At 71.0% G+C, this 106,892-nt stretch carries 98 protein-coding genes, 3 pseudogenes and 1 riboswitch (1 of these 102 only partly in view); of the genes and pseudogenes, 47 read left to right on the top strand and 54 right to left on the bottom strand.

The window, feature by feature from the left end:
* From AC2W7E_RS12950 to AC2W7E_RS12940, 3 genes and pseudogenes are all read right to left on the bottom strand, one after another.
* A pseudogene (locus AC2W7E_RS12950) lies at positions 1-242 on the bottom strand (cytochrome b/b6 domain-containing protein); the annotation flags it as partial.
* Between the two features lie 2 nt (positions 243-244).
* Complete coding sequence (locus tag AC2W7E_RS12945; RefSeq protein ID WP_485989271.1) at positions 245-1,216, bottom strand: electron transfer flavoprotein subunit alpha/FixB family protein; 972 nt, start codon at positions 1,214-1,216, stop codon at positions 245-247.
* A 1-nt stretch (position 1,217) separates the two neighbouring features.
* Positions 1,218-1,994 carry an electron transfer flavoprotein subunit beta/FixA family protein gene (locus AC2W7E_RS12940; protein ID WP_126894129.1) on the bottom strand — a complete coding sequence of 259 codons (777 nt, stop codon included), beginning with the start codon at positions 1,992-1,994 and terminating at the stop codon, positions 1,218-1,220.
* A gap of 175 nt (positions 1,995-2,169) precedes the next feature.
* Here AC2W7E_RS12940 and AC2W7E_RS12935 point away from each other — a divergent pair, with 175 nt between their 5' ends.
* From AC2W7E_RS12935 to AC2W7E_RS12925, 3 genes are read left to right on the top strand one after another with little or no spacing between them, the layout of a single operon-like run.
* On the top strand, positions 2,170-2,706 hold the full coding sequence (locus AC2W7E_RS12935; RefSeq protein WP_259953343.1) for a MarR family winged helix-turn-helix transcriptional regulator: 537 nt from the start codon (positions 2,170-2,172) through the stop codon (positions 2,704-2,706).
* The gene (locus tag AC2W7E_RS12930) at positions 2,706-3,176 is read left to right on the top strand and encodes an SRPBCC family protein (RefSeq protein WP_485989270.1); all 471 of its coding nucleotides are present in this window, start codon (positions 2,706-2,708) and stop codon (positions 3,174-3,176) included. The genes AC2W7E_RS12935 and AC2W7E_RS12930 overlap by 1 nt, the downstream gene beginning before the upstream one ends.
* Positions 3,173-3,616, top strand: a complete 444-nt coding sequence (locus AC2W7E_RS12925; RefSeq protein ID WP_485989269.1) for a YdeI/OmpD-associated family protein — start codon at positions 3,173-3,175, stop codon at positions 3,614-3,616. Before AC2W7E_RS12930 ends, AC2W7E_RS12925 begins: the two co-directional genes overlap by 4 nt.
* Positions 3,617-3,707: 91 nt before the next feature.
* Here AC2W7E_RS12925 and AC2W7E_RS12920 read toward each other — a convergent pair whose 3' ends face one another.
* From AC2W7E_RS12920 to AC2W7E_RS12905, 4 genes are all read right to left on the bottom strand, one after another.
* Entirely contained in the window at positions 3,708-4,484 is a 777-nt protein-coding gene (locus tag AC2W7E_RS12920) for an enoyl-CoA hydratase (protein ID WP_485989268.1), read from the bottom strand.
* 101 nt (positions 4,485-4,585) lie between these two features.
* Complete coding sequence (mmsB, locus tag AC2W7E_RS12915; RefSeq protein WP_025105414.1) at positions 4,586-5,464, bottom strand: 3-hydroxyisobutyrate dehydrogenase; 879 nt, start codon at positions 5,462-5,464, stop codon at positions 4,586-4,588.
* The gene (locus AC2W7E_RS12910) at positions 5,461-6,642 is read right to left on the bottom strand and encodes an acyl-CoA dehydrogenase family protein (protein ID WP_303709822.1); all 1,182 of its coding nucleotides are present in this window, start codon (positions 6,640-6,642) and stop codon (positions 5,461-5,463) included. Before AC2W7E_RS12910 ends, mmsB begins: the two co-directional genes overlap by 4 nt.
* 9 nt (positions 6,643-6,651) lie before the next feature.
* On the bottom strand, positions 6,652-8,151 hold the full coding sequence (locus AC2W7E_RS12905) for a CoA-acylating methylmalonate-semialdehyde dehydrogenase (RefSeq protein WP_249520914.1): 1,500 nt from the start codon (positions 8,149-8,151) through the stop codon (positions 6,652-6,654).
* A 392-nt stretch (positions 8,152-8,543) separates the two neighbouring features.
* On the opposite strand from AC2W7E_RS12905, the gene AC2W7E_RS12900 reads away from it, so the two are divergent.
* Positions 8,544-9,518 carry a hypothetical protein gene (locus AC2W7E_RS12900; RefSeq protein ID WP_378868148.1) on the top strand — a complete coding sequence of 325 codons (975 nt, stop codon included), beginning with the start codon at positions 8,544-8,546 and terminating at the stop codon, positions 9,516-9,518.
* A gap of 153 nt (positions 9,519-9,671) precedes the next feature.
* The gene (locus AC2W7E_RS12895) at positions 9,672-10,274 is read left to right on the top strand and encodes an antibiotic biosynthesis monooxygenase (RefSeq protein WP_062765537.1); all 603 of its coding nucleotides are present in this window, start codon (positions 9,672-9,674) and stop codon (positions 10,272-10,274) included.
* Positions 10,275-10,287: 13 nt separating this feature from the next.
* Here AC2W7E_RS12895 and AC2W7E_RS12890 read toward each other — a convergent pair whose 3' ends face one another.
* The 6 genes from AC2W7E_RS12890 to AC2W7E_RS12865 all read right to left on the bottom strand — a co-directional run bounded on the left by AC2W7E_RS12890 (position 10,288) and on the right by AC2W7E_RS12865 (position 17,429).
* Positions 10,288-11,775 carry an MFS transporter gene (locus AC2W7E_RS12890; protein ID WP_126894135.1) on the bottom strand — a complete coding sequence of 496 codons (1,488 nt, stop codon included), beginning with the start codon at positions 11,773-11,775 and terminating at the stop codon, positions 10,288-10,290.
* 172 nt (positions 11,776-11,947) lie between these two features.
* Entirely contained in the window at positions 11,948-13,081 is a 1,134-nt protein-coding gene (locus tag AC2W7E_RS12885) for a bifunctional 2-methylcitrate synthase/citrate synthase (protein WP_378868152.1), read from the bottom strand.
* Positions 13,082-13,158: 77 nt separating this feature from the next.
* The gene (prpB, locus tag AC2W7E_RS12880; RefSeq protein ID WP_485989267.1) at positions 13,159-14,067 is read right to left on the bottom strand and encodes a methylisocitrate lyase; all 909 of its coding nucleotides are present in this window, start codon (positions 14,065-14,067) and stop codon (positions 13,159-13,161) included.
* Between the two features lie 123 nt (positions 14,068-14,190).
* The gene (locus tag AC2W7E_RS12875; RefSeq protein ID WP_378868155.1) at positions 14,191-15,717 is read right to left on the bottom strand and encodes an MmgE/PrpD family protein; all 1,527 of its coding nucleotides are present in this window, start codon (positions 15,715-15,717) and stop codon (positions 14,191-14,193) included.
* Positions 15,714-16,379, bottom strand: coding sequence for a GntR family transcriptional regulator (locus AC2W7E_RS12870; protein WP_378868158.1), 666 nt, complete (start codon positions 16,377-16,379; stop codon positions 15,714-15,716). The genes AC2W7E_RS12875 and AC2W7E_RS12870 overlap by 4 nt, the downstream gene beginning before the upstream one ends.
* Positions 16,380-16,484: 105 nt before the next feature.
* Positions 16,485-17,429, bottom strand: a complete 945-nt coding sequence (locus tag AC2W7E_RS12865; protein WP_378868160.1) for an EamA family transporter — start codon at positions 17,427-17,429, stop codon at positions 16,485-16,487.
* Positions 17,430-17,467: 38 nt separating this feature from the next.
* On the opposite strand from AC2W7E_RS12865, the gene AC2W7E_RS12860 reads away from it, so the two are divergent.
* The 8 genes from AC2W7E_RS12860 to AC2W7E_RS12825 all read left to right on the top strand — a co-directional run bounded on the left by AC2W7E_RS12860 (position 17,468) and on the right by AC2W7E_RS12825 (position 25,787).
* Positions 17,468-18,004, top strand: coding sequence for a CGNR zinc finger domain-containing protein (locus AC2W7E_RS12860; protein WP_105950498.1), 537 nt, complete (start codon positions 17,468-17,470; stop codon positions 18,002-18,004).
* Between the two features lie 140 nt (positions 18,005-18,144).
* A complete protein-coding gene (locus AC2W7E_RS12855) occupies positions 18,145-19,413 on the top strand; it encodes an ABC transporter substrate-binding protein (protein WP_025105402.1) in 1,269 nt (422 codons plus the stop codon).
* Between the two features lie 168 nt (positions 19,414-19,581).
* Positions 19,582-20,496 (top strand): carbohydrate ABC transporter permease, encoded by a 915-nt coding sequence (locus AC2W7E_RS12850; RefSeq protein WP_025105401.1) that lies wholly within the window; start codon positions 19,582-19,584, stop codon positions 20,494-20,496.
* Complete coding sequence (locus AC2W7E_RS12845; protein ID WP_017204137.1) at positions 20,496-21,350, top strand: carbohydrate ABC transporter permease; 855 nt, start codon at positions 20,496-20,498, stop codon at positions 21,348-21,350. The genes AC2W7E_RS12850 and AC2W7E_RS12845 overlap by 1 nt, the downstream gene beginning before the upstream one ends.
* On the top strand, positions 21,347-23,263 hold the full coding sequence (locus AC2W7E_RS12840) for a DUF8034 domain-containing protein (RefSeq protein ID WP_485989266.1): 1,917 nt from the start codon (positions 21,347-21,349) through the stop codon (positions 23,261-23,263). The genes AC2W7E_RS12845 and AC2W7E_RS12840 overlap by 4 nt, the downstream gene beginning before the upstream one ends.
* Entirely contained in the window at positions 23,260-24,042 is a 783-nt protein-coding gene (locus AC2W7E_RS12835) for an RraA family protein (RefSeq protein ID WP_062637033.1), read from the top strand. The genes AC2W7E_RS12840 and AC2W7E_RS12835 overlap by 4 nt, the downstream gene beginning before the upstream one ends.
* The gene (locus AC2W7E_RS12830; RefSeq protein ID WP_025105398.1) at positions 24,012-24,956 is read left to right on the top strand and encodes an aldo/keto reductase; all 945 of its coding nucleotides are present in this window, start codon (positions 24,012-24,014) and stop codon (positions 24,954-24,956) included. The genes AC2W7E_RS12835 and AC2W7E_RS12830 overlap by 31 nt, the downstream gene beginning before the upstream one ends.
* Before the next feature lie 21 nt (positions 24,957-24,977).
* The gene (locus AC2W7E_RS12825) at positions 24,978-25,787 is read left to right on the top strand and encodes an amidohydrolase family protein (protein WP_485989265.1); all 810 of its coding nucleotides are present in this window, start codon (positions 24,978-24,980) and stop codon (positions 25,785-25,787) included.
* A gap of 298 nt (positions 25,788-26,085) precedes the next feature.
* Here the strand turns inward: AC2W7E_RS12825 and AC2W7E_RS12820 are convergent, their stop codons facing one another.
* Genes AC2W7E_RS12820 through AC2W7E_RS12810 form a run of 3 tightly spaced genes read right to left on the bottom strand, consistent with a single transcriptional unit; the run spans position 26,086 to position 31,425 of the window.
* Positions 26,086-26,736: a GntR family transcriptional regulator gene (locus AC2W7E_RS12820; RefSeq protein ID WP_249520923.1), complete on the bottom strand. Its 651-nt coding sequence runs from the start codon at positions 26,734-26,736 to the stop codon at positions 26,086-26,088.
* A 19-nt stretch (positions 26,737-26,755) separates the two neighbouring features.
* Positions 26,756-27,361 carry an SGNH/GDSL hydrolase family protein gene (locus AC2W7E_RS12815; protein ID WP_366216254.1) on the bottom strand — a complete coding sequence of 202 codons (606 nt, stop codon included), beginning with the start codon at positions 27,359-27,361 and terminating at the stop codon, positions 26,756-26,758.
* A complete protein-coding gene (locus AC2W7E_RS12810) occupies positions 27,352-31,425 on the bottom strand; it encodes an Ig-like domain-containing protein (protein ID WP_485989264.1) in 4,074 nt (1,357 codons plus the stop codon). Before AC2W7E_RS12810 ends, AC2W7E_RS12815 begins: the two co-directional genes overlap by 10 nt.
* Before the next feature lie 438 nt (positions 31,426-31,863).
* Between AC2W7E_RS12810 and AC2W7E_RS12805 the strand changes: the two genes are divergently transcribed.
* From AC2W7E_RS12805 to AC2W7E_RS12775, 7 genes are all read left to right on the top strand, one after another.
* Complete coding sequence (locus AC2W7E_RS12805) at positions 31,864-32,718, top strand: carbohydrate ABC transporter permease (protein ID WP_172400085.1); 855 nt, start codon at positions 31,864-31,866, stop codon at positions 32,716-32,718.
* Positions 32,715-33,620, top strand: coding sequence for a carbohydrate ABC transporter permease (locus AC2W7E_RS12800; RefSeq protein ID WP_025105392.1), 906 nt, complete (start codon positions 32,715-32,717; stop codon positions 33,618-33,620). Before AC2W7E_RS12805 ends, AC2W7E_RS12800 begins: the two co-directional genes overlap by 4 nt.
* 50 nt (positions 33,621-33,670) lie before the next feature.
* Positions 33,671-34,996: an extracellular solute-binding protein gene (locus AC2W7E_RS12795; protein ID WP_303709808.1), complete on the top strand. Its 1,326-nt coding sequence runs from the start codon at positions 33,671-33,673 to the stop codon at positions 34,994-34,996.
* 11 nt (positions 34,997-35,007) lie between these two features.
* On the top strand, positions 35,008-36,813 hold the full coding sequence (locus AC2W7E_RS12790) for a BNR-4 repeat-containing protein (protein ID WP_485989263.1): 1,806 nt from the start codon (positions 35,008-35,010) through the stop codon (positions 36,811-36,813).
* Between the two features lie 37 nt (positions 36,814-36,850).
* A complete protein-coding gene (locus AC2W7E_RS12785; RefSeq protein ID WP_485989262.1) occupies positions 36,851-38,260 on the top strand; it encodes an FAD-dependent oxidoreductase in 1,410 nt (469 codons plus the stop codon).
* Between the two features lie 26 nt (positions 38,261-38,286).
* Positions 38,287-39,111, top strand: a complete 825-nt coding sequence (locus AC2W7E_RS12780; protein ID WP_485989261.1) for a hypothetical protein — start codon at positions 38,287-38,289, stop codon at positions 39,109-39,111.
* 68 nt (positions 39,112-39,179) lie between these two features.
* Entirely contained in the window at positions 39,180-40,067 is an 888-nt protein-coding gene (locus AC2W7E_RS12775) for a LacI family DNA-binding transcriptional regulator (RefSeq protein WP_238695652.1), read from the top strand.
* Between the two features lie 11 nt (positions 40,068-40,078).
* Here AC2W7E_RS12775 and AC2W7E_RS12770 read toward each other — a convergent pair whose 3' ends face one another.
* Positions 40,079-40,888, bottom strand: coding sequence for a DeoR/GlpR family DNA-binding transcription regulator (locus AC2W7E_RS12770; RefSeq protein WP_303709803.1), 810 nt, complete (start codon positions 40,886-40,888; stop codon positions 40,079-40,081).
* Positions 40,889-40,968: 80 nt separating this feature from the next.
* Between AC2W7E_RS12770 and AC2W7E_RS12765 the strand changes: the two genes are divergently transcribed.
* The 7 genes from AC2W7E_RS12765 (at position 40,969) to AC2W7E_RS12735 (ending at position 47,360) form a co-directional block, all read left to right on the top strand.
* The gene (locus AC2W7E_RS12765; RefSeq protein ID WP_303709801.1) at positions 40,969-41,943 is read left to right on the top strand and encodes an acetylxylan esterase; all 975 of its coding nucleotides are present in this window, start codon (positions 40,969-40,971) and stop codon (positions 41,941-41,943) included.
* Between the two features lie 123 nt (positions 41,944-42,066).
* Complete coding sequence (locus AC2W7E_RS12760; protein WP_025105385.1) at positions 42,067-42,642, top strand: glucose-6-phosphate isomerase family protein; 576 nt, start codon at positions 42,067-42,069, stop codon at positions 42,640-42,642.
* 9 nt (positions 42,643-42,651) lie between these two features.
* Complete coding sequence (xylB, locus tag AC2W7E_RS12755) at positions 42,652-44,142, top strand: xylulokinase (protein ID WP_303709799.1); 1,491 nt, start codon at positions 42,652-42,654, stop codon at positions 44,140-44,142.
* The gene (locus AC2W7E_RS12750) at positions 44,118-45,119 is read left to right on the top strand and encodes a phosphoglycerate dehydrogenase (RefSeq protein ID WP_029990020.1); all 1,002 of its coding nucleotides are present in this window, start codon (positions 44,118-44,120) and stop codon (positions 45,117-45,119) included. The genes xylB and AC2W7E_RS12750 overlap by 25 nt, the downstream gene beginning before the upstream one ends.
* Complete coding sequence (locus AC2W7E_RS12745) at positions 45,116-46,072, top strand: shikimate dehydrogenase family protein (protein WP_025105382.1); 957 nt, start codon at positions 45,116-45,118, stop codon at positions 46,070-46,072. The genes AC2W7E_RS12750 and AC2W7E_RS12745 overlap by 4 nt, the downstream gene beginning before the upstream one ends.
* Entirely contained in the window at positions 46,072-47,040 is a 969-nt protein-coding gene (locus AC2W7E_RS12740) for a phosphotriesterase family protein (protein WP_303709798.1), read from the top strand. Before AC2W7E_RS12745 ends, AC2W7E_RS12740 begins: the two co-directional genes overlap by 1 nt.
* 23 nt (positions 47,041-47,063) lie before the next feature.
* Positions 47,064-47,360 (top strand): putative quinol monooxygenase, encoded by a 297-nt coding sequence (locus AC2W7E_RS12735; RefSeq protein ID WP_126894150.1) that lies wholly within the window; start codon positions 47,064-47,066, stop codon positions 47,358-47,360.
* 721 nt (positions 47,361-48,081) lie between these two features.
* Here AC2W7E_RS12735 and AC2W7E_RS12730 read toward each other — a convergent pair.
* From AC2W7E_RS12730 to AC2W7E_RS12715, 4 genes are all read right to left on the bottom strand, one after another.
* Positions 48,082-49,083 (bottom strand): ABC transporter substrate-binding protein, encoded by a 1,002-nt coding sequence (locus AC2W7E_RS12730; RefSeq protein ID WP_071329175.1) that lies wholly within the window; start codon positions 49,081-49,083, stop codon positions 48,082-48,084.
* Between the two features lie 134 nt (positions 49,084-49,217).
* On the bottom strand, positions 49,218-50,252 hold the full coding sequence (locus tag AC2W7E_RS12725) for an ABC transporter permease (RefSeq protein ID WP_025105378.1): 1,035 nt from the start codon (positions 50,250-50,252) through the stop codon (positions 49,218-49,220).
* Positions 50,252-51,754 (bottom strand): sugar ABC transporter ATP-binding protein, encoded by a 1,503-nt coding sequence (locus AC2W7E_RS12720; RefSeq protein WP_025105377.1) that lies wholly within the window; start codon positions 51,752-51,754, stop codon positions 50,252-50,254. Before AC2W7E_RS12720 ends, AC2W7E_RS12725 begins: the two co-directional genes overlap by 1 nt.
* A gap of 179 nt (positions 51,755-51,933) precedes the next feature.
* Entirely contained in the window at positions 51,934-52,803 is an 870-nt protein-coding gene (locus AC2W7E_RS12715; RefSeq protein ID WP_025105376.1) for a sugar phosphate isomerase/epimerase family protein, read from the bottom strand.
* Between the two features lie 184 nt (positions 52,804-52,987).
* Between AC2W7E_RS12715 and AC2W7E_RS12710 the strand changes: the two genes are divergently transcribed.
* Positions 52,988-53,989 carry a LacI family DNA-binding transcriptional regulator gene (locus AC2W7E_RS12710; RefSeq protein ID WP_025105375.1) on the top strand — a complete coding sequence of 334 codons (1,002 nt, stop codon included), beginning with the start codon at positions 52,988-52,990 and terminating at the stop codon, positions 53,987-53,989.
* An 8-nt stretch (positions 53,990-53,997) separates the two neighbouring features.
* Here the strand turns inward: AC2W7E_RS12710 and AC2W7E_RS12705 are convergent, their stop codons facing one another.
* From AC2W7E_RS12705 to AC2W7E_RS12695, 3 genes and pseudogenes are all read right to left on the bottom strand, one after another.
* Complete coding sequence (locus AC2W7E_RS12705) at positions 53,998-54,417, bottom strand: RbsD/FucU family protein (RefSeq protein WP_025105374.1); 420 nt, start codon at positions 54,415-54,417, stop codon at positions 53,998-54,000.
* Positions 54,418-54,442: 25 nt separating this feature from the next.
* Positions 54,443-55,411: an aldo/keto reductase gene (locus AC2W7E_RS12700; protein WP_025105373.1), complete on the bottom strand. Its 969-nt coding sequence runs from the start codon at positions 55,409-55,411 to the stop codon at positions 54,443-54,445.
* Positions 55,398-56,692, bottom strand: a pseudogene (locus AC2W7E_RS12695) (L-fuconate dehydratase). Before AC2W7E_RS12695 ends, AC2W7E_RS12700 begins: the two are co-directional and overlap by 14 nt.
* A 123-nt stretch (positions 56,693-56,815) precedes the next feature.
* Here AC2W7E_RS12695 and AC2W7E_RS12690 point away from each other — a divergent pair.
* Both AC2W7E_RS12690 and AC2W7E_RS12685 read left to right on the top strand, forming a co-directional pair.
* On the top strand, positions 56,816-57,676 hold the full coding sequence (locus tag AC2W7E_RS12690) for a fumarylacetoacetate hydrolase family protein (protein WP_126894155.1): 861 nt from the start codon (positions 56,816-56,818) through the stop codon (positions 57,674-57,676).
* Positions 57,673-58,449 carry an SDR family NAD(P)-dependent oxidoreductase gene (locus tag AC2W7E_RS12685; protein ID WP_374459177.1) on the top strand — a complete coding sequence of 259 codons (777 nt, stop codon included), beginning with the start codon at positions 57,673-57,675 and terminating at the stop codon, positions 58,447-58,449. The genes AC2W7E_RS12690 and AC2W7E_RS12685 overlap by 4 nt, the downstream gene beginning before the upstream one ends.
* 498 nt (positions 58,450-58,947) lie before the next feature.
* Here the strand turns inward: AC2W7E_RS12685 and AC2W7E_RS12680 are convergent, their stop codons facing one another.
* Positions 58,948-59,817, bottom strand: coding sequence for an amidohydrolase family protein (locus AC2W7E_RS12680; protein ID WP_485989260.1), 870 nt, complete (start codon positions 59,815-59,817; stop codon positions 58,948-58,950).
* A gap of 76 nt (positions 59,818-59,893) precedes the next feature.
* Between AC2W7E_RS12680 and AC2W7E_RS12675 the strand changes: the two genes are divergently transcribed.
* On the top strand, positions 59,894-60,571 hold the full coding sequence (locus AC2W7E_RS12675; protein WP_025105368.1) for a FadR/GntR family transcriptional regulator: 678 nt from the start codon (positions 59,894-59,896) through the stop codon (positions 60,569-60,571).
* Between the two features lie 4 nt (positions 60,572-60,575).
* On the opposite strand, the gene AC2W7E_RS12670 is transcribed toward AC2W7E_RS12675, so the two are convergent.
* On the bottom strand, positions 60,576-61,238 hold the full coding sequence (locus AC2W7E_RS12670; protein ID WP_485989259.1) for a transaldolase family protein: 663 nt from the start codon (positions 61,236-61,238) through the stop codon (positions 60,576-60,578).
* A gap of 118 nt (positions 61,239-61,356) precedes the next feature.
* Here AC2W7E_RS12670 and AC2W7E_RS12665 point away from each other — a divergent pair, with 118 nt between their 5' ends.
* From AC2W7E_RS12665 to AC2W7E_RS12645, 5 genes are read left to right on the top strand one after another with little or no spacing between them, the layout of a single operon-like run.
* A complete protein-coding gene (locus tag AC2W7E_RS12665) occupies positions 61,357-62,319 on the top strand; it encodes a ribokinase (protein WP_085605544.1) in 963 nt (320 codons plus the stop codon).
* A gap of 14 nt (positions 62,320-62,333) precedes the next feature.
* The gene (gene rbsD / locus AC2W7E_RS12660) at positions 62,334-62,738 is read left to right on the top strand and encodes a D-ribose pyranase (RefSeq protein ID WP_485989258.1); all 405 of its coding nucleotides are present in this window, start codon (positions 62,334-62,336) and stop codon (positions 62,736-62,738) included.
* On the top strand, positions 62,738-63,550 hold the full coding sequence (locus tag AC2W7E_RS12655; protein ID WP_025105364.1) for a GntR family transcriptional regulator: 813 nt from the start codon (positions 62,738-62,740) through the stop codon (positions 63,548-63,550). Before rbsD ends, AC2W7E_RS12655 begins: the two co-directional genes overlap by 1 nt.
* Before the next feature lie 23 nt (positions 63,551-63,573).
* Positions 63,574-64,632, top strand: coding sequence for a PLP-dependent cysteine synthase family protein (locus AC2W7E_RS12650; protein ID WP_374459171.1), 1,059 nt, complete (start codon positions 63,574-63,576; stop codon positions 64,630-64,632).
* 21 nt (positions 64,633-64,653) lie between these two features.
* On the top strand, positions 64,654-65,169 hold the full coding sequence (locus tag AC2W7E_RS12645) for a glycine cleavage system transcriptional repressor (RefSeq protein ID WP_025105362.1): 516 nt from the start codon (positions 64,654-64,656) through the stop codon (positions 65,167-65,169).
* 104 nt (positions 65,170-65,273) lie between these two features.
* On the opposite strand, the gene AC2W7E_RS12640 is transcribed toward AC2W7E_RS12645, so the two are convergent.
* The gene (locus AC2W7E_RS12640) at positions 65,274-65,951 is read right to left on the bottom strand and encodes a FadR/GntR family transcriptional regulator (RefSeq protein ID WP_085605550.1); all 678 of its coding nucleotides are present in this window, start codon (positions 65,949-65,951) and stop codon (positions 65,274-65,276) included.
* Positions 65,952-66,116: 165 nt separating this feature from the next.
* Between AC2W7E_RS12640 and AC2W7E_RS12635 the strand changes: the two genes are divergently transcribed.
* From AC2W7E_RS12635 to AC2W7E_RS12620, 4 genes are read left to right on the top strand one after another with little or no spacing between them, the layout of a single operon-like run.
* The gene (locus tag AC2W7E_RS12635) at positions 66,117-67,352 is read left to right on the top strand and encodes an aminotransferase class V-fold PLP-dependent enzyme (RefSeq protein WP_485989257.1); all 1,236 of its coding nucleotides are present in this window, start codon (positions 66,117-66,119) and stop codon (positions 67,350-67,352) included.
* Between the two features lie 60 nt (positions 67,353-67,412).
* Positions 67,413-68,726: an ABC transporter substrate-binding protein gene (locus tag AC2W7E_RS12630; protein WP_025105359.1), complete on the top strand. Its 1,314-nt coding sequence runs from the start codon at positions 67,413-67,415 to the stop codon at positions 68,724-68,726.
* A gap of 3 nt (positions 68,727-68,729) precedes the next feature.
* Positions 68,730-69,677, top strand: a complete 948-nt coding sequence (locus AC2W7E_RS12625) for a carbohydrate ABC transporter permease (protein ID WP_025105358.1) — start codon at positions 68,730-68,732, stop codon at positions 69,675-69,677.
* On the top strand, positions 69,674-70,594 hold the full coding sequence (locus AC2W7E_RS12620; RefSeq protein ID WP_485989256.1) for a carbohydrate ABC transporter permease: 921 nt from the start codon (positions 69,674-69,676) through the stop codon (positions 70,592-70,594). Before AC2W7E_RS12625 ends, AC2W7E_RS12620 begins: the two co-directional genes overlap by 4 nt.
* Before the next feature lie 66 nt (positions 70,595-70,660).
* Here the strand turns inward: AC2W7E_RS12620 and AC2W7E_RS12615 are convergent, their stop codons facing one another.
* The 5 genes from AC2W7E_RS12615 to rlmN all read right to left on the bottom strand — a co-directional run bounded on the left by AC2W7E_RS12615 (position 70,661) and on the right by rlmN (position 76,951).
* Positions 70,661-71,674, bottom strand: a complete 1,014-nt coding sequence (locus tag AC2W7E_RS12615; protein WP_126894157.1) for an aldo/keto reductase family protein — start codon at positions 71,672-71,674, stop codon at positions 70,661-70,663.
* Positions 71,675-71,726: 52 nt separating this feature from the next.
* Positions 71,727-72,224: a hypothetical protein gene (locus AC2W7E_RS12610; protein ID WP_338566821.1), complete on the bottom strand. Its 498-nt coding sequence runs from the start codon at positions 72,222-72,224 to the stop codon at positions 71,727-71,729.
* A 9-nt stretch (positions 72,225-72,233) separates the two neighbouring features.
* Positions 72,234-73,727: an aminotransferase-like domain-containing protein gene (locus AC2W7E_RS12605; RefSeq protein WP_378868213.1), complete on the bottom strand. Its 1,494-nt coding sequence runs from the start codon at positions 73,725-73,727 to the stop codon at positions 72,234-72,236.
* Between the two features lie 321 nt (positions 73,728-74,048).
* Positions 74,049-75,539: a DUF4407 domain-containing protein gene (locus tag AC2W7E_RS12600; RefSeq protein WP_485989255.1), complete on the bottom strand. Its 1,491-nt coding sequence runs from the start codon at positions 75,537-75,539 to the stop codon at positions 74,049-74,051.
* 122 nt (positions 75,540-75,661) lie between these two features.
* Positions 75,662-76,951 carry a dual-specificity RNA methyltransferase RlmN gene (rlmN, locus tag AC2W7E_RS12595; protein WP_238695698.1) on the bottom strand — a complete coding sequence of 430 codons (1,290 nt, stop codon included), beginning with the start codon at positions 76,949-76,951 and terminating at the stop codon, positions 75,662-75,664.
* Between the two features lie 132 nt (positions 76,952-77,083).
* Here rlmN and AC2W7E_RS12590 point away from each other — a divergent pair, with 132 nt between their 5' ends.
* The 3 genes from AC2W7E_RS12590 to AC2W7E_RS12580 all read left to right on the top strand — a co-directional run bounded on the left by AC2W7E_RS12590 (position 77,084) and on the right by AC2W7E_RS12580 (position 79,207).
* Complete coding sequence (locus AC2W7E_RS12590; RefSeq protein WP_085605563.1) at positions 77,084-77,722, top strand: bifunctional 4-hydroxy-2-oxoglutarate aldolase/2-dehydro-3-deoxy-phosphogluconate aldolase; 639 nt, start codon at positions 77,084-77,086, stop codon at positions 77,720-77,722.
* A gap of 151 nt (positions 77,723-77,873) precedes the next feature.
* Positions 77,874-78,461, top strand: coding sequence for an ankyrin repeat domain-containing protein (locus tag AC2W7E_RS12585; RefSeq protein ID WP_315109102.1), 588 nt, complete (start codon positions 77,874-77,876; stop codon positions 78,459-78,461).
* A complete protein-coding gene (locus AC2W7E_RS12580) occupies positions 78,458-79,207 on the top strand; it encodes a sulfite exporter TauE/SafE family protein (RefSeq protein WP_485989254.1) in 750 nt (249 codons plus the stop codon). The genes AC2W7E_RS12585 and AC2W7E_RS12580 overlap by 4 nt, the downstream gene beginning before the upstream one ends.
* A gap of 159 nt (positions 79,208-79,366) precedes the next feature.
* Here the strand turns inward: AC2W7E_RS12580 and AC2W7E_RS12575 are convergent, their stop codons facing one another.
* Together AC2W7E_RS12575 and AC2W7E_RS12570 are read right to left on the bottom strand one after the other, a co-directional pair.
* Positions 79,367-80,200, bottom strand: a complete 834-nt coding sequence (locus AC2W7E_RS12575; RefSeq protein ID WP_259954372.1) for an SDR family oxidoreductase — start codon at positions 80,198-80,200, stop codon at positions 79,367-79,369.
* Positions 80,201-80,279: 79 nt separating this feature from the next.
* The gene (locus tag AC2W7E_RS12570; RefSeq protein WP_485989253.1) at positions 80,280-81,038 is read right to left on the bottom strand and encodes an SDR family NAD(P)-dependent oxidoreductase; all 759 of its coding nucleotides are present in this window, start codon (positions 81,036-81,038) and stop codon (positions 80,280-80,282) included.
* A gap of 133 nt (positions 81,039-81,171) precedes the next feature.
* Between AC2W7E_RS12570 and AC2W7E_RS12565 the strand changes: the two genes are divergently transcribed.
* Positions 81,172-81,897 carry a phosphotransferase gene (locus AC2W7E_RS12565; protein WP_485989252.1) on the top strand — a complete coding sequence of 242 codons (726 nt, stop codon included), beginning with the start codon at positions 81,172-81,174 and terminating at the stop codon, positions 81,895-81,897.
* Between the two features lie 7 nt (positions 81,898-81,904).
* Here the strand turns inward: AC2W7E_RS12565 and gadC are convergent, their stop codons facing one another.
* From gadC to AC2W7E_RS12540, 5 genes and pseudogenes are all read right to left on the bottom strand, one after another.
* Positions 81,905-83,377 carry a glutamate/gamma-aminobutyrate antiporter GadC gene (gene gadC, locus AC2W7E_RS12560; RefSeq protein ID WP_485989251.1) on the bottom strand — a complete coding sequence of 491 codons (1,473 nt, stop codon included), beginning with the start codon at positions 83,375-83,377 and terminating at the stop codon, positions 81,905-81,907.
* A gap of 9 nt (positions 83,378-83,386) precedes the next feature.
* Positions 83,387-84,757: a glutamate decarboxylase gene (gad, locus tag AC2W7E_RS12555; RefSeq protein WP_085605571.1), complete on the bottom strand. Its 1,371-nt coding sequence runs from the start codon at positions 84,755-84,757 to the stop codon at positions 83,387-83,389.
* A 101-nt stretch (positions 84,758-84,858) separates the two neighbouring features.
* The gene (locus AC2W7E_RS12550) at positions 84,859-85,650 is read right to left on the bottom strand and encodes an energy-coupling factor transporter transmembrane component T family protein (RefSeq protein ID WP_025104858.1); all 792 of its coding nucleotides are present in this window, start codon (positions 85,648-85,650) and stop codon (positions 84,859-84,861) included.
* Positions 85,647-87,100, bottom strand: a pseudogene (locus AC2W7E_RS12545) (ABC transporter ATP-binding protein). The gene AC2W7E_RS12550 and the pseudogene AC2W7E_RS12545 overlap by 4 nt, the downstream one beginning before the upstream one ends.
* Positions 87,100-87,741, bottom strand: a complete 642-nt coding sequence (locus AC2W7E_RS12540; RefSeq protein WP_025104860.1) for an ECF transporter S component — start codon at positions 87,739-87,741, stop codon at positions 87,100-87,102. Before AC2W7E_RS12540 ends, AC2W7E_RS12545 begins: the two are co-directional and overlap by 1 nt.
* Positions 87,732-87,843, bottom strand: a riboswitch (TPP riboswitch). Its footprint overlaps the gene before it by 10 nt.
* A 77-nt stretch (positions 87,844-87,920) precedes the next feature.
* Between AC2W7E_RS12540 and AC2W7E_RS12535 the strand changes: the two genes are divergently transcribed.
* A complete protein-coding gene (locus AC2W7E_RS12535; protein ID WP_485989250.1) occupies positions 87,921-89,411 on the top strand; it encodes a D-alanyl-D-alanine carboxypeptidase family protein in 1,491 nt (496 codons plus the stop codon).
* A 50-nt stretch (positions 89,412-89,461) separates the two neighbouring features.
* Here the strand turns inward: AC2W7E_RS12535 and AC2W7E_RS12530 are convergent, their stop codons facing one another.
* The 3 genes from AC2W7E_RS12530 to AC2W7E_RS12520 all read right to left on the bottom strand — a co-directional run bounded on the left by AC2W7E_RS12530 (position 89,462) and on the right by AC2W7E_RS12520 (position 94,731).
* Positions 89,462-91,738 carry an ABC transporter ATP-binding protein gene (locus AC2W7E_RS12530; RefSeq protein ID WP_485989249.1) on the bottom strand — a complete coding sequence of 759 codons (2,277 nt, stop codon included), beginning with the start codon at positions 91,736-91,738 and terminating at the stop codon, positions 89,462-89,464.
* Positions 91,735-93,462 (bottom strand): ABC transporter ATP-binding protein, encoded by a 1,728-nt coding sequence (locus tag AC2W7E_RS12525; protein WP_025104863.1) that lies wholly within the window; start codon positions 93,460-93,462, stop codon positions 91,735-91,737. The genes AC2W7E_RS12530 and AC2W7E_RS12525 overlap by 4 nt, the downstream gene beginning before the upstream one ends.
* A 147-nt stretch (positions 93,463-93,609) precedes the next feature.
* Positions 93,610-94,731: an enoyl-CoA hydratase/isomerase family protein gene (locus AC2W7E_RS12520; RefSeq protein WP_485989248.1), complete on the bottom strand. Its 1,122-nt coding sequence runs from the start codon at positions 94,729-94,731 to the stop codon at positions 93,610-93,612.
* Between the two features lie 110 nt (positions 94,732-94,841).
* Between AC2W7E_RS12520 and AC2W7E_RS12515 the strand changes: the two genes are divergently transcribed.
* Positions 94,842-96,782 (top strand): ATP-binding cassette domain-containing protein, encoded by a 1,941-nt coding sequence (locus AC2W7E_RS12515; protein WP_485989247.1) that lies wholly within the window; start codon positions 94,842-94,844, stop codon positions 96,780-96,782.
* Positions 96,783-96,838: 56 nt separating this feature from the next.
* Here the strand turns inward: AC2W7E_RS12515 and AC2W7E_RS12510 are convergent, their stop codons facing one another.
* From AC2W7E_RS12510 to AC2W7E_RS12460, 11 genes are all read right to left on the bottom strand, one after another.
* Positions 96,839-97,288: a hypothetical protein gene (locus AC2W7E_RS12510; protein ID WP_025104866.1), complete on the bottom strand. Its 450-nt coding sequence runs from the start codon at positions 97,286-97,288 to the stop codon at positions 96,839-96,841.
* Between the two features lie 300 nt (positions 97,289-97,588).
* A complete protein-coding gene (gene hemL, locus AC2W7E_RS12505) occupies positions 97,589-98,911 on the bottom strand; it encodes a glutamate-1-semialdehyde 2,1-aminomutase (RefSeq protein ID WP_485989246.1) in 1,323 nt (440 codons plus the stop codon).
* A 91-nt stretch (positions 98,912-99,002) separates the two neighbouring features.
* A complete protein-coding gene (gene hemB, locus AC2W7E_RS12500; RefSeq protein ID WP_062637133.1) occupies positions 99,003-99,980 on the bottom strand; it encodes a porphobilinogen synthase in 978 nt (325 codons plus the stop codon).
* Positions 99,977-100,774 (bottom strand): uroporphyrinogen-III synthase, encoded by a 798-nt coding sequence (locus tag AC2W7E_RS12495; protein WP_025104869.1) that lies wholly within the window; start codon positions 100,772-100,774, stop codon positions 99,977-99,979. Before AC2W7E_RS12495 ends, hemB begins: the two co-directional genes overlap by 4 nt.
* A complete protein-coding gene (hemC, locus tag AC2W7E_RS12490) occupies positions 100,771-101,772 on the bottom strand; it encodes a hydroxymethylbilane synthase (protein ID WP_025104870.1) in 1,002 nt (333 codons plus the stop codon). Before hemC ends, AC2W7E_RS12495 begins: the two co-directional genes overlap by 4 nt.
* A 5-nt stretch (positions 101,773-101,777) precedes the next feature.
* Positions 101,778-102,455 (bottom strand): hydrogen peroxide-dependent heme synthase, encoded by a 678-nt coding sequence (hemQ, locus tag AC2W7E_RS12485; RefSeq protein WP_174235391.1) that lies wholly within the window; start codon positions 102,453-102,455, stop codon positions 101,778-101,780.
* Between the two features lie 80 nt (positions 102,456-102,535).
* Positions 102,536-102,808, bottom strand: coding sequence for a hypothetical protein (locus AC2W7E_RS12480; RefSeq protein WP_025104872.1), 273 nt, complete (start codon positions 102,806-102,808; stop codon positions 102,536-102,538).
* The gene (locus AC2W7E_RS12475; protein WP_025104873.1) at positions 102,795-103,202 is read right to left on the bottom strand and encodes a phage holin family protein; all 408 of its coding nucleotides are present in this window, start codon (positions 103,200-103,202) and stop codon (positions 102,795-102,797) included. The genes AC2W7E_RS12480 and AC2W7E_RS12475 overlap by 14 nt, the downstream gene beginning before the upstream one ends.
* 1 nt (position 103,203) lies before the next feature.
* Positions 103,204-103,617 (bottom strand): hypothetical protein, encoded by a 414-nt coding sequence (locus AC2W7E_RS12470; protein WP_025104874.1) that lies wholly within the window; start codon positions 103,615-103,617, stop codon positions 103,204-103,206.
* A gap of 169 nt (positions 103,618-103,786) precedes the next feature.
* Complete coding sequence (locus tag AC2W7E_RS12465) at positions 103,787-105,295, bottom strand: protoporphyrinogen/coproporphyrinogen oxidase (protein WP_485989245.1); 1,509 nt, start codon at positions 105,293-105,295, stop codon at positions 103,787-103,789.
* 92 nt (positions 105,296-105,387) lie between these two features.
* A complete protein-coding gene (locus AC2W7E_RS12460; protein ID WP_029989796.1) occupies positions 105,388-105,699 on the bottom strand; it encodes a metalloregulator ArsR/SmtB family transcription factor in 312 nt (103 codons plus the stop codon).
* Positions 105,700-105,765: 66 nt separating this feature from the next.
* Between AC2W7E_RS12460 and AC2W7E_RS12455 the strand changes: the two genes are divergently transcribed.
* Positions 105,766-106,659 (top strand): NAD(P)H-binding protein, encoded by an 894-nt coding sequence (locus AC2W7E_RS12455; protein ID WP_485989244.1) that lies wholly within the window; start codon positions 105,766-105,768, stop codon positions 106,657-106,659.
* A gap of 51 nt (positions 106,660-106,710) precedes the next feature.
* On the opposite strand, the gene hemE is transcribed toward AC2W7E_RS12455, so the two are convergent.
* A protein-coding gene (gene hemE / locus AC2W7E_RS12450) for a uroporphyrinogen decarboxylase (RefSeq protein WP_315106504.1) crosses the window boundary here: on the bottom strand, positions 106,711-106,892 show its end. Its footprint extends 841 nt past the window's final position; 182 of the gene's 1,023 nt are visible here — the last part of the coding sequence; its start codon lies beyond the right edge, outside the window — the gene reads right to left on this strand; its stop codon occupies positions 106,711-106,713.

Raw genomic sequence — 106,892 nt, 5'->3', positions numbered from 1 at the left:
GTGGAGAGTCGGGCGCGGGGCGGCGCCTCCGGCAGAGAGGGGGTCGCGACAGCGGCCTCGACCTCGGGGGCCGTGCCCTCGAGGCGCTCCGTCGGCGCCGACACCGGAGCCTCGACGGCGGCCACCTCGACCACGGCGGCCACCTCGGCCGCATCGACGGTCTCGACCGTCACCTCGGCGGGCGGCCACGGCTCGCCGCCCGGCACCCGCGGAAGCCCGCGGCGCAGCACCCGCGTCGCCATGGCTACTTCTTCCGCGCCTCGAGCGCAGCGATCACCTGCGGCACGATCGTGAACACATCGCCGACGATGCCGAAGTCGGCGACGTCGAAGATCGGCGCCTCCGGGTCCTTGTTGATCGCCACGATGTTCTTCGACGTCTGCATGCCGGCGCGGTGCTGGATCGCGCCGGAGATCCCGAGCGCGACGTAGAGCTGCGGCGACACCGAGACCCCGGTCTGCCCGACCTGGTGGGACTGCGGGATGTAGCCCGCATCGACGGCGGCACGCGAGGCGCCGACCGCGGCCCCGAGGGCGTCGGCGAGCTCCTCCACGAGCACGAACTTCTCCTTCGAGGCGAGACCCCGGCCGCCCGACACGACGCGGGTCGCTCCGCGCAGCTCGGGCCGGGACGAGGTGGCCTCGACCGTCTCGACGGGGCCCGCCGTCGCGGCGACCGCTCCGGACGGAGTGACCGCGAGCTGCTCGACCTGCGGGGAGGCGACCGCCTCGGCTCTGGCGTCCACAGCGCCCTGGCGCAGCGTGACGACGAGCGTGCCGTACGTCGCGGCGGCGTCGACGAGATACGCCCCGCCATAGACCGAGTGGTGGGCGACGATGCCCTCGTCGTCACGCGAGACCCCGACCGCGTCCACGGCGAGCGCACTCTTCGTCCGCACCGCGAACCGGCCGGCGACATCGCGTCCGGAGATCGAGTTCGAGATGAGGACGGCCGCGGGATGCACCCGCGCGGCGGCGGCCTGCAGCGCGTCCACGATCGGGACCGTCAGCGCGGACGGGTCGCCCTCGGCCGTGAGCACGACCGCGGCTCCGGCCTCCGCCGCCCTGGCGACCGCCGCCTCGGAACCGCCGACGATCACCGCGACCGGTGTGCCGACGCCTGCCGCCGCGCCGAGGAGTCCGGCGGTGCTGCTGGCGAGTGCACCGGACGGGTCGACGTCGAGGAGCACGAGGATCGGGTTCTCGGGGTACGCCATGTCACACCAGCCTGTTCTGCACGAGGAACTCGACGAGCTTCTCGGCGGCATCGCCCTCGTCGGTGATCTTGACGCCGGCGGCCCGCGGGGGCTTCTCCGAGACCGCGGTCATGATGGTGCGCGGTGCCGCCGCCGGGTCGGCCGACACGTCGAGGTCGGCGAGGGACAGCACCTCCAGCGGCTTCTTCTTCGCCGCCATGATCCCCTTGAAATTGGGGAACCGGGCGTCCGGGAGCGCCTCGGTGATGGAGATCACGGCGGGCAGCGGGGCGGTCACCTGCTGGTTGCCCGCGTCGGCGCCGCGGGTGCCGGAGACGCCCTCGGCGGTGATCTCGACCGCGGTGAGGGCGGTGGCCTGCGCCCAGCCGAGGTGTTCGGCGAGCATCGCGGGGAGGACGCCGCCGGCGCCGTCGGTGGACAGGTTGCCGGTGATGACGAGGTCGGGGGCGCCGCGGCGGATCGCGGCGGCGAGCACCTCGGCGGTGAGACCCAGGTCGGCGCCGACGAGCTGCTCGTCGACGATGTGGATCGCGGAGGCGGCGCCGATCGCGAGGGCCCGCCGCACGGATGCCGTCGCGCTCTCGGGCGCCATCGTGAGGGCCACGACCTCGGTGCCCTCGTTCTTGTCGGCGTGGGCCAGGGCGACCTCGAGGGCCCGCTCCGTGATCTCGTCGAGGACCACATCCCCGGCCCCGCGTTCGGCGAGTCCGGTCTCGAGATTCAACGTGCGATCGCCATAGGTGTCCGGTACCTCTTTGACCAGGACGAAGATCTTCATCGAATGCTCCTCACGACACGCTGAGTCTATCCGCACGCTCTTCTATGTAGCCAAAGGCGGAGGGATCCGCAGGTGGTACCCCCGATTTCGGCCGCCAATGTATACATAGTCGACAGTCGGGCCCCGCGGCTCGCCGCTGACAGCCGGGGGCGGACTCCCCCGGTACCGTAGAGACGTGGTCCGACCCCGCCCGCTTCCCGTCGACCCGCTCGCCGAGGCGAAGCGGCAGTGGATCGCGCACGGCTGGACCGAGGCCGCGGACGGCATGACGGTGGTCACCTCGGTGATGCGCGCCCAGCAGCTCCTCCTGGCCCGCGTCGACGCGGCCCTCAAGCCCTTCGCCCTGAGCTTCGCCCGCTACGAGGTCCTGCGGCTGCTCGCCTTCAGCCGCGCCGGACGCCTGCCGTTGTCGAGTGTCGTCGCGCGCCTGCAGGTCCACGCCACCACCATCACCAGCACCGCCGAGCGGCTCGTGCGCGACGGCCTCGTGATCCGCGAACCGCACCCCCACGACGGACGCGCCGCCATGCTCGCCCTGACCGACGCCGGCCGCGACCTCGTGGAGCGCGCCACCACCGCCCTCAACGCCGACGTGTTCGCCGACCCCGGCATGAGCGAGGCCGACGCGGCGGAGCTCGTCGCCATCGTCGCCCGTCTGCGCCGCGACGCCGGCGACTTCATCGATCCGCGCCCCCTCCCCGAACCGCTCTGATGCCCCGGTTCGTGGTCGAGACCGTGATCGCGGCATCGCGCGCTGTCGTCTTCGCCGCGGCGCTGGACCCGGAACTGCATCTGCAGTCGATGGCGCGCTACGACGAGACGATGATCGAGGAGCCCGCGGGCGGCGCGTTCACCGAGGGGTCCACGGTCACCTGGCGCGCGCGGCACTTCGGCATCCCTTTCCGCCTGCGCTCCGTGGTGTTCGACATCGACGCGCCGCATCGGTTCACGGACCGACAGATCGCCGGGCCGTTCCGCGAGCTCCGGCACGAGCATGTGTTCGAGGATCACCCGCGCGGCACCCTCATGCGCGACACGATCGTGTTCCGGTCGCCCTTCGGGCCCCTCGGCCGCGTCGTCGACGCCCTCGTGCTCGGCCGGTACATGGAGCGGCTCATCGCCGAACGCAACTCCGCTCTGGTCGCCGCGATCGAGGACGGCGGGCGTACTCTTCCTGCATGAGCGAACTGCGCGTGCACACCGTCCTCACCGGTCGCGGCCCCGCTGCGGCGATCCTCCTCACCGACGAGCAGGTGGCCTCCTTCGGCGCGGGCAAGGCCTTCCCGGTCGCGGTCACGATCGGCGGCCGCACCGCTCGCCTGCGCCTGGCCCGCATGGGGGGCGAGAACATGATCGGTCTCAGCAAGGCCACCCGCGCAGACCTCGGGGTCGAGATCGACCAGGAGGTCGACGCCGTCATCCGGCTCGACACCGCCGAACGCACGGTCGAGGTGCCGCCGGCGCTGGCCGCCGCCCTCGACGCCGATCCGGCCGTGCGCGCGGCGTTCGACGCCCTCTCCCCGTCGGCGCGCAAGGAGCACGCCAGGGCGGTCGCCGACGCCAAGCAGGAGGCGACGCGCGAGCGCCGGATCGCGAAGATCGTGGAGTCCCTGCGCGGCTAACCGTTCACAACTCAGGAGAACTGCGGCCCCAACCACGCGCAACCGCCGAACGGCGATTCCGCGACCGATTCTCCTGAGTTGTGAACCGCGGTCAGCGGTTCTGGAAGTCCGGCGTGCGCTTCTCGCGGAAGGCCGCCATCCCCTCCTTCTGATCGTGCGTGTCGAACAGCGCCGCGAACGCCTGCTTCTCGTGGGCGAGGCCCTCGGAGAGCGTCGTCTCCATGGCGGCATCGAGCGCGGCCTTGGCGGCGTAGACCGACGGCAGCGACTTCGACGCGATCGTCTCGGCCAGCGTCGTCGCCTCGGCCAGGAGATCCTCCGCGGGGACGACCCGGGACACGAGTCCGGAGCGCTCCGCCTCCTCTGCCCCCATGAAGCGGCCGGACAGCACGAGTTCCGCCGCCTTGTAGTACCCCACCGCGCGGATGAGCCGCTGGGTGCCGCCCATGCCCGGGATCACTCCGAGGTTGATCTCGGGCTGTCCGAACTTCGCGGTGTCCGCGGCGAGGATGATGTCGCACATCATCGCCAGCTCGCAGCCGCCGCCGAGCGCGAACCCGGAGACCGCCGCGATGACCGGGGTGCGCACGGCCGCGAAGTCGTGCCAGACGCCGAAGTGGTCGGTCTCGAGCATCTCCGCCGCGGACATGCCCTCCATCTCCTTGATGTCGGCGCCGGCCGCGAAGGCCTTCTCGGAGCCGGTCACGACGATGGCCCCGACGCCGTCGTCCGCATCGAAGGCCTGCGCGGCGGCGGTGACCTCCTCGGCGAGCCGGCTGTTCAGCGCGTTGAGCGCCTCCGGTCGGTGGAGGGTGATCCAGCCCACGCGTCCGCGCTGCTCCACCAGGATCGTCTCGTACTCGGTCATCGCTCCCGCCTTCCTGTCGTCATCCACCCTCCCCTTCGAATCGCCCGATTTGCTGCATTTCGGCCGGATTTGCGACCATTCAGGCGATTCGAAAGCGGGAGTCAGCCGCGGATCTCCGTGATGATGCCGGAGAAGTCACGGGCGGCGCCGTCGCCGGCGGCGTAGGCGGCGTACAGCTCCTGCGCCAGACGACCCATCCGCGCGTCCGTCGAGGTCTGCTCGATGGCCTGCAGCGCGAGACCGAGGTCCTTCGCCATGAGGGCGCCCGCGAACCCCGGCTGGTAGTCCCGGTTCGCGGGGCTGGTGGGCACCGGACCGGGCACGGGGCAGTTCGTGGTGAGCGCCCAGCACTGCCCCGACGCCTGGGACACCACGTCGAACAGGGCCTGATGCTCGAGCCCCAACCGCTCGCCCAGCACGAACGCCTCGGCGACGGCGATCTGCGACACCGCGAGCACCATGTTGTTGCAGACCTTCGCCGCCTGTCCGAGTCCCGGTCCGCCGCAGTGCACGATGCGCTTCCCCATGATCTCCAGCAGCGGCAGCGCCGCCGCGAAGTCGTCGTCTGAGCCCCCGACCATGAACGCCAGGGTCCCGGCCTCCGCCCCGACCACACCTCCGGATACCGGAGCATCGATGTGCCGGTGGCCGGCGGCGAGCGCAAGTGCATGGGCGGCCCGCGCCTCGTCCACCGCGATGGTCGACGACTCGATGAACAGCGTCCCGGGGCGCGCGGCCGCCAGCAGCTCCGTGCGGTAGGCCTCGATGACGTGCTTCCCCGCCGGGAACATCGTCACCACGACCTCCGCGTCCGCCACCGCCTCCGCGCCGCTCGCCGCCACGGGGATCCCGGCCGCTCGCGCCGCCTCGATGGCCGCGGGCACGAGGTCGAAGCCGTGCACCTCGTGTCCGGCGGCGACGAGGTTCTTCGCCATCGGCAGCCCCATGTGCCCGAGCCCGAGGAAGGCGACGCGGGTCATGATGCGCTCCGCATCGACGTCGACCCCGCGGGTCGCAGCATCTCCCGGCCGACGATCAGGCGCATGATCTCGTTTGTCCCCTCGAGGATCTGGTGCACGCGGAGGTCGCGGACGATCTTCTCGATGCCGTAGTCCTGCAGGTAGCCGTAGCCGCCGTGCAGCTGGAGGGCGCGGTTGGCCACCTCGAAGCCGGCGTCGGTCGCGAAGCGCTTGGCCATCGCGCAGCGCATCGTCGCGTCCGGCGCCTTCTCGTCCACCGCCTGCGCGCCGTCGCGCACCATGAGCCGCGCGGCCTGCAGGTCGGTGCGCATGTCGGCGATCGCGAAGAGGATCGACTGCTTCTCCGCCAGCGGCTCCCCGAACGCGACGCGCTCGTGCACGTACTGCACGGCCTTGTCGAGCGCGGCCTGCGCGCCACCGAGAGAGCACGCCGCGATGTTGAGGCGGCCACCGTTGAGCGCCGACATCGCGATCGCGAAACCGCGTCCTTCGTCGCCGAGCATCGCGGACGCCGGCACCCGCACGCCGTCCATGATCACGGGCCGGGTGGGCTGCGCGTGCCACCCCATCTTCTTCTCCGGAGCACCGAAGCTCAGGTTCTCCGCGTCGCCGGGGACCAGGAAGGCGCTGATCCCGCGGGCTCCCGGCTCGCCGGTCCGCGCCATGACGACGTACACCGCGGCCTCACCGGCTCCGGAGATGAACTGCTTCACCCCGGTCAGCACGTACTCGTCGCCCTCGCGGACGGCACTGGTCGCGATGTTCGCCGCGTCGGATCCGGCCCCCGGCTCGGTGAGGCAGTAGCCGCCGAACTCCTGCATGGCGGTCAGCGACGGCAGCCAGCGCGACCGCTGCTCGTCGTCGCCGTAGGTGTCGATCATCCACACCACCATGTTGTGGATGGAGATGTAGGCGGCCACCGCGGGGTCGGCCTTGGCGAGCTCCTCGAAGATGGCGACGGTGTCGACGCGGGTGAGGCCCGTGCCGCCGAACTCCTCGCTCACGTAGATCCCGCCGAGGCCGAGCTCGCCGCCGCGCTGCAGCGACTCCCGCGGGAACAGGTGCTTCTCGTCGCGTTCCGCGGCGAACGGGGCGAGCTCCGCATCGGCGAACTCTCGCACGGCGTCGAGGATCGCCTCGCGCTCCTCATCGGTGGTGGTGACGGTGGTCATGGTCATCGCGTGTCCTTAGTGCATCGTGGGGATGACGAAGCTGGCGCCCTCGCGTATCCCCGACGGCCAGCGGCTCGTCACCGTCTTGGTCTTCGTGTAGAAGCGGAAGGCGTCGGCGCCGTGCTGGTTGAGGTCGCCGAAACCGCTGCGCTTCCAGCCGCCGAACGTGTAGTAGGCGATCGGCACCGGGATGGGCACGTTCACGCCCACCATCCCGACCTCCACGCGTGCGGCGAAGTCGCGGGCGGCGTCACCGTCGCGCGTGAAGATGGCGACGCCGTTGCCGTACTCGTGCTCGGAGGCCATGCGCAGCGCCTCTTCGTAGTCGGCGGCGCGGGCGATCACGAGCACCGGGCCGAAGATCTCCTCGCGGTAGATCGCCATGTCGGTCGTCACGTGATCGAACAGGGTCGGTCCGAGGTAGAAGCCCTTCTCGTGCCCGTCGACCGTGAAGCCGCGGCCGTCGGCGAGTAGCGTCGCGCCCTCGTCGATCCCCTGCTGGATGTAGCCCTCCACCCGCTCGACGGCTGCCCGCGTGACCAGGGGTCCGTAGTCGACGTCCGCCGCGAGGGAAGGGCCGACCCGCAGCTGAGCGACGCGTTCGGCGAGCTTGGCGGCGAGGGCGTCCGCGGTCTCCTCGCCGACCGGCACGGCGACCGAGATGGCCATGCACCGCTCCCCTGCGGAGCCGTAGCCGGCGCCGATGAGCGCGTCGACGGCCTGGTCGAGGTCGGCGTCCGGCATCACGATCATGTGGTTCTTCGCGCCGCCGAAGCACTGCGCGCGCTTGCCGTGGGCGGCCGCGGTGGCGTAGATGTACTCGGCGATGGGCGTGGAGCCGACGAAACCGACCGCGCGGATCCGGTCGTCGGTGAGCAGCGTGTCCACCGCCTCCTTGTCGCCGTGCACCACGTTGAGGACGCCGGCCGGCAACCCCGCTTCGAGGAAGAGCTCGGCGAGGCGCACCGGCACCGAGGGGTCGCGCTCGCTGGGCTTGAGCACCACGGCGTTGCCGGCGGCGAGCGCGGGCCCGGCCTTCCACAGGGGGATCATGGCGGGGAAGTTGAAGGGCGTGATCGCCGCGACGACCCCGAGCGGCTGCCGCATCGAGTACACGTCGATGCCCGCCCCGGCACCGGTGGTGTACTCGCCCTTGAGCAGGTGCGGGGCTCCGGCGGAGAACTCGATGACCTCGAGACCCCGCTGGATGTCGCCCTTGGCGTCGTCGACGGTCTTGCCGTGCTCGCTCGCCAGGAGTTCGGCGAGCGAGGTCATCTCCTGCTGCACGAGGTCGAGGAACCGCAGGAGGACGCGGGCGCGCTTCTGCGGGTTGGTCGCCGCCCACGCGGCCTGTGCCTGCTCCGCGTTCCCGATGACGCGGCGCACCTCCTCCGCGGACGCGAGCGGCACCCGGGCCTGCACGGCTCCGGTGCTCGGGTCGAAGACGTCGGCGAAGCGGCCGTCTTCCGGGGTGACATGCGTTCCGCCCACGAAGTGCGGGATAGTACGGGTCATTGTGCGACATCCCTCCGTGCCGTCTTTGGCACATCGGCGAGTTTACTCCGACAACCGAGAAAATACGAGGACGTCCTTGCATCTCTCGTCGCCGTGCGTTCGGATGCCGCCGCCGGCCGTTCTCCGGCCGTTCACCCGCCGGACATCCGGGCCGATTACAACTGCAGATGCACGGCACAGACTCAGACCGGATCGGGTAGTCGCGTCTCCCGTGCACACGGTGAGCACTCTCGCTCCCGAGACCCCCGCCGAATCGGGTCGGCGGGGGTCTTCTCTTCCTTCGAATCGCTTGCTTTGCTCCATTTCGGCCGGGGATGGAGCACAGTGCGCGATTCGAACCGGGGCTGTGGAGATCGACCCCGCCCCGGCCGCCGGGGTGGGAGCGTGGGGGCATGGGACGACGACAGCAGCTTCCGGCCCGCTTCGAGGCGGACTTCGCGGTCCGGACGGCGCGACTGCACGGCCTGAGTCGCGGACGGCTGCGCGGATCCGACCTCGAGGCTCCGTTCCACGGGGTCCGCGTGTACCCCCGCCCGGCTCCCGGGCCCGATATCGCAGACCCGTACGAGCGGCAGCGGCACGCGCGGGTGGCACGAGCGCAGTCCTATGCCCCGATCCTGCACACGGGACACTTCTTCAGTCACGAGACCGCCGTGTCGATCTGGGGAGGCCCCCTGCCGCTCGCCTTCGACGATCACGGAGGCATCGCGACGGAGGACGACCTCGCCCTCCACGTCAGTGCGTCCGGCGGGATCCCGTTCCCCCGCGCCCGCGGCGTGACCGGGCACCGCACACTGTCCAGCCTCACCTCGATCCGCTATCGGGACGGCCTCCGGGTGAGCTCCCCCGCCGCGACTTGGGTCTCCCTCGGCACGCTGCCGCTGGTGGACCTCGTGGCCCTCGGCGACTACTTCTGCCGGCGCTGGAGACCGGGTGTCGGGCGGCCGGATGTCACGCGGCAGCCCTGGGCGACGATCGATGAGCTGCGGGAGATGCTGGCGGCTGGGCGGAGGCGCGGGGCGGCACGGTTGCGGGAGGCGGTCGAGCTCGTGCGGGAGGACTCGTGGTCGCCGCGGGAGAGCCGGCTGCGGTGCGTCCTGGTCGCGGCCGGGATCCCGGAGCCCCAGCTCAACGTGGACGTGTTCGACGACCGAGGCCGCTTCCTCGCCTGCGTCGACATGGTCTGGGAGGCCGAACGCGTCGCGGCGGAGTACCACGGCATGGTGCACGGCGCGCAGTGGGCACGGGATGTCGAGCGGGTCGCGGCGCTGCGGGCTGCCGGGTGGACGGTGATCGAGGTCACCGCACCCCTCCTCCACAGACCGGAGGAACTGATCCGCCGTGTGGCGTCGGCGCTGGGGCGGTGACCCCGCGTTGAATCGCGCGAATGGCGGCATCCGGGCCGGATTCACAGCCAATCGCGCGACTCGAACGGGAACTAGAATCGACCAGGCGCCGCGACCCTGGCGCCGCCACCCCGCGTCCGCACCCCGACGCCGCTCACCCCCGAGGACCGCACCATGTCCGCATCCGCGCCCGTCTCCGAACCCGTCACCGTCTCCATCCGCCGCGAGGTCGACCCGGAGCGCATCGCCGAGGCCACCGCGTGGGTGCAGACCGGGGTGAACCTGGCGACGAAGTACCCGGGGTTCCTCGGCTCCGGCTGGGTCCGTGCCGGCGAGGACTCCCAGGTCTGGCACATGCTCTACCGCTTCGCGAGCGAGGACGCGCTCACCGCGTGGGAGCAGTCCGGCGAACGCGCGTGGTGGCTGTCGATGGGCCAGGGCTTCGTCCGCAGCGAGCGGTCCAAGCGCCGCTCCGGCATCGAGGGGTGGTTCGACGAGCCGTCCACGGGATCCATCCCCGTCGTCGACCCGGATGGCACGACCAGCACCGTGACCGTCGCCCCCGCGCCGCCGCGGTGGAAGCAGGCCGTCTCGATCTGGCTCGGCTTCTTCCCCGTGAACCTCGCGTTCACCTACGCCATGAGCCCGGTGCCGGGATGGGACGCCGTGCCGCTGTGGCTCCGCGTGCTCATCACCACCCTCGTGCTCACGCCGATCATGACGTACTGGGTGCTGCCGTTCGTCACGCGCTCCCTGCGGAACTGGCTCGCCCGCTAGCGGAACCGCCTTCTCAGGAGCCGGACTCCGTACCCGGGGTGACACCCTTCTTCGCCGGTTCGACGAGCGAGAGCGGATCGGCGATGTCCTCCAGCGACTTCCCGGCGGCGCTGACGCCGAAGACACCGCACACGACGCCGCCGAACATCATGATGGCCGCACCGAGCACGTAGCCCCAGAACAGCGGACCGCGGTCGCCAGACTCCGCGCTCGCTCCGATCAGGGCGCCGTAGAGCACCGGAGCGACGGCGCCGACGAGCTGCCCGATCGAGAAGACGTACGAGATCACCTGGCTGCGCAGTTCGAGCGGGAAGATCTCGCTCACCGTCAGATACGCGGCGGACGCGCCGGCCGAGGCGAAGAAGAACGATGCACACCAGAACGCCGTGTGCGTGCCCGCGTTCAGCACCCCCGCGTTGAAGAGGAAGGCGCTGACGAGCAGGATCAGTCCCGCGAGCACGTAGGTGCCGAACAGCATCCGCCGACGACCCCACGTGTCGAAGAAGTGGCCGAGGATGAGGGCGCCGGCGAGGTTGCCCACCGCGAACACGATGAAGTACTGCGACGCGGATGCCGGCGGGGTGTCGTAGAAGTTCTCCAGCACGAGCGCGTACGTGAAGAAGATCGCGTTGTAGAGGAAGGACTGCGTGACCATCATCGTGATGCCGACGAGCGTGCGCCGCGGGTACTTCTTGAACAGCACCTTCGCGATCACGAGGAACGGGACGCTGCCGTATTCCTTGACCGTGATGGCCTTGCTCTCGTCGACGGGCTCGATCGTCTTGCCCTCCTTGCGGATGCGCTCCTCGATCTCGTCGACGTTGCGTTCCGCCTCCTCCTCGCGGCCGTGCGTCATCTGCCAGCGCGGGCTCTCCGGGATGTGCCGCCGCAGCCAGATGATGAGGAGGCCGAGGATCGGGCCGAGGAAGAAGCTCAGCCGCCAGCCGATGTCGGCGGGCAGGATGTCGGTGTTGAGGAAGAACATGTTGGCGACCGCGCCGAGGGCCGCACCGCCCCAGTAGGTGCCGTTGATGGCGATGTCGACCCGGCCGCGGTACTTCGCGGGGATGATCTCGTCGATGGCCGAGTTGATGGCCGCGTACTCACCGCCGATGCCCGCCCCGGCGACGAAGCGCCAGATGTAGAAGAACCAGGGGGCGAACGCGAGCCCGGCGACGGCCGACCCGACGAGGTACACCCCGAGCGAGAGCAGGAAGAGGTTCTTGCGGCCGAGGCGGTCGGCGAGACGGCCGAACACGAGGGCGCCGAAAACCTGTCCGAGCAGGTAGCAGGTGCCGGCGAGACCGACCTCGGCCGGGCCCATCCCCAGCGTCTGCGCGTAGCCGTTGGCCGCGACGATCTGCACCTCGAGGCCGTCGAGGATCCAGGAGAACCCGAGTCCGACGACGATCATCCAGTGGAAGCGCGACCAGGGGAGCCGGTCCATGCGCGCGGGGACGAGCGACCGGACCTCCTTGACGGTGACGTCGGACGCGGACATGGGGGCCTCCTTCTCGCGGGACACGCTTTCGTTCCGGATCCGGTTTACTCCTCCCGGAAATCCGCCGCATCCGCTTGACCCGGGGCCGTCGGCACGCTACCGCTTCGAATCGCGCGAATGGCTCCATCCCGGGCGAGAATGGAGCCAATCAGGCGATTCGAACGGAACGGGGTCAGCGGGCGACGTGCCGCTCGTCCGGGCCGTCGTAGTGCGACAGCGGGCGGATCAGGGCGTTCGCGCCTGCCTGCTCGATGACGTGGGCCGTCCACCCCGTCGCCCGCGCCGCGACGAACAGCGGCGTGAAGGTGAGGGTGTCGAAGCCGATGAGGCTGTATGCGGGACCGGACGGGTAGTCGAGGTTCGGGTGGATCCCCTTGCGCTCGACGAACTGCGACTCCAGGGCGTCGTACAGCGCGGCAACGTCCTCCCGGCCGTAGTGCGCGACCAGGGTGTCCAGCGCGGCCTTCATCGTCGGCACGCGGGAGTCGCCGTTCTTGTAGACGCGGTGCCCGAAGCCCATGATCTTGCGCTTCTCCGCGAGGGCCTTGTCGAGCCAGGCCTCGACGGCGTCCGCCGATCCGATCTCCTTGAAGATGTGCAGCACCGCCTCGTTCGCCCCACCGTGCAGCGGGCCCTTGAGCGCGCCGATGGCGCCGACGACCGCCGAGTAGATGTCGCTGAGGGTCGAGGTGATGACCCGGGCGGTGAAGGTCGAGGCGTTGAAGGAGTGCTCGGCGTAGAGGATCATCGACCGGTTGAACGCGTCGACCACGACATCGTCGGCCTCCTCCCCGAAGGTCATCCAGAGGAAGTTCGCCGAGTAGTCGAGGTCGTCGCGCGGAGCGATGAGCTCCTGGCCGCGACGGCGTCGCTGGCCGTAGGCCACGATGGCCGGCAGCGCGGCGAACAGGCGGATGCTGCGCGCCAGGTTCTGCTCCGGGCTGCCACCGGCGTCGAGCACGGAACCGCCGGCCTCGGGGTCGGATGCGCCGATCAGGCTCACGGCGGTGCGCACCTCGTCCATCGGGTGCGCCTCGAGCGGCACGAGGTCGATGGCGGCCTTCACGTTGTCGGCCAGGGCGCGGTGCTTCCGCTCCTCCAGCCGGAACGCGGCGAGCTCGTCGTCCGTCGGCAGCTCGCCGTTCCACAGCAGGTACGCCACGGCCTCGAAGCACTGCGTGTCCGCGAGCTCCTGCACGGGATAGCCGCGGTAGAGCAGGCTGTTCGTCTCGGGGTTGACCTTCGAGATCGCGGTCGTGTCGACGACGACCCCCGCGAGGCCCTTCTTGATGTCCGGCTCGGTCATGGTCACTCCTTCGTGTACTTCGACTCGTCGCTGCGCTCCTCGCTCAGCAACCGCGTCGTGTGTCCGCTTCGCTGCGCTCAGCGACCGGTGTTGTCGAGTGTGAAGTTGAAGACGCCGGAGTCGAAACGGTTGTACGACTCGTAGTCGATCAGCTCGTAGAGGTCGGCGCGGTGCTGCATCTCCCCGAGCTTCGAGGTCAGGTGCCCCTCGTCGTTCAGCGTATCGAGCGCACGGCCCGCCGCCCCCATCGCGATCCGGAGCAGCGACACGGGCCAGATGACCATGCGCACCCCGGCATCGCGGAGAGCGTCGACCGAGAACAGCTCGCTCTTGCCGAACTCGGTCATGTTCGCGAGGATCGGCACGTCCAGCGCCGCGGCCATGGCCTCGAACTCGCCGATCGTGCGCATCGCCTCGGGGAAGATCGCGTCCGCCCCCGCGTCGACGAGCGCCTTGGCCCGGTCGATCGCCGCGTCCAGCCCCTCGATCGCGCGGATGTCGGTACGCGCCATGATCAGGAAGTCCTCGTCGCGGCGGGCGTCGGCGGCCGCGCGGATCCGCTTGATCGCGGTGTCCTCGTCCACCACGGCCTTGCCGTCGAGGTGTCCGCAGCGCTTCGGGTTGATCTGGTCCTCGATGTGGGTGCCGGCGAGGCCCGCGTCTTCGAGCTCCTGGATCGTGCGGGCGACGTTCATCGGCTCACCGAAGCCGGTGTCGGCGTCGACGATCGCGGGCAGCTCGGTCATGCGGGCGATCTGCTTCGCGCGCCCGGCGACCTCGGTGAGCGTTGTGAGGCCGATGTCCGGCAGCCCGAGGTCCGCGGAGAGCACGGCGCCCGAGATGTAGACGCCCTCGAACCCCTTCTCCTCGATGAGCCGGGCGCTCAGCGGGTTGAACGCGCCGGGGAACCGCAGCAGCTCCCCGGAGGCGAGCCGCTCCCGGAGGAGGCGCCGCTTCTCGGCGGGCGTCGTGGTGGAGTACAGCATCAGTTGCTCCTTCGTGATCGTGCTTCGACAGGCTCAGCATGCTTCGACAAGCTCAGCAACCCAGCGGCGCTTCGACAGGCTCAGCGACCCAGCTGGCTGGGTCCCTGAGCCTGTCGAAGGGCATCAGAACAGGCCCGTCGGGGCGTCGGCGTCGTCGAGCAGACCCGGCTTCGCGACGATCGAGAGCTCGGCGACCTCGGCGGCCGTGAGCTCGGGCAGGCGCTGCACGAGCTCGAGGAACCGCTCGATCTCGGCGGGCTCGAGCACGGGCTCCGCGAGCAGGCGGAACTTGGCGATGTAGTTCTCCCGCGCGAACGGGCGCGCGCCGAGGGGGTGGGCGTCGGCGACGGCGATCTCGTCGACCACGGTCGAGCCGTCGGTGAGGCGGATCTCGACGCGACCGCCGAAGGCCTTCTCGTCCGGGTCCTCCGAGTGGTAGCGGCGGGTCCATTCCGCGTCCTCGGCCGTGGTGATCTTGTGCCACAGCGCGACGGTGTCGGCGCGGCCGGCGCGCTCCGGCGTGTAGGAGTCGACGTGGTGCCAGCCGCCGTCCTGCAGCGCCACTGCGAAGATGTACGGGATGGAGTGGTCGAGCGTCTCGCGGGAGGCCGTCGGGTCGTACTTCTGCGGGTCGTTCGCGCCCGAGCCGATCACGTAGTGGGTGTGGTGGCTGGTGTGCAGCACGATCGACGCGATGTTCGCGGGGTCGCGGAGGGCCGGGTTCGCGGTGCCGAGCTTGCGGGCGAGGTCGATCCACGCCTGCGCCTGGTACTCCGCGGAGTGCTCCTTCGTGTACGAGTCGAGGATCGCGCGCTTGGCCTCGCCGGCGGCGGGCAGCGGCACCTCGTAGGCCGCGTCCTTGCCGTCGAGCATCCAGGCGATCACGCCGTCCTCGCCTTCGTAGATCGGCGCGGGGCTCGTCTGTCCGCGCATCGCCCGGTCGACCGCCTCGACGGCCATCTTCCCGGCGAAGGCCGGGGCGTGCGCCTTCCAGGTGGAGATCTCGCCCTTGCGGCTCTGGCGCGTGGCGGTCGTGGTGTGCAGCGCCTGTCCGACCGCCTGGTAGATCGTCTCGACGTCGAGGCCGAGGAGCGTGCCGATACCGGCGGCGGCGGACGGGCCGAGGTGCGCGACGTGATCGATCTTGTGCTTGTGCAGGCAGATCGCGCGCACGAGGTCCATCTGGATCTCGTACCCGGTGGCGATGCCGCGCACGAGCGCGCGCCCGTCCTTGCCGGTGTGCTGCGCGACCGCGAGGATCGGCGGGATGTTGTCGCCCGGGTGCGAGTACTCGGCGGCGAGGAACGTGTCGTGGTAGTCGAGCTCGCGCACGGCCACGCCGTTCGCCCAGGCCGCCCACTCCGGGCTGGTGCGGCGGTCGAGCGGCGTTCCGAACAGGTTGGCGCCGGCCCCGCCCGTCGAGACGGGGTGGCTGAACGCCTGCGCGCGGGCGGCGATGATCGGCGCGCGGGTGAGAGAGGCGGCGGCGACGGCGGCGTTGTCGATGATGCGGTTGATGATCATGTCGACGACGGGCTGCTCGACCTCGACCTGGTCGACCGCGACCTCGGCGATCTTCCACGCGAGCTGATCCTCGCGGACGAGGTTCTCGGAGCTGGCGTGCACGCGGACGTGGTGGGTGACGGTCATGAGTGTCCTTCGCTGTCGGGGAGGGAGTCGAGGATGCCGGTGAGCGCGTTGTGCAGGTGCACGTGCGTGGCATGGGCGGCGAGGTCGCCGTCGCGGGCGGCGAGCGCCTCGGCGATCGTGCGGTGCTCGGCGGCGGAGGCGGCGAGCCGGGCGGGCTTGTCCCGCGCCATGCGCCGCACGCGGACGAGGTGGGTGCGGACAGTGCGCAGCGCCGCAGCGATGTAGTCGTTGGCGACGGCGTCGTCGAGGGCCGCATCGAATCGCGCGATCAGGGCGTAGTAGGCGTCGCGGCCCTCCGCCCTGGTGAGGTCCACGTGCGCGAACTCCTCGGCGAGCGCGGCGAACCGGTCGGCGTCACCCCGGACGGCGGCGAGCCGGGCGGAGGTCTCCTCCAGCGCGCGGCGGATCTCGAACAGGGACCGGATGTCGTCGGCGTCGAGGTCGGCGACGACGGTGACGCGGGGCGACTGCTGCACGACCAGACCGTCGGCGGCCAGGCGACGCAGAGCCTCCCGCAGCGGCGTCCGGCTCACACCCAGGCGCTCGGCCTGCTCCACCTCGCCGAGCACGAAACCGGCCGGCAGCTCCCCGGACTGGATGCCGTCGAGGAGCGCCGCATAGGCGCGATCGCCCATGGACGTGCGCTCAACAGGGAGGACCATCTCGCCAGTGTATACATAAAGAGCCCCACGCGGTCCACTTCTCGAATGCGGGTGGTCTATTCGTATACATAGCCTCTGCCCGCCCGCCCTCCATCCGGGCGCAGCTCAGGGGGCGGGGCGGGGCTCGCCGAGCTTCACGACGACCACGCCGGCGAGCACGAGCACGCCCCCGAGGGCCTGCAGCGGGCCGGGGAGCTGCCCGAGCAGGAGCCAGCCGAAGAGCAGGGCCGCCACGACCTCGGCGAGCGCGACGAACGAGGCCAGCCGGGAGCCGAGCATGCGCGTCGAGACGATGCCGAGCACGTACGCGAGGGCCGTGGCGATCACGCCGATCGCGAGGACCGGCACGAACCACGGCACCGCGCCGAACCGGTAGTCGACGTCGGCCGTCGTCCACGCGAACGGCAGCACGCCGATGAGCGCGGCGAGGCTCAGACCCACGGCGCCGAGCAGCAGCCCACTGCCCGCGAGGGCGATCGGCGGGATCCCGGTGTCCGCCCGGGCGGACAGCACGAAGTAGCTCGCGGCCCCCACCATCGCCCCGAGCGCCCAGAGGACACCGATCACGTCCACCTGCGCCCCGGTGACGATGTCGAGCATGAGGACGAGCCCGACGAAGGCGATGCCGGCACCGAGGACGCTGCGCCGCGTGGGACGCTCGCCCCGGCGCAGCCAGAGCCAGAGGAGCACCGCGACCGGGGCGGTGTACTCGATGAGCAGCGCGATCCCGACGTCCATCACCGCGACGGCCTGGAAGTAGCAGAGCTGGGTGGCCGCGACGGCGAGGAGGCCATAGGCGGCGACCATCCCCGCGTTCTGCCGGAGAGCACGCCACCGCCCGCGGAGCGCGAGGACCGTGGGGACGAGCAGCACGAGCGCCGCGACCCAGACCCGCACCGTGACGGCGGCCCCCGGCGTCCACCCCGCATCGATGAGTCCGCGCGCCCACGCCCCGGAGGAGCCGAACGCGAAGGCGGCGGCGACAGCGAGCGGCAGGCCGAGGCGCACCCCGGTCCGGGTGCGCGGAGTGTCATCAGCCACCGTGCTCATGAGGGATGACGCTACGCCGACCGGAGTAAGCTGTCAATATGGTCTTCACCGATGACACAGAGGATGCACTGCGCGCGGCGGTCTGGCTCGCCAACTCGGCGGAGGACCCGGACACCCTGGTCGACATCGACGACGAGAAGGCCTTCCTTCGGGTGTTCCCGTACACGGGACGGGTCGACGGGGACACGGTGGAGCTCGACGACCTCCGCGCTCTGCGGTCGCGCCTCCGCGCCATGCTGCTCGCTCCGCGCGACGAGATGGCCGCACACGTCAACGCCGCTCTCGCCGAGGTGCGCCTGACCCCGCGGCTCGTGCGCCACGACGAGCTGGACTGGCACCTGCACGGGCTCGCCGACGAACGCCCGCTCGCCGAACGGGTGCTCGTGGAGACCGCGATGGCCCTGATCGACGTCATCCGCACGGACGAGGGCTCTCGCCTCACCGTCTGCGCGGACGGGACATGCCAGGCGATCGCCCTCGACCTCTCCCGCAACCGCTCCAAGCGCTACTGCTCGACGAGCTGCGCCAATCGCAACGCCGTGGCGGCGTACCGCGCCCGCCGCGCCGCCGGCTGACCGCGCCGCGCGCCCCGCTCGGAGACCGCAGACCGGAATGCGGTCCGAGCGGGTTCGATGCTGCCTGCTCTTCACAAACGATTATCGATTAGTGTAATGTCGCGAGCGGCCCTCCCTCATGCATCAGGAAAGGATCAACGATGATCAAGGCCCGAGTCCTCCCCCTCGCCGGCATCGCGGCGGTGTCCGCCCTCGCCATCGCCGGCTGCTCGACCACCGCCGGCGACGACGGCGGTGACGCCGGCGGCGACGTCACCGTGCGCATGCTCGTGAACGTCACCCCGAACCTGACCGAGGAGTTCTGGAACGACCTCGTCGCGCCGTTCGAGGACGCCAACCCGAACATCGACGTCGTCATCCAGAACCCGGGTGCGGAGGGCGTCGAAGCCGCCGTGCCGCGCCTGCTGGCCGCCGGTGACGCTCCCGACGTCGTGCAATCCATCGCGCCGACGACCAAGCTCGCCCCCGAGCTCGTCGACCTCTCGCAGTACGAGTGGGCGTCGTCCGGTCCGCTCGCCGACCAGTACTCGATCGACGGCAAGAACTACATGGCCGGCATCGGCGTGCAGCTGCAGAGCCTCTTCTTCTACAACAAGACCGCCTTCGAGGAGGCCGGGATCACGGAGGTGCCGACGACGGTCGACGAGCTCACCGAGGCCCTCGGCAAGCTCAAGGACGCCGGGTGGACCCCGGTCCAGACCGGCGGCGACTGGATGACGAGCCACACCCTGCAGGCGCTCGGACTGCCGACCATCATCGCCGAGGACCCGGAGTGGTTCCAGGACATCTCGGCAGGCGACGTCACCTTCAGCGAGACCTACGGCGATGCGGTCGAGACCTACGCGGACTGGGTGTCCGAGGGCTACATCCCCGGCGACGCCCTGGGCATCAAGTACCCGGACGCCGAGCAGGCCTTCCTCTCGGGCAAGACGGCGGTGTACTCGATGGGCAGCTGGTTCGCCGGCACGCAGGCGAAGGCCGCCGACTCCGCGGACATCGGCGTCTTCCGCGCCCCCGCCATGAGCGCCGACGAGCAGCCCGCGATGGGCGCCAACATCGCCAGCCCGTACTCGATCCTCAAGGCGAGCAAGAACCAGGACGCGGCGGCGAAGCTCATCGAGTTCCTCACCACCGACCAGACCGCGGTGAGCGACCAGCTCGCGGTCGACGGCAACTTCCGCGACGGCTACGAGTACGACATGACGCCGCTCGGCGAGGAGCTGCTGCAGATCGTGGCCGACACCCCGGCCGAGGCCTACACGCCCACCGGCGGCGGCTACGGCGAGCGCACGCTCCCGGACGGCTACTCCGGCGAGATCAACACCCAGACCCAGGCCCTGCTCGGCGGCGCACCCGCCGACCAGGTGCTGCAGGCCATGGACGACTGGTTCGCCGCCAACGCCGGTTGACCCTCGCGGCGCCCGGGACGCGACATCCGTCCCGGGCGCCGTCCCGGCGCTGCCCCAGCGCCTCCCCCTGAACGCGCCACCGAGAACGAGAGTGCCGCCATGACTCCGCCCACCACGACCGCGCCGCCTCCGGCCGCCGCCGCCACCCCGACAGGACCATCGACGCCGATGAGCTCGCCCCCCGCCCCGCGCCGCCGCACGGCGCTGCAGCAGTGGCGGAACCGGATCCCCGGCATCCTCATGGGCGGCCCGGCCGTCGCGGTCTTCCTCGCGATGTTCGTCATCCCGATGATCCTCGCGGCGGTGCTCAGCTTCACCGACTGGAACGGGTACAGCCTCAACTTCAACTTCATCGGCTGGGACAACTACATCAAGGCGTTCCGCAGCCCGCGCTCGACGCAGGCCGCGATCTTCACGGGCATCATCGCGGTGGTGGGCACGATCCTCTGCAACGCCATCGGCCTCGCGATCGCCGCCCTCATCTCCGGGCCCGGCCGCTCGAACACGATCCTGCGCACGATCTTCTTCTACCCGTACGTGATCAGCGCCCTCATCATCGGCTTCCTCTGGTCGGCGATGCTCTCCCCCACCGGCGCCGTCAACGGTCTGCTCAGCACGCTCGGCCTCCCGGCGATGCCGTTCCTCACGGACCCGACCTTCGCCAAGGCGAGCGTGATCTTCACGATCGTGTGGTCGCACTTCGGCTTCAACATGATCCTGTTCCTCGCCGGCATCAAGTCCGTCCCCGCGGAGTACTACGAGGCGGCGACCGTGGACGGCGCCTCGCGGTGGCAGCAGTTCCGGTCCATCACGCTGCCTCTCATCGCGCCGGTCTTCACCGTGAACCTCGTGCTCACCCTCGTCGGGCTCCTCAAGGCGTACGACGTGGTGCTGTCGCTCACCGACGGCGGGCCTGCCGGATCGACGCAGACCATCGTGTACCAGATCCTCAAGGACTCCTTCGCGAACTCGGCCCTCGGCTTCGGCGCCGCGCAGTCCATGATCCTCCTCATCGTCACCGCGGTCGTCGGCCTCGCCGTCACGCTGGTGCGACGCCGCGCCGAGCAGAAGGCGACCGACTGATGAAGCAGACCCGCAACCGCCCGGCCCTCGCCGTCAGCACGATCCGGTGGATCGTCCTCGGCGTCGTCGCGATCACGATGCTGATCCCGATGTACACGATGCTGATCAACGCGTTCAAACCGCAGGCCGACATCATCGAGAACCCGCTGCTGATCACGCCGCAGATGTTCACGTTCGACTACCTGTGGGCCGCGATCACGAGCAGCAAGTTCAACGTGATCGCCGCGTACGGCATCACGCTGCTGTTCGTCGTGCTCGTGAACCTGTGCTGCATCGCCCTCGCCGCGCCCGTCGCCTACGTCATCGCCCGCGGGCGGTCGAAGTGGCATCTGGGACTGCTGCTCCTCTTCGTCTCCGGGCTCTTCATCCCCGGTCAGGTGACGCTGATCCCCGTCGTCTTCGTGCTGCGGGTGCTCGGGCTCATCAACACGATCCCCGGGTTCATCCTCTTCGAGACGGCGGCGACCCTGCCGGTGACGATCTTCCTGTTCACGGCCTACCTCCGCAGCGTGCCGCGTGACATCGACGAGGCGGCGTCACTGGACGGCGCCGGGCCCATCCGCGCGTTCTGGGCGTGCATCTTCCCGATCATGAAGCCCGTCGTCGCGACGGTCGTGGTGCTCAACTCGATCGGCGTGTGGAACGACTTCGTGAGTCCGCAGATCATCCTCGGGCCGAGCTCGGGGATCTACACGGTCACCACCGGCGTCTACGCGGCGGTCGGACAGTTCTCGACCGACTACACGCAAGTGTTCCCGACCCTTCTGCTGGCCGTGCTGCCCGCGATGGTGTTCTTCATCGTGATGCAGCGCCACATCATCGGCGGCCTGGTCGCCGGAGCGACGAAGGGATGACCGTGCCGGAGACCCCGCTCACCCGTCCGCTGCGTGCGATCCCGGCCTGGGCCGTGCTGCAGCGCCGGCTCTTCGCCGAGGTCGAGGAGGCCCGCCGCCTCTTCCGCGACCGCTACACGCTGCCGGACGGCCGCCTCCGCGGCGTCGCGGAGTTCATCGACCGCGACGGCGTGGACGACCTGTACGAGCCCTTCTTCAACTGGCCCGCGTTCTACCTGCTCGGTGGCTCCGACGAGGTGCTCGCCGACGCCAAGCGGCACTGGGAGGGCGTGACCGTGCAGCTCGCCGAGGCGGGCATGCTCACCGAGGAGTACGACAACGGCTACGACTGGTTCCATCAGGGCGAGTCGCTGCTGTTCCTCGCCGGCATCTGCGCCGCCGACCCGGCCGACTCCGCGTTCGCCGCGCGCGCCGCCCGGTTCGCGGCCCTCTTCACCGACCCCGCACAGGGCAACTACGACGCCGAGCGCAACATGATCCGCTCGCCGCACAACGGCGCTCTGGGTGCGCGCGAGGGTCTCGACGAGAAGATCGTGCCGTACACCGCCGACCGGGACGAGATGCGCCCCTACGGTCTGCCGCTGCACGGCCTGGACGGCATCGCCTCCTGGGACGACCTCGCCGACCCCGCCCACGCCCAGCGGATGGCGGAGGAGATGCAGCGCCGGGCAGCCGGCGACATCGCCGTGAACCTCGCCGCGACCTCCCTCGCCGCGAACCGCTGGCTCTACGACGGCGACGAGGAGGCGGCCGCCTGGATCCGCCGGTACGTCGACGGCTGGCGTGCGCGCGCGGGCGGCGGGCTGCTCCCCGACAACGTCGGCCCGGACGGCACCGTCGGCTCCCTCCACGACGGCCGCTGGTGGGGCGGGCACTACGGCTGGGCCTGGCCGCACGGACTGCACTCCGTCGGCATGAGCGCCCTGATCGGTGCCCTGAACCACGCGCTCGTCACGGGCGACGACGGCGCCCTCGACCTCGTGCGCACCATGCTCGACACCGTGCTCGCCGAGGCGCGCACGGGCAGCGTCGCGGAGTCCACGTACAGCCTGCGCGGCGGGTGGATGGCCCGGCTCGGCGCGGCCGCCACCGAGCCCGCTCTGCTGGTCCCCTACCGCCACGGCGCGGACGGCTGGTTCGACTACGGTCCGCTGCAGCTCGACCTCCCCCTGTGGCTGTGGTGGTGGTCGCGGCGGCCGTCCGACCGGGACCGGCTGGAGACGGCGATCGCCGGCCTCCCCTCCTCCGCCGACCTCGTCGCGCCGTTCCGCGACAAGGAGGAGGCGGGTCACGAGGCCGGCTGGTTCGCGTATCTCTCGGGCGACCTGCCCGATTATCCGGTGCGGGCGCTGGAGATGGCGCTCGGCCAGGTGGCACGTCGTGCCGCGATGATGCTCGCCGACGACCGCGACCCCGACGCCGCACACCTGCACTTCTGGCAGCGCGTGAACCCGGTGGTGACGGAGGTGCTGACCCAGCTCGTCGGCGGGGCGCCGCAGGTGCTCTACAACGGCGGGCTCGGTTTCACGGCGCTCCGCTACGAGGACGTCGACCGCGCGCGGCCCGGACTCCCGGAGGACGTCGCCGCGCTCGTGCACCGTCTCGACGACGACGGCATCGGCGTGCAGCTCGTGAACACCTCCGCCGTGCACACCCGCACCGTGCGGCTGCGCGGCGGGCGCTTCGGCCTCGACCGGATCGTGCGGGTCACGGCCTCCGGCGAGGAGCCCGGCCTCTGGCCCGGCGCCTCGGGCACCTACACGGCCCCGGACGCCCCGACCGTCACCACGACCTTCGACGTGGACGACGACCTCGTGGTGACCCTGCCCCCGGCGCACACCGCCGACCTCGACCTGACCATCGCGCGTGCGACGGGATCGCCGCGCCACCTGTTCCCTGAAGGAGACGCATGAGCGCCGATCTGATCCGACCCGACTTCGCCCTGCCCGTGCGGGGTGGGGCCTACCAGCGGCCCTCGCGCGAGGTGGTCGACTCCTTCGACGCGATCTCCTCCGCCACCGCGTGCGCCAAGCTGCACGGGCTCGGGATCCGCCGCAGCTACATCGACGGACCGGAGCCGCTGAGCCTCGGCCAGCGCGTCGTCGGTTCGGCGCTGACCCTGCAGTTCATGCCGCAGCGCGAGGACATGGCCTCGGGCGACGGCCAGGAGTACGCCGAGCGGCACACCGCCCTGTGGCACGTGCTCGAAGCCGTGCAGCCGGGCGACGTGCTGGTGATCCAGGCCTACGGCAGCCGGTTCTCCGGGTGCATCGGCGACATCCTGGCGCGCTACTTCGCACGCAAGGGGGGCGCGGGGATCGTCGTGGACGGCCGCATCCGCGACGCCGGCCGCATCCGCGAGCTCGGGATCCCGGTGTGGTCGACGGGCACGACCCCGCACTACGCCTCGCAGTCGGAGCTCGTGCCGTGGGCCTACGACGTGCCGGTCGCGGTGGGCGGCGCGCTGTGCATGCCCGGCGACCTCGTGGTGGCAGACGACGACGGCCCGGTCGTGGTGCCGCAGGCCATGGCGCCGCGGGTCGTGGACGACGCGCGCGATCATGAGGAGTGGGAGGTGTTCAGCCGCCGCCGTCTCGACGAGGGCGCGCGCCTGAGCGACTACTACCCGTTGACCCCCGACAGCCGCGAGGAGTACGAGGCATGGCGTTCCGTCCAGAGCTCCGTCCGCTGAATCCCGAGGTCGCCGCCCGCGACGACGTCGGACTCGGGTGCGCGCCGATCGGCAACCTCTTCGCCCCTGTGCCCGACGGCGACGCGGTGGCGACGGTGCAGGCGGCGCTCGCCCGCGACGTCCGTTTCTTCGACACCGCACCGCTGTACGGCTCGGGCGAGAGCGAGCGGAAGCTCGGCCTCGCCCTGCGCGGCGTGCCGCGGGACGACTACGTGATCGCGACGAAGGTCGGCCGGGTGCTGGTCGATGCGGACGGCCGCCCCGTCGCGGGCGCCGCGAGCGGACACGACTCCGTCGTCGACCTCAGCAGGGACGGCGTGCGGAGGAGCCTCGACGGCAGCCTCGCCCGGATGGGTGTCGATCGCGTGGACGTGCTGCACCTGCACGACCCCCTGGACGTGGAGGCGGCGTTCGCGACGGCGCTTCCGGCCCTCGTCGAACTGCGCGACGAAGGGGTCGTGCGCGCGATCAGCGTGGGCCTGGGACGGCTCGACCCTCTGGAGCGCTACGTCGCCGAGGCGCCGCTCGACGTGGTGATGGAGGCCGGTCGGCTCACGCTGCTCGACCGCACCGCCCTGGACCGGTTGCTGCCGACCGCGGCGGCCCGCGGCATCGGGGTGCTCGCGGCCGCGGTGTTCAACTCCGGCATCCTCGTCGACCCGGTCGGCTCCCCCTTCTTCGAGTACAAGCCGGCACCCCCGGAGCTCCGGGAGCGGGCACAGCGCCTGCAGGCCGTGTGCGCCGCGTACGGCGTGCGCCTCGCGGATGCCGCGGTGCAGTTCCCGCTGCGGCAGGGTGCGGATGCGGTGGTCGTCGGGGCGCGCACCCCCGCCGAGGTGGACGCGTTCGTGGACGGCCTCGACGCCGTGCTGCCCGCCGCGCTGTGGGACGCCCTCGATGCGGAGGCTGCATGACCGCGCGGCCCGGGAGCTGACGTGCGGATCGTCGACGCCCATGTGCACGTCTGGGATGCGGACGCCGTGCCGATCCCGTGGTTCCGCGACGACCTCGGGCTCCCCCGGCAGGCCGCGGCCGCTCGTCTCGGACGGGAGCTGACCGACGCCGGCGTCTCCTCCGCCATCGCCGTGCAGGCGGCGGACTCGGTGGCGGAGGCGGACTGGCTGACCGCGACCGCCGCCCGCGACCCGTTCCTGCGACGCGTGGTGCTGCAGTACACCCCCGCGCCGGGACGAGCCGCCGGCGCCACCGCAGTCGCGTTCTCTCCCGCCGTGGTCGGCGCGCGCGCCGCGGTGCCGCAGTTCGCCGCGGATCTCTCGGATGTGGACGGCCTCGACGCCCTCGCCGACCACCTCGGGGCGACCGCCCGCACCCTCGAACTGCTCATCCGCCCGGACCAGCTGCCCGCCGCGGCCGCCCTCTCCCGACGGCACCCCGAAACCGCGATCGTCGTCTGCCACCTCGGCCTCGGCGCCCGGACGGCCGATGGCGCATGGCTCTCCGCCCTCGCCGAGGCCGCGTCGGCTCCGGGGGTGTCGGCGAAGGTCTCCGGACTCGACTTCGCGGCGCGCGGGGCGGAGGAGTCGCGAGAGCTGCTGCGCTCCGCGTTCGCCCTCTTCAGCGCGGAACGGCTGATGTACGGCAGCGACTGGCCGATGTCCACGCGGACCACGACCTACGCGGAGGTGCTCGCCGCGACCCGGCAGGCTCTTCCTCCGCTGTCCCCGGCTGAGGCTCGAGCATTCTGGTCCGGCACCGCCGACCGCCTCTCCCCCTTCACCGCTTAGCCCATCGCAGTTTCGCACCGAGGTCGCAGGGATTCCGGGGATGGATGCGACCGCGTGCCGAATCTGCGACCTCGCGCCGGGACTCCTACCCCGGGGACACTTCCGCACCCCCGTCGCAGATCCGCCCCGCGTCGCAGGGACTCCGGGGATGGATGCGACACCGGTGCGAAACTCCGACCTCGCGCAGGGACTCCCACCCCGGGGACACTTCCTCAACCCCGTCGCAGATCCTCACCGTGCCGCAGGGACTCCGGTCAGCCGTGCGACCTCGGTGCGAAACTCCGACCTCGCGCGGGGGTCAGTCGAGGAGGGTGCCGGCGGCGTGGGCGCGGAAGAGGGCGGACGCGGCCTCTTCGTCGCCGGCGTCCAGGGTGTCGAGCAGGCCCTTGTGCCAGTCCGCGACCTCGTGCCAGTCCCCCGTGAAGGTGGGGTCGCCGAGCACGTGCATGACGCGCAGGCTAGGCTCCAGGAGGTCCCACATGCGGGGGAGGTACACGTTGCCGCTGGCCTCGATCACCGCACGGTGGAAGGTGAAGTCGAGCTCGCGGAACCGGGCGAGGTCTTCCGCCTCAGCCGCCTCATGCATCTGCGCGATGAGGCCGACGAGCTCGGCGCGGCGAGCAGGGTCGAGCGCCCCGCAGGCCAGCCGACCGGCGAGCCCCTCCAGCTCGACGCGGGCGACCTTGGCCTGCGCCGCCTCCTCCGCGGAGTAGCTCGCGACGAAGTTGCCCTGATGCCGCACATGCGACACGAGACCCTCGTGGGCGAGCCGCTTGAGGGCGTCGCGCACGGGCGCCTGGCTCACCTGCATCTGCCGGGCGAGCTGCGACTCCACGAGCTGCTCGCCGGGAGCCAGCGTCGAGTCCTTGATCATCGCCTTGATGAGCGCGTAGATCTGATCCGACAGCAGTCCGCGCTGCAGTCCGGCCGTGCCGAGAGCATCCGTCATGACCATCAGTCTACGTCCATTATCGACTATCGCTAATGGACGCGGCCGTGCGCCAGGCATCCGCGATGAGGGCGGATCCGCGGGGTGTCGGGTGCACCCCGTCCGGCGCGAGCTCGACGACCGGATACTGCTCCGCCGCCGCCGTGAACACCTCGTGCAGGGGCACGAACGCCGCCCCGTGCTCCGCGGCGAGAGCCCGCACCGCCGCCCGCTTCCCGTCGAGGTCGTCGAGCCACGTGCGCTGCTCCTCCGTCACCGGGAGGAAGTACGGCTCCATGAGGATCAGCCGCGGGGCGTGCGCGGCCACCGCGCGGCCGAGGAGGTCGCCGAGCGTGGCGGCGAAGTCCTCGGCCGAGGTCGGGTCGTCGCTGTCGAACCGTCGCCACATGTCGTTCACGCCGACGTACACGGTCAGCAGCTCCGGCGCCGTGGGCAGCAGCTCCGCGTCCCACCGCGCGGCCAGGTCGCGGGCGCGGTCCCCCGCGATCCCGAGGTTGCGGACCGTGGCCCCCGCGGCCTGCAGCTCGGGGGCGAGGAGCGACACATAGCCGTCCCCGAAGGACTCCGGGTCGGAGCGATCGCGCCCCGCGTCGGTGATCGAGTCTCCGATGAAGGTCACCCGCATCGTGGCACGTCCTGTTCGTCGTTCTTGAGCTTCGGTCGCACCGAGATCGGGAGCTCGACGCTCGCGCCAGCGTACGTCACGGTGAGCGTGTGGTGCGGGCGCACCTTGCTGCTGTCGAAGCCGCTGACCATGTCCGCCGTCACCTGCTGGGTGGTGCGGGATCCGTCGCTCCAGTCCACGCCCAGCAGCATGCCGGTCACGTCGAGTTCCTCGCCGCGCACGTAGCGGGTCTTCGGGTCGGCTTCGGGCGCCCAGCAGATGCCGGTCACCGTCGCGGGAGGGGGTGTCGGCCACACGGCCAGGGTGTTCGTCTTGCCGTAGTGGTAGACGTTGAAGAAGCCGTCCGCACCGATGCGGAGGTTCTCCCTGGCGTCGACCATGTTCCACACGGTCACGTCGTCGACCCGGAGCACGATGCGGGTGCCGCCGTCCTCGGCGACGGCCCCGAACTCGATGCGGTGTGTGGAGCCGGGCTCGATGACCGTGTTGGGGATGCTGTCGAGCATGGTCTGCCCCGGGGTCCAGCTCTGGAACTCGATCACGTCCTCCTTGATCACCGCGAGGTATCCGGTGTTGGAGTTCTGCCAGGCCGGGAGGCCGGTCTGGTCGGAGCGCGCCTGGAAGCCATACCAGCCTCCGTCGAAGGCGCCGAACTCCGCCTCGAACTGCAGCAGGGTGTCGCCGAAGCGCTCGGCCTCGTAGCCGTGGACGCCCTGACCGCTGATCACGACACCCGTGTCGTCCACCGCGATGAGGTCGGACTCACTCCAGTTCGCCCCGTCCTTCAGCTGACCGTCCAGGCGGGTGGTCGGGTACTCGGCGTCGTCCACGGTCACGGTGACCGTGTCGCTGAGGCTCGGATCGGCGACCGAGGTCGCGGTGATCGTCGCCGTGCCCGCCGTCACTCCCGCGATCCGTCCCCCGGAGACCGTGGCGACCTCCGGAGCGTCGGTCGTCCAGGTGACCCGGGCGTCGCTGGCGTCCTCCGGGGCGACCGTGGCCGCGACGGACCGCCGCTCCCCCACGGTCAGTCCCACGGCATCGGCGTCCAGGCTCACGCCCGTGACCGGCACGCCCGAGAGCGAGAACCCGATGTCGTCGAAGTCGAGCGAGGCGTAGTTCTCCACGTAGAACCCGACCCGACCGGCCTTGCCGGGGCCGGGGTCGGCGCCTTCCAGCGCGATCGCCCCGTTGACGGAGATCCGGGTCTGCCCGTCCTGCACCGCGATACGGACGTGCGAGGTCTCGCCGGGGGTCAGGCCCTGCGCCGCCGGCACGACCTTCTCGGCGACGACCTTCCAGGCGTCGTCGAAGATCGTCCAGGTCGGCCCGGCCGCGGCCTGGCGGAAGCGGATGTAGCCGCCGCCCTTGCCGTTGCGGTCGTAGACGATGAGTCCCGCGTTGGCGGGGGTCGTGGCCGGCGCCGTGACGTCGAAGTCGAGCACGAACTCCGTGAAGTCCCGCGGCAGGATGCTGTTGGCGCCCTTGAGGATGCGGTACACCTTGTCGCCCGACGCATCCACCTGGATGGAGCGGTTCGGGTCGGTCGGCCAGCCGTTCGCCCCCGACTCGAAGTCGGTGAAGTGCAGCACGCCGTCGCCCTCCTCGACGATCACCTCGATGGTCGCGGTCTTGGTGGCATCGGCTTTCGCCGTCGCCGTCACCGTGGTCGTACCGGGGCCCATGCCGAGCACCACGCCCTTGTCGTTGACGGAGGCGACGGCGGGGTCGGCCGAGGCGTAGGTCACCGCGGCGTCGTCGGCGTTCCAGGGCAGCGGCACGGCGCGCACGCGCACCTCGTCGCCCGCGTCGATCGTGAGCGTGTCGCTGTCGAACGCGATGTCCTCGAGCGGGATGGTCTGCGGCTGCTGCGTCTGCCCGATCGCGCCGTCGACGCCGATCTCGCCGAAGGCGATGGCCTCGAAGCCCGGGATCTGGTCGAACACCGCGGCGTCCGCCTTCAGCGTGTAGTCGCCGTTCGCGGCGTCCACGAAGCCGGGGTCGGCGTCGGCCACCCAGTTGTCCTCGTAGTTCAGGAGGTTCTTCCCGTCCTTCGCGCCGTGCTCGTTGACGCCGGCCATCCGGGCCCGGTTCGGGTTCCACACGACGTTCTCCGCGAACGTGCTGTGGTTCGGGAAGTAGTGGTCGTCCTCGAAGAAGTGCGCGAGCTCGGGGTACTTCGTCAGATACGGCGTGCCGACGAAGTCGTTGTTGTCGGCGAACACCTTCTCCCAGGCCGGCATGTAGTCGCGGTCGACAACGTTGCCCTCCTGGTTGCCCATCCACTGCTCATAGTTGTCGTACGGGGCGTAGGCGTCGACGAAGACGTTGTTGCGCGCCTCGATGTAGTCGGCCGAGCCGCTCTTGATCGCACCGTTGCCCATGTTCACGAACACGTTCTTCTCGATCGTGAGGTCCCACGTGAAGTTGTCGGCGTAGATGCCCTCGACGCCCGCCATGCCGACGCCGATGTCGTGGAAGTAGTTCTCCCGGAACACGTGACCGCGCTGCTGCGGGGTCTTGCCGGAGTTCATGTAGATCGCACCGAGGTCGTGGAACTGCTTGCAGACGTCGTACACCTCGTTGCGTTCGAACAGGTGGTCGTTGCCGTGCACGATGATCCCGGGATGTGGGGCGTCGTGGATCTCGTTGTCCCTGGCGATGTTGCCGACGCCGTCGAACATCACGCCGGGGTTGTAGGCCTTGTGGTAGTACGCGAAGTCGGCGATCTCGGAGTTCTCGACCCGGTTGCGGCCGGGCTCGAGCGTCGTCTTGTCACCGCCCTGGAGCACCACGCCGACGCCGCCGACGTGCGTGAGCCGGCTGTCGGTGACGGCGTGGTCGCGGCCGCCGCGGTTCACCGGGATGCCGTCGTACGTGTAGCGCCCTGGCGAGTTGATGAGCACGCCGCCGTCGGTGAAGTTGCGGATGTCGCTGTGCGAGATCGTCACGTGCGAGCCGCCGAGGATGACCGCGGCCGTCGCGCGTCCGTACTCCATCACGAGGTCGTCGAAGTTCACGTAAGAGGCCCCGTCGGCGCGCAGCATCGGCTCGTCGAGCGTCGTGACCGTCACGGCGCCGCGGCCGGACGTGAAGGCCGCGTTCGGGATGAGGTACAGCTTCCCGGCGTCGCGGTCGATGTAGTACTCGCCGGGGGCGTCGAGCTCCTCCAGCAGGTTCTGCGCGAAGTGGAAGTCGGGGAACCAGCTCTTCATGATCCCGGACATCTCGCCGTAGCGGAGGGTGATGGTCTTCGCCTCGGTGTCGATGCTCTCGATCTTGTTGTACGACCACTCCCAGCTGTAGCCGAAGATGCCGTCCAGCCACACGTCCTCGGCCTGGGTCCAGTGCTTCGGACGGTCGTAGCCGTAGCTGAACGTGCCGCCGCGCTCCTGCAGGTCGGCGTCGTTGCGGTCCGGCCCGGCGTCGATGATGTCACCCATCTGCACGGTCGGGGTGGCCGCGTCGGCGTTGGGCCAGCGCGCGAGGGTCATGCCCTGGCCGTCGATGAACAGCTCCATGGGCGGGGTGGTGCTGACGTCGTTGGCCTTCCAGTAGCCGTGGCGGCTGAGCTGGCCGTAGTCGGTGATGCCGAGGTCGGCGAGGTCGATCCCGACGACACGGTCGCGGGCAGCTGGGTCGATGATGCGGTCGGTCACCGCCGCGTCGTCGACCGCGGCGAACTGGTCGCGCGGCAGCTCGCGACCGCCGGTGAGGGTGGCGGTCTCCCCCGGGTACGAGCGGTAGGTGATGGGGGCGTCGGCAGTGCCCGAGTCCTGCGCGCCGATCTCGAACGACGCCGAGCGGGGGTACGTGCCCTCCCGGAGGTACACCGTGAGGCCGTCGTCCGGGAGCGCGGAATCCGCCTTCAGCGCGCGGATCCGGTCGCGGGCGCCTTCCAGCGTCGCGAGGGGGTCGTCGATCGTGCCCGAGGCCGCGTCGTCACCTCCCGGCGCGAGGTAGAGGGCGTCGTCGTCCGCGGCCGCAGCCGCCGACGGGACCGCCGCAGCGAGGGCGGATCCGAACACCGCCGCCAGGGTCAGGCTTGCCAGTACACGCTTCATCGCGTCTCCGAACTGTCGCTTCCCGCACGGCCGATGCGCGCGGCGCCGCGGGAGCGGCTGATCCGACCGTAGCCAATCGATAATCGACTAGCAAGGATCGATACTGATCGCTTTGGTTCTTCGAGGCGCCAGGGCGTCGCGGCTGATCGGGCTCGGCGCTGGTCGACGCCGTCTTCGGCATCCCGATCCCGATGGCCCTCGCGTACCGAGGCTCGCATCCGAGAAACCAGTTAACAAAACAACCACTTTCCACCACTTTCTGACTATTGCGCTCTCCAGTTGACGTCGCTGTAATCTGCCGGAAATACTGAGGAAGCCCGAGACCGCACCACGAGAGTGCGGACACATCACCCCAGGCCAAGGATGACCTAGATGACAGAACAGACCATTTCCTCACAGATAGGAACAGGTCGCCGGCCCCGTCGCCTCTCGGACGGGATGTTCGCGCTCCTCCTCACGGCTCCCGGCCTCGCGCTCCTCGCCGCCGTCGTCGTGTACCCGCTGATCACGGCCCTCATCACCGCGTTCTACAAGCAGAGCCTCGTCGAGCCCGGCCGCGAGTTCGTCGGCTTCCAGAACATCGTCGACGTGCTGACGGGCGAGTTCTTCCCGCTCCTCACGCAGACGCTCGTCTTCACCCTCGGCACGACCATCGCGCCGTTCGTGATCGGCTTCGGTCTCGCCCTCGCCCTGAACACGCGCATCCGCGGCGCCAAGGTACTCCGCGGCCTCATGCTCATCCCGTGGCTGATCCCCGGCGTGGTCGTGTCGTTCCTCTGGATGTGGATCTTCAACGCCAACTACGGCGTGCTCAACGCGGCCCTGGAGACCGTGGGCCTCATCGACTCCCCGCAGGCGTGGCTCGCGAACCCCACCACCGCCATGATCGCCGTGATCGTCGCGAAGACGTGGCAGTCGTTCCCCTGGATGATGGTCATGCTCCTCGCGGGCCTGCAGACCGTGCCGATCGAGCTGCACGAGGCCGCCGAGATCGACGGCGCCGGCACCATCCGCCGCTTCTTCTCCATCACGGTCCCGCAGATGAGCGGCATCATCGGCCTCGTGATCCTGCTGGAGTTCATCTGGAACTTCCAGCACTTCGACATCATCTACGTCCTCACCGGCGGCGGTCCCGCCGGCTCCACCCAGACGTTCGCGACCGCGGTGTACGAGACCGCGTTCGACGGCTTCGACCTCGGCCACGCCGGGGCGCTCGGCCTGCTCTGGATGATCCTGCTGATGGCGCTCGTCGTCGTCTACGTCCGCCTGTCCGAGAAGGGAGAGAAGCGATGACCGCCGTGCTGACCGAAGAGACGGTGGCCGCCGTCTCCGCCCCACCCGCCGCGCCCCGCCGTCGGCGCCACCGCGCCGACCGCCGCGCCTCCACCGTGAGCGCCTGGATCGCCGTCGTCGTCTTCGGCGGGTTCGCCCTGTTGCCCGTGTACTGGCTGCTCGCGACGTCGCTCACCCCGCGCACCGAGGTGTTCAGCTACCCGCCGAAGCTGTTCCCCACCGAGATCACGTTCGAGGCCTACGCCGCGCTCGCGAACAACCCGGCCCTGTTCGGCTACCTCCGCAACAGCATCGTGGTCTCCGTCATCACCGCGATCCTCTCGGTGCTGGTGTCGGCGTACATGGGCTACGCGTTCTCGAAGTTCCGCTACCGCGGCCGCCGCAGCCTCATGTACTTCGTGCTGGCGTCGCAGATGTTCCCGCAGGCGCTGCTGCTCATCACCCTGTACGCGGTGTTCTCGGCCTACGGCCTGCTCAACACCTACACGGCGCTCGTGCTGTCGTTCACGACGTTCACGCTGCCGCTGTGCGTGTGGATGCTGAAGGGCTTCTTCGACACGATCCCGGACGAGCTCATCGAGGCCGCCCGCGTCGACGGCGCCTCCCGCCTGCGGATCATCCACTCGATTGTGCTGCCGCTGGCCGCTCCCGGCCTCATCGCCGCGGGACTGTTCGCGTTCGTCCGGGGCTGGAACGACTTCATCTTCGCCCTCACCCTCGCCGGTCCCGACAAGCAGACCCTGCCGCCCGGCCTCGTCAACACGTTCATCGGCGAGGCGTCCACCGCCTGGCCGGAGCTCATGGCGGCTTCGCTCGTGGTCTCGCTCCCCGTGGCCATCGCGTTCATCGCCCTGCAGCGCTTCCTCGTCGGCGGACTCACCGCCGGCGCGGTCAAGGGCTGACCCGCACCACCCCCTCATCCGCAGTCCCTCGAAGAAGAGAGAGCACCCTCATGTCCGAGAACACCACCGTCTCCCGTCGCCAGCTGCTGCAGTTCGCCGGGCTCGGCGCCGCCGGCCTCCTCCTCGCCGGTTGCATGCCGAGCGGCGGCGGCAGCGGCAGTCCGTCGTCCTCCCCCGGCGCCGGGCTCGGCGCGGGCGACTTCACCGCCGCCGACTTTTCCTTCTCCAGCTGGTCGCTCACCGAGGAGGCCGCCGCCCCGGCCACCCGCGCGCTGCTCGACGGCTACAAGAAGACCAACGACGTCGGCATCACCGAGGTCTCCTTCCCCTACAACGAGTACTTCAAGCAGCTCATGCTGCAGGTGCGCGGCGGGCAGTTCACCGGCGCCGCGCACGTCGACGTCGCCTGGCTCGCCTCGCTGGCCGCGCTCGGCAAGCTGGAGGACGTCTCGGCGCTCACGAAGGGACGCGGCTACACGGCCTCGAGCCTGGAGGCCACGCAGCTCGACGGGAAGCAGTACGCGTTCCCGTGGACCATCGGCGCGATCGGCCTCATCACCAACTCCGAGCTCCTGAAGAAGGCGGGGATCTCCACGTTCCCGACCACCGTCGACGACTTCGAGGCGGCGCTGAAAAAGCTCAAGGCCCTCGGCGGAGGCCTCATCCCCTACGCTGCCTCGACCAAAGCCGCCCAGCTCAAGGACGTCCTCATCTGGATGCAGACGTTCGGCAGCGACCTCGTCAAGGACGGGAAGGTCACGATCGGCGACGACGCGAGCATCGAGGCGGTGACCTGGTACAAGTCGCTGTACGACCAGGGGCTCATCGCCGCCGACGTCGACCGCTTCGACGCCCGCTCCCTGTTCTCCCAGGGCCGCGCCGCGATCTACGACGACGCCCCCGTGGGCCGCGCGTCCGTCACGCAGGACTCGCCGGATCCCGACCTCGCCTCCAAGCTCGTGCCCGAGTCCCGCCCGGTGCTGAAGAAGGGCGACACCCCGCGCGCTCTCGTCTGGGGCGGCGCCATCGCCATCGTCGGCGGCGGCTCCGGCGACAGCACCCGTACGGCCGCGGACTTCGGCCAGTGGGCCACGAGCGACCTGAAGGCTGTGCTCGGCGACTACGAGCTGCGCGGCCTGCCGCCCGTGACCGAGGAGGCGCAGGCCTCGAAGGAGGTGGCGTCCGACGCGTTCGGCTCGCGCTTCGCCGAGAAGATCACGGCGACCGCCACCACCAACCCGTTCTGGCAGTACCCGCAGTACGCCCAGATCGAGACGGTGATCGCCGACCGCGTGCAGGCCGTCCTCGTCGGTCAGCAGAGCGCCAAGGACGCGATGGCGCAGGCCGGCGACCAGGCGCAGAAGCTGCTGGGCTGAGGAGCATCGCCATGACCCTCCGCTCGAAGGTCGGCGCCACCGCTGCCGCCGCCCTCGCCGCACTCGTCCTCGCCGTGCCCGCTCCGGCCGCTGCCGCGACCCCCGACGTCGAGACCGTGTCCGTCACGGTCGACAGCTCCAACCAGTCCGGCTGGTGGAACCCGCTCGTCGTCGACGGTGACGAGACGTACTTCGCCTACAACGTGCCCGGCTCGGTGGCCGCGAAGCACCAGGTGAACCTCGCCGTCCGCGCCGCCGACGGCACGTGGACCTCGGGCTGCCTGCGGCTGGCGACCGGGGCCTGCGCGGAGTACCTCGACGACAACGGCCACAACCAGCCGTCGATCGCGATCGACGGCGACGGATACATCCACGCGTTCGTCTCGATGCACCACGAGCCGTGGAAGTACTTCCGCTCCACCGCGCCCTACGACGCGACCTCGCTCGTCGACGTGAGCGCCGAGATGCCCGACGCCGGGGCCGCGGTCTCCTACCCGGTCACGGCGCAGGGAGCCGACGGCGACATCTGGCTCATGGTGCGCATCGGCGCCGACCCGCAGGCTCGCCGCGACGGGGTGCTGTACCACTACGACCCCGTGGCCGGGACGTGGAGCCGCGAGACGACGATCGCCGCCGCCGTGAACCACTCCTTCTACCCGGACGACCTCGAGGTCGATGCCGGCGGCAAGGTGCACGTGCTGTGGGAGTGGGGCCCGTGGCCCGCTGATCCCTACCGCCACCTCGGCTCCTACGCGGTGTACGACCCTGCCGCGGGCGGCTTCCGCGACGTCGCCGGGCAGGCCCTGCCGACCCCGATCCGCCCGGACACCCCCGGCGCCGTCGTGTGGCGCGGTTACGAGCCCGGCGAGACCATCGGCGACGCGGTGCCCGCGGTGCAGACCGCGAAGATGGCCCTCGCCGACGGCGAGCTCGTGGGCGTGACCTATCGGTACGCGGACGAGACCGAGAACGCGTTCGACGTGCGGTGGGCGACCTGGACCGGCTCCGCCTGGACGAGCGAGACCCTCGTGGACACGGACGCCCTCGGTGGCGGCGTGCAGACCATCGCCGCGCTCGACACCACCACCGCCAGCGGCGAGACCCGCGTCTACGCCGTGGTGTCGGTGCAGGACTGCGGCATCACCCGCAGTCAGACGGTGCTGCTGACCGCCGGGGCCTCCGGATGGACCGCCGACGCCGTGGGCGATCCGGTCGTGGGCCAGCAGCGCCTCCGCGCGGCGACCCGCACGGACGGCACCGACATCGTCTACCTCAGCGCCCCCGCCGTTCCCAGCGGCGGCACGCTGCGGCACGCCGAGATCCCGCGCGACGGGCAGCCGGGGGCGACGACCCTCCCCGCCATCGTGGCCTCCCTCCGGGGCGACGCCGGCGGCGAGAACCTGGCGCTCGGCGGCACCGCGACCGCCTCGTCTCAGCTCCGCGCCGACACCGGCCCGGAGAAGGCGATCGACGGCGGCTGCACGGATGCGAGCCGGTGGATCTCGGCGGCCTCCGACACCCAGCCGACCATCACGGTCGAGTGGGACGAGGCCGCGCCGCTCGACGTCGTCCGGATCCGCAGCGGATACACGGTCGGCCCGCCGCAGACCTCCGTGCTGCGCGACTTCACCGTCCAGCTGCGCACCGCGAGCGGCTGGGTCACGGTCGGCACCATCACCGGCAACACGCAGACGACGGTCGTGGTCGATGCCCAGGGGCGGACGGCCGATGCCGTGCGCCTCGTCATCACCGACCCGTCCGACTCCGCCACCGACGTCGCCCGCGTCTACGAGATCGAAGCGATCGCCGCGCGCTGAGCGGCATCACCACCCCTCCCGAAAGGAACCCCATCCCATGCGCACCCAGACCGTCGAAGCCGACATCATCGTCGTCGGCGGCGGCCTCGCCGGAGTGAGCGCCGCCGTCGCGGCCGCCCGCCTCGGCCGACGTACCGTGCTGATCAACAACCGGCCGGTGCTCGGCGGCAACTCCTCCTCGGAGGTGAGGGTCTGGGTGTGCGGAGCGACCGCCCACGGCAACCAGCGGTGGGCGCGGGAGACCGGGATCATCGGCGAGATGTACCGGGAGAACCAGTTCCGCAACCCCGAGGGCAACCCCGTGTACTGGGACGACGTGGTGCTCGACATCGTGCGCCGCGAGCCCAACCTCACGCTGTTCCTCAACACGGAGGTGCTCGAGGCCGAGGCCACCGGACCCGACGACGCCCGTCGGGTCCGGTCGGTCACCGGCTGGACGATGGGCTCGGAGATCCGCACCGTCTTCCGCGGGCCGCTCTTCCTCGACTGCACCGGAGACGGCCTGGTCGGACGGCTCGTCGGCGCCCGCCACCGACTGGGCAAGGAGAGCCGCAGCGAGTTCGGCGAGGACTGGGCGCCCGAGCAGCCCGTGCGCGAGTTCCTCGGCTCGACGCTCCTCTTCTACACGAAGGATCTCGGGCACCCGGTGAAGTACGTCGCGCCGGAGAGCGCGAAGGACATCTCGACCACCCCGATCCCCTCGTCGCGCATCATCCGCAGCGGCGACAGCGGCGCGCACTACTGGTGGATCGAGTGGGGCGGCACGCTCGACATCGTCGACGACAACGAGGCGATCCGCGACGAGCTGCGGTCGGTGATCCTCGGCATCTGGGACCACATCAAGAACTCCGGCGAGTTCGACGCCGACAACCTGACCCTGGAGTGGATCGGCAACATCCCCGGCAAGCGCGAGTACCGCCGCTTCATCGGCGACTACACGCTGCGCCAGCAGGACATCCTGGAGCAGACGTCGTTCGACGACGGCGTCGCGTTCGGCGGCTGGTCCATCGACCTCCATCCCGCCGAGGGGATGTACGCGACGGGGGCGGGCGCGGTGCAGCGCTTCTCGGACGGCGTCTTCGAGATCCCGTTCCGCTCGCTCTACTCCGTCAACGTCGACAACCTGCTCATGGCGGGCCGCGACATCTCGGCCACGCACATCGCCTTCGGTGCCGCCAGAGTGATGGCCACGTGCGCGGCGATGGGCGAGGCCGCGGGCACCGCCGCCGCCCTCTGCTACGCGCACGACGCCACGCCCCGCGAACTGTACGAGCACCATCGTGCGGAGCTCCGGCAGACGCTGCTCCGCGCCGACGCCTCCCTCATCGGAGTCGCGAACGAGGATCCCTCCGACCTCGCCCGCACCGCCACCGTCACCGCGTCCAGCACCCTGCGCACGATCGGCACCCCGGAGACCGCCGTGGCCGCGGCGACCCGCACATCCTGACGGACGACCTCGGCATCGTCGTCCCCGTGCACCCGCGCCTCGACACGACCGAGCTGCTTCTCGGCGCCGAGGCCGACACGCAGGTCACGGTGGAGGTCTGGTCCACGGGCCGCCCGCAGAACATCGTGCCCGCGGTTCTCGAGCACCGCACTGTGATCGACGTCCCCGCCGGTGGTCCGACCTGGGTGCGGGCGGACACGCCTTTCGCCCCGGAGGACCCGCAGAACGCGATCATCGTGCTCCGCGCGAACCCGCAGGTGCAGGTGCACCTCGCCGACGAGCTCCCGCCCGGGGTGCTCACCCTCGTGCACCGGGTCGACAACGACGACCGGAACGTGCAGGTCGACCGCGACGGTCTCCTCGTGCAGTGGCCGACCAAGCCGCTGCGCGGGCGGGTGCCCGCGTTCCGCACGAGCCCGGACTCCGAGGCCACCGCGCCGCAGCGCGCCGTCTCCGGGTACAACCGCCCGTTCGGCGGACCGCACCTGTGGGCGTCCGCCCCGGAGGCCGAAGGCCCGCAGTGGCTGCGCCTGGACTGGGAGCTGCCCGTCACGGCCTCCGAGATCCGCCTCGTGTTCGACGACGACGTGGACCTCGAGCTCAACACCCTGCACCACCACCGCAGCCCCGACGAGGTGCTGCCCCAGCTCGTGCGCGACTACCGGGTCGAGGTGCAGCAGGCGGGTTCCGAGGAGTGGCGCACCGTGGCGGAGGAGCGCGACAACCGCCATCGTCTGCGGGTACATCCCCTGCCGGACGACCTCGGCGCCCTCACGGCCGCCCGCCTCGTGGTGGAGCGGACGAACGGCGTCGCGGAGGCACGCGTGATCGCGTTCCGAGTGCAATCGTGACGGAGAGCGCTAACGTGAAGGGCATCCGTCGTCCCGGCGGAGACCGTCGTCCCTCCAGGAGGCCGCAGGTGACCACCTCGCCCGGCGGCCGCGTGCTCCCTGTCGCGCGGGCCACCCGCACGGGACTCATCGCGCTCGCGGTGCCGCATCTGGAGGAGCCGTACTTCGCGGAGCTCGGCTCGCGCATCGTCCGCGGCGCCGACGACCGAGGGCTGGCCGTGCTCATCGTGCAGACCGAGGGGGATCACGGCCGCGAGATCGACGTCGCCAACGGCGTCGGCCTGCCGCCCATCGACGGGCTCATCCACATCCCGCGCTCGCTCACGGTCGCCGACCTCACGCGCCGCACCTCCCCCGGGCCGCTCGTGCTGCTGGGCGAGCACATCCAGGTGAGCCCGTTCACGCACGTCACGATCGACAACCGCGCCGCCGCCTACACCGCCACCGAGCACCTGCTCGCGGTCGGCTGCCGCCGCATCGGCTTCGTCGGACGCCGCGACGCCCGCCCCTCGGACGCCGCCGACCGTCGGCACGCCGGGTACCTGGAGGCCCTGGCGGCCGCCGGGATCCCCGCCGACCCCGCCCTCACCGCGCAGGTCGACGCGTTCACGGCCGAGGAGGGCGAGCGCGTGGCGGGCGCCATGGCCGCCGCGATCCCCGATCTCGACGGCATCGTCTGCTCGAACGACTCGGTCGCGCTCGGTGCACTGGCCGCTCTCCAGGCCCAGGGGCGGAGCGTGCCGGGAGACGTCGCCGTCGTCGGCATCGACGACATCCGGGCCGCACGCTTCGCCGTGCCCGCCCTCAGCACCATCGCCCCCGACCACGCCCGCCTCGTGGACGCGGCGTTCACGGAGCTCGAACGGCAGATCGCCGCGCCGCCGGGAGCCGATCTCCCCGTGCGGCACGTGACGGTCGGCGCCCGGCTGATCCCGCGGGCGAGCACGGCCCGATGACGGCGGCGGACTCAGTCCGCGAGGGCCGTCGCGAGCGCACGCTCGTCGCCGCCGTCGCGCGGCGCGACGTGCAGGGTGCCGACGTGAGCCGTGAGCAGCTCCCGTGCGCCGTCGTCGAGGCCGTCGTCGGTGACGAGGCGGTCGATGTCGCTGAGGTCGGCGACGGTCGTGAGTCCGACCACGCCCCAGCGGGTGTGCTCGGCGAGGACGACGACCTCCCGCCCCGCAGCCATGAGCGCCCGGTTGGTCTCGGCCTCCAGCAGGTTCATGGTCGTGATGCCGGCCTGCTCGTCGAGGCCGTGGGCGTCGAGGAACACGAGATCGCAGTGCAGGTGCTCCAGGGCGCGGACCGCGACCGGCCCGACGAGGGCCTGCGAGGGCGTGCGCACGCCCCCGGTGAGCACGACCGTCTGCGTGTACGGAGCATCGGCGCGATCCGGTGGCGAGAACAGGTCGGAGACCGGCAGGGCGTTCGTGACGATCGTGAGCTCGGGGACGCGCACGAGCTCCCGCGCGAGCGCCAGGGCCGTGGGTCCGCCGGAGATGCCGACCGCCATTCCGGGCTCCACGAGATCCGCGGCCGCCGCGACGATCGCGCGCCGTTCGGCCGAGGCTGCCGGAGCCGGAACCAGACGTTGGAGGCCCCGAGCCCGCACGCCGCCACGGATGCGCTCGACCGCGCCCTCCTCGGCCAGCTGATCGATGTCGCGCCGCACGGTCATCTCGCTCACCTGCAGCGTGGCCGCGAGCTCGCCGATGGACGCGGTACCGCGATCGCGGGTCAGGGCGAGGATGCGCTCGCGTCGTTCCGTGACCAGCACGCGGTCTCCTTCCGATGGAGCCTCCAGTCTGCCACGCACCCCCGCCCGCCCCACTCCCGGAACAGGATCCCTCAGCCCGCATGACCTTCCCCGAGCCCTACGCCACCTGGTTCCCCGATGCCGCGTTCGACGGCAGCTACGGCCGCACCGAAGCCGACCTCCGCGCGGTCCGCCCCGTGCCCGCGCCGCCCGGGTTCGCCGACCGCTGGCGACGCTGGCGGCGGGAGGCCGCCGCGGTGGACGCCGCCCCCGTGGTCCTCTCCACCTCCGAGGAGCAGGGCCGTCGGGTGTCCGTCGTCGAGCATGCCGGCGTCGACGGCGTGCGGCTGCGGGCCTGGGTGGTTGAGCCCCTCGACGGCCCTCCCCGCGCGGGCGTCGTGCACGGCCACGGCTACGGGGGTCGAGACGCGGTCGATCTCGCCCGGGTGCCGGACGACGTCGCGGCGATCTATCCCGTGGCCCGCGGGCTCGGCGTGCTGAACGCGAGGATCGGAGCGCCCGAGCCCACCCCCGAGCACGTGCTCGCGGGCATCGACGATCCGGAGCGCTACGTGCTCGGCCTCTGCGCCCGTGACCTGTGGCTGGCGGCCGACGTCCTCGTCTCGGTCGTCGGCGCGCTTCCTCTCTACTACGTCGGGGAGAGCTTCGGCGGCGGCATCGGCGCGCTCGCCCTGCCGTGGGACGACCGGTTCGTGGGGGCCACCCTCATCGTGCCGAGCTTCGGCCAGTACGACGAGCGGCTGGCGGTTCCATGCCTGGGGAGCGGGGAGACCGTGCGTCAGCACGTCCTGCGGCACCCCGAGGCCCGCGAGGTGTTGCGCTGGTTCGACTCCTCCACCGCGATCGGGTTCTCCGCGGTGCCGGTCCGGGTGGAGGCGGCCCTGTGGGACCAGTACGTGCCGCCGCAAGGGCAGTTCGCGGTCGCCGCCGGGGCCCGCGACCTCGACCTGGCCGCGCTTCCCGCCGGTCACGCCGAGTATCCGGGATCTGCGGACGTGACGGAGGCTGCCATCCGCGGCGGGCGCGAGCACCTGGAACGGGTGCTCGCCGGCTGACGACCGTCGCGCGCGCGTCCTCCTCCGCGCAGGAGAGCACTGGACGCAACCTGTCATAACAGGTACAGTGAGCTTGTCATTACAGGTTGCGCGACGACGCAGCACCCGTTTCGAGGAGCATGGATGCCCGAGTACCAGACCCCGCCGATCTCCCCGATGGCGATCGCCTTCGACGCCGAGAAACTCACCCTCTCCCCCGAAGGCCCCACCCTGACCCGGCGGATGTCCGACCTCGAGGGCCTGTTCCGCGACCACGACGCCTGGGCGGCCGCCGCCGCGGGCGAGGATCCGATCGTCTACACGGTCGTCAGCTCGCCGGTCCCCGAGATCGAGCGGGAGCTGCCGCAGTCGATCACCACGATCATGCCCGGCGACACGGGCGGCGAGCTCTGGATGACCAAGGGTCACCAGCACCCCGACCACCAGGGCGAGATCTACCTCGCACTGCACGGCCGCGGCGGACTGCTCATGTTCGACGGCGAGCGCACCGAGTGGCTCGACATGCTCCCCGGCACCATCGGCTACATCCCGCCGGGCTGGGCGCACCGCTCCGTGAACACCGGGGACGAGCCCTACTCCTTCCTCGCCGTGTACCCGGGAGGCGCCGGCCACGACTACGGCTGGGTGCTGGAGCACGGCATGGGCTCGCGGGCGTTCCGCGCGGAGTCCGGCGTCGACCTGCGCCCCTACGCGGAATAGGCTCCGGCCATGATCATCGCCCACGACCTCGGCACCACCGGGAACAAGGCGTCCCTGCACCACGACGACGGTCGTCTGATCGCCGCGGTCACCGTGCCGTACTCGGCCCACTTCGCGGCCGGCGGCGTCGCTGAGCAGGACCCGGCCGACTGGTGGCACGCGGTCGTCACGGCGACCCGCGACCTCCTCTCGCGCACCGGCACCGCCGCCGCCGAGGTCGCGGGCCTCGTGGTCAGCGGACAGATGATGGGCGCCGTGCTGCTCGACGCCGATGGCGAGCCCGCACGAGCCGCGATCATCTGGGCCGACACCCGCGCCGGCGCCCAGCAGCGCGAGCTCGAGGCGGCGGTCGGTGCCGAGCGCGCCTACGGGATCCTCGGCCACCGCCTGAACCCCACCTACTCCCTCGAGAAGATCATGTGGGTGCGCGACAACGAGCCCGAGGTGTGGCAGCGCGTGCGCCGGGTGTGCGTCGCCAAGGACTTCATCGTGCTGCGGCTGACCGGGCGGCTCGCCACGGACCGGTCGGACGCCTCGGGCACCAATGCGTACGACCAGGTCGCGGGCACGTGGTCGCCGGAGATCCTCGCGGCCGCGCGGCTCGACCCCGCCCTGTTCCCCGAGATCCTGGAGTCGACGCAGATCGCGGGCCCGCTCACGCCCGCCGCGGCCGAGGCGCTCGGGCTGCACATCGGCGTCCAGGTCGTGATGGGCGGGGGCGACGGACCGCTCGCCGCGGTCGGCTCCGGCGTCGTGGCCCCGGAGGACGGCGCCTACGTGTGCCTCGGCACCTCCTCGTGGATCTCCTTCGCGGCCGACGCCCCGCTGCACGACCCCGCGATGCGCACCTTCACGTTCGACAACGTCGTGCCCGCGTCGTTCGTGCCGACCGCGACCATGCAGGCCGGCGGCGCCTCGGTGCAGTGGATCGCCGAAGCCCTCTCCGTCGACCCCGCACACCCCGAGACGGGGCGCCTCGTCGCCGAAGCCGCGAGTGACATCGACACCGACGACCTCTACTTCCTCCCGTACCTGCTCGGCGAGCGCTCCCCGCTGTGGGACCCGGATGCGCGCGGGGCCTTCGTCGGTCTCGCCCGCCACCACGGGCGCGCCCACCTCGTGCGCGCGGTCCTCGAGGGGACGGCGTTCAACCTCCTCACCTGCATCCAGGCGTTCCGCGAGGCCGGCGCGACGATCGACCGCATCGACGCCGTCGGCGGCGGGGCGCAGAGCGACGTCTACCTCGCCGTCCTCGCCGACGTGTGGGGCGTGCCGGTGCGGCGCCGCACGATCGTGGAGGAGGCGAACAGCCTCGGTGCCGCGGTCACGGGAGCCGTCGGCCTCGGCCTCACCGACTTCTCCGCCGCCCGGGCGCTCAGCGAGGTCACCGCCGAGTTCACGCCCGACCCGTCCCGGCATGCGGTCTACGCCGAGCGCCACGCCCGCTTCACCGACGCGTACACGGCCCTCGCACCGTGGTTCGCGGGAAGGCCGCGCTGATGGGCGTCATCCTCGTCACGAGCCGCTCCTTCTCGGACGGCGACCTCGACCTGGTCGGGCGCGCCGCGCAGGCCGGACACCGCATCCTCCGCGGGCCGGCCCATCACGACCTCGACGAGCTGCGCGTGCTGCTGCACGGTGCCGACGCCTGGATCGCCGGCACCGGACCGGTCACCGACGCGCACCTCGCTGCCGGCCCGAAGCTCAAGGTCGTGGCGCGCTACGGGGTCGGCACCGAGGCGGTGGACCTCGCGGCGGCGCGCGACCGCGGCATCCCGGTCACGAACACCCCCGGCGCGAACGCGGATGCGGTCGCCGACCACGCGGTCGGCCTCATGCTCGCCGCCCTGCGCACCATCCCGGACGGCGACCGCCGCGTGCGGACCGGCGACTGGAGCGTGCGCCGCGGACGGGAGCTCGGCGCCGCGACCGTCGGCATCGTCGGCTTCGGGCGGATCGGCCAAGGGGTCGCGCGGCGACTGAGCGGGTTCGGCCCGCGGCTGCTCGCCTCCGACCCGTTCCTCCCCGCCGACCTCGTGCGGGACCACGGCGCCGACCCCCTCGGCCTCGATGACCTGTTCCGCACCGCCGACGTGATCACCCTGCACGCCCCCGGCGGTCAGCGCCTCGTCGACGCCGAGCGCCTCGCCGTGATGCGACCCGGCACCGTACTCGTCAACACGGCCCGCGGCGACCTCGTGGACGAGCAGGCCGTGGCGGACGCGCTGCGTGACGGCACCCTCGCCGGGTACGCCGCCGACACTCTCGACGGCGACACCGCCGCGCACGACAGTCCCCTGCTCGACCCGGCTCTCGCCGACCGCGTCATCGTCACCCCGCACCTCGGTGCCCAGACCACCCAGGCCGTCGACAACATGGGAGAGCTGTCGCTCGCGGATGTGCTCGCCGTCCTCCGCGGCGCCGACCCCGCCCACCCCGTGCCCCTGCCCGCGTCCGCTCCCGAGGAGAACCGATGACCACCGCCGCGACGTCCGCCGCACCGTCAGCCCCCGCCACCGCCGACTACATGGGCTTCGTCGGCGTCACCACCGCCTCGTCGTCGATCATGAAGGTGTTCCCGCTGTGGGCCGACATCCTCGGCCTCCCCACCCGGACCCTCGTCGGCCACGACCTGCCGATGGATGCCGACCCCGCGCAGTACCGCGCCATGGTCGAGCAGATCCGCGACGACCCGCACCACCGCGGCGCGCTGGTCACCACGCACAAGATGAACGTGTACGCGGCGGCGTCCGACCTGTTCGACGAGCTCGATCCGTTCGCCGTGTCCTGCGCCGAGATCTCCAGCATCGCCAAGCGCGGGTCCACGCTGTCCGGCCGCGCGAAGGACCCGATCACGGTCGACCTGGCGCTGCGCGACTTCCTCCCCGCCGACCACTTCGCGCGCACCGGGGCCGAGGTCGTCATCCTGGGTGCGGGCGGATCGGGCACCGCGCTGAGCTGGGCCCTCGCCGAGCGGGAGGATGCCCCGGCCCTCATCACCGTCACCGCGCGCACGCAGGACAAGCTCGACCACCTCCGCGAGGTGCACCGCCAGCACGGCACCCCCGAGGGACTGCTCCGCTACGTCGTCACCGAGACGCCGGAGGAGGCTGATGCCCTGGTCGCCGCCGCGCCCGCGGGATCGGTCATCGCGAACGCCACCGGGCTCGGCAAGGACCGCCCGGGCTCCCCGCTGACCGACGCCGTCGTGTTCCCCGAGGGCGCGTACGCGTGGGAGTTCAACTACCGTGGCTCCCTGGAGTTCCTGCACCAGGCCGAGGCACAGGAGGACGACCGCGGCCTGCACGTGGTCGACGGCTGGCGGTACTTCATCCACGGCTGGTCGCAGGTCGTGGCGGACGTGTTCGACCTCGACCTCACGCCGGAGACCGTCGAGCGCCTCGCGGAGGCCGCGGAGTCGGTGCGCTGATGCCCGCCGTGCGGACCGTCCTCGGCGACCTCGACCCGTCGCGGCTCGGGCGCGTGGACTACCACGAGCACCTCTTCCAGGTGTCGCCGCTGCTGGTCGGGGACGAGCTCGACGACGAGGCCGCGTCCGGCGAGGAGGCCGGTCTGCTGCGGGCGAGCGGCTTCGAGGCCATGGTCGACGCCACCCCGTTCGGCCTCGGTCGCGACCCGGCCGCCGTCGCCCGCATCAGCGCCGCGACCGGACTGCACGTGGTCGCCACGACGGGCCGGCACCGTGAGGCCCACTACGGCCCCGACCACCCGATGCAGGTGTGGGGCGCGGACCGCCTCGCCGCCCTGTTCGTGTCCGACCTCACGCGGGGGATGCCGGCGGACGACACCGCGGTGTTCGAGACGCCCGACGTGCCTCTCGCCGCGGGTCCCGACGGGCAGCCCGTCCGCGCCGGCATGCTCAAGGGCGGGGCCGACTACTGGCGCCTCAGTCCGTTCGAGCGCACGACCCTCGTCGCCGTGGCTCAGGCGCACCGCGAGACCGGAGCCCCCGTCATGGTGCATCTGGAGTTCGGCACCGCGGCCCACGAGGCCCTCGACCTGCTGGCGGCCGAGGGGGTGCCGGCGGATCGCGTCGTGCTGGCCCACGCCGACCGCGACCCCGATCCCGGTCTGCACGTCGCGTTGGCCGAGCGCGGCGCCCACCTCGGGTACGACGGCTTCGCCCGCCCGCGCACCCGCTCCGACGCCGAGCTGCTGGCCCTCACGGTCGCCGTGGTGGAGCGGGGTGCCGGTGACCGGATCCTGCTCGGGGGCGACGTCGCCCGGCGCACCCGGTACATCGCCTACGGCGGCATGCCGGGTCTCGCCTACCTCGGCGACCGTTACCTTCCCCGGCTCCGCGAGGCCGTGGGTGACGACGCCGTGCACCGGATGCTCGTGACGACCCCCGCGCGCTTCCTGGCCCTCCACTCCTGACCACCCGAACCCGAGGAGTCGTCATGCCCGAACCCACCGTCCTCCACGCCGTCTTCACCGCGCAGCCCGGAGCCGCCGACCGGGTCGCCGCGCTGCTGCGGGACTTCGCCGAGGTCGTCCGCGCCGAGGAGGGCAACATCGTCTTCGAGGCCCACCGCCTCGTCGACGACCCGGACCGCTTCTTCGTCTACGAGGTCTACCGCGACGAGGACGCCTTCCAGGCCCACCTCCACGCACCCGCCGGCGTCCCCTTCAACGCCGCCCTGCAGGAGCTCATCGTCGAGCCCACTTCGATCCTCACGTTCCTCCGCCCCCTCTGACCCCACCCTCCCTCCGTCTCCCCCTCCCCGTTTCACCTGCACGACCTCGCGACGCCCGCACGCCCGTTCCGGCCTCCCCGTCGTGCCCTCGTCCCCCCCCCGTCGTGCATCCGTCCCTCGTCGTGCCTCGTCCCCCGGGGACGGTCCCCTCGGGCTGACCCCCCCGGCCCGAACGACTCCACTCGGCCCTCCGGTTTCACCTGCACACCCCTACCACGACTGCACGACCGATCCGCCCCTCCGGCCACACATCGGTCCCCACGTCGTGCATCCGTCTCACAGTCGTGGATCCGTCCCTCAGGCCGACCATCCCCGGCCCGAACGACTCCACTCGGCCCTCCGGTTTCACCTGCACACCCCCGTCACGACTGCACGACCGAACCGCCCATCCGGCCACGCATCGGTCCCCGCGTCGTGCATTCGTCCTCGTCGTGCCCCGTCCCAGACCCAGACCCAGACCCAGACCCATCCCGGGTGCAGACCTAGACCCCAGACCCACCCGACTCCGGACCCGGTTCGTCTGCACGATCCCGATACGGGTGCACGAGGAAACCGGGGATCCGGTCGTGCAGTCACCCCGGGATCGTGCACCCGGACCACGGACCACGGACCACGGACCACGGATCACGGATCACGGATCACGGACCACGGACCCGGGACCGACGTTCCCCCGGACACGACGAAGCCCCCCGCCCGCAGGCGAGGGGCTCCGTCGTGCGGGTCACTCGTAGAGGACCGCCGCGATCTTGTCGTCGTCGATGTTGTTCTTGTCGTACCAGTAGGAACCGGTGTCGTAGAACTCCTCGACGTCGTCCCCGTTGGCCGCGTCGTAGGCCGCCTGCACGACCTGGGCGCCGATGCCGATCGGGTCCTGCGTGATGGCGCCGGCCATTGTGCCGTCCTTGATGGCGTTGATCTGGGCCGCACCGGAGTCGAAGCCGACGATGGTGATCTTGCCCTTCTCGAGGCCGAGCTCGTTCACGGCGTTCACGACGCCGATGGCCGAGCCCTCGTTGGTGCCGTAGATGCCCTTGAGGTCGGGGTGGGCCGCGATGAGCGTCTTGGCGATGTCGGCCGACTTCAGGTGGTCGCCGTCACCGTACTGGATGTCGACGATCTCGATGTCGGGGTAGTCCGCCTCGATCTTCTCGACGAAGCCGTCGCGACGCTCGACACCGGTCGAGTTAATCTGCGAGTGGCCGACGATGGCGACCTCACCCTCGCCGCCGATCAGCTCGGCCATGTGCTCGGCCGCCAGCGCGCCGGCGACCTTGCTGTCCGTCGCGGAGAGGCTGAGTCCGACGTCGCCGTTGCACGGGGCGTCGAAGTAGACGACGGGGATGTCCTTCGACTTCGCCTGCTCGAGCGGGGCGACGCACGCCTCGGGGTCGAGGGCGGCGTAGGCGATGGCGTCCGGGTTCTTGTCGATCGCGGCGGTCAGCATCTCGAGCTGCTGTGCGATCTCGGTCTCGGCGGCCGGGCCCTCGAAGGTGATCTTGACGCCCAGCTCCTGGGCCTTCTCCTCCGCGCCCTTCTTGACGGCCTGCCAGAACTGGTGCTGGAAGCCCTTCGAGACCATGGCGATGTACATCTCGCCGTCGCTGCTGCCGGTGTCGCCACCCGAGCCCTCTTCGATCACGTCGCCGCCGCCGGCACAGCCGGCGAACACGAGCGCGGATGCGGCCACGAGTGCCGCGAATGCGGTCTTCTTGCCGAATTTCATGGAAACTCCGTTGTTCTGTGTGGGTGCCGGCCAGGACCGGCGGGTGGACATTCGTGGTGCCTGTGCGGAGGGTTCCGCGGGGTCCGGCCGGAGCCGGGGACGGCGGCGGGCACGGGTTTCGCCGCCGCCGTGTCTCAGGTCCGCTGGCGGTTGCGCAGCGAGTCGAGGAAGACGGCCAGCAGGACGACGACGCCGACGACGATGTTCTGCCACTCGGGCTGGATCGACATGATCCGGAGGCCGTTGACGAGGACGCTCATGATGAGCGCACCGATCACGGTGCCGAGGATCGAGCCGCGGCCGCCGAGCAGCGAGGTGCCGCCGATGATCACGGCCGCGATGGCCTGCAGCTCGTAGCCGGTGCCGATCTGCGGCTGGGCCGAGTCGAGGCGGGCGGCGATCACGATGCCCGCGATGCCGGTGAAGGCGCCGGCGAACATGTAGATGAGGATCGTCCAGCGGCGGGTGTTGACGCCGGAGAGGCGCGTGGCCTCCTCGTTCGATCCGATCGCGAACGTGTACCGGCCGAGCAGCGTCTTCGACAGCACGAGCCAGGCGACGATCGCGAGGGCCGCGGTGATGAGCACCGCGTTCGGGATGCCGGGGATGAGCACGCCGAGCGCGATCTTCTTGAAGTCGGGAGCCGAGGTCGAGAAGTAGATCGGCGCGACGTTCGAGATCACGAGGGCGAGGCCGCCCGCGATCATCATCATGGCTAGCGTCGCGATGAACGGAGGCAACCGCAGGAACGTGATGTTGACGCCGTTCACCAGCCCCATGAGCACACCGGTCGCGATGCCGCCGAGCACGCCCACCCACACCGGCAGGCCGAGGTTGGTGATGAGGACGCCGGTCATCACGGCGCAGAGCGCCATGCCGGTGCCGATCGACAGGTCGATGCCGCCCGTGATGATGACGAACGTCGTGCCGAGGGCGAGGATGCCGATGACCGCGGTCGACAGCAGCACCGTGGCGATGTTGCTGAAGGTGAAGAAGTTCGGGCTGGCGATCGAGAAGAAGATGACCAGGACGATCAGGGTGCCGAACGCGAGCGACTGCTGGAACTGCCGCTTGAGGAACCCGGCGACGTCGCGCTTGTCGGTGTCCTCGTTGACGGCCGTCTGGATGATCGTCGTCGTCGACGATCCGGACTGCTGTGGGGTGCTCATCAGTCTTCCTCCCCGTGGGCTGCGAGTTGCATGATCTTCTCCTGGCTGGCTTCCTCGTTGCGGAGCGTCCCGGTGATGCGACCGTTCGCGAACACGGCGATGCGGTTCGCGACCCGGAGGATCTCGGGGAGCTCCGACGAGATGACGATGATGGACTTGCCCGCGTCGGCGAGCTGCTGCATGAGGCGGTAGATCTCCTCCTTCGCGCCGACGTCGATGCCTCGCGTCGGCTCGTCGAAGATGAGGATGTCGCAGTCGCGCATCAGCCACCGGGCGATGACGACCTTCTGCTGGTTCCCTCCGGAGAGGAGCTTGACGACCTGGTTGACCGAGGGGGTCTTCACCCGCAGCTGCTGGACGTACTCCTTGGTGCGGTTCTTGGCCTTGCTGTCGCCCATCCAGCCGATGCCGTTGGCGTAGGAGCCGAGCGACGCGAGCACGGTGTTGAAGGTGACGTCCTGCTCGAGCATGAGGCCGAGCAGCTTGCGGTCCTCGGAGAGGTAGCCGACGCCGTGCTTGACCGCGTCGGCGGGCTGCGCGATGCGGACGGTGCGCCCACCGATCGTGATCGTGCCGCCGTCACGGTGGTCCGCGCCGATGACGGCACGGGCGGTCTCGGTGCGGCCGGCGCCCATGAGGCCGGCGAATCCGAGGATCTCGCCCTTGTGCAGCTGGAACGACACGTCCTTGAGGAGCTTCCGCGTGGAGAGCCCCTGCACGTCGAGCACGATCGGGTCGTTGAGGTGCTCCCGCGCCTGCGGGCGGGTGCCCTCGTCGATCACGCGGCCGACCATCATCTCGATGATCGTCGGAATCGTGATCTCGGACTTGTCGAGTGATCCGATGTATGTGCCGTCGCGGAGCACGGTCACCCGGTCCGCCAGGCGGCGCAGCTCGTCCATGCGGTGCGAGATGTACACGATGCCGGTGCCACGGGCCTTGAGCTGCTCGATGAGGACGAAGAGGGTCTCGACCTCGCTGTCGGTGAGGGCCGACGTCGGCTCGTCCATGATGAGGACCTTGGCGTTGAAGGACAGCGCCTTGGCGATCTCGACCATCTGCTGCTCGGCCACCGTCAGCTCGCCCACGCGCTGGCGCGGGTCGAGGTGGATGTCGAGGCGCTGCAGCAGCTCGGCCGTCTGCCGGTTGAGCTTCCGCTCCGACAGGAACGGGCCCGTCGTGGGCTCGCGGCCGACGTAGATGTTCTGCGCGACCGTGAGGTCGGGCATCAGGTTGAGCTCCTGGTGGATGATCGTGATCCCCAGCTCCTGCGCCTGCAGCGGGCTGGTGAGCTCGACCTCCTGCCCCTCGAACGTGATCGTGCCCTCGTCCTTGGTGTAGATCCCGGAGAGGATCTTCATCAGGGTGGACTTGCCGGCACCGTTCTCACCCACGAGCACGAGCACCTCGCCGGCGCGCACCTCGAGATGCACGTCCTTCAGCGCCTGGACACCGGGGAATCCCTTGCTGATCCCCTCGACCCTCAGGATGGGTCCACTCATGCGCTCACCTGCTTCCTTGAAGGTTCTGTCGCGATTGCGGCGGACCGTTCCGCCGTAAACATCGGATCAATTCTGCGACCTGCACCCGGGTCAGTGCAAGTTGTATCTAAATGTATCTAACGATCGGCGGCGAGGGAAGACCTGTAATAACATCTTGATCTCGAACCGCCGCCCGGAGGTCAGTGGAGGCGGATCGAGTCCACCGCGACGAGCTTGTCGCGGATGTAGGCGTTCGCGTGCGCACCCAGCTCGTGGTTGTCGGTCCAGAGGTTGCGCCAGATGCCGAGCATGCGGCTGAGGTCGGGCGCCACCACCGCCGAGGAGAACGACTCGAACACGATGGGGCCGTCGTAGCCGATGCGCCCGAGCGCCTTGAAGAACGTGTCGAAGTCGACCGTCCCGGTGCCGAGATAGCCGCGGTGGCTCTCGCCGATGTGCACGTACCGCAGGGCGGGAGCAGCATCGAGCACCGGCGCGAACATATCCGACTCCTCGATGTTCATGTGGTACGTGTCCAGGTGGATCCCGAGGTTCGGGCGGTCGACCTCGCCGAGGTACGCCAGCGCCTGCCGTGCGGTGTTCAGCACGTTGGTCTCGTAGCGGTTGACGACCTCGAGCGAGACCGAGACCCCCCGCTCGGCGGCATGGTCGGCCACCCGGGCGATCGTGCGACGGCTCGATGCGAGACCCTCGGGCGTGACCGGATCCATGTACTTCTTCATCGCGCTGTAGATCACCCCGCAGAAGTGCGTACCGCCGAGCTCGGCGAGCACGTCGATCGCGCGGAGCAGGAGCGCCTCGCCCGCGGCGACCACGACAGGGTCACTGCTCGTGATGTCGGTCTCGTTGGAGAGCCCGAGCGAGGCGCTGACCGCGAGTCCGTGCTCCGCGAGGGCGGCCCGGGCGGCGGCGACGTCGAACGAGAACGGGTCCATCAGCGGGAACTCGATGAGGTCGAAGCCCGCCTGCTTAGTCTTCTCGACCGCGAGCCGGATGCCGTCCGCGTCGAAGGTCCCCGTCCAGACGAGTCCGTGGCAGCCGATGTTCATGAGCGCTCCTCCGGCGGGTGTCCGGCACCGTCGCCGCGCGGCTTGGCACGTTACAAGCCCCGTGTGCGAGTCACGCTACGTCGCCATCCGTCGGGGTGTCAAGAACTTTCTTGGCACGTTACAACTGGTCCGCTAGCCTGGGCCTCATCCGGCCGCGCCTGCGGTCCATCGCCGAAGGAGGCCCATGTCCGCGAGCGTGAAGGATGTCGCGGCTCTCGCGGGGGTCTCGGCATCGACCGTGTCGAACTACCTCAACCACCCGCACGTCCTCGGGGCCGCCAGCCGGGAGCGGGTGCGGGCGGCGATCGCCGAGCTCGGCTTCGTGCCGAACGAGTCGGCCCGCCAACTCCGCGCAGGATCGAGCAAGGCCCTCGCCCTCATCCTCCTCGACGCCTGGCTGCCCTACTTCAACGACCTGTCCCGCGGCGTCGACGACGTGGCCCGTGAGGGCGGCTGGTCGCTCTTCTTCAGCGACAGCGCCCGCGATGCCGCTCGCGAAGAGCAGAACATCGACATGTTCGAGGCCCACCGGGTGCAGGGCATCGTGATCTACCCACGCGGCGATGTCGTGCCACGGCTGGAACAGCTCGCTACCCGCGGGATCCGCTCGGTGGTCGTCGGCCCCATCCGGGATTCGCCTTCCGTCGCCGCGGTCACCTTCGACGACCGCGGCGGCGGACGCCTGGCCGGGGAGCACCTGCTCTCCCTCGGCCGTCGCCGCATCCTGTTCCTCGGAGCCCCGACGGTGAGCCAGTCGAACGATCGTCTCGCCGGGCTGCGCGACGCGGTGGCGGGGACCGACGCCCGCGTCTCCGTCCTCGACGTCGAGCATCTCACGACCGAAGACGGCCTCCGGGCCGGGGCGCACCTGGCGGAGCTTCCCGCGGAGGAGCGCCCGGACGCGGTCTTCGCCGCGAACGACGGGGTGGCCCTCGGTGTGCTGACGCAGCTGCTCCGCCACGGCATCCGGGTGCCGGAGGAGATCGCCCTCGTCGGGTTCGACGACGTGGCCGCCGCACACCAGGGCGTGGTGCCGCTGACGAGCGTCCGGCAGCCCGGCTACGAGATCGGTCGCGCCGCCGGGGCCGCGCTGCTGCAGCTCCTCGCCGATCCGACCGCCGCGCCTCCGGCGCCCACGCCGTTCCCCGCCGAGCTCATCGTGCGGGAGTCGACCGTCGGGCGCTGAACCCCGGGTCAGGCCGAGGGGTGGCCGACCACGCCCTTTCGGAGGAGCGCGTTGCCGTACTTCCGCGTCTCTCCCGTGCGCACCATCAGATACGCCTCCTTCGCCACCTCGTAGTACGCGAAGCGCTCGACGAAGCGCGTGGTGTCGAGTTCCGTGCCGGCGGCGGCCATGAGTTCGCGCTGCACGTCCAGCACCTCGCCGTCGGCAGAGGTCATCAGATCGATGCCCGGCGCGTCGTCGAGCGGCAGCACGCTGCGGATGGCCGCGACGACCTCGGGCGTGGTGGTGCCGGGAAGATCGACCACGCGCGCCCCGAGACCCCAGGCCGGGAAGTGCGCGTCGGCGACGACCACGGCGTCAGAGTGCCCCATCCGGTCGAGATGCAGCAGCAGCTCCCCGGTCAGCAGCGGGTGGATTCCTTCGAGCACGGCGGCTCCTCTCGGTGGATGGAGGTCAGACGGCGGGGATCAGGCCCTCGGCCGCGAGGTTCTCCCACAGGGCCGACGGGATCTCCCGGGCAGCGTACTCCGCGTTCTCCCGGAGCTGCGCCGGGCGACTGCCGCCGACCACCACGGAGCGCACCACGTCGGACTGGAGCGGGAACCGGATCGCCGCGGCCGGCAGGGGCACGTCGTGATCGGCGCACACCGCAGCGATGCGCACGAGGCGGTCCCACAGCTCGTCGGGGAGCTGTCCGTACTCGTACCGGCCGTCCCTCCGCGGCTCGTTCGCCGCGAGGAGTCCGGAGTTGAACACCGACGCCGCGACGATCCCCGTCCCGGTCTCGCGGCACGCGGGCAGCACGTCGACCGCGGCGGGCTGCTCCAGCAGCGTGTACCGACCGGCCACCATCACGAGGTCGAGGTCGGCGGAGCGCACGGATGCCGCGAGGGCGTCCGACACCATCGACCCGATGCCGATCGCGGTCACCTCGCCGTCCGCGCGCAGCTGCTCCAGGGCAGGAAGAGCCTCGGCGAGCGCGAGGTCGAGGTCGTGCCGCTCCGGGTCGTGCAGATAGAGAAGGTCGATGCGCTCGATGCCGAGCCGCTCGCGGGACTCGTCCAGGCTCGTCCGGATGCCGTCCGCCGAGAAATCCCACACGCGCTGGAGGTCGTCCGGCACGTGGAAGTCGTTCGCGGTGTCGAGGCCGCCGGCGTGGTCGGGGTTCGGGCGCAGCAGCCGGCCGACCTTGGTCGAGAGCACGTACTCGTCCCGCGGCTTGGTCTGCAGGAAGGCACCCAGACGACGCTCGGAGAGCCCGAGGCCGTAGTGCGGAGCGGTGTCGTAGAAGCGGATGCCGCTCTCCCACGCCGCGTCCAGCACCGCCCACGCGTCGTCGTCGGACAGCTCACGGAAGAGGTTGCCGACGTTCGCGGCACCGTAGCCGAGGGTCGGGACGGTCAGGCGGTCAGGCGTGGACATGCGCACCCGTCCAGGTGTACTCCGCGATGCTGTCGGCCCTCATCTCCATGCCCGTGCCCGGTGCGGTGGGAGCCATGTAGGAGCCGCCCTGGATGTCGGTCGGCACGACGAAGTGCTCGTGCAGGTGGTCGACGAACTCGATCAGGCGGCCCTCGCGGGTGCCGGAGACGGCGACGAAATCGAACATCGACAGGTGCTGCACGGCCTCGCACAGCCCGACGCCGCCGGCATGCGGGCACACCGGCACGTCAAACTTCGCCGCGAGCAGCAGGTTGGCGATGTTCTCGTTGACTCCCGCGACGCGGACGGCGTCGATCTGCATGACCGAGATCGCGTCGGCCTGCAGGAGCTGCTTGAAGATCATCCGGTTCTGCGCGTGCTCACCGGTGGCAACCCGGATGGGCGCGACGCCGCGGGCGATCTCGGCGTGGCCGAGGATGTCGTCGGGGCTCGTGGGCTCCTCGATCCAGGCGGGGTCGAACTCGGCGAGCGCGTTCACCCATTCGATCGCCTCGGACACCTCCCAGCGCTGGTTCGCGTCGATCGCGATGGGGAAGTCCGGGCCGCACACCTCGCGCGCCTTGCGGAAGCGGCGGATGTCGTCGTCGAGGTCGGCACCGACCTTGAGCTTGATCTGCGTGAAGCCGTCGGCCATGGCCTCGCGGGCGAGGCGCTCGAGCTTCTCGTCGGAGTAGCCGAGCCAGCCGGGGCTGGTCGTGTAGCCGGGGTAGCCGGTGGCGAGGAGCTGCTGCTCGCGCTCGGCCGGCCGGGCTCCGCCGCGCGCAGGATCTCCAGCGCCTCCTCGCGGGTGAGGGCGTTGGTGAGGTAGCGGAAGTCGACGAGATCGACGAGCTCCTCCGGGGTCATCCGGGCGAGCAGCTGCCAGAGCGGCAGGCCCGCGCGCTTGGCCTTGATGTCCCACAGCGCGTTGACGACCGCGCCGATGGCCATGTGCATGACGCCCTTCTCCGGGCCCAGCCAGCGGAGCTGCGAGTCGCCGATGATCTCGCGGAACGTGCCGCCCATGTCGTCGAGCAGCGGCTCGATCTCACGCCCGACGAGGTGCCCGGCGAGCGCGTCGATGGCGGCGACCTGCACGTCGTTGCCGCGGCCGATCGTGAAGACGAAGGCGTGCCCCTCGATGCCGTCGCCGGCGTCCGTGCGAACGATGACGTACGCGGCGGAGTAGTCGGGGTCCGGGTTCATCGCGTCGGAGCCGTCCAGGCTCAGCGACGTGGGGAAGCGGATGTCGGTGGTGTCGAGGGCGACGATACGGCTCACGGGGTTCCTCTCCATGCGCGGGTCATTCTTCCGCGCGGATCTCTTGGAGTGTAAACATCCGATGTCTATACTGTCAACGAGACCGGCCGCTGAGCAGCGGCCTCCCGAACGATCAGGAGAATCATGAAGTTCGCGCGGCTCGGCACCCCGGGGGCGGAGATCCCCGTCCTCCTGGAGGGTGACCGCTACCTCGACCTCCGCCCGGTGACATCCGATGTCAACGGCGACTTCCTTGCGGGAGACTTCGTCGCCCACGTCGCCGCCGCCCGCGACGCCGGGGAGCTCTCCGAGCTGCCGGACGCCGCGACGATGCGCATCGGCGCCCCGATCGCCCGCCCGAGCGCGGTGATCTGCATCGGGATGAACTACGCCGCCCACGCCGCGGAGTCGGGGTCGGAGCCGCCGACCATCCCCATCATCTTCCTCAAGACGCCCAACACGGTGGTCGGCCCGAACGACGCCGTGACGATCCCGCGGGGGAGCGAGAAGACCGACTGGGAGGTCGAGCTCGGCATCGTCATCGGCACCCGCACCGCGTACCTCGACTCCCCGGACGAGTCGATGGCGCACGTCGCCGGCTTCGTCGCCGCGAACGACGTGTCGGAGCGCGACTTCCAGATGGCGGTCTCCGGCGGGCAGTGGTCGAAGGGCAAGATCGCCTTCGGCTTCAACCCCACGGGTCCGTGGCTGGTCACGCCGGACGAGGTCGACCACCAGGCGCTCGGCCTCCGCAGCTTCGTGAACGGCGAGCCGCGACAGGACTCGAACACGAGCGACATGATCTTCACGGTCGAGCAGATCGTGCATCACCTGTCGCAGTATGTGACGCTCGAGCCCGGTGACCTGATCCTCACCGGCACCCCGCAGGGCGTGGCCCTGTCCGGCAAATACCCCTACCTCAGCGCGGGCGACGTGGTCGAGATCGAGATCGACGGCCTCGGCCGCCAGCGCCAGGACTTCATCGCATGGGAGGCAGAGAAGTGACCCTTCGACAGGCTCAGGGACCCGACGGCGGCACGGAAGGACTCGTGGCCATCGTCACCGGTGGCGCCTCCGGCATCGGTGCGGCGATCGCCGACCGTCTGCACGCGGACGGCGTCACCGTCGCGGTCCTCGACCGCGACACCACCCACGCCGACGAGCGCTTCGCCGCGTTCACCGCCGACGTCTCCGACCGCGCGAGCGTGGACGCCGCCGTCGTCGCCGTCGCCGAGCGCTTCGGCCGCATCGACATCGTCGTCAACAACGCCGGCATCGGCGCACAGGGCGACATCGCCGCGAACGACGACGACGAGTGGGCCCGCGTCCTCTCCATCAACGTCACCGGCATCGCACGGGTGACGTCGGCGGCACTGCCGTGGCTCCGGAAGTCCCCGGCCGCCGCGGTGTGCAACACGGCCTCGATCGCCTCGACCACCGGGCTCCCGCAGCGGGCCCTTTACTCCGCGTCGAAGGGCGCCGTGTCGGCGCTGACCCGCGCGATGGCCGCCGACCACCTGCGCGAGGGCATCCGCGTCAATGCGGTCAACCCCGGCACGGCGGACACGCCCTGGGTCGGACGACTGCTCGACTCCGCGGCCGACCCCGCCGCCGAGCGGGCCGCGTTGGAGGCACGACAGCCCCACGGACGCCTGGTGAGCCCCGACGAGGTCGCCGCCGCGGTGGCCTACCTCGTGAGTCCCGCCGCGGGCTCCACCACGGGCACCTTCATCGAGGTCGACGGGGGGATGGCGCAGCTCCGCCTCCGCCCCGAGTGACCCGATCTCCCCGACGGCCCGGTGTCTCCCCGCGAGACCCCGGGCCGTCCCCGTCCCGTCCCGCCGTTCCGCCCCCTGCCGGGATCAATTCCGCTCCCCCGCCCCGCCCCGCACGCCCCTTTCGCGTCCCGCACGCCGCCTCGCCGCGCGGGTGGAATCAGAATCGCTCCTCAAGCCCGCCCCGCACGCCTCATTCTGATCCCGCACGCCGCACGCTTTCTGCACGCCGTGCGCTCCCCGCCCCCGCCGTTCGGGATCAGAATCGCTCCCCCATCCCGCCCCGCAGGCCCCTTTCTCATCCCGCACGCCGCCTCGCCGCGCAGGCGGGATCAGAATCGCTCCTCGATGCGGCTGCCGCGGACCGTTTCCCATCCGGCACGCCCCGAGGCGCCCTGGAGGGACGACCGTGAGCGGCACGGCATCCATCCGGCCGGGATCAGAAACGGGCCCGGACGGGGCTCCGGAGGTGGCATATCGCACTCCCCCGCGAAAGGGGGGTTAGAGGGAGTAGACGGAGGTGGCGGTGGCGTGGAAGAGGGCGTCGTGATCGATGCCGCGGGAGGAGGCCCACGTCGCCACGGCGTCGGCCCAGCGGCTGCGGGCGGACGGCTGATACACCGGCGCACCGTCGGCGGGAGCGTGCGGGCCGTCATGCTCGACGGGGCCGACCGCCGACACGGGCCAGTCGCTCCCCCACATCAGGCGCTCGGGACCGAAGACGTCGGCCGCGGTGTCGAGGAAGGGTTCGAGCTGCGCGAGGCTCCAGTCCCCTCCGGCCTCCGCGGGCAGTCCGGACACCTTGCAGAACACCCCGGGGTGTCGCGCGAGCTCGGCGAGGTCCCGCTCCCACTCCACCGAGGGCGTGCGCGGAGCAGAAGCCGTCCCGACCTCCGGCTTGCCCAGGTGGTCGAGCACGATCCGCAGCTCGGGGATCGCGCCCGACAGTCGTGCGAGGTCCGGGAGCTGCGCGGCACGCACGCACGCGTCGAAGGTCCACCCGTGCGCCGCGACCTCCCGGGCTCCGGTGATGAAGGCCGACGAGAGCATCACGCCGTCCGGCTCCCCCTGCAGGAGGTGACGCACCCCGACCACCAGGGGCTCCGCGGTGAGACTCTCCAGGTGCACCGTGGTGTCGGTACCGCGATCGAGCCGAGCGCCGGCGACGATGCCGACCACCCCGAGCCGCTCCGCCTGCCCGGCCACCCACCGCACCTCCGCGAGGAAGTCATCCTCGATGGTCTCGGCCTGCACGAACACGGCCCGCTCGTCCGTGGCCCGCTCCACCCGCGCACGCTCGAGCTCGTCGGCGCCGAAGCGCCCCGCGAGCGGTCCTTCGAGCCACGTGTACCCGAGGCTTCCGGGTCCCACAGGTGCAGGTGCGAGTCGAGGATGCGCATGTCCCCATCCTGCCGCAGACATCGGATGTTGTGCGAGGATGAGCGCCATGGCAGTCACGGACGAGGCGATCGAGAAGATCAAGGCGATGATCGTGTCGGGCGAACTGGCCCCCGGCGATCGCCTGCCCCCGGAGAAGGAGCTGTCCGAGCGCCTCGGCCTCTCCCGCAACTCCATGCGCGAGGCGGTCAAGGCACTGGAGGTCATCCGCGTGCTCGACGTACGCCGCGGCGACGGCACCTACGTCACGAGCCTGGAGCCGCACCTGCTGCTGGAGGCGATCGCCTTCGTCGTGGACATGCACGACGACGACTCGATGCTGGAGATGTTCGCCGTCCGCCGGATGCTCGAATCGCAGGCCACCGGTCTCGCGGCGACCCTCGGCACGGACGAGGCGATCGCGGCCCTGCAGGAGGAGGTAGAGGCCGTCGACGCGTCCGTCGGGATCGAGGAGCTCGTCGACCACGACATCCGCTTCCACCGCGAGATCGTGGGCATGGCGGGCAACGCCTACCTCGCGAGCCTCATCGAGCACCTGAGCAGCCAGACGGTCCGGGCGCGCGTGTGGCGGGGTCTCACGGAGGGCGGCGCCGTGGAGCGCACCCTGTCGGAGCACCGCGCCATCGCCGATGCCATCGCCCAGCGCGACTCGGCGCTGGCGACCTCCCTCGCCACGGCCCACATCGCGGGTGTCGAACGGTGGCTGCGGCAGGCCGCGTCGGCTTGAGCCGTCAGGCCCCGAGGCGCTGCATCGCGGCGTCGAACTCCGCTGCCGAGCTGTCGCTCACCTCGTGGAACAGCAGCTGGTCGAGCACGTCGGGCGCGGCGGTGAAGTAGGGCACCCCGGCTGCGCGCAGCCCCGTGATGTCGTCGGCGGAGCGCAGGGAGGCGGCGAGGACGTTGGAGCCGCTGCCCGCGCACATCTCCTGCATCCGGGCGATGAGCGCGTCGCCGTCCATGCCCGCGTCGCGCATGCGTCCGAGGTAGGGCGCGATGTACTGGGCGCCGATCGAGGCGCACGCGAGCGCCTGCGCGACGGAGTAGACCGCCGTGACGAGGACCGTGGCCCCGTCGCGGACGAGGGCCGAGGCCGCCGCGAAACCCGCTGCGGTCGCGGGCACCTTGACCGCCACCCGGTCGCCGAGCGCGCGGATGCCCTCCGCGTTCCGGAGGAAGGAGTCCGTGTCGCCGCCCCACGTCTGGAAGAAGACCTCCCGTGCTCCCTCGTCCACCCAGCGGGCATAGAGGTCGGGGATCTCCGCGGCCGTCCGCCCGCCGCGCTCGAGGATCGTGGGGTTCGTCGTGACGCCGTGCACCACCCCGGCGGAGAGCAGCCGCGAGACGCGGTCGGTGTCGGCGCTGTCGATGTACAGGCGGGGGGCGATCGCGGTCATCGGGGTCTCCTCGCGGGCAACCTGTCGTTACAGGTGGGGCTTCGGCTAATGTAATGACAGCTCCCGAACCTTGTCAAAGACCGGGAGCCCCGCGCTGTCGAGGAGGATCAGGAGCGAGATGACACCCGCACACCCCGGCGACCGCTCCGGCGTCGTCATCGTCGGCAGCGTGACGGCCGACGTCACGACCTTCTCCCAGCGGCTCCCCGCCCGCGGCGAGACCATCCTCGGCGACGAGTTCACGCTGATGCTCGGCGGCAAGGGCGCGAACCAGGCCGTCGCGGCCGGGCGCTCCGGCGCCCGCACGAGCTTCGTCGGCTGCGTCGGCGACGACCTGTTCCACGACCTCGTGGTGGACGGGCTCACCGCGGCCGGCGTCGACCTCGCGCACCTGCGTACCGTGCCGGGCCCCACCGGCATCGCGCACATCCGCGTCGACGCCTCCGCGCAGAACGACATCGTCATGGTGCCGCTCGCCAACGCCGCCCTCAGCACGGCGCAGATCGACGAGGCCCTCGCGGCTCTCGCCCCGACGACCTCCGTCCTGCTCACCCAGCTCGAAACCCCGTCCGCGCTGACCGCGCACATCACCGCGCGCGGTCGCGAGCACGGGATGACCGTGATCCTCGACCCGGCACCGGCGGCGGAGCTGGCACCGGAGATCTGGCGCAGCATCGACATCGTCACCCCGAACGAGACCGAGGCGTCGCTCATCAGCGGCATCGAGGTGACCGACGCCGCCTCCGCCGAGCGCGCCGGGCACTGGTTCCTGGAGCAGGGCGTGGGCGCCGCGGTCATCACCCTGGCCGGGCAGGGGTCGTGCGTCGTCACCACCGAAGGCGCCACCGTCGTCCCGCCGTTCCCCGTGGAGGCGGTCGACACCACCGCCGCGGGCGACGCCTACGCCGGCTACCTCGGTGCCGCGCTCGCGAGCGGAGCGGCCCTCACCGATGCGGTGCGGCTGGCGACCGCCGCGGGCGCCCTCACCGTCACGAAGCAGGGGGCCTCACCGAGCCTCCCCCACCGCGCCGACGTCGAGGCCTTCCTCGCCGCGCGCACCGCGGCCCCCGTCGCGAACTGAACCAGGAGCACACGATGCGCAAGACCTCGACCACGATCAACCCGGCGCTCTCCCGCGTCATCAGCGAGACCGGGCACACCGATCTGATCGTCGTGACGGACGCCGGGCTGCCGATCCCGCCGGGCTCCGAGCGCATCGACCTCGCCTACCGTCCCGGCTCTCCCGCGTTCCTCGACGTGCTCGACACGGTGCTCGCGGAGCTCGTGGTCGAGGGGGCGACGGTGTCGGCCGAGGTCGCCGAGAAGAGCCCGGAGGTGCTCGACGCCCTGCGCGAGCGCTTCGCCGACGCAGGCTTCGAGATCGAGCTCGTCCCGCACGTCGAGTTCAAGGAGCGCACGCACGCCGCCCGCGCCTTCGTGCGCTCGGGGGAGTTCACCCCGTACGCGAACGTGATCCTGCACGCGGGGGTGGCGTACTGATGTCCCTCATCGAGGATGCGATCGACCGCCACAGCGCGGCGCCGATGTACGACCAGCTCCGGCAGCTCATCATCGACGGCATCGCCCGCGACGGTCTGCAGCCGGGGGATCCTCTCCCCGGCGAGCACCGGCTGTGCGAGCGCTACGGCATCTCCCGCACGGTCGTGCGCCAGGCGCTCGCCCAGCTCGAGCACGAGGGACTCGTCGAGCGCGTGAAGGGCAAGGGCACGTTCGTCTCCCGCCCGCGCACGAGCGAGAGTCTCGTGCACACGCTGGTCGGTCTGTACGACGACGTCGAGCGGCGCGGCGGCCACGTGCACAGCGACGTCCTCCGGCACGAGCAGACCGTCGCCGACGAGGAGGTCGCCCTGGCCCTGGAGGTGCCGGTCGGATCGCCGGTGATCGTGCTAGAGCGGCTGCGGCACGTCGATGGTGAGCCCTGGTCGCTCTCGACCACGTGGATGCCGGAGGCGGTGGGGGCGGTGACGCTCGGCGCCGACCTCACCGAGGCGTCGCTGTACCGGCTGCTCGCCGACCACGGCATCATCGCCACGCACGGCGTCCGCTCCGCCGAGGCGACGGTCGCCACGCACGAGCAGGCTCAGCATCTCGGTGTGAGCGCCGGCTCCGCCCTCCTCCGCCTGCGCAGCATCAGCCGCAGCGAGGACGGGCTGCCGATCGAGTACTTCATCGCGTACCACCGGGGCGACCGCTCGCGCTTCGAGTTCCAGCTCCAGCAGGAGCAGTCCCAGGCGTCGCTGATGCACGTGGACGGATCGGGCGGTGCCTCCCCGGCGGGCACGGTGGGCTGACCCCGGCCGGTACGCTCGAGGGCATGAGCGACTGGACCAGCACCGCGATCGCCCTGCTGGAAGCCGATGCCAACCGCAGCGCCGACACGCACCTGCACCTGTTCCCGCTGCCGCCGGAGTGGGGCATCGACCTCTACCTCAAGGACGAGTCGGTGCACCCGACCGGCTCCCTCAAGCACCGCCTCGCGCGCTCCCTCCTCCTGTACGGACTCGTCAACGGGCGCATCCGCGAGGACACGACCCTCGTGGAGTCGTCGAGCGGGTCGACCGCGGTGTCGGAGGCCTACTTCGCCCGGATGCTGGGGCTGAAGTTCATCACGGTCGTGCCCCGATCGACGGTGCAGGAGAAGATCGACCTCATCGAGTTCTACGGCGGCACCTGCCATTTCGTCGACCGCGCGGAGGACATGTCACCCGAGGCGCAGCGCCTGGCGGCGGACTGCACCGGGCACTACCTCGACCAGTTCACCTACGCGGAGCGTGCGACCGACTGGCGCGGCAACAACAACATCGCCGACAGCGTGTTCGGCCAGCTCGCCCAGGAGCGGCATCCGATCCCCCGCTGGATCGTCACGGGCGCCGGCACCGGGGGTACCAGCGCCACCTTCGGCCGCTACGTGAAGTACCGCCGCCATGACACCAGGATCGCCGTCGTCGATCCCGAGGGCTCGGCCTTCTACGACGGCTGGGCGGGCACGGTCGACCCGCCGGCCGGACACCCGAGCCGCATCGAGGGCATCGGGCGGCCGCGGGTGGAGGCCTCCTTCGTGCCGTCCGTGATCGACGAGATGATCCAGGTGCCGGACGCGGGCTCCATCGCCGCGATCCGGCTCCTCCGCGAGCGCACCCTGCACTGGGCGGGCGGCTCCACCGGCACGAACCTCTACGGCGCGTTCCAGCTCATCGCCCGGATGCGTGCCGCGGGCGAGACCGGCAGCGTCGTGACCCTGATCTGCGACAGCGGTGTGCGGTACGCCGGCACGTACTACTCGGACGAGTGGGTCGCGCAGCAGGGGTGGGACCTCGCCCCGCACCGTGCGCGGATGGAGCGGTTCCTGGAGACCGGGGTCTGGGCGGACTGATCCTCGGGTTACGCTGACCCCATGACCACACTCATCCTCACTGTCGCGGGTGCCGATCGTCCGGGCCTCGTGGCCGCCGTCGCCGATGTCGTCGATGCCCATGGCGGCAACTGGGAGAACAGCTCCCTCGCCGAGCTCGCCGGCACGTTCGCGGGTGTCATCGAGGTGTCCGTGCCGACGGAGCGCACCGGGGAGCTCGAGACCGCGCTCCGGGGGATCCAGGGCCAGGGTCTGCTCACGCTCTCGGTGCTCACCGGCACGCCAGGGCCGTCCGAGGACGAGGAGCAGCTGCTCGTGATGCAGGTGCTCGGCAACGACCGCCCCGGCATCGTGCGCGAGGTGTCGGCGGTGCTGAACGCGCATGCCCTGAGCATCGAGGAGCTCACGACCGAGACCCGGGAGGCCGCGATGGCCGGCGGGAGGCTGTTCGAGGCGTCGGTGATCGCGAAAGTCCCGCCGACGGTCGACCTCGACGCCCTGCGTGCCGACCTGGAGCGCCTCGCGTCCGAGATCCAGGTCGACATCACGCTCGGCTGACTCCGTTCGCCGACCCACCCCCTTCGGTGCCGCCCACCCCCTTCCGGACGTCCGAATAGGGCCGGGGCGCGCGAAAGAGGGTGGCTCGGCCGGGAAACCAGGAGTCAGAGGCCGGAGTACCGCCGCACCCAGTACTCGGTGTAGGCGACGTGGGCGGACGCGGCGGCCGAGGCGGCCACCGGATCCGCGGCGGCGAGGCCGCGGAGGATCGCGCGGTGGCCGGCGTCGGAGTGGATCTTGAGCTCCGCGGCATCCTCCGGGTCGGAGATCCGGTAGGCACGGGAGCGGGAGCGCAGCACGTCGATCAGGCTCGTCAGGGCCTCGTTGCCCGCGACCGACGAGATGGCCATGTGGAACTCGTGGTCCAGGCGGGACTGCGCCTCGAAGTCCGTCGTCGACTCGATCTCCGTGAGCACCTCGTCGAGCGCGGCGACCGTGTCCTCGTCGATCCGGGCCGCGGCGAGCGCCGCCGCGTGCGGCTCGAGCACCCGTCGGAGCTCCGTCAGCTCCAGCACCCCGGCCATCGGCAGCAGTCCGACCGTGAGGGAGAGACTGCCGATGAGGTCGGCCGCGCGGAGCTCGCTGACGTAGCTGCCGGAACCGTGCCGCGTCTCCAGCACGCCCAGTGCGGCGAGGGTCCGGATGGCTTCGCGCAGCGACCCGCGCGAGACACCGAGCCGTTCGCACAGCTCCCCCTCGCTCGGCAGCCGGTCACCGGGGCGCAGGGCGCCGTCGGCGATGAGAGCCCGCAGGCCGTGCAGCGCCGTGTCCAGTGCGCTCATCGTCATCCTCTCTGCCACTCCCCACCCCTCGTGAAGTCTGTCGGACGCCCCGGGCGCCGCAAACTCGTATGACAACTATGTTTCATCTTCGCGGTTTCGTAGCCAAAACCGAAGGCGTGTGGCAAAGTTGTGCAACAACTCGCCCCCACTCACCGATGAGGTCCGATGCCCGCTCCGCAGTTCCCCGCTCCGCTCACGCTGAACTCCGGCCTGCGAGCGCGCGATGCCTGGCCCCTCGACCCGACGGTGATCCACCTCAACCACGGATCCTTCGGGGCGGTGCCGTCGGTCGTGGTCGCCCATCAGGACGCCCTGCGCCGCCGTGCCGATCTGAGCCCCGTGGAGTGGTTCCCGCGGATCGCGGAGCGGGTGCAGGAGGCGAGGCAGCGGACGGCTCCGTTCGTCGGCGCCCGCGCGGAGGACAGCGTGTTCGTGCCCAACGCCTCCGCCGCGGCCACGGTCGTCTACAACGCCCTCCAGCTCGACAGCGGCGACGAGATCCTCGTGACCGACCAGGGCTACGGGGCCATCACCATGGGCGCCGAGCGTCTCGCCCGCCGGTTCGGCGCCGCCGTCCGCACGGTCGCCCTGCCCCTGCTCGCCGACGACGACGAGATCGTGCAGCTCTTCGCCGACGCCCTCACCCCGCGCACGCGGCTGCTCGTCGTCGACCAGATCACCTCGCCCACCGCCCGCCTGCTGCCCACCCGCCGCATCGCCGACCTCGCGGCCGAGCGCGGCGTGCGCACCCTCGTCGACGGCGCCCATGCCCCCGGCCTCATCCCGGATGCGGCAGCCGTCGCCGGCGGCGACTGGTGGTTCGGGAATCTGCACAAGTGGCCCTGCGCCCCGCGCGGCTCCGCCCTCCTCGTCACCACCGCCCCCGACCGCGATGAGCTCTGGCCGCTGATCGACTCCTGGGCCGCGCGCGAGCCGTATCCCGAGCGCTTCGACACGCAGGGCACGATCGACGCGACGACCTACCTCGCCACCCCCACCGCGATCGAGTTCATCGAGGCGGAGTTCGGATGGGCGGCCGCCCGCGACGCCATGGCCACTCGGGCAGACGCCGGTGCCGAGCTCATCGCGGAGGCCCTGCGCCCCTTCAGCGACGAGGACCCGCTGACCCCCCTCCCCTCCCCAGTGCCGTCCATGCGACTCATCCGGCTGCCGCTCGGCCTCGGCGCCACCCGCGAGGAGGCCGACGCGCTGCGCATGGACCTCCTCGACGAGGTCGGCGTGGAGACCGCGTTCACGAGCTTCCGGGGCGTCGGCTATTTCCGCCTGTCCGCGCACCTGTACACGGAGGCGTCCGACATCGAGGCGTTCGTCGAGCGCTGCGTCCCCGCGATCCTGCGCCGCGCCGGCATCCGCCCCGCCGACGCCCTCATCCTCCCCTGACCCGCACCACCTCCCGCACGACCCACCCGAACACCACCCACCCCCACCGAGAGGCACATCGTGAAGAACAAGATCTTGACGACCGCAGCCGGAGTCGGCACCGTCGCCGTCCTCGCACTCACCGGCTGCTCCGGAGGCTCCGGCTCATCCGGCGGCGACGGCAGCGTCACCCTCCAGATGGTCGAGAGCCTGACGAACCCGGCGCGTACCGAGCTGCTCCGCGGACTGCTCGACGAGTTCGAGAAGGACAACCCCGACATCACCGTCACCCTGGTCTCCCCGCCCACCGAGCAGGCCGACCAGAAGATCCAGCAGATGCTGCAGTCCGGCAAGGGCGTCGATGTGCTCGAGGTGCGCGACATCACCGTCGGGCCGTTCGCGAACAACGGCTGGCTCTACGACCTCGGTCCCGATCTGAAGAAGTGGGACGGCTGGGACGCCCTGACCGAGAACGCGCAGTCGGCCTCGGTCGCGGAAGACGGCAAGAGCTACTTCGTCCCCTACGGCTTCTACGGCCTGTCGCTGTTCTACCGCACCGACCTCGTCGAGCAGGCCGGCTTCGACGGCCCGCCGCACAGCTGGAAGGACCTGCTGGAGCAGGCGTCGGCGATCCAGGACCCGTCGAACAACATCTACGGGTACGCGTTCCGTGGCGGTCAGAACGCGAACAGCAACGTCGTCGCCGCGATCGAGGCCTACACGATCGACGGCCTCGACACGGAGGACGCGTTCCTCATGGAGGACGGCTCGACGATCTTCGCCGCCCCCGAAGCGCAGGAGGCGGTCGACGACTACTTCGACCTGTTCAAGGAAGCCTCGCCGCCGTCCGCCGTCTCGTGGGGCTACCCCGAGATGGTCGCCGGGTTCACCAACGGCACCACGGCCTTCCTCCTGCAGGACCCGGAGGTCATCGCGACGGTGCAGGACTCCTCGCTGACCGAGGACCAGTGGGATACCGCGCCGCTGCTCGTCGGCCCGTCCGGCAAGGCCGCACAGCCCCTCGCCGTCGCCGGCTGGGGTGTCGCGGAGAACAGCGAGCACAAGGAGGCCGCGGTGAAGCTCGTCGAGTTCCTGTCGTCCGCCGAGCCCGCCACCGAGTTCGCGCAGGCGAACAGCCTCGTCCCGATCATCGCGGCCGCCGCGGACGACGAGTTCTACTCCACCGGCCCCTGGACCAGCTACGTCACCATGACCGAGGACCCGGAGACCTACGTCAACGTGCGTCAGCCGCGCGGCGTGAGCTGGTGGACCGAGTGGATCCAGAAGTCCGACCAGGACGTGCAGAGCGTGCTGTTGGGCAACATGTCCACCAAGGACCTCCTCGCCTCGTGGGACGCGTTCTGGACCGAGAAGTACGCCGCGGAGAAGGGTTGATCCGTGGCCCGCACCATCCGTGAAGGGGGCTCCGTCGGCACCGCCGGCGGGGCCTCCCCGGCATCGCGTCGTCGCCCCTTCCGGGGCCGCACCGCCCTCACGCTGCTGGCCTTCCTCGCGCCGGCGATCGTCTTCGTCTGCTGGTTCACCTACTGGCCGATGCTGCAGGGCGCCCGCATGGCCTTCCACGACTGGAACCTGTGGGATCTCACCTCGACGCCGTTCGTGGGCTTCGACAACTTCCTCGCCGTCTTCCGCGACCCGGCGTTCCCGACCGTGGCGTGGAACTCGGTGCTCTGGGTGGTCGGCTCGCTCGTGCCGCAGCTCGTGATCGGGTTCCTCATCGCGCTCGCCCTGCGCAAGCGGTTCCGCTTCCGCGGCCTCTACCAGGCGCTGGTGTTCTTCCCGTGGGCGGTGTCCGGCTTCCTCATCGGCATGCTGTTCCGCTGGATGTTCAACGCCGAGTTCGGCGTCGTCAACGACCTGCTCATGAAGGCGGGCCTGATCGACGCCCCGCTGCCGTGGCTGGCCGACCCGAAGCTCGCGATGTTCGCCGTGATCGTCGCGAACATCTGGTACGGCGTGACCTTCTTCGCGATCATGATCCTCGCCGCTCTCCAGTCGGTGCCGGACGAGATGCTGGAGGCGGCGAGCCTCGACGGCGCCGGCAAGGTGCGGCAGCTGTTCTCGATCATCATCCCGTACATCTCGATGACGCTGCTGCTGACGATCCTGCTGCGCGTGATCTGGATCTTCAACTTCCCCGACATCATCTACGCGATGACGAACGGCGGCCCCGCCAACCAGACCCACATCATCACGACGTGGATGATCAACTACACGCAGCAGGGCAACTACGGCATCGCGAGCGCCATCGGGCTCATCGTCGTGGCGTTCCTCATGGTGTTCTGCGCGTTCTACCTGATGGCGATGCGGAGAGTGCAGCGATGACCATCACCTCATCCGTCCGGACCGGCTCCTCGGTCACCGAGACCCGTCGCATCACGGTGCCCGACCCGAAGGCCGCCCCGCGCCCCAAGCCCCGGGTCTCGGTGGGCGGCGTGGTGCGTATCGTCGGCCTGGGGCTGTGGCTGCTCATCACGCTGTTCCCGCTGTACTGGATCACGCTCACCGCGTTCAAGTCGCCGGGGACCATCAACCGCTTCCCGATCGAGTACTGGCCGAGCGAGCCCTCGCTGGACAACTTCACGAGCCTGTTCGAGAAGAGCTCCTTCGGGACGTTCCTGGCGAACTCGGCCATCGTGGCGGTGTCGGCCGGCGCGGTGGCGACGCTCATCGCCCTGCTCAGCGCCTACGTGCTGGCGCGGTTCGAGTTCCGCGGCAAAGGCACGGTGCTCATCGCGTTCCTGCTGACGCAGATGATCCCGGCGTTCATCGCCCTCGGACCGCTGTACTCGATGATGACCGACCTGGGACTCGTCGACACCAAGCCCGGTCTCATCCTCGTCTACATCGCGATCTGCATCCCGTTCTCCACGGTCATGCTGCGGGGCTTCTTCGAGAACGTCCCCGACGCGCTGGAGGAGGCGGCGATGATCGACGGCTGCTCCCGCCTGGGCGCCCTGTTCCGGGTGCTCGTGCCGGTGATGACCCCTGGCATCATCGCCGCGTTCATCTTCAACTTCGTGAACTGCTGGAACGAGCTGTTCCTGTCGGTCGTGCTGATGAACACCGATGCGAACCGCACCGTGCCCTCGGCGCTCAACGGCTTCATCTCCACGTTCAACATCGACTGGGGCTCCATGAGCGCCGCGGCCGTGCTGACGATCCTCCCGACGATGGTGATGTTCGCCCTCGCCAGCCGCTGGATCGTCCAGGGCCTCACGGCCGGGGCCGTCAAGGAGTAACCCGCCCGAATCGCGCAAATGGTCCCATTCCTTGACGGAATGGGACCATTTGCGCGATTCGAAGGCCTAGACGAGCCGGGACTTCGGCGACACCGAGTACGTGTGCTCGGCGTCGCGGTTTACCGTGTCGCCGAGAGCCTCGTCGATCGCGGTCATGGTGTCGGCGTCGAGCTTCACGCCGGAGGCCTTGACCGTGTCGGCGAGCTGCTCCGGACGGGAGGCGCCGACGAGGGCCGCCGCGACGTTCGGGTTCTGCAGCACCCACGCGATCGCGAGCTGCGGCATCGACAGTCCCGCCTGCTCCGCGATCGGCTTGAGGCGCTGCACCGCGGTGAGGATCTCGTCCTGCAGGAAGCTCTTGATGAAGCCCGCGCCCGAGTTCTGATCCGTCGCCCGCGACCCCTCCGGCACCGGCTGGCCAGGGAGGTACTTCCCGCTCAGCACGCCCTGCGCCATCGGCGACCAGACGATCTGCGAGATGCCCAGCTCCTCCGACGCGGGGACCACCTTGCCCTCGATGACCCGCCACAGCATGGAGTACTGCGGCTGGTTGGAGATGAGCTGGATGCCGAGCTGCTTCGCCAGCGCGTGCCCTTCGCGGAGCTGCTCCGCCGTCCACTCCGAGACGCCGATGTAGAGCGCCTTGCCCTGCCGGACGACGTCGGCGAAGGCCTGGAACGTCTCCTCGAGCGGGGTCTCGTAGTCGAAGCGGTGTGCCTGGTAGAGATCGACGTAGTCGGTGCCGAGGCGCTGCAGCGAGCCGTTGATCGACTCCATGATGTGCTTCCGGCTCAGGCCGGTGTCGTTCGGACCCTTGGGGCCGGTCGGGAAGTAGACCTTCGTGAAGATCTCGAGGCTCTCGCGACGCTGGCCCTCCAGAGCCTTGCCGAGCACGACCTCGGCGGCCGTGTTGGCGTAGGTGTCCGCGGTGTCGAACGTGGTGATGCCGGCGTCCAGGGCGGCGTGCACGGTCTTGACCGCGGCGTCGTCCTCGACCTGCGAGGCGTGCGTGACCCAGTTGCCGTACGTGATCTCCGAGACCTTGAGACCGCTGTTGCCGAGATAGCGATAGTTGACCATGGACCAACGCTAGTCCCGACGGCGGACCGGTGGGCCGGATCAACCGTGATCGTCAGGCGGTGGCGGGCGCCGGTCCGCGGCGGCGGGACGTGAGCGCGGCCCCGACCAGCACCCCGGCCGCGGCGAGCGCGCTGACCGCGTACAGGGGAAGCGCCCACGGGGAGGCGTCGGCGCCGCTGATGCCGAAGGTGTCGGCAAGTCCCATGCCCGGGCCGAACGACGCGACGAAGTAGGCCGGAGCCCCGCCCATGAGCAGCGCGAGGAAGGTCATGCCGGCCACCACCGCCGGAGCCCGTGTGAGGAGGCAGACGACGGCCGTCCCGATGGCCAGGCACACCCCCGCACCGAGGATGCCGAGGACGGTCGGCGGCATGAGGCTCTCCCCGGCGTTGGACATCGCGGCCCGGACCTCGTCGAGCGAGAGGTCGCCCGGAGCCGCGGCCAGCGGATTCAGCACGAGGATCTGCACCGCGGCGAGGGCGGCGTACGCGGTGACGGCGAGCACTCCGGCCACGCAGATCCAGAGGGTGGGGCGGGGCACCGGTGTCATGCGGTCACCCTAGGCAGGGCTGCTGAGAGTCTCCCGGTACTCGCGCCAGGCGGCACCCAAGCGGCGCACCCCCTCCGTGAGCACGTCGTCCGGCGCGGTGAACGGCAGGCGCACGTGGTCGTCCGGCGCGGCGGCCGAGACCGCGAAGGCCCCGGTGCCCGCGATCGAGACCCCGTGCGCCGCGGCGACGCGCGCGAGAGCCGATGCGGAGCCCCGAGGCAGCGCCGCCCACAGCGAGAGTCCGCCCCGAGGGGGGTCGTAGGTCCAGTCGGGGAGGTGCGCGGCCATCAGCTCCTGCAGCAGGAGGAGCCGCTGCTGGTGCACGCGGCTGTTGGCGCGGCGGAGCTCCGTCGCGTGGGCGATGAGGTCGAGTGCGAGGAGCTGGCCGGGCACGCTCGTGGACTGGTCGGCGAGCTGCCGGGCGCCGCGGAGCCGCCGGACCAGCACCGGGTCGGCCCGCAGCCACCCGATCCGCAGCCCGGCCCATGCCCACTTCGACACGGATTCGACGACGAGCACCGGGGCGTCCGGCCGCTCCGAGGCGAGCGTGGGCGGCACGACCCCATCGAACGAGATGCCGGCGACGACGCGGTCCTCGATCACGGGGACCCCGTACTGCGCGGCGAGCTCGGCCACCCGGTGGCGCGCCGCCGCGGGAAGTCGCGTCCCCGTCGGGTTCTGGTGGTGCGGGTTGAGCGCGACGAGCACGGGACGCAGCCGGGCCATCGCCTGCTCCAGCGCGTCGACGTCGAGGCCGTCCGCGCCCATCGGCACGCCGTGCACGGTGCCGCCGCGCAGCCCCACGGAGTCGGTCACGCCCGGCCAGGTGATCTCCTCCGCGAGCACGACGTCGCCGGGCTCCACGAGCGCGTTGACGACGAGGCTGATGGCCTGCTGCGCGCCGTGGGTCACGAGGATCTGCTCGGGCGTGGTCGGCGTCCCCTCGGCGCGGTACATGTCGGCGATGAGTTCGCGGAGCGCGGGGAGCCCCGCGGGGTCGGTCTCCGGGAGCAGGGCGAGGTCGAGCCGCGGCTGGTGGTCGCGGATGAGCTGCACACCGAGGTCCGGGATCTGCGGCACCGTGCGGAGCAGATCGATCGCGTTGGGGAGAGCCGAGAACAGCGCCTCGCCGCGGCCGGGACGGCGGTCCGCCGCGGGGGTCGTCCTCGCCCCCGCGACCGTGGTCCCGCTCCCCTGCCGGCGCTCGACGAGGCCCTGCTCGGCGAGGGACGCATAGGCCGACACGACCGTGCCCCGCGAGACCGCGACCGCCGCGGAGAGGGCGCGTTCGGCAGGCAGGCGGTCGGCGGGACGCAGCTCACCCCCGCCGATCAGGGCGGCGATCGCCGCGGCGAGGCGGGTGGAGAGGGTGCCGTCGCCGTGGGCCCAGCGGCCGAGGCGTGCGGCGAGAGCGCCCGCGGCGACCTCACCGCCCTGCACGAGGGGGCCGGGGGCCGATCCGTGGGCCACCGGCGTCGCATTGGCCCTGTCAAGGGTGTCCATGAGAGCCGATCCTGGACCAATGACAGCTTCAACGTCCAGCTTCGGCATCGATCTCGGTCCAATTCAGCGGGATTGGACCATCGGCGAGCTTCTCGCATGGCTCCAGGACGACGCCCGCACGCACGACCCGGCCCTCCGTGAGCCGCTCGCCCGCATCGAGGCCGCCGTGACCGGCACCCCGTGGCCGAGGTCCCCGTCCACGGTGGCCTTGATCCGTTCTCTCGCGACGGCGTCTCGGTCCGGAGGCCTCTCCCGTGTTCGAATCGCCCACTTTGCTCCGAATCCGGCCGGGATGGAGCACAGTGCGCGATTCGAAACGAGTCAGGTGGCCTGAGCCCCGGCGCCGGAGGCGGGAGTGGTGACGATGTCGGCGCGGTCGCGGAAGCCCTCCGCCGTGACCCTGTCCAGCGCGACCTGCTTGCGGATGGCCAGCGCCTTCTCATAGAGGCTCGGGTCGCCGTAGCTCGTGAGCACCTTCACCAGCACCGGCAGCAGCTCGATCATGAAGAACAGCGCCGCGATGAGGATGTGCGCCCAGAGGATCGCGGGCTCCTTCTCACTCAGGCGGTTGAGGCCGCTGATCTGGCTCAGCAGCCCCACCGCCCCGGCGTTGCCCTGCGCCACGGAGTCCGCGCGGGCGTTGTAGGCCGCGAGCGCCTGCTCGTAGGTGTCACGCGCGGCGGGGAGTTCATCCTTCGCCTGCTGACGGTTCTGCGACTCCGAGGCCGTGGTGTTCTCCTTGGCTGCGCTTCCGGCAGCGGCGAGTTCCTCGTTCGCGGTGCGGAGCTGGGCCGCGAGCGCGTCGTAGGTCTGCTGGGCCTCGGCGAGCTGGGCCTGGGCGGCCTGAGAGCTCGCGCCCTCGCCGTTCACGCCGGTGCAGCCGGGGACGGTGCCCGCACCCTCGCCCGTGAGCTCGCACTGGTACAGCGTCCGCGCCTGGTCGATCACGGCCTGCTGCTCCGTGAGCTTGGCCGTCAGGTCGTCGACCGTGGACTGGGCGGCGGATTCGGTCGCCGACGACGATTCGGTCCCGGCGACGATGCCCGTCGCCGCCTGGTTCTCGAGCGCCGCGACACGCTCGGACGCCGCATCCAGCGCCTTCTTCTCCGGACCGGTCTCGAGCGCCTCCTGGTCGGCCTGCGCCTGGACGATGTTGGTCGCGGCGACCTCGCGCGAGATGTCGTTGTGGAAGATCTGCAGAACGAGCGGCTCCGCGACGACGAAACCGATGATCGCGGCCATGATGACGCGGGGGATCGCCAGGCCGATGAGCTTCCAGACGTTGCGGGTCGACGTCATGGTCGAGGTCAGGAAGCGGTCGAGGTTGAAGATGATGAGCGCCCACACGATCGCGAGCGGGATGGCGAGCCAGACCGCCGCGCGCACGCCCGTCGTGAGGGCGAAGAGCATGGAGATCGCGCTGACGAGGGCGGTGCCGGCGAGCACGAAGAACATCTGCACGAAACGCGGGGTCTCGCCGGGGACACGGTCGAGGATCTCGCCCTCGGCCCCGCCGAGGATCGCGAGAGCACGGAGGCGCTCGGCGGCGGTGCGACGACGACGCGGCTTCCGGACGCGCGGCGGACGCGCCTTCCGCGCGGGGACGGGCTCCGCGTCGACCGGGGCGTCGGGCGCCGTCACCGGCTCGGGCGTCGGGTCGTCGGACGCGACGTCGGACTGCGCGGACGTGTCGCCGGTCGGCTCGTACTCGCGCAGGAAGTCGAGGTCATCCGTCTCGGCGTTCGGGTCGCCGTCGAGGATGATCCGACCCTGCGAGTCGAAGCGACCCGGGCGGTGGGCGGAATAGGGCATCCCGATAATCTACGAAACTCCGCCTGTGCATACCGTGGAAGATCCCTTGGACGGGCCTTCGAGTCGCGCGAATGGCGGCATCCGGGCCGGATGTGGAGCCAGGTGAGCGATTCGAACCGGGGTCAGGCCATCGCCGCGGCGGCAGCCTCGTCCTCGGTCGTCGCGACGAGCTGTCCGCAGGCGCCGTCGATCTCCTTGCCGCGGGTGTCGCGGAGGGTCGTCGGGATGCCGGCGTCGTTCAGCCGTCGCACGAACTCGTCCGTGACATCCTTCTCCGACGAGGTCCAGATCGAGCCCGGCGTCGGGTTCAGCGGGATCGGGTTCACGTGCACCCACCCGCGACCGCGCTGGTTGAGCTTGTCCGCCAGCAGGTCGGCCCGCCAGGCGTGGTCGTTCATGTCCTTGATGAGGGCGTACTCGATGGACACGCGGCGCCCGGTCTTGGCGTAGTAGTCGTAGGCCGCGTCGAGCGCCTCGTCGACCTTCCACCGCGAGTTCACGGGGATGAGCTCGTCGCGCAGGTGGTCGTCGGGGGCGTGCAGCGACAGGGCGAACGTGACGGGGATGTTCTCGTCGGCCAGCTTCCTGATCGCGGGCACGAGCCCCACCGTCGACACGGTGATTCCGCGGGCGCTCATGCCGAGACCGTCGGGCTGCGGGGCGACCATGGTGCGCACCGCGTCCATGACGCGCTTGTAGTTGGCCAGCGGCTCCCCCATGCCCATGAAGACGATGTTGGAGACGCGCTCCATGCTGTGATCGTCGCGCTTCTTGCCGCCCAGCTCGCCGTTCGCGATGGCCCGGTTGGCCCGGACGATCTGCTCGATGATCTCGGCGGTGGACATGTTGCGCGTCAGCCCCGCCTGACCCGTGGCACAGAACGGGCAGTTCATGCCGCAGCCGGCCTGGCTCGACACGCACAGCGTGATGCGTCCGGGGTAGCGCATGAGGACCGACTCGACGAGCGCGCCGTCGTGCAGGCGCCAGAGGAACTTGATGGTGTCGCCGCGGTCGGTCTCCAGCCGCCGCACCTCGGTCATGAGGGGCGGGAGCATGCCGGCGACGAGCTCGTCGCGGATACCGGCGGGGAGATCCGTCATCTCCGCGGGGTCGGACGTGTAGTGGCGGAAGTAGTGCGTGGCGAGCTGCTTGGCGCGGAACCCGGGGAGTCCGAGCTCCTTCACCTTCTCGATGCGCTCGGCCGGGGTGAGGTCGGCGAGGTGGACCGGCGGCTTGCCGCGCTTCGGGCTCGCGAACTGCAGCAGGGGGCGCCCCTCGGCGTCCTTCTTCTGGGTCCAGCCCTCGGTCGCGGGGCGCACCTGCGGGGCTCGGGTCTCGCGGATCGCCCCCGAACGGGACGACGCGGGCGCAGTCGCGGGGCGCGTCTCGGGTGTGCGGGGGTTCTCGGCCATCCCTCCAGGGTACCGGGATGCGGGTGGGAGGCGGCTGGGCACGATCCCTGTCGCGCGGGCGCTTCACGGCTACTTGTAATGACAAGTTGCGGTGCGGAAGAATGGGCGCATCCCCCTCGATCAAGGAGCAGCATGTCCGACCGTCTCGCCCGCGCCCGCACCACCGGCATCCTCGCCGTCCTCCGCGCCCCGTCGCCGGAGCTGGCTCTGGAGGCGTCGGAGGCGATCATCCGCGGCGGAGTCTCCGGTATCGAGGTGACCTTCTCGACCCCCGACGCGCCGGCCGTGATCCGCGAGCTCATCGCCCGCCACGGAGACGCCGCGTACATCGGCGCCGGCACCGTCACGACGGCGGAGCAGGCGACCCAGGCCGCCGACGCGGGTGCCGCGTTCCTCGTCAGCCCGGGAACCCTCCCCGACCTCACGCGCGCCATGCTCGACACCGGCCGCGTCGTGATGACCGGCGCGATGACCCCGACCGAGGTCATGGGCGCCCTCGAACTCGGGGTCGACGTCGTGAAGATCTTCCCCGCCTCCCTCGGCGGCCCCTCCTACCTCGGTGCGCTGCGCGGACCCTTCCCCGACGCCCCGCTGATGCCCACGGGCGGCGTGAAGCCCGACAACCTCGCCGACTGGTTCGCGGCCGGCGCGGTCGCCGTGGGGGCCGGTGGCGACCTCGCGAACGGCACCGCGATCGCGAACGCAGACTGGGCGGACATCGAGGAGCGCGCCGCGCGCTTCGCCGCCGCCCTCGCTGCCACGCGGAGCTGAGCCGCCGACCTCCGGGATCATTTGGTATACCGGATGCATGCGGATGCGACGGAGTGCGGCGGTCGGCGTGCTCGCGGGGGCACTGCTTCTCGCCCCAGCCTGCACCGCTGCACCCTCGTCGCCCCACACGGCACGGATCCCGGAGGTTCCCATGACCGACGCCACGTCCGACCTGCTCGCCGCGGCCGCCGCGGGGGACGCTGACGCCGTCCGCCGCGCGCTCGACGCGGGCGCCGACATCGAGGCCCGTGGCGACGGCGGCATGACCCCCCTGATCACGGCCACCAAGGCGAACCACGTCGACGCGGCACGGCTCCTGATCGAGGCCGGCGCCGACGTGAACGCGAAGGACGACATCCAGGACTCCGCCTACCTCTACGCCGGCGCCCGCGGGCATGACGGGATCCTGCGGATGACCCTGGCGCACGGAGCGGACCTCCGCAGCACGAACCGCTTCGGCGGCACCGCACTGATCCCCGCGTCCGAGCGCGGCCTGCTGCCGACGGTGGAGATCCTGCTGGAGGCGGGGGTCGATCCGGATCACATCAACAACCTCGGCTGGACCGCCCTGCACGAGGCGATCGTGCTCGGCGACGGCTCCGCCCGCTACGTCGAGGTGGTGCGCGCTCTCCTCGACGGCGGCGCCGATGCGACCATCCGCGACGGCGACGGTGTGCTGCCGCTGGACCTCGCGACCGACCGCGGGTATGACGCCATCGCCGCCGAGCTCCGGCGGTGACAGCGCTCGATCCCTGGGCCTGGGCCGCGCTGGGCGTGGCCGCGGTCGTCATCGGGATCTCGAAGACCGCTCTTCCGGGCGGCAGCATCCTTGCGATCGCCCTGTTCGCCGCGGTCCTCCCCGCACGCACCTCCACGGCCGCGACGCTCCTGCTGCTGATGGTGGGCGACGTGTTCGCGCTGCTGGCCTACCGACGGCACGCGCATTGGCCGACGCTGCTGCGCCTCGCACCCGCGGTGGTGGCCGGACTCCTCCTCGGCTTCGCCTTCCTCGCCCTGACGGGAGACGGTGTCGTCCGCCGCGCCATCGGCGTGATCCTGCTGCTCATGATCGCCGTGACGCTGTGGCGGCGATGGCGGCAGGCGCGGGCGGAGCAGGAGGCGGCGGCCCGGGGCGGCGCGCTGCTGGCCGGCGTCTACGGCACGCTCGGCGGTTTCACGACCATGGTGGCGAACGCGGGCGGGCCGGTCATGTCGATGTACTTCCTCGCCACGCGGACGCCCGTCCAGGTGTTCCTGGGCACCTCCGCCTGGTTCTTCGCGATCATCAACGTGATCAAGGTGCCGTTCCTCGCCGGCATCGGGCTGTTCACCGGGCCCGTGCTGCTCACCGATGCGATCCTCGCGCCGCTCGTGGTGCTCGGTGCGCTGCTCGGTCTGCGGGTGACGCGGCGCCTGGACCAGCGGCTCTTCGACCGCATCGTGATCGTGCTGACGATCCTCGGCGCCGTGTATCTGCTGCCCTAGCCCTTCGACAGGCTCAGCCCCTTCGACAGGCTCAGGGACCCAACGGTTCGACGGACTCTGGGCCCTTCGACAGGCTCAGGGACCCAACGCTTCGACGGGCTCAGCCCCTTCGACAGGCTCAGGGACCCAGAGCTGGGTCGCTGAGCCTGTCGAAGCGCGTCAATCCAGGAAGATGTCCGGGAACAGCGCGCTGTCCGGAGTCCCCGGCACCGCGGCGTAGCCCGAGAAGTCGGTGACGCCGTTCGCCTCGAGCACGTCCTCCACGATCAGCGACTGTCCCGTGTAGGTGCGCGCCGGCTGGGTGAGCACGGCGTAGGCGGCGTCGGCGTAGATGTCGGCGGTCCGGCTCGCGGCCATCACCTTGTCGCCGCCGAGGAGGTTCTGCACCGCGGCCGTCGCGATCGTCGTGCGCGGCCACAGCGTGTTGGCGGCGATGCCGTCGGCCGCGAACTCCGCCGCGAGTCCGAGCGTGACCATCGTCATCCCGTACTTGGCCAGCGTGTACCCGGTGTGCGCGCCCAGCCACTTCGGCGTGGGGTTCAGGGGCGGCGAGAGCGAGAGGATGTGCGGGTTCTCGGCGTCCCTGAGGATGGGCACCGCGGCCCGGGAGAGCATGAAGGTGCCGCGGACGTTCACATCCTGCATCAGGTCGTACTTCTTCGCGGAGAGGTCGAGCGACCGGGAGAGGTCGATGACGCTGGCGTTGTTGAGGACGATGTCGATCCCGCCGAACTCACCCTGCGTCTTCATGACGGCCTCGGTGATGTGGTCGTCGTCCCGCACGTCGCCCACGATCGGCAGGGCCTGGCCGCCGGCGGCGCGGATCTGCTCGGCCGCGCTGTGCACGGTGCCCTCGAGCTTCGGGTGCGGGGAGTCGGTCTTGGCGAGCATCGCGATGTTCGCGCCGTCCGCGGCCGCGCGCAGGGCGATCGCGAGGCCGATCCCGCGGCTGCCGCCCGACATGAGGATGGTCTTTCCGGCGAGTGTGCTCATGGTTCTCGTTTCGAATCGCTTGATTGGCTGGATTTCCGGGTCGAATCGGGTCATTCAGGCGATTCGAAGCCGGGAGGGGTCACCGCGGGGCCATGCGGATGGCGCCGTCGAGGCGGATGGTCTCGCCGTTGAGGTAGCCGTTCTCGACGATCTGCTGCACGAGGGCGGCGTACTCGTCGGGGCGTCCGAGGCGAGCGGGGAACGGCACCTGCTGTCCGAGCGAGTCCTGCGCCTCCTGCGGCAGGCCCATGAGCATCGGGGTCTCCATGATGCCCGGGGCGATCGTGCACACGCGGATGGCGTGACGGGCGAGCTCGCGGGCGATCGGCAGGGTCATGGCGTGCACGCCGCCCTTGGACGCCGAGTACGCCGGCTGCCCGATCTGTCCGTCGAACGCGGCGACGCTCGCGGTGTTGACGATGACCCCCCGCTCCTCGTCGTGCAGCTCGTTCGCGGCGATGACGGCGGCGGCCTGGGAGATCACGTTGAACGTGCCGACGAGGTTGATGCGCACGATGCGCTCGAAGTCGGCGAGGACGGCGGGCGTGCCGTCCCGGTCGAGCACCTTGGCAGGCGGGGCGATGCCGGCGCAGTTCACGACCACCCGCAGCGGCGCGGCGGCCTGTGCCGCGGCGACGGCGGCCTTGACCTCGTCGACGCTCGTCACATCGGCGGGCACGAAGAGACCGCCGAGCTCTGCGGCGATCCCCTCCCCCTTCGACGAGGCGAGGTCGATGATCGTGACGTGCGCGCCTGCGGCCGTGAGCCGACGGGCGGTGGCCAGCCCGAGTCCGGAGGCGCCGCCGGTGACGAGGGCACCCTGTCCGCTGATCTGCATCTGATGTTCTCCTTCGAACGTCGTCGTGCGACATGCATGGAACGCAGTCCCAGCCTATGCGGTTCTTGGTGTCACCGCAGGCCCGCCGCGTCGACCCGAGCCTACGACACCGAGGTTCCGGCAGGATGGAGAGGTGAGCATCCCCGCCGCCTCCGTCGAGGTCCCCGCCCGGGTCCGCGAACTCGCCGCCGGGGCCGCGCTGACCCCCGCGTGGCGCAACGCGATCGGCGGCCTGACCTTCCGCACCGACGACGGCCGCTACATCAAATGGGGTCCCCACGATCCCGAGGCGAACATGCGCGACGAGGCCGAGCGGATGCGCTGGGCCCGCACCTGGACCACGGTGCCCGAGGTGCTCTCCCAGGGCCAGGACGAGGCGCACGAATGGCTCGTGACGGCGGCCCTCCCCGGCAGCAGTGCCGTGGATCCGCGGTGGGCCGCCTCTCCCGAGGCCGCCGTCCGCGCGGTCGGGCTCGGCCTGCGCCTCCTGCACGATGCGCTCCCCGTCCCGGAGTGCCCGTGGACCTGGAGCCCTGAGGAGCGCATCGCGAACGCCGCCGCCCGTGGCACGCTGGTGCCGACGGACCTGCAGGAGCCCCCGTCGATCGACCGGCTCGTGGTCTGCCACGGCGACGCGTGCCTCCCCAACACCCTGCTCGACGACGACGGCCGTCCGGTGGCCCACGTCGACCTCGCCGCGCTCGGCGTCGCCGACCGGTGGGCCGACATCGCCGTGGCCGCCATGAGCACGCTGTGGAACTTCGGTCCCGGGTGGGAGGACACGCTCATCGCGGCCTACGGCGTCGACCCCGATCCCCCGAGACTGGAGTACTACCGACGGCTCTGGAACGAGACCTGAGCCGCGCTCACGCCTCGGGATGTGCGTCGCTGAGGAGACTCCCGTCGGGCGGCCGCCGATCCCACGACGGTTTGCGCAGCGCGTAGAACAGCAGCGGCGGCACGCCGAGCACGACGATCACCAGTCCGACGATCCACGGGTACGCGGCCGCCGGGAACGCGGTGAAGCCGTCGGGCGGGATGAAGGCGAGCACGAACGCGGCGAGGCAGGCGACGAAACCGACCCCGGCGACGAACGGCAGGGCCTTCACGCGATAGGCCCGGTGGACGTCGGGCGCCTTCCGCCGCAGCACCATCGCCGAGGCGAACATGAGCATGTACATGATGAGGTACAGCGCGGCGGCCATGTCGATGAGGGCGACGAAGGCCGCGCTGACGTTCGGCACGATGATGAAGATCGCCGCGAGGATCGTGACGATCGTGCCCTGGAGCATGAGGATGCCCGACTGGACCCCGGCCTTGTTGCGCTTCTGCAGCAGCGGCGGGAGCAGACCCGTCTCCGCCGCCGCCAGCACGCCCTTGGACGGACCGGCGACCCAGGTCACCACCGAGGCGAGGGCCCCGGCGGCGATGAGCGCGGACACGACGGCCGTCGCCCACCCCATGTCCCAGTGGTCGAAGTACTCCCCGAACGCGAGCATGATGCCGTTCGTCAGCCCGAGCTCCTTCTCCGGCACCGCGACCGCGATCGCGATGGTGGGCAGGATGAAGACGAGCAGGATGAGGCCGGCGGCGAGGAACACCGAGCGCGGATAGCCCTTGCCGGGATCCTTCATCTGGTTCACGTGGACCGCATTCACCTCCATACCGGCGTAGGCGAGCACGTTCGACACGATCAGCACGATGGAGGCCAGCCCCGTGAACGGCGGGATCATCGCCGAGGCGTCCAGCGGCACCTGACTCTTCTCTCCGCTGAACACCCACACCGCCCCGAACACGATGAGCAGCACCGCCGGGAACAGGGTGCCGAGGATGCCGCCCCAGGAGCCGAGCTTCGCGAAGAGGTCGCCGCCGCGGAGGGTGACCAGGGTGGAGCCCCAGTAGAAGACGATGATGACGACCGCGGTGAAGAACCCGGAGCTGGACAGCGAGGGGTCGAGGAAGACGAAGGCGAGGGCGCCGGCCACGAACGCGAGCTGCGTCGGGAACCAGACCACGTTCTGGATCCACTGCAGCCACACCGCGGTGAACCCCCAGCGGTTGCCGAGGGCCTCGCGCACCCAGACGTACACGCCGCCCTTCCACCCCGTCGCGAGCTCGGCCGCGACGAGGGCCGTGGGGATGAGGAAGAGGATCGCCGGGATGATGTAGAGCGTGACGCTGCCGAGGCCGTAGATCGCCATCGCCGGAAGCGAGCGCAGGCTCGCCACGACCACGAGGGTGAGCAGGGCGAGCTGTCCGACGCCGAGGACGGCGACGGCGGGACGGGAGACGCGCGGCGTGGAGGCGGCGCCGGCGGCACCGGACTGCGGGGCGGACATATCGGCCCCCTAGTGGTGGAACGCCGAGTCGGGGTGGTCGGACGGCATCGGAGCCGTGAGCGCGTCGAGGTGTGCCACCTCGGCGGTGATGGCCTCGAGCAGTTCGGCGGCCAGGTCCATGCTGAGCCCGTTGCGCACGACGATCCGCTGCACCGTGAGGTCTTCGAGGTCCGCGGGCATGGGATAGGCGGGCACGAGCCAGCCGCGCATCCGGAGGCGGTCCTGGAGGTGGTAGAGCGTCCACTTGTCGGTGTGCCCGTCCTTCAGGCGCCAGGCGAAGACGGGGATGTCGCTGCCGTCGTTCCACAGCTCGAACGCATCGAGCTTCGCGATGCCCGCGGAGAGGAACTTCGCCACGTCCTGCGAGGCCTGCTGCACGGCCCGGTAGCCCTCGAACCCGAGGCGGAGGAACAGGTAGTACTGCAGCAGCACCTGAGCGCCAGGGCGGGAGAAGTTCAGGGCGAAGGTCGGCATCTCCCCGCCGAGATAGCTCACCTTGAACACCAGGTCCTCCGGCAGCCAGTGCGCGTCGCGCCAGACCACCCACCCGAGACCCGGGTAGACGAGACCGTACTTGTGTCCCGAGGTGCTGATGGAATGCACGCGCTCCAGCCGGAAGTCCCAGACCAGGTCGGGCTGGAGGAACGGGGCGATCATCGCGCCCGAGGCGCCGTCCACGTGGATCGGGATGTCGAGACCCGTCTTCTCCTGGATCGCGTCGAGCGCCGCGGCGATCTCGGCCACCGGCTCGTACATGCCGGTGTAGGTGACGCCCATGATGGCGACCACCCCGATGGTGTTCTCGTCCACGTACTTCTCGAGGTCATGGCCGTCGAGCGTCTTGTGCTCCTCGCTGATGGGCACGTAGCGCGGTTCGACGTCGAAGTAGTTGCAGAACTTCTCCCAGCACACCTGCACCGCGCTCGACATCACGAGGTTCGGCGTGGAGGCGTCCTTGCCGGCGGCACGGCGGGCCTGCTGCCAGCGACGCTTGAACGCGAGACCGCCGAGCATGCACGCCTCGGAGGAGCCGATGGTCGACGTGCCGATGCTGCGGGAGGCGTCCGGCGCCTTCCACAGGTTCGCGAGCATGTGCCAGCAGTTGTCCTCGATGGCGGCGGTCTGCGGATACTCGTCCTTGTCGATCATGTTCTTGTCGAAGGAGGCCATGTAGACCTGCTTCGCCTCGTCATCCATCCAGGTGCTGACGAAGGTGGCGAGGTTGAGGCGCGCGTTGCCGTCGAGGATGGTCTCGTCCTCGACGATCTGCTTCGCCGTCGCGGGAAGCGACTCGGAATCCGGGATGACGTGTCGCGGTGCGACGGTGGCCTCACCCGGCCGCGTGAACAGCGGCTGGTCGTCGGCGGAGGAGATGCTCATGGGACGTCCCTTTCGGTCGGTGTCGATTGGCACTGTCTCCAGCGGACGCTAGACCGGCCGTCGAGTCACCTCCAGGGGCCCTCGTCCGAAAGGGGTGAGGGTCAGGACGGCCCGAGGATGAAGTTCCAGGCGCCGGTGGCGACCGCCGCGGCGATCGCGATCCCGGAGATCGCGGCCCCGACGGCGAGGAGGGCCCACTCCGGGGCACCGAAGCGGGACTCGCGCGCCCAGGTGCGGCGGCCGGGGGCACCGAAGCCCCGTGCCTCCATTGCGGTGGCGAGCTTGGCGCCGCGGCGGATCGACAGGACGAGCAGGGCGAAGGCCATGCCGAGGAAGCGCCGGATGCGGCCGCGGTCGGCCACGCCGCGGGCTCGACGCGCCAGTTCCAGAGCCCGCCAGTCGTCGAGGAACAGCCCCACCATGCGCAGTCCGGCGAGCGCGCCGAGCACGAATCGGGCGGGCAGGCGCAGGATCTGCCCGAGGCCGTCGGCGAGATCGGTCGGATCGACCGTGATGAAGAGCACCACCGAGGGCAGGGCGATCGCGAGCACCCGGAGCATCGTGGCGACGGCGAGCGCGAGCGACCCCTCGCTGATGCGCAGCACGAACCAGTCGACGTAGACCGTGCCGCTCGTCTCGCCGTACAGGGCGATGGTGAGCCCTGTGAGCGGCGCCGCGAGCCAGACCGGCCAGGTGCGGACCCAGAACTCGCGCCACCCGATGCCGGCGAACAGGAACAGCACCGCTTCGAGCACCAGGGCGACCGCCGCCGACACGGGATCCAGCGTGAGGATCAAGGGCACGGCGATGAGGGCGCTCACGCCGAGCTTCGCGACCGGGTTGATCCGGGCCACGACGCCGGCGCGGGCGCGGGTGTCGGCGAGATCCGTCATGCCGGCGCCCCCAGGGCGAAGCGGGTGGCGTGCAGGGCGCGCGCCACGTCGAGGTCGTGCGTGACGGTGACGATCGCGGAGCCCTCATCCCGGAGGGTGGCGAGCATCGCGACGAGCTCGGCCCAGGTGCGGGCGTCCTGTCCGAACGTCGGCTCGTCGAGGATCAGCACCCGGGGTCGCGTGGCGATCGCGGCCGCGACGGTGAGACGGCGCTTCTCCCCACCCGAGAGCGTGTACGGGTTCGCGGCTCCCAGCGCGGACAGGCGCAGGCGGGCGAGCAGCTCGTCGACGCGGGCCTCGACCTCGTCCTCGGGGACGCCCAGCGCGCGCGGGCCGATGGCGAGCTCGTCCCGCACGGTGGTGGCGAGGAGCTGGTGCTCCGGCTCCTGGAAGACCATGCCGATCCGGGTGAGGAGGTCGCGGGACGCCCAGCGGATCGGCGCGGGATCGGCACCCTGCGCGAGCACCGGCGTCGCGGTCACGGCCCCCTCCGCGGGCGGGAGCAGGCCCGCGAGGGTCAGGCCCAGCGTGGACTTGCCCACGCCGTTCGGGCCGGTGATCGCGAGGGCCTCGCCCGCCCGCACGTCGAGGTCGATGCCGCGGGCCACCGGACGCCCCTTCACCCGCGCCACGGCGAGTGCTCGGGCCGACAGCAGCACCTCGCCGGGCACTGTCCTCGGTGCCGGGGGCTCGGCGGGAGGACGCCCGGGCACCCAGACGCCGTCCGCGGCCAGGCGCTCTCCCTGCGCACCGAGCACCGCGGCGGGAGGGCCGTCCGCGACCACCCCGCCGGCACCGAGCACGATGACCCGGGTGAGGAGCGGCAACCACACCTCGAGTCGATGCTCCACGACCACGAGGGTGGCGGGGTGCGCGGCGAGCATCCGCTCCACCGCCTCCCTGACCTCGCGCACCCCGTCCGGATCGAGGTTCGCCGTCGGCTCGTCGAGGAGGACGAGGCCGGGGCGCATCGCGAGCATGCCGGCGAGGGCGAGACGTTGCTTCTGGCCGCCCGACAGCGCCTTGGTCGGATGATCGAGCGGCACGTCGAGGCCGACGGCAGCGAGCGCCGCCTCGACACGCGGCCAGATCTCCGCACGCGGTACGCCGAGGTTCTCGCACCCGAACGCGACGTCGTCGCCCGCGCGGCGAGGATCACCTGGGAGTCGGGGTCCTGGAGCACGAGCCCGGCGCGCCCGCGAGTCGCCACCGCCGGAGCGTCGTCGACGAGGAGCTCCCCCGCGCTCTCGCCCTCCTCCTCGCCGCCGAGCACGCCCGCGAGGCCGTGCAGCAGGGTCGACTTGCCTGCCCCGGACGCGCCGAGCACGAGAACCCGCTCGCCGGGCTCGATGCGGAACGAGACGTCGCGCAGCGCCCATGCCCGGCGGCTCGCATGCCGCCAGCCCCAGCCGCGCGCCTCGACGACCGCGGGAGCGACCTGCGCCGCCATCAGACGCGCACGCGCGCCTCGCGCCCGGAGCCGAAGCGGTCCAGCGCCCCCGTCGCCGCGATACCGCGGGCGAGCACCCACGACAGGGCACCGGCGATGACGGCGCCGGAGATCACGGTGCTCACGAGGTAGATCACGGTGAACGCGGGACCGGAGCCGGCGTACCAGAGGATGAGGTTGTTGATGCCTCCCGCGAGCGCAGCGCCGGCACCGGCGAGGATCGCGACGGGCAGCGACCAGCGACGGTAGAAGAACAGCAGGAAGACGAGCTCGGCGCCGAGACCCTGCACGAGGCCCGCTTCGAGCGTGAGGAAGCCACCCCACTGGTTGCCGATGAGCGCCGAGACGACGGCGGCCAGCAGTTCGACGTAGATCGCCGCACCGGCCTTGCGGATGATGAGGCCGCCGAGCACTCCGGCGAACAGCCACGGTCCGTCCAGGAGACCCTGGAGCCCGGGGAGCAGCGGCTCGAGCAGGGCCTTGGGGCCCAGGTACCCGACGTTCCAGGCCAGGAAGATCAGGCCGGCGGCGACGCCGAGCACGCTGGCGACGACGATGTCGACGATGCGCCACCGCAGATAGCTGCGCGCCGGAGCGCCGGTCGTCTTCGTGGACGAGGATGCGGACGTGGACGTACTCATGTGAACTCCTCCCTGCGCTGGCATGACCCAGATCAGGTTCGACGGTCGAAGCGCGATTCGCTCCCTCTCAGCCCGGCTCGCCGGACTCCCGTGGTTGTGCTGTAGATCCTAGCGTCTTCCGTCCGCGCGTCCCGAGCCGCGCACGGCGGATTCCTGTCGGCATTCGGTACCGTAAGCGAGTGACCGCTTCCGATCCCCCTGAAGAGGCGTCCGGCGGCGTCGGCGTCGACGCGCGGCCCGAGGACTCCGCCCCCGCGTCCTCGCAGACCGTCGACACGCTGCCTGCGACCACGACGGAGACCGTCGCGTGGGCCGATGCCTCGACACCGGCGACCGCGCTGACCTGGGTCGACACGGACGTGGTCGAGTCCGGGTCGTCGACGCCGGAGTTCGACGCCACCCCGGAAGCCGAGGCCGCCCCCGGCCTGCTGCGCGACGCGACGCTGCGTCCGGCGATCGCCGGCCCCGGCCTGCTCGTCCCGCTCGGGGTCCTCGCCGGGCTCATCGCCTCCTACGCCGGAAGCACGCTGCTCTGGCCGTTGCACGAGGTCGCCCCCACCGTCCAGGCCGTGGAGGTCACCCCGGTGGCCGCCCCCACCGCCGCGCTCGCCTGGCCGGAGGTGGGCGACGGTGCCGTGGGCATCGCCGGGATGACCACGGCCGCGTCCACGACCGCCCCGGTCAGCATCGCGAGCATCACCAAGGTCGTCAGCACGCTCATGGTGCTCGACCGCCTGCCCCTCGCCCCCGGGGAGCAGGGCCCCGAGTTCTCCTTCACCTACGCCGACAGCATCCGGTACTGGGACTACCGGATCTCGAATCAGTCCGCGCTGGATGTCCCCGTGGGCGGGGTGCTGACCGAGTACCAGCTCCTGCAGGGCACCCTGCTCGGTTCGGCCAACAACTACATCGATCGGCTCGCCGCGGAGATCTGGGGCTCCGATCGGGAGTTCGCGGCCGCCGCCGAGGTCTGGCTCGGCGAGCGCGGGCTCTCCGAGATCACCGTGGTCACGCCGTCCGGATTCGACGCGCGCAACGTCGCCACCCCGGAGGCGCTCGTGGCTCTCGGCGAGCTCGCGATGCAGAATCCCGTGTTCGCGGAGATCGTGGGCACCCGGTCGGTCGAGCTGCCGGGGGCCGGCACGGTGGAGAACACGAACGGCATGCTCGCGGACCCGGGGGTCGTCGGCATCAAGACCGGCACACTCGTCGGCTGGAACCTGCTGACGGCGAAGGACGTCTCCGTGGGGGACTCGACGGTCCGCCTCTACGCCGCGGCGCTGAACCAGGAGGACGACGAGGCGCGTCTCGCCCTCACCCGTGCCCTCTTCGCGCAGACCGAGGCGGCGCTGCAGGCGCAGGGCCCCGCCGTTCCCGCCGGGACGGTGGTCGGACGCGTCCGCACCGCCTGGGGCGAGGAGGTCGACGTCGTGACCGGTGAGGACGCGGATGTGGTGCTGTGGAACGGGGCGAGCGCGACCGCGACGGCTGTGTTCGATCTCGGCGAGGAGCGCGAGGCGGACGGCGACGTCGGCACCCTCACCACGGCCGGCCCCATCGACACCACCGAGACCGCACTCGTCCTCGCCGAAGACGTGGACGGCCCGAGCCCGTGGTGGCGCCTCACCCATCCCCTCGAGCTGTTCGGCATCGACGCGGACCGCTCCTGACGACTGACGCCCCGCTCCGAGTCCGGAGCGGGGCGTCAGGGCGATGACGATCAGGGACGAGGCGACGCGCCGTCCGCCCCGTCGTCGAGGAGCGCCTGCGCGGCGGCCGCCTCCGCCCCGGGAAGTTGGGCACCGACGGCGGCACCCGCCACGGCATCGGCCGCCTGCTCCTCCGCGCGGGCCTCGGCGTCGGCCTCTCCCGTCACCACGACCGGAGACGACCCGGTCAGGGCCGCTTCCGCGTCGAGGTCCGTCGCCGCCTGCTCGAACTGCGACTGGTACAGCCGCCAGTACGCGCCCTGCGCGGCGATGAGCTCGTCGTGCGTGCCCTTCTCGACGATGTCGCCATGCTCCATCACGAGGATGAGGTCCGCGTCGCGGATGGTCGACAGCCGGTGCGCGATGACGAACGAGGTGCGCCCCTGCCGGAGCGCGGCCATGGCGTTCTGCAGCAGCAGCTCGGTGCGGGTATCGACCGCCGAGGTGGCCTCGTCAAGGATGAGGATCGACGGCTGCGCCACGAACGCCCGGGCGATCGTGATGAGCTGCCGCTCACCGGCCGAGACATTCGACGCGTCCTCGTCGAGCACGGTGTCGTACCCATCCGGAAGCGCGTGCACGAAGCGGTCGACGTAGGTCGCCCGCGCGGCGGCCAGCACCTCCTCGTCCGTCGCGGTCGAGCGTCCGTAGCGGATGTTCTCGCGGATGCTCCCGGCGAACAGCCAGGGGTCCTGGAGCACCATGCCTGTGCGGGACCGGAGGTCGTCACGCGTGATGGTCGAGATGTCCTGACCGTCCAGCGTGATCCGTCCGCCGCTGAGTTCGTAGAACCGCATGATGAGGTTCACGAGCGTCGTCTTGCCGGCACCCGTGGGTCCGACGATCGCGACGGTCTGCCCCGGCTCCACCCGGAACGACAGATCGGTGATGAGCGGACGCTCCGGCGAGTAGGAGAAGGAGACGTTCTCGAACTCGATCACGCCCTCCCCTTCGCGGAGAGCAGGGGCGTCGGGGGCGTCGGCGTCCTGCTCATCGGCGTCGAGCAGGTCGAACACCCGCTCCGCCGAGGCGGTGCCGGACTGCACGACCGCGGCCATGCCGCCCAGCTCGGACAGCGGCTGCGTGAACTGCTGCGAGTACTGGATGAACGCCTGCACGTCGCCGAGCCGGAGCTGCCCGCTCGCGACCATGAGCCCGCCGAGCACCGCGATGCCGACGTAGGTGAGGCTGCCGACGAAGGTCATCGCGGGCATGATGATGCCCGAGAGGAACTGCGCCTTGAAGCTCGCCTGGAAGAGCTCCTCGTTCTCGGCCTTGAACTTGTCCAGCGCGTCCTGCTCGCGGCCGAACACCTTGACCAGCGCGTGGCCGGAGAAGGCCTCCTCGACCCGGGCGTTGAGCCGGCCGACCTTGCGCCACTGCGTGCCGAAGGCCTTCTGCGACCGCGGTCCGATGACGCCGAAGATCACGCCCATGAGCGGAAGCGCCACGAGGGCGACGAGGGCGAGCTGCCACGAGATCGAGAACATCATCACGAGCACGCCGATCACCGTCAGCACGGCGGTCAGTGCTCCCGACAGCGACTGCTGCATGGTCTGGGTGATGTTGTCGATGTCGTTCGTCACCCGCGAGATCAGCTCGCCGCGCTGCACCTTGTCGAAGTACGCCAGCGGGAGCCGGTTGATCTTCGCCTCGACGGCCTCGCGCAGCCGCCACATGGTGCGCACCATGATCACGTTGATGACGTATCCCTGCAGCCAGCTGAGGAACGCGGCCACGACGTAGATCGCGAGAACCGCGGCGATCACCCAGCGCAGCGCGTCGAAGTCGATGCCGTCGCCGACCCGGAAGTCGCCGAGCGCGCCCACCTGGTTGGCGAAGTCGTTCTGCCCGGCGTCCCGCAGCGCGTCGACGACGACGTCCTGCGGGGTCCCGGCCGGGAAGCCGGGGAAGTCGCCGGTGGGCTGACCGAGCTGGATCGAGATGAAGCCGCGATAGACGATGTTCGTCGCCTCGGCGAGCACCTTCGGGGCGGCGACGGTCAGCACGACCCCGATCGCACCGAGGATCGATACGAAGACGAACCACACCGCGGAGGGCTTGAGCAGCCCGATCATCCGCGCGAAGCTCGGGCCGAAGTTGTCGGCCTTGCCCGGCGCGACGCTGTCCCAGTCGCCGGAGTTCTGCCGCGCCTGCTCGGCGAGCTCCGCCTCGTACTGCTCCTCGGCGGTGAGCTCCCGCTCGACCGTGGGCGCGGCGGCCGCGCCCCGTCCGCGACGCCGCCGGCCCTGGTTCCCTGAGCGTGTCGAAGGGTCCTGCTCGCTCATGCGTCCACCCCCAGCTGCGACTCGACGATCTCCCGATAGGTCTCGCTGGTCTCCAGCAGCTCCTCATGGGTGCCGACGCCGACCATGGTGCCGCCCTCGAGGACCACGATGCGGTCCGCGTCGGTGATCGTGGAGACGCGCTGCGCGACCACGATCTTCGTCACGTGCGGGAGCTCGCGCCACAGCGCCTGCCGCAGCCGGGCATCCGTCGTGAGGTCGAGCGCGGAGAAGGAGTCGTCGAACACGAGCACCTGCGGCCGGTGCACGATGGCCCGCGCGATCGCCAGGCGCTGGCGCTGACCGCCGGACACGTTCGTGCCCCCCTGGGCGATGCGGGAGTCGAGGCCGTCCGGCATCTCCTCCACGAAGTCGCGACCCTGGGCGATCTCCAGCGCGTGCCAGAGCTCCTCGTCGGTGGCGTCCTCGCGGCCGTAGCGCAGGTTGGACGCGACGGTGCCGGTGAAGAGGAAGGGACGCTGCGGCACCAGGCCGATGCTGTCCCACAGCGCCTCGACGTCGGCCTCGCGGACGTCTACGCCGCCGACGTGCACGGACCCGCCGGACACGTCGAACAGGCGCGGGATGAGCGAGACGAGCGTGGTCTTGCCCGACCCGGTGGAGCCGACGATCGCGACGGTCTCGCCCGGCTCCGCGGCGAAGCTGATACCGGTGAGGACGGGGGCGTCGGCGCCGGGGTATGTGAACTCCACGTCGTCGAACGCGACGGCACCCGGGGTCGGGAAGACGGTGACGCCGTCCACCGGGCGGGTCATCGTGGACTCCGTGTTCAGCACCTCGCCGATGCGCTCGGCGGAGACCGCGGCGCGCGGGATCATCATCGCCATGAAGCTCGCCATGATGACGCCGCCCATGATCTGGCCGATGTACTGCATGAAGGCGAACAGGGTGCCCACCTGCACGGTGCCGTTGTTGACCTCGATGCCGCCGAACCAGATGACGGCGACGACCGTCACGTTGAGGATGAGCATGAAGAGCGGGAACAGCAGCACGAACAGCGAGCCGACTTTGCGGCCGACGACCATGATGTCGGTGTTCGCGCCGCGGAAGCGCTCCTCCTCGATGCGCTCCCGGACGAAAGCCCGCACCACGCGCACGCCGGTGAGCTGCTCGCGCATGATGCGGTTCACGTTGTCGAGCTTGCCCTGGTAGCTGCGGAAGAGCGGGACCATCCGGCCGATGACGAGCGCCGCGAGGACGAGGAGCACGGGGACGGCGACGGCGATCAGCCAGCTCAGCTCGGCGCTGGTGCGCACGGCGAAGATGATGCCGCCGATCGCGAGCAGCGGAGCGGTGACGAGCATGGTCGCGCCCATCATCGCCAGCATCTGCACCTGCTGCACGTCGTTCGTGTTGCGGGTGATGAGGGATCCGGCACCGAACTGCGAGACCTCGCGCTCGGAGAAGCCGCTCACCTTGCCGAACACGTCGGCGCGGATGTCACGGCCGGCGCCCATCGCGGCGCGGGCGGCGAAGAAGGTCGCGATGACCGAGGCCACGATCTGGCCGAATGACACGGCCAGCATGAACAGGCCGGTGCGCCAGATGTACGCGGTGTCGCCCTGCGCGACGCCCTTGTCGATGATGTCGGCGTTGAGGTACGGCAGGTAGAGGGTGGCGGCCGCGCTGGCGAACTGGAAGACCAGCACGGCGACGAGGAGCCACTTGTAGCGTGACAGATATCGGAGGAGGAGTTTTCCCAGCACAGGCGTACTTTCTCGGAAGGAGGAGGCGGCGGGTCTCCCGGCAGACGGATGCCGACCGACGACCGGCCATAGGACAGGGTGCCACGAAGCGGCGACATTCGGATCCCCCTCCGGGAGGACCTTCGCTCACAGCGAACCGGTGCCGTGTCACCCACGTCTTTCTGCACGCAGGCGATCAATGGCCGCCCCTAGAGAACTGAGGCGCGCGTCAGAACAGCGCGGGCTGCGGAACGTAGTCGCGGGCAGGCGCCCCGGCGTCGGGGCGAGCTCGGCGAGGGAAGCCGGCTGCCACCGCGGGTTGCGATCCTTGTCGACGAGCTGCGCGCGGATGCCCTCCACCAGGTCGGGGTGTTCGTTCACGAACCAGAGCACCCGCCGGTACTCGCCCTCCAGCGCGGCGCGGAGCCCGGTCATCTCCCGGGCCTCCCGCACGGCGTCGAGCGTCACGACGAGGCCCGTCGGAGCCAGATCGTCGAGCAGGTCGGCGACGGCCGCCGCTTCCTCGGTGCCGAGCGCGCGGAGCCGCTCGAGGATCTCGGGCACGGTCGGGGCGGCGAACGCCTCGTCGATCCACTCCCGCGCGGCGGGAAGCGAGGACGGCTCCGGCGTCTCGTCGAAGAGCAGGACGATCTCGCTGGGACTCGTCGGGTCGGCGCGGTAGGCCAGAGCCTCGCGCAGCGCGTCGAGGCGGTCGGAGGGGACGAAGTGATCCGCGAAGCCCGCGTACACGGCGTCGGCACCGTTCATCGTGGCCCCGGTGAGGCCGAGGTACTCGCCGAGCCGTCCCGGCGCCTGCCCCAGCAGCCAGGTGCCGCCGACGTCGGGCGTGAAGCCGATCCGGGTCTCCGGCATGGCGAGCTTCGAGCGTTCGGTGACCACGCGGATCGCGGCATGCCCTGCCAGACCGATACCGCCGCCCATCGTGATCCCGTCGGCGAGCGCGACCACGGGCTTCGGGTACTCCGCGATCATGGCGTTCATCGCGTACTCGCCTCGGAAGAACTCCGCAGACTGCTCCGGATGGCCGGACGTGATCTGGCCGTGCAGGCGACGCACGTCGCCGCCCGCGCACATGCCGCGCTCCCCCGCGCCGTCGATGAGGACGATCTGCACGTCGGAGTCGTCGCGCCAGGCCACCAGCGCCTCCGTGATGGTCGCGATCATGTCCTCATCGAGCGCATTGATCGCCTCGGGGCGGTTGAGCGTGAGCCGCCCGAGCGCTCCTTCGGTGCGGATGAGGACACGGGGCGCGGCGGGGGTATCGGTCACGGGTGCCAGGCTACCCCGTCGCGTGCGGCCGGATTCCGCACGAAATGCGGGTTCCGGGGCGGTTTTCCGGCAGGATAGGAGGAACTGTTCATCGCAACGAGAGGTCCCGGATGCCCGAAGGACAGGTGCTCGAGTTCACGAATGTGACGAAGCGCTTCAACGAGGTGACGGCCGTCTCGGATTTCTCCGCCCGTGTCGAGCCCGGCGCCGTCACCGCCTTCCTCGGCCCCAACGGTGCCGGCAAGACGACGACCCTGCGCATCCTGCTCGGCCAGGTGCGCGCCACGTCCGGCACCGCCACGATCGGCGGGGCCGCCTACGCCGAGCTGCGGCAGCCGCTGCGCACGATCGGCGCCGTGCTGGAGGAGACGGCCTATCGGCCGCGCCGCACGGCGAGCCGTCAGCTCACCATCGCCGCGAAGGCCAACGGCATCCGCCTGGCCCGCGTCGACGAGGTCATCTCCCTCGTCGGCCTGGAGGGCGAGGCGGACACGCGCATCGGCGGGTTCTCGCTCGGCATGCGCCAGCGCCTCAGCGTCGCCCACGCGCTCCTCGGCGACCCCGGCGCCCTCGTCTTCGACGAGCCGGCGAACGGCCTCGACCCGGAGGGCATCCGCTGGATGCGGCTGCTGATGCGTCGCCTCGCCGACGAAGGGCGCACGGTGCTGGTCTCCTCCCACGTGCTCAGCGAGATCGAGCAGGTCGCCGACCACGTGCTCGTGCTCTCCAAGGGACGCCTCGTGCTGTCGAGCGGCATCGAGACCCTGGCCGATCCGGCCGGCGGCTCCGTGGTCGTCGACTCAGCCGATCGCCCCGGCCTCACGACCGCGCTGGTCGCCGCCGGGTTCGACATCGAAGTGCTCCGCTCCGGGCTGACCGTGCGCGGGACCGACGCCAGCCGCGTCGGCGCCGTCGCTGCGGACGCCGGTATCGCTCTCAGCACGCTCGTGCAGCGCGGCCCGACGCTGGAGGACGTCTTCATCGACCTCATGCGGGGCGGCCGCTTCGACACCGCCCCGGCGCTCGATCAGACGGAGGCTCCCGCCGAGGAGGATCCCGAGTCCGCGACCGCCGCTGAGGCTCCGGCAGAGGAGTCTCCGACGGACGGCCCGTCGACGGATGAAGCCGCCGGGACCGCCGCTGCGGCTCTCGCAGCCGGCGGTACCGCCGCGCTCGCCGACGACCTGACGCCTCAGGCCACGGGCCCTGTCACCGCCGAGAGGATCGCCGACGACACCGCTCCGACCGACGAAGCGGATGCCACCGCGGACGAGGATGCGACCCGGGCCCTTCCCGTCGTCTCCGCCGACGACGCGACCCGGATCCTGCCCGTGGTCGACGCGACCGCAGACGCGCAGCCCGCGGATGCGGATGCCGACGCGGAGGCCGAGGACTCGCCGTCGTTCGACGACATCCTCTTCGGTGCGCCCGCGCCCGTCGCCGAGTCTCCGCGGCGGTCCTTCGCCGCCCTGTTCGCAGCCGCCTCCGCAGACGCGGAGACCGAGTCGTCCGCGCAGCCGGCGGCGACGGATGCTCCCGACGAGACCGAGGCCGAGTCCGAGCCCGAGCCCGCGTCCGAGTCGCCGTCGACGACCGACGAGGCCCCCGCCGAGGCCGTCGGCCCGGCTGCCGATGCACCGGACGACAGCACGAGCACCGACGCGCCCGACAGCGCCTCCGGTGACGAGGAGCCCGCGGGCGTGGAGTTCTTCACCGGCTTGGACGCCTCGTCGGCGGACGATGAGACCGCGCCGTCCGAGGACACCGCCGAAGCCGCAGCGCAGGGTGAGGACGCCTCTCCTGCGTCCGACGACGACCCGCGATCGGCCGCCGTGAGCTCGATGCTGGCCGCCGCCGCACGCGCCTACTACGAGGACGAGCCGCGCGACTACCCGCTCGCTCCGGCGGAGGAGACGTCGTCCGGCCACGGGGCTCCGCAGGACGAGATCGCGAGCGACGAGTCCGCAGTCGATACGGAGACCCCGGCGGAGCAGCACGCCCCCGCGGACGACCGTGGCGACGAGCACCACGACGACGAGCACCACGGCTGAGCCCCCCGCAGCAGAACGCCCTCCCGGTCGACCGGGAGGGCGTTCTACATCCGGGATCAGGCCGGACGTGGTCGGATGACCGGGCGCCGACTGCCCTTCGACACCGGGGTCGGAGCCGTGGCGACGATCTCCTCGACCGTCGTGGGTTCCTCGGACACCGGGAGGCGCAGCGCCTGCGTCAGCGCCAGGCCGTGCCGTGTGGTCAGGATCAGGCGGTTGTACTGCGGATCGCCCTCGAGATCGACGACCACGCTCGGACGTCGACGGCGGATCAGCACGAAGTCGAGGCTCCCCGCGGCCTTCCAGCTCCCGGCGGCCAGCACGCCCGGGATGTGGGTACCCGGATTCGGGACGCCGCGGAGCCAGGTCCAGGCATCGTCTGTCAGCTGGACCTTGGTGATCGTGTCGCGCACGATGCGGACGTTCTCGCGGTGGAAGGTGGCGGCACGTTCGATGGGCGAGAGCACGACCTCGAGTTGCGTCTGGTCCAGCAACAACGTCACCATGCCCCCAGTCTGCCAGCGCCGTCCTCCCGGTTGGCTGGAAGTTGCTCACAGGAACGCAACGATCCCTTGTCGGAATCCCTCAGTCTGCCCTCACGACTCCTTCGCGAGGACAGGCTCCCACGCACGAACAGGCGCTGCCGCGGGCGTAAGCCTGGCTCCGCGCGAAGGCCTGTTGCCGACGGCCTTCGGGCCTGCAGGCGTTCGTGGGAGATCAGGCAACGGGGTCCAAGGGTGCCTGCCCCCGCGCGGCTGCCTGTTCTCACGCGAACGAGTCACGCGAACGAACAGCGGGAGCAGCGATCAGGGGCGCGCGGTGTGGGCGGCCTGGGCGGCGTGCGGCAGGGCGGCCTCGATGCGCTGGAGCTCGTCCTCGCCGTGCCCGGCGGTGAGGAACCAGGCCTCGAAGACGCTCGGCGGCAGCGCGACGCCGTGCTCACGCATCGCGTGGAAGAACGCCGCGTACCGGAACGACTCCTGCGCCTGCGCCTCGGCGTAGTCGCGCGGGGCGGAGGCGCGGAACGAGGCGCTGAAGAGGTTGCCGGCGGAGGCGAGGGCGTGGGTCACTCCGGCCTCGGCGAGCGCGCGGTCGAGAGCCGACGAGACGCGAGCGGCTGCGGCGTCGACGGTCGCGTAGACCTCCGGCGTCGCGAGGCGGAGCGTGGCCAGGCCCGCGGCCACGGACAGCGGGTTCCCGGAGAGCGTCCCCGCTTGGTAGACGGGGCCGAGGGGCGCCAGGAGGTCCATGACCTCGGCACGGCCACCGAGAGCCGCCAGCGGCATACCGCCGCCGACGACCTTGCCGAAGGTGAGGATGTCGGGAAGGTAGTCCTCCCCCGCCTGCGCCTGGAGGCCCCAGAAGCCGGCCGGGTGCACCCGGAAGCCGGTGAGGACCTCGTCGAGGATCATGAGAGCACCGTGGGCGTGCGCGGTCTCCGCGATGAGGCGGTTGAAGCCCGGCAGCGGAGGGACGACGCCCATGTTCGCGGCCGAGGCCTCCACGATGACGGCCGCGATGCGGGGACCGTGCTCGGCGAAGACGGCGGCGAGCGCCTCGGGGTCGTTGTAGCGGATCACGAGCGTCTGCGCGGCGATCGGTGCGGGCACGCCGGCAGAACCGGGTAGCGCGAGCGTGGCGACCCCGGAGCCCGCCTCGGCGAGCAGGCCGTCGGAGTGGCCATGATAGTGGCCGGCGAACTTCACGAGCAGATCGCGGCCGGTCGCACCGCGGGCGAGGCGGATCGCGGTCATGGTGGCCTCGGTGCCCGTCGAGACGAGACGGACGCGCTCCACGGGACGGATCTCGCCGAAGCGGACGCGGTCGGCGATGAGCGCGGCGAGCTCGACCTCCCCCTCGGTCGGAGCGCCGAAGGAGAGCCCGCGGGTGGCGGCCTCCTGCACGGCGGCGACGACCTCGGGCTGCGCGTGTCCGAGCAGTGCGGGACCCCAGGAGGCGACGAGGTCGACGTACTCGCGACCCGCGGCGTCGGTCACGGTGGCGCCGCGCGCCGAGGCGAGGAACCGCGGCGTCCCGCCGACCGACCCGTAGGCCCGCACCGGAGAGTTCACCCCGCCGGGGATCACCGCACGGGCGGCAGAGAAAAGGTCGTCATTGCGGTCGGTCATCGAGGCTCCTCCGTGATGCACGGAACTCTCCCGGCATCCCTTCCAGGCTAACCCGCCGCGTCTCCCCCGGAGGCCGCCGGCCGACGAAGGCTCAGCCGCGCAGCCAGCGGGCTGCTTCGGTGGCCCAGTACGTCAGCACCGCATCGGCGCCCGCCCGGCGGATCGACAGCAGCGACTCGAGGACCGCGGCGCGCCGATCGATCCAGCCGTTCGCGGCGGCGGCCTCGATCATCGCGTACTCGCCCGACACCTGGTACGCCCAGACCGGGACGGTCACGGCGTCGCGGACCTCGCGGAGCACGTCGAGGAAGGCCATCGCCGGCTTCACCATGACGATGTCCGCGCCCTCGTCCTCGTCGACCAGCGCCTCCCGCACGCCCTCGCGACGGTTGCCGGGGTCGAGCTGATACGTGCGGCGGTCGCCCTGGAGCTGCGAGTCCACGGCTTCGCGGAACGGGCCGTAGAACGCGCTCGCGTACTTCGCGGCATACGCCAGGATCAGGGTGTCGGTGAAGCCCTCGGCGTCGAGCGCCTGACGGATCACGGCGACCTGGCCGTCCATCATCCCGGACAGCCCCAGCAGCTGCGATCCCGCGCGCGCCTGAGCGAGGGCCATCGAGGCGTATCGCTCCAGGGTCGCGTCGTTGTCCACCGAGCCGTCGGCGGCGAGGACGCCGCAGTGCCCGTGATCGGTGAACTCGTCGAGGCAGAGGTCGGTCTGCACGACGAGCGCGTCGCCGACCTCGGCCGCCAGCGCCTCGGTGGCGACGTTCAGGATGCCCTGCGGGTCGTCCGCGCCGGAGCCCCGGGCGTCGCGCACCGCGGGAACGCCGAACAGCATGACCCCGCCGACCCCGGCCTCCGCGGCCTCCACGGCCGCGGAACGCAGCGAGTCGATCGAGTGCTGGGCGACGCCGGGCATCGACCCGATGGCGACCGGCTCGCTGATGCCCTCGCGGACGAAGAGCGGGAGCACGAGCTGACGCGGCTCGAGAGAGGTCTCGCGCACGAGGTCGCGGACGGCGCGCGACTGACGCAGTCGGCGCAGGCGGATGTCGGGGAAGCTCACGGCGCGAACTCGTCTGCCGCGTGCGGAAGGGTGAACTGCGACACGGCCTCGATCAGCGCATCGATGGTCTGCCGGTCGGCGACCACCGAGACGGGCAGGCCGGCGCGCTCGGCGTCCTTGGCCGTCCGCGGGCCGATCGCCGCGAGCAGCGTCTCGTCCGGGATCTCGGGGAACTGCTCCCGCACCTGCTCGGCCACCGAACCGCTGGTGATGAGGATCGCGTTGATCCGGCCGTTCTCGACGTCGCGGCGGATGCGCTCCGTCACCGGCACACCGACCGTGCGATAGGCGACGACGCCGTGCACGTCGTGTCCCGCCTCGGACAGCAGGATGCTCAGGACGGGCTTGGCGATCTCGCTGCGCAGCGCCAGGATGCGGCGCGGCTCGTGCTCCAGAGCGATGAGCTGCTGCGCCATGCCCTGCGCGGAGTTGTCCTGTTCGGGGACCAGGGCCACCTCGTAGCCCACGGCCTGCAGCGCCGCGGCCGTCGTCTCCCCCACGGCCGCGATCTTCGTGGTCTTCGGCACGACGGCGCGGTGGGCGAACAGCACGTCCACCGTGGTCGCGCTCGTGACGGTCAGCCAGTCGAACTCGCCGGCCGCGAGCTGCTCCAGCGCACGGTCGAGGGTCGCCTGATCCGTGGTCGGAGCGAAGTTGATGAGCGGGGCGACGACGGGGACGGCGCCGAGAGCGCGGAGGCTCGCGGCGACGCTGTCGCCCCAGGGGCCGCCACGGGGCACGAGGATGCGCCAGCCGTCCAGCGGTCGGTCCTGCTTGCTTTCAGAAGTGGTCATGACAATTCGGATTGCTCTTGAGGGACGAGGTCGGCCGCCCCTTGATCGAGCAGCCGACGGGCAACAGCGAGCCCGAACTCACGCGCTGCGTGCATCGGGTCTGCACCATCGGCAGCATCCGCACCATTGCCACTGCCGTTCCGATGAATATACTCCCCGTTCAGGGCTTCCGTGACGTCCAGACCGATCCGCCGACCGCCGTCCGGGGCGTAGACGACCGTCCTGACGCGGATCTCGGAGTCCTGGACGACGGCGTGCGCCGCCATGGGGGCTTGACAACCGGCATCCAGTCCCTCCAAGATGGCGCGCTCGACGGTGATCGCGAGCCGCGTCTCCCGATGATCCAGCGCCGACAGCGCCGTGCGCAGCTCCTCCGGCGCGTCCGCCCGTGTCTCGACCGCCAGGGATCCCTGGCCGGGAGCGGTCGGCCATTCCGCGAGGCCGAGCTCCTCGCGCTGCAGCGGCGAATCCGTGCCGAGTCGGGAGAGGCCGGCGGCGGCGAGGATCACGGCGTCCAGCTCTCCGGAAGTGACGCGCGCGAGGCGGGAGTCGACGTTGCCGCGGATGTCCACGACGTGGGCGCGAGGCGCACGGCGGTGGACCTGGGCGATACGTCGCGGCGACCCGGTACCCACGGCGCTCCCCGCCGGGAGCTCGTGCAGCGGGATGCCGTGTCGGGTGAGCACGACGTCGCGGGCATCCTCCCGTCGGGGCGTCGCGGCGATGACGAGCGACTCCGGCACCGCGGTGGGGAGGTCCTTGAGGGAGTGCACGAGGAAGTCGCACTCGCCGGCGAGGAGGGCTTCGCGGAGACGGGTGGCGAAGATGCCGAGGCCGCCGATCTCCGACAGCGAGGCGCGATTGGTGTCGCCCTCGCTGGTGATCGGGACGAGCTCGACGCGGCGGCCGGTGACCTTCTCGAGCGCGGCGGCGACGTGACCCGACTGCGCCTGCGCGAGCGCGCTGCGGCGGGTGCCGAGACGGATGGGGGTGCTCATGGCGCTTACTGCAGCACGTCCGCGATCTCGTCGAAGCGCAGGCGGCGCCCCGTGTAGAAGGGCACCTCCTCCTTCACGAACATGCGGGCGTCGGTGTAGCGGAGGTCGCGCATCATGTCGACGAGATCGGTCAGCTCGTCGGCTTCCAGCGGCAGCAGCCACTCGTAGTCGCCGAGGGCGAAGGAGGCCACCGTGTTCGCGATGACGCCGGTGAACGCCGCACCCTTGCGCCCGTGATCGGCGAGCATCGCGCGACGCTCGCTCTCCGGCGCGAGATACCACTCCGGCGTGCGGACGAACGGGTAGAGGCAGAGCCAGTCCTTGGGCTCGATGCCGCGGAGGAAGCCGGGGACGTGCGCGCGGTTGAACTCCGCGTCACGGTGGACACCCATGACGTTCCACACCGGGAGGAGCGAGCGCAGCATCTCGGTGCGGCGCAGGCGGCGGAGAGCCTTCTGCAGCTCCTCGGCGGTGGCGCCGTGCAGCCACACCATGAGGTCGGCGTCGGCCTTGAGCCCGGAGACGTCGTAGAAGCCGCGGACGGTGACGCCGGAGTCCTCGACGTGCGAGACGATCGACTCGAGCTCGGTCGCATCGTTCTCTGTGACGGGGGCGTCAGGATTGCGTCGCCAGACGGCCCAGAGGGTGTAACCGGACGGGTTCTCTTCGCGCAGGTCGGACATGATCCCAGTCTGCCCCCTTTGCGGAGGCGCCGCTAATCAGGGGAATACTGCCCCCGCCCGAGGGCGGTGCGGGGGGTGGCTCAGCGCGCGATGGCGCGGGCGATGGCCCACACGGCCCCGCCGACGGCGGCGGCGATCCCGACCGTCGCGGCGATCGCGGCAGCGGGATTGCGGTCCGCGAACGCACGCGCCTTGACGGCGGCGCGCGCCGACGCCTTCTCGACGCGCCGCGGGATGTTCCCCTTGACCTCGATGGCGGCGAGGGCCGCCTTCAGCTCGGCGCGCGCGGAGGCGACGGGGTCGACGATTCCCGCGGGGACCGCGGTACGCGGCAGCGACTCAGGGGTGCTCATCGCCGGCCTCCTTCACGATTCGGATGTCTTCGGCCACGGCCTGTGCGGGGTTCTGGCGACGGAGCACCTTGCGGAACTTCAGGATGCCGAGCAGTGCGAACAGCAGCACGGCGATGATGAGGATGCCGAACACCGCCAGCGCGGACAGCCAGACCGGCCACCACGACGACAGTCCCGCGATCGCGAAGACGAGGATGACGGGCACGGCCCAGAACAGGAAGAACAGCGCGACGAGGAACCAGACGGAGCCGACCCCCGCGTCCTTCGCGGTGCGCGACACCCACGCCTTGGCCGCGTCGATCTCGGCCTTGACGAGATTGGTGACGAGCTCCGGCAGGTCGCCGAGCAGCGTCAGCAGACTGTCGTCGGCGCGATCCCGATATCCGCGGGGCATGTCAGTCGTCGGACTTCCGCGGGGCGGGCTTCTTCGCGGCCGGCTTCGCCGCGGCGGGCTTCTGGGCCTCGGCGGCGCGCTCCTTGACCTCGTCGACCGCGTCCTCCGCGGCGTCAGAGATCTCCTCGGCCGCGTCCTTGCCGGAGGCGATGACGGCATCGAGCTTCTGCCCGGGCGTGCCGTCCCCGGTGACCGACTTCACGATCTTCACGGCACCGGTCCAGACGGCTCCCGGGACCGCGGCGGCCTTGTCGCCGACGAAGCCCTTGACCTTGTCGACGCGCTCCTGCACGGGGTCGGTGTTCCAGACCTTCAGCCACTGCGTCTTGATCTGCTCGTAGCGCTCGCGTCCTGCGCGGGTGCCGAGCACATAGCCGACGCCGAGTCCGACGACGAGTCCGATCTTCCCCTTCATGGGGTCTCCTCACGTTGTTCCGGCTGTGGTCCGTCCCGGGGGACGCCGATCGCCCGCGTCTCCACCGCGATCAGGTACCCAGCGTAACGCCGTATGCCGATTTCGGCATCAATCGATCAGAGGGTTGACACGGAGGCGTCGAGCGCACTCGCGCGTGCTCGGCGGACGCTCAGTCCCAGAGGAGAGCGCGGCGCAGGCGGTCCGCCTCCTCCGCAGCGTCGGGCACGACCTGCGCGAGCCCCGTGCCCGCGAGCCAGGCGCCCACAGCGGCCAGTCCTGGCACGGCCTGCACGGCCTGACGCGCTGCGGCACGCCGCTCCCCCGAGCCGATGATCGACGCGGGTTGCGCCTGCACGAAGCGCCCACGATGACCCGCCACGACCTGGGCGGGCGACAGCGGGACGCCCAGGAGCGCCGAGGCCTCCCGACGGGCGAGGTCGATCGCGGCATCGTCCTCCAGCGCCGCGGTGGCCGCCGGTTCCCCCTGCGCACCGAAGGAGACGCGGACCACCTCGCGGTCGCCCGCGGCCTCCCGCACCCACGACCACTTCGCCGTGGAGTGTGTGAGCGCCTTCGCCGTGTGGCTGTGCGGAACGGTGAGCACGCCGGTGCCGCGGGGCGGGGTGCGCAGCGCGGGCGCGGCGAGCAGCAGACTGATGATCTCGATCTCGGGGGCGGGCGCGGCGTCGGCGGCCGCGAGGGCGGGTACGGCGCCCGCGAGCAGCTCCCGCGCGCCGTGCTCGGAGGTCGCGACGATCACGGCGTCGGCGACGAGCTCCGCCTCCTGGGTCGCCTCCTCCCCCTCGATCGGCTGGTCTGCGGTGGGCTCCTCGACCATGACGCGCCAGGTGGTGCCGTCGGTGGTGAGGCGACGAGCCCGGACGCGAGTACGCACGGTCGCACCGAGTTCGTCGAGGTCGGCCGCGAGGGCGTCGACGAGCACGCTCATGCCGCCGACGAGCCCCTCGACGGCAGCACCGGGGGTCTTCGCGCCGCGCGACGCACCCTCTCCGCGGAGGGCCAGCACCGCTCCGGACAGGGAGCCGACGCGGGTGAGGGCGGCGTTGAGCCCGGGGGCGGCGACATCGATGTCCACGTCGTCCGGGGATGCCGAGTAGACGCCCGTGGTGACGGGGGCGACGAGGCGGTCGCGCACCTTCTCCCCCATACGCGAGGCGACGAGGCGGCCGAGGCTCAGCTGGTGCCCGATCGTGAGCGGCGGGCGCACCCGGTCGAGGTAGGCCCGCCAGGCGCCGGACCAGCCGATGATGCGGCGGACGTCGTCCTGGAACGGATTGCCGGGGATGCCGAGGATGCCGCCGGCCGGGAGCGGAGCCGCACCGCCGCCGGGGAGCCCGGCGAGCCACGCCCCTCCCGCCTGCGGCGTCACGACGCGGTCGGCGAGGCCGAGGTCGTCCACGAGAGCGCGGACATGCCCACCCTTCGTCGCGTAGCTCTCCGCCCCGGCGTCGACGACGACGCCGTCCAGGGCGACCCTGCGGATCGCGCCGCCCAGGGCCTCGGACCCCTCGAGCAGCGTCACCCGCATGCCGACCTTCGCGCACTCACGGGCGGCCACCAGTCCGCCGACGCCGCCTCCCACCACGACGACGTGCTTCTGTGCGGCACGGGCGGCCAGGTCGGCCGGTTCAGCGGGTGCGGGGCGCTCGGGGCTCATGCCTCCATCCTTCCACCGCCCCTGTGCTTCGAATCGCCCGATTGGCCGGATAATCGCCGCGGATGCAGCCAGGTGCGCGATTCGAACGGAGGTCAGGCCCGACTACGCTTGCGGACCTCGCGGAGGACGATCTGCTCGGGGCAGACGGTGGAGAGGAAGTCGCCGACCGAGAGGGCCAGGCGTTCGCCGACGAGCGAGTAGAAGATGCGATTGGCGTCGCGACGCTCGGAGACGAGGCCCGCCTGCCGCAGCACGCTCAGGTGCCGGGAGATGGTCGGTCCGCTCGCGGAGAACCGCGACGCGATCTCCCCGGCGGCGAGCTCCCCCTCCTTGAGGTCCTGCAGGATCTGCCGCCGGGTGGGATGGGCGAGCGCCGCGAAGATGTCGGATGCGCTGTCGGCCATGCTTGCAATATAGCACCTTCGCTAGATACAGTTTCGCCAGATAGCTAATTAGCGAAGGAGAACACCATGAAGGTCGCCATCACCGGAGGCAGTGGATTCGTCGGCCGCGCCCTCGCCGATCGCCTGGAGGAGCCCGTGGTGATCTCCCGACGCTCCGGCACGGACATCACGGACGTCGATGCGCTGACCGCAGCCTTCGCCGGATGCGACGCCGTGGCCCACTGCGCCGGGATCAACCGGGAGATCGGCGACCAGACCTTCCGCCGTGTGCACGTGGAGGGGACGGCCGCCGTCGTCGAAGCCGCTCGCCGCGCCGGTGTCCGACGCCTCGTCATGGTGAGCTTCCTCCGCGCCCGTCCCGACTGCGGCTCCGGCTACCACGAGTCGAAGTGGGAGGCCGAGGAGATCGTCCGCGGCTCCGGACTGCCGCACACGATCCTGAAGTCCGGGATGATCTACGGCCCCGGCGATCACATGGTCGATCACGTGACCCGCGCCGTCCGCACCCTCCCCTTCTTCTGGACGGTCGGCTACCGCGAACGCACCGCCCGCCCTGTCCCGGTCGAGGATGCCGCGGACGTGCTGGTGGCCGCGCTGGAGGGGCGGATCCCGGAGCCGACGGTCGCGGTGATGGGCGCGGACGAGGTGACGCTCGGAGAGGCCATCCGCCGGATCGCCCGTGTCGCCGGACGCCGCCCCGCCTTCCTCCCGGTGCCGACCTGGGTCGTGCGGGTGCTCGCGCAGCTCACGGAGTGGACCATGGTCGTGCCCCTGGTGGCGAAGGCGCAGGCGCGGATGCTCGCGGAGGGTGTGAGCGAGCCGGCGCCGTGGGCACCGGAGCCGCCGGAGGGTATCCGCCCCTCACGACCGTTCAACGACGACAGCATCCGCGCGGCACTGCCCACCGGGCGCTTCGGCCTGTCGGACCTGCGGATGGCGCGCGCGCTTCGAATCGCGTGAATGGCTGCATCTGGGCCGCAGATGCAGCAAAGCAGGCGATTCGAACGGAGGTCAGCCGGCGTGCACGAGCTCGACGATGCGCGTGAGCTGGTCGGGGTCGGTCTCCGGGGGCACGCCGTGGCCGAGGTTGAGGATGTGCCCGCGGGCCGCGCGACCGCGCTCGAGCACGTCGCGGACATGCGCCTCGAGCACCGGCCACGGCGCGCCGAGGAACGCGGGATCGATGTTGCCCT

The organism is Microbacterium sp. CFSPD4_SD4 (genome assembly GCF_057364585.1).
This window is presented reverse-complemented; position numbering and strand designations above follow the sequence as displayed.

Bases quoted from the DNA above. Each gene is read 5' to 3' on its own strand.
- mmsB (WP_025105414.1), bottom strand. From the start codon at position 5,464: ATGACCCGCGTCGCCTTCCTCGGGCTCGGGCACATGGGGCTGCCGATG.
- AC2W7E_RS12615 (WP_126894157.1), bottom strand. From the start codon at position 71,674: ATGGTCAACTATCGCTATCTCGGCAACAGCGGTCTCAAGGTCTCGGAG.
- AC2W7E_RS12650 (WP_374459171.1), top strand. From the start codon at position 63,574: ATGAGCGACTGGACCAGCACCGCGATCGCCCTGCTGGAAGCCGATGCC.
- rbsD (WP_485989258.1), top strand. From the start codon at position 62,334: ATGCGCAAGACCTCGACCACGATCAACCCGGCGCTCTCCCGCGTCATC.
- AC2W7E_RS12715 (WP_025105376.1), bottom strand. From the start codon at position 52,803: ATGAACATCGGCTGCCACGGACTCGTCTGGACGGGGACCTTCGACGCG.
- AC2W7E_RS12540 (WP_025104860.1), bottom strand. From the start codon at position 87,741: ATGAGTACGTCCACGTCCGCATCCTCGTCCACGAAGACGACCGGCGCT.
- AC2W7E_RS12910 (WP_303709822.1), bottom strand. From the start codon at position 6,642: ATGACCATGACCACCGTCACCACCACCGATGAGGAGCGCGAGGCGATC.
- AC2W7E_RS12855 (WP_025105402.1), top strand. From the start codon at position 18,145: ATGATCAAGGCCCGAGTCCTCCCCCTCGCCGGCATCGCGGCGGTGTCC.
- AC2W7E_RS12905 (WP_249520914.1), bottom strand. From the start codon at position 8,151: ATGACCCGTACTATCCCGCACTTCGTGGGCGGAACGCATGTCACCCCG.
- AC2W7E_RS12795 (WP_303709808.1), top strand. From the start codon at position 33,671: ATGTCCGAGAACACCACCGTCTCCCGTCGCCAGCTGCTGCAGTTCGCC.
- AC2W7E_RS12920 (WP_485989268.1), bottom strand. From the start codon at position 4,484: ATGACCGAGTACGAGACGATCCTGGTGGAGCAGCGCGGACGCGTGGGC.
- AC2W7E_RS12845 (WP_017204137.1), top strand. From the start codon at position 20,496: ATGAAGCAGACCCGCAACCGCCCGGCCCTCGCCGTCAGCACGATCCGG.
- AC2W7E_RS12800 (WP_025105392.1), top strand. From the start codon at position 32,715: ATGACCGCCGTGCTGACCGAAGAGACGGTGGCCGCCGTCTCCGCCCCA.
- AC2W7E_RS12575 (WP_259954372.1), bottom strand. From the start codon at position 80,200: ATGAGCACACTCGCCGGAAAGACCATCCTCATGTCGGGCGGCAGCCGC.
- AC2W7E_RS12670 (WP_485989259.1), bottom strand. From the start codon at position 61,238: ATGACCGCGATCGCCCCCCGCCTGTACATCGACAGCGCCGACACCGAC.
- AC2W7E_RS12930 (WP_485989270.1), top strand. From the start codon at position 2,706: ATGCCCCGGTTCGTGGTCGAGACCGTGATCGCGGCATCGCGCGCTGTC.
- AC2W7E_RS12840 (WP_485989266.1), top strand. From the start codon at position 21,347: ATGACCGTGCCGGAGACCCCGCTCACCCGTCCGCTGCGTGCGATCCCG.
- AC2W7E_RS12635 (WP_485989257.1), top strand. From the start codon at position 66,117: ATGCCCGCTCCGCAGTTCCCCGCTCCGCTCACGCTGAACTCCGGCCTG.
- AC2W7E_RS12860 (WP_105950498.1), top strand. From the start codon at position 17,468: ATGGTCTTCACCGATGACACAGAGGATGCACTGCGCGCGGCGGTCTGG.
- AC2W7E_RS12885 (WP_378868152.1), bottom strand. From the start codon at position 13,081: ATGACCGAGCCGGACATCAAGAAGGGCCTCGCGGGGGTCGTCGTCGAC.
- AC2W7E_RS12710 (WP_025105375.1), top strand. From the start codon at position 52,988: ATGTCCGCGAGCGTGAAGGATGTCGCGGCTCTCGCGGGGGTCTCGGCA.
- AC2W7E_RS12900 (WP_378868148.1), top strand. From the start codon at position 8,544: ATGGGACGACGACAGCAGCTTCCGGCCCGCTTCGAGGCGGACTTCGCG.
- AC2W7E_RS12805 (WP_172400085.1), top strand. From the start codon at position 31,864: ATGTTCGCGCTCCTCCTCACGGCTCCCGGCCTCGCGCTCCTCGCCGCC.
- AC2W7E_RS12765 (WP_303709801.1), top strand. From the start codon at position 40,969: ATGACCTTCCCCGAGCCCTACGCCACCTGGTTCCCCGATGCCGCGTTC.
- AC2W7E_RS12820 (WP_249520923.1), bottom strand. From the start codon at position 26,736: ATGACGGATGCTCTCGGCACGGCCGGACTGCAGCGCGGACTGCTGTCG.
- gadC (WP_485989251.1), bottom strand. From the start codon at position 83,377: ATGTCCGCCCCGCAGTCCGGTGCCGCCGGCGCCGCCTCCACGCCGCGC.
- AC2W7E_RS12495 (WP_025104869.1), bottom strand. From the start codon at position 100,774: ATGACCACTTCTGAAAGCAAGCAGGACCGACCGCTGGACGGCTGGCGC.
- AC2W7E_RS12835 (WP_062637033.1), top strand. From the start codon at position 23,260: ATGAGCGCCGATCTGATCCGACCCGACTTCGCCCTGCCCGTGCGGGGT.
- prpB (WP_485989267.1), bottom strand. From the start codon at position 14,067: ATGCTGTACTCCACCACGACGCCCGCCGAGAAGCGGCGCCTCCTCCGG.
- AC2W7E_RS12810 (WP_485989264.1), bottom strand. From the start codon at position 31,425: ATGAAGCGTGTACTGGCAAGCCTGACCCTGGCGGCGGTGTTCGGATCC.
- AC2W7E_RS12730 (WP_071329175.1), bottom strand. From the start codon at position 49,083: ATGAAATTCGGCAAGAAGACCGCATTCGCGGCACTCGTGGCCGCATCC.
- gad (WP_085605571.1), bottom strand. From the start codon at position 84,757: ATGAGCATCTCCTCCGCCGACGACCAGCCGCTGTTCACGCGGCCGGGT.
- AC2W7E_RS12865 (WP_378868160.1), bottom strand. From the start codon at position 17,429: ATGAGCACGGTGGCTGATGACACTCCGCGCACCCGGACCGGGGTGCGC.
- AC2W7E_RS12790 (WP_485989263.1), top strand. From the start codon at position 35,008: ATGACCCTCCGCTCGAAGGTCGGCGCCACCGCTGCCGCCGCCCTCGCC.
- AC2W7E_RS12475 (WP_025104873.1), bottom strand. From the start codon at position 103,202: ATGCCCCGCGGATATCGGGATCGCGCCGACGACAGTCTGCTGACGCTG.
- AC2W7E_RS12610 (WP_338566821.1), bottom strand. From the start codon at position 72,224: ATGACACCGGTGCCCCGCCCCACCCTCTGGATCTGCGTGGCCGGAGTG.
- AC2W7E_RS12850 (WP_025105401.1), top strand. From the start codon at position 19,582: ATGAGCTCGCCCCCCGCCCCGCGCCGCCGCACGGCGCTGCAGCAGTGG.
- AC2W7E_RS12925 (WP_485989269.1), top strand. From the start codon at position 3,173: ATGAGCGAACTGCGCGTGCACACCGTCCTCACCGGTCGCGGCCCCGCT.
- AC2W7E_RS12895 (WP_062765537.1), top strand. From the start codon at position 9,672: ATGTCCGCATCCGCGCCCGTCTCCGAACCCGTCACCGTCTCCATCCGC.
- AC2W7E_RS12600 (WP_485989255.1), bottom strand. From the start codon at position 75,539: ATGCCCTATTCCGCCCACCGCCCGGGTCGCTTCGACTCGCAGGGTCGG.
- AC2W7E_RS12510 (WP_025104866.1), bottom strand. From the start codon at position 97,288: ATGGTGACGTTGTTGCTGGACCAGACGCAACTCGAGGTCGTGCTCTCG.
- AC2W7E_RS12550 (WP_025104858.1), bottom strand. From the start codon at position 85,650: ATGACGGATCTCGCCGACACCCGCGCCCGCGCCGGCGTCGTGGCCCGG.
- AC2W7E_RS12455 (WP_485989244.1), top strand. From the start codon at position 105,766: ATGAAGGTCGCCATCACCGGAGGCAGTGGATTCGTCGGCCGCGCCCTC.
- AC2W7E_RS12590 (WP_085605563.1), top strand. From the start codon at position 77,084: ATGTCCGACCGTCTCGCCCGCGCCCGCACCACCGGCATCCTCGCCGTC.
- AC2W7E_RS12470 (WP_025104874.1), bottom strand. From the start codon at position 103,617: ATGAAGGGGAAGATCGGACTCGTCGTCGGACTCGGCGTCGGCTATGTG.
- AC2W7E_RS12570 (WP_485989253.1), bottom strand. From the start codon at position 81,038: ATGCAGATCAGCGGACAGGGTGCCCTCGTCACCGGCGGCGCCTCCGGA.
- AC2W7E_RS12740 (WP_303709798.1), top strand. From the start codon at position 46,072: ATGCCCGCCGTGCGGACCGTCCTCGGCGACCTCGACCCGTCGCGGCTC.
- hemQ (WP_174235391.1), bottom strand. From the start codon at position 102,455: ATGTCCGACCTGCGCGAAGAGAACCCGTCCGGTTACACCCTCTGGGCC.
- AC2W7E_RS12655 (WP_025105364.1), top strand. From the start codon at position 62,738: ATGTCCCTCATCGAGGATGCGATCGACCGCCACAGCGCGGCGCCGATG.
- AC2W7E_RS12830 (WP_025105398.1), top strand. From the start codon at position 24,012: ATGGCGTTCCGTCCAGAGCTCCGTCCGCTGAATCCCGAGGTCGCCGCC.
- AC2W7E_RS12890 (WP_126894135.1), bottom strand. From the start codon at position 11,775: ATGTCCGCGTCCGACGTCACCGTCAAGGAGGTCCGGTCGCTCGTCCCC.
- AC2W7E_RS12815 (WP_366216254.1), bottom strand. From the start codon at position 27,361: ATGCGGGTGACCTTCATCGGAGACTCGATCACCGACGCGGGGCGCGAT.
- AC2W7E_RS12605 (WP_378868213.1), bottom strand. From the start codon at position 73,727: ATGGACACCCTTGACAGGGCCAATGCGACGCCGGTGGCCCACGGATCG.
- AC2W7E_RS12640 (WP_085605550.1), bottom strand. From the start codon at position 65,951: ATGAGCGCACTGGACACGGCGCTGCACGGCCTGCGGGCTCTCATCGCC.
- AC2W7E_RS12940 (WP_126894129.1), bottom strand. From the start codon at position 1,994: ATGAAGATCTTCGTCCTGGTCAAAGAGGTACCGGACACCTATGGCGAT.
- AC2W7E_RS12725 (WP_025105378.1), bottom strand. From the start codon at position 50,252: ATGAGCACCCCACAGCAGTCCGGATCGTCGACGACGACGATCATCCAG.
- AC2W7E_RS12645 (WP_025105362.1), top strand. From the start codon at position 64,654: ATGACCACACTCATCCTCACTGTCGCGGGTGCCGATCGTCCGGGCCTC.
- AC2W7E_RS12875 (WP_378868155.1), bottom strand. From the start codon at position 15,717: ATGACCGTCACCCACCACGTCCGCGTGCACGCCAGCTCCGAGAACCTC.
- AC2W7E_RS12700 (WP_025105373.1), bottom strand. From the start codon at position 55,411: ATGTCCACGCCTGACCGCCTGACCGTCCCGACCCTCGGCTACGGTGCC.
- AC2W7E_RS12460 (WP_029989796.1), bottom strand. From the start codon at position 105,699: ATGGCCGACAGCGCATCCGACATCTTCGCGGCGCTCGCCCATCCCACC.
- AC2W7E_RS12745 (WP_025105382.1), top strand. From the start codon at position 45,116: ATGACCACCGCCGCGACGTCCGCCGCACCGTCAGCCCCCGCCACCGCC.
- rlmN (WP_238695698.1), bottom strand. From the start codon at position 76,951: ATGGCCGAGAACCCCCGCACACCCGAGACGCGCCCCGCGACTGCGCCC.
- AC2W7E_RS12870 (WP_378868158.1), bottom strand. From the start codon at position 16,379: ATGGTCCTCCCTGTTGAGCGCACGTCCATGGGCGATCGCGCCTATGCG.
- AC2W7E_RS12665 (WP_085605544.1), top strand. From the start codon at position 61,357: ATGACACCCGCACACCCCGGCGACCGCTCCGGCGTCGTCATCGTCGGC.
- AC2W7E_RS12735 (WP_126894150.1), top strand. From the start codon at position 47,064: ATGCCCGAACCCACCGTCCTCCACGCCGTCTTCACCGCGCAGCCCGGA.
- AC2W7E_RS12690 (WP_126894155.1), top strand. From the start codon at position 56,816: ATGAAGTTCGCGCGGCTCGGCACCCCGGGGGCGGAGATCCCCGTCCTC.
- hemC (WP_025104870.1), bottom strand. From the start codon at position 101,772: ATGAGCACCCCCATCCGTCTCGGCACCCGCCGCAGCGCGCTCGCGCAG.
- AC2W7E_RS12585 (WP_315109102.1), top strand. From the start codon at position 77,874: ATGACCGACGCCACGTCCGACCTGCTCGCCGCGGCCGCCGCGGGGGAC.
- AC2W7E_RS12945 (WP_485989271.1), bottom strand. From the start codon at position 1,216: ATGGCGTACCCCGAGAACCCGATCCTCGTGCTCCTCGACGTCGACCCG.
- AC2W7E_RS12675 (WP_025105368.1), top strand. From the start codon at position 59,894: ATGGCAGTCACGGACGAGGCGATCGAGAAGATCAAGGCGATGATCGTG.
- AC2W7E_RS12785 (WP_485989262.1), top strand. From the start codon at position 36,851: ATGCGCACCCAGACCGTCGAAGCCGACATCATCGTCGTCGGCGGCGGC.
- hemL (WP_485989246.1), bottom strand. From the start codon at position 98,911: ATGACCGACCGCAATGACGACCTTTTCTCTGCCGCCCGTGCGGTGATC.
- AC2W7E_RS12465 (WP_485989245.1), bottom strand. From the start codon at position 105,295: ATGAGCCCCGAGCGCCCCGCACCCGCTGAACCGGCCGACCTGGCCGCC.
- AC2W7E_RS12760 (WP_025105385.1), top strand. From the start codon at position 42,067: ATGCCCGAGTACCAGACCCCGCCGATCTCCCCGATGGCGATCGCCTTC.
- AC2W7E_RS12530 (WP_485989249.1), bottom strand. From the start codon at position 91,738: ATGAGCGAGCAGGACCCTTCGACACGCTCAGGGAACCAGGGCCGGCGG.
- AC2W7E_RS12480 (WP_025104872.1), bottom strand. From the start codon at position 102,808: ATGAGCACCCCTGAGTCGCTGCCGCGTACCGCGGTCCCCGCGGGAATC.
- AC2W7E_RS12620 (WP_485989256.1), top strand. From the start codon at position 69,674: ATGACCATCACCTCATCCGTCCGGACCGGCTCCTCGGTCACCGAGACC.
- AC2W7E_RS12515 (WP_485989247.1), top strand. From the start codon at position 94,842: ATGCCCGAAGGACAGGTGCTCGAGTTCACGAATGTGACGAAGCGCTTC.
- xylB (WP_303709799.1), top strand. From the start codon at position 42,652: ATGATCATCGCCCACGACCTCGGCACCACCGGGAACAAGGCGTCCCTG.
- AC2W7E_RS12720 (WP_025105377.1), bottom strand. From the start codon at position 51,754: ATGAGTGGACCCATCCTGAGGGTCGAGGGGATCAGCAAGGGATTCCCC.